Raw genomic sequence first — 114,398 nt, forward strand, 5'->3', positions numbered from 1 at the left:
CTCCCCCCCCCCCCCCCCCCCCCCCCCCCCCCCCCCCCCCCCCCCCGCTTTCAGGGCCAAAGGGCCTGGGTCAGGCGACGTTGGTGGTGCAGGCGCCGCAGGTGCTGCCGCAGTTGTCGTCGGTCAGGCTGATCAGGCTCGCGGCGTCGGAGACTTCCAGCAGCGAGACGTTCAAGTCGAACCCGTCCGACGGGATCTGCTTCTCAGCCTGGGTGATGCTCGTGCTGACCTTCTGTGTCATGGCAACTCCAGTTGATGTGATGGACAGGTGATGCTTGCCGGTGAGCTGACCGCCGGAACGCCGCTGCGGCGCGCCTCGGGTCAGCCCTGGCCATCCCAGGTCGGTAACCGAACTGGGAAGATCTATGAAGCGCCGGCCTGACGCCGCGTCAAGGCCAACGTGGCTGGCGTCATCAGCCCAGCACCCTGGTGACATGTTCAACGCGCATGCGCCCCGCGACGCCGACAACGCGACGTAATCGCTTGGTGACCAGAGAACAGCGCATAGTGGTGACCTGGGAATGACGTTCAGATGACGTTGACCCGTCAGTAACATCTCGTGGGGTGCCGCCGTAGCGGCCAGTCCTGACATGCTGGCGGTATGGCGACTCTCGATGGAAAGCCCGTATCCGTAGACGACGTACTTCCGCTTGCGCTCGCGAACGTCGGGCACTTCACGTCCATGCGCGTCGATGCCGACGGCAGCATCCGCGGCCTGTCGCTGCACATGGAGCGCCTCGCGCGGGACTGCAGCATCGTCTGGCACGCGTCGCTGAACACGGACTGCGTTCGGGAGTACGTCCGCCAGGCACTGCAAGGACAGAGCGGCCCTTGCGTCGCGCGCGTCACGATCTACGACCCCGGGATCGAGATGGGCCACCCGGCTGCTGCCGCCGAACCCCGCGTTCTCGTCTCCGTACGCGGCGCCGGAGCTCTGCCGCCGGCGCCGCTGCGCGCGCAGAGCATCGTGTACGAGCGCGATCTGCCCGAGGTCAAGCACGTCGGCCTCTTCGGAGCCCTGTACGCCCGAGGAACCGCTCAGCGAGCGAGCTTCGACGATGCTCTGTTCGTGGACCGGGACGGCGTCGTCTCTGAGGGCGGAACCTGGAACGTGGGGTTCGTGGACCAGCAGGGCACCGTCGTGTGGCCCGATGCCTCCGTGCTGCCCGGCGTCACCATGGCCCTGCTCCAGGAGCTCTCGGACCACCGCACCGCCACTGTCACCCTGGAACAGGCCAAGCGTATGTCCGCGGCCTTCGCCACGAACACCTCGATCGGCGTCCGCCCCTTGGCCGCGCTCGACGACACGGAGTTCCCCGTCGACCACCCCGTCCTGGCACAACTCCAGAAAACCTACCTGTCGATCCCCGGCGAAACTCTGTAAGGCCACACCATGGCGGGAGTTGCCAGGTGGACCGGGCGCGAAGCCGAGATGCTGCGCACGGCCATGCGCAAGAAGCAGAAGGATTTTGCTGAGTTGGTCGGGGTGAACCCTCGTCAGATTCCCAGGTGGAAGCGCCGAGGAGAGACCATCAGCCTCGGACTCGACAACCAGGCGGCCCTGGACACGCTTCTTTCCCAAGCCGCGCCTGATGTGCAGCAACGGTTCGCAGAACTCCTGACCGAGCGTGCTGCCGTCGAACACGACGAGCGAGCCGAAGAACTGCTGCGAGATAACCCGACCACCCGCCAGCATCCGATCGACGGAAAGATCATGGCTCGCGTGGAAGAGGGCATCTACCTCTCCGGCCCCGACGACCGTTCGGTTTGGCTGGAGCCGTTTCTGATGGACGTCTACCCGACCACCAATGCGGACTACGCGAGATTCGTGCTCGCCACCGATCACCGACCGCCCCGCCACTGGCCCCAGGGCCGGGTCCCTGTCACCCTGGCTACGCACCCCGTTGTCTGGGTGACGTGGTATGACGCGATGGCATACGCTCGATGGGCAGGTAAGACTCTGCCAACTCGGCAGCAGTGGGAGAAAGCGGCCCGCGGACCGCGCGGGCGTATATACCCTTGGGGCAACGAACCGACCGCTGCGAAGGCGAACACCGCCGAGGCCGGAATCGGTGCGACCACCGCCGTCTCCCGCTACCAGTCCGGTGTCAGCCCGTTCGGAGTCTTCGACATGTGCGGCAACGTCTGGGAGTGGTGCTCCAGTGAAGAGGAAACCGGCAGTGGGCGATACCACCTGAAAGGATCGGCGTTCACCTCCCCCTTCGAACGGGCCGCGCCTTCCCTGCTGAATACCGCCGCCGCATCGATGAAAGACGACGACACGGGTTTTCGCTGTATTGCCGCCGTGTAGCACGCCGTCATCCTCCCGGGCAGCAGTCGGCACGCCAGCCGCCGGTAACTTCTACGATGGCCGCGCCCACCGGGAAGACATCGCCGCACGCAACGCACCTTCCGGTGCGGTCTGCACATACCCAACCCGAAAGGGAGAGCAACAGTGAAGTGCGGATGGGGTGCTCGTGGTCGGGGACGGTTCCGAGACAGTGCGCGCAGTTGGACGGAAGCAGATCCGTCAGCTCACACCGGCTGCCGGAGTACGCGGTTTGGTTGCTCGCATAGCAAGGCACGAGGCTCCCCGCGAAGGACCGTGATCCTGCGTCGTTTGACAGCGGAACTCGGCTGCGAGACACCTGCGTTGTTGCGCCCTGGGGCGGCGTGGCTCCACGCTGATTGTTGTCTTCCGGGGGCTGGCTGAGCCGAAACCACACCTGCTTGCCGATGAGCAGGGGCCGGGCGTGCAACTCTTCGGCGAGTTCCGACAGCAGGCGCAGACCCCGACCGCACTCGGCGTCGTTCTGGGGCTCCCTCATCACTGGGAGCGCGTCGTCAAAGTCGGTGACGCCGACCATGATGCCATCGGACGTGTCCCGGACCAGCAACTCACAGGCGCCCGGTGCGTGCTTCCACACATTGGTGAGCAGCTCCGTGACGCCGAGTTCGGCCACGAAGCTCAGGTCACTCTTCTGCCACATTCGCAGCAGGGTTCGCAGGATCTCGCGCACTGGGCCCATCGTGTCCGGGCTGATCTCTGGCAGCACCAAGTGGTGCTGCCGTACGGGGCTGATCACCGTCTTCGGCACTGGCCCTCCAAGGGCAGATGTGAGCCCGAACTTGGCGCAACGTAGCCGCTCCGCCACTGTCCGAGAGGTGAGCCTCGATGATGGACCGCCAACTACCCTCGGGGCAAGATGTCCTAGAGGAAAGTTTTCCTTTTGGGGAAATGGCATATGCCCGAACCGGCGAAGGCGCTACCCTTTCGCGGACGACATGGAGGTGCAGTGTGCCCGTCGAGCCAACCCCGCGACGCCGCCGTCTGGGCGCCGAACTCCGACATATCCGTGAGGCGCTCGGGTGGACCCAAGAAGAGGCGGCAACGCGTCTTGGCTACCGCTCCCTCTCGACGGTCAGCAAGATCGAGAAGGGGGTCCAAGGGCTCAAGGTCCAGCAGCTGCCACACTTCTTCGAGGTGTACGGCGTCGCCGACACCGCGCTGCGTGACGAACTGCGTGACCTCGTCCGGCGTGCGAGCGAAGCGGACTGGTGGCAACGGTACGAGGGCGTGGTCGACGACCCGCTCGGGGACTACCTCTCACTGGTCGAGAGCGCCAGCAGTCTGTTCGTCTTCAACCCGGTTGCCATCCACGGCCTGCTCCAGACCCCCGAATACGCCAAGGCCGTGACCAAAGGCAGCCGCGCCTGGAAGACGCCCGAGGAGACCGACCGCTTCGTGGCCATGCGCCAGGAGCATCAGACGACCATGCTTGAGCGCGAGCCGACGCTCAAGATCTGGGCTGTCCTATCGGAGGGACTTCTACGTCAGGAGGTCGGCGGACGTGCCGTGATGCGTGCTCAGATCGAACACCTCCTCGACCTCGCCCGCTCCAACCCCAGCATCACCATTCAGGTACTGCCGTTCCGAGCCGGCGCCCACGCCGGGATGGACGGATCTTTTATGATCATGTCGTTCCCCACCGGGCCGGACCTCGTCTGCATCGAGTCCATGCGCGCCCTCCTCCACCTCAACGAGCCGGAGACAGTGGAGGTCTACCGCACCACCAGCGACCTGCTCAAAGGAGACGCCCTCTCCCAGAAGGCGTCGGTACCATTGCTCACCACCATCGCCAAGGACCTTGCATGAACAAGAACGACCTCGACCCCTCCTGGATCGAGTCCCAGCTGCGCGACGCCCAGTGGCAGACAAGCAGCAGCGGCGGCCAGACGTGCGTTGAAGTTGCCTTCCTCGACGACGGCATCGTGGCTCTGCGCGACTCCAAGGCCATCGGCGTGGTACCTCCACACCTGTTCACCGACGCCGAATACGAGGCGTTCATCGGAGGCATCCTCCGCGGAGAGCTCCGCCGCGGCTAACTGTGTTGCGGCGCCAGCACCCGGCCGGCTCCGTTCGCGGGCTGGACCGGAATGGTCGCACCTACTGCCCAACTGCGCTTCACGGACACCGCCGCGTGCGGTGACCTGCTTCGTCACTACTACAGGGGGCGAGGCGATCGCCACCCTCGAACTGCGCCACCGGCTGCGAGCCCGGCCGAGGATCGTATCCGCGTCGCCTGAGGGCCAGCGCTCGCGGATGCGGGGCACCCAGGTCGGGAGCCAGGCGACGCCGGGATTTGGCGCCGATGGAACATGGCGGAGTGCGCCGCGAACGAATGTGCGCGGCATCGCCGGTCTGGCCAACCGGCGATGCCGCGCTACGTTGCCGCGCTTGTGTGCGGCAATGATCGGCGTGAACGGCTGGAGGCTGGATCGGCGGTAACCATGGGCGTGGTCGACGGACTGGTAGCGAGGCTGGCCCGGTGTTCCCGGCCCGCAGGCTGTGCCTGGCGCGTGCCGGTCTCGTGGACGTGGGTTTCGGAGAGATCGGCCCGCCCACATCAGGAGTGATGCGAGGGCGACGGCTGCTTGGTATGACTGGGCGGTCTTGTCGTGGCGGGTGGCGATGCCTCGCCACTGCTTCAGGTGGTTGAAGCACCGTTCCACGACGTTGCGGGTTGGTGCTGCCGCCTGTGACGACGAAGTCGAGCGGACGGCCTCTGCCGTCACAGGCCAGGTGAATCTTGCTGGTCAGACTGCCTCTGGACCGCCCGAGGGCCTGCTCGCGAAGCCCTCCTTTCCGGCCCCCGCCGCATGCTGATGGGCCCGGACGATCGTGGAACCGACGGACATCAGCCACTCGATGTCTCCCGCCGCGTCCACCCTCGCCTGCGCGGCCCGCAGCATCCCGTCGAACGTCCCGTCCGCCGCCCACCTGCTAAATCGCCTATGCAGCGTGTCCCACGGACCATAGCGCTCGGGAACATCCCGCCAGGCCGTTCCGATCCGGAACTTCCACACGATCCCGTTCAGGACCCTGCGGTCGTCCAGCCGCTTGCGCCCTCCCAACGACTCGGGCAATTGCGGCCGGACGAACTCCCACTCAGCATCGGACTGTTCATGGCGACGTATCACGACACCGTGATCCACCAGCAAGGAGCATTTGAAGACACCACCAAAGGGTTGTCCCGTAAATGATCTTCGAATCGCCTCGGGCGCGGCGGGCTGCCATATCGCCCGACGCCCTATCCGGCGAGGGCAAGGTTGTGCATCCGGGCGGTGCCGAGCATGGCGTGGTGGACGCCGTCGCCTTTGAGGTGGCAGTCGCGGAGGATCTTCCAGGTTTTCATACGGGCGAAGACGTGCTCGACGCAGGCGCGGACCTGCTTGTGGGACTTGTTGTGCTCTGCTTTCCAGTCCGGGAGTTCGGTCTGGCCGCGCTTCCGGCGGTGCGGGATGACGAGTCCGGTGCCCGGGTATCCACCGTCGGCGATCGTGGTGGTCTTGCCGACGGCGGCCTTGGCGCCGGATTCCTCCCACGCCTTGCAGTCGTTGCGGTTCCCGGCGAGTGGCCGGCCGGCCACGACGACCAGGTGGGTGTCAGCGTCGATGACGACGTGGTGGTTGGTGGAGTACCGGTAGTTCTTCGACCGCTCGGCGATGGCGTGATCCCGGGTCGGGACCAAAGCGCCGTCCACGATGAGCACGGTGTCCTTGGCGAACTGCTTGCGGGGCTGGAGAGCGAGCATTGGCCCGAGATGGTCGATGTTCCGGTCCGCCGTCGACTTCGACACCCCGAACAGCGGGGCGAGCTGGCGCATGGTCAGGTTCGTTCGCCAGTACGCGGCGACCGGCCGTGCCCGGTCCTCCAGCGGAAGGCTCCATGGCCGGCCCTTGCGGACCGCGTCCGCGCCGTCGCGCCGCAGAACCGTCACCAGCTTCCCGAAAGCACGCGGGCTCAGTCCGGTGAACGGGGCTATCCAGGATGGCTCCGACGCCGTGATCACATCAGGCACGACAAGATCATCTCAGTTGCCGACGCTGCCCTATTTCCTCGATCCTGTGTGCTCAGCAAGCAGGGAGGGCACATGGGGCTGGTTCTATTCCCGGACGACGGAGACAACAGCAGTCCGGATGTCTCCTGGTCCTACAGCGGCTTTGCCGCGTTCCGGCGACGTCTGGCCGAGGCCGAGGGGTTCGTCCTCTCCGAGATGTGGGGCTTCGGCGGCGAGCGCCCATGGAGCGGGGTGTCCACCGCTCTGGAGCCGCTCCTCGATCATCCGGATGACGGAGGTGACGACCTCTCGCCTGCCGAGTGCGCGTCGATTCTGGTCCGTCTGGAGGCGATTACCGACCAGTGGGCACGGGAGGGCAGCGACCAGCTCCTCCAGCAGCACATCGAGGACGCCCGTCAGCTGGCGGCCGTCCTGCGGCTCTGCATCCAGAAGGACGTCCCGCTGGTCTTCCTCTGACCCCCACCGACCACGGAACCCACTTACGGGACAGCCCTTAGCTCGCCGTCATGGCCTACGAGGTCATGCAACGGCTTCGCGGCCGGTGCCAACACGTTCCCTTCTTGCCGGGACGAAAGCAGCATTCGCCCACGGCAGACAAGAAAGAGCTTCAAAAGACTGGAGATCTAGTCGGGGGCCATGTCAACGTACAACAGCCCGCAAAACACCAGCTCGGGCATTCAGCTACCTCGCCGCGGCCAGGGTTACAAACAAAATCGAAACCCGCACCGCTTGAGTCCACCTTGCTGGCGTGGTCCCTACTTGAGAGGTCCCTCTGTCTGAACCGCTATTCGATTCGCCCGCTTCTCTTCACCCGTTCGCTTTGTCCTCGGCGCACGCTCGGTCCGGGCAGGTGACGGGCGACCACGCCGCGGTCTCTGCCGGAGTCTGCGTCTGCGCAGCCAGCCTGTTTAGCGGGGACAGGCTGCAACGGAGCTACCGCGACGACCGTGCCGTCCTCGTGTGTCTTGCGGCACACCCTGGAGCCACAAGGCGGCGCGTGGCCAGGGCTACAGGGGTCCCCGAGCGCCTCGTAACGCGAAATCTCGAGCGCTTCTCGGATGACGGTCTGCTGTTGCTTGTCGTAGGTGGCGCCCCCGGGCCTGCGCTCCTACCGCCTTGCTTCCTGACTGCGGTCAGTCCGAGACACTGTCGGGCTCATCCGATGCGGCGGGCGGCATAGCCGACGATCGCCGGTTGGCCAAACCGGCGATCGTCGCGACCATTTGAGAGTTCGCACTCGGCTGCGCTTGGCGGTGGGGCTGGGCGAACGCAGTGGACCGCGCCCCTGAACTCGGTATTGCAGAACGGCGCTGCCCTCTGCTGTCAGAAGACCGCGGTGCCAGTCGCTAAACCGTAACGGCGCCTGGCTGTTGGAGGGTGACGTGTATGCCTTTTGGGGCGAAAGGTTTCGCCGGGGCAAGCCGGCAGGTGGCGCATTGACCGCCGGGGGGAGTAATCGCCTACTGACTCCCGAGGAGGTGGCCGCATGGCTCAAGGTCAGCGAGACCACCGTAAAAAACAAATATCGAACGTGGGGGTTGAAGGCTCAGAAAGTCGGACGCCTTCTGCGATTCCGTGAGCGCGACATCGTCGCCTATCTCGAAGATAACTACGGGTAATGGCTGCCTTGCCGTGTCCTAGAAAGTGAAGGGCGCCAGTTGGCTATCGTTTTCCAGCGATGCAAATCCGACCCCAAGGTCGCCACGTATCCATGCACGAAGCCCCGGTGCGGGCACTCGTGGACAGTGCGTTACCGCGAGCCTGGCGGCAGGACTGCACGTCAGCGGGAGAAGACATTCGACAAGAAGACTGGTCCTAATGGGGCCGATGCCTTCGCGGCGAAGGTCGAGGCTGACAAGGACGAGGGCCTCTACATTGATCCCAACGCAGGCAAGATCACTGTCCGCGCCTACGCCGAAGATTGGCTTGCTCGCCGAATCATCGGGGAGTCCACCTACTCAAACTACAAGGGCTTCATCGACAACCACCTCATACCGAGGCTCGGCCGCAAGACGATCGCCGGGGTGACGAAGAGGGATATCGAGCACTTCAAGGCGGCTATCGCCAAGGAACTAGCGGCGAGCACAGTCTATGACCGGATGAAGATGGTGAAGCACATCTTCTGGTCCGCGAAGGAAGAAAAACGGATTCGGGAGGACCCGACCAAGGATGTGAAGAACGCCCCCGGAAGCCGCGCGGTCGATGAGGACGAGATTCCCACCCTCGCCGAGGTCCGCCTTCTGCATAGGCATATGTCTCCGCAGTACAAGCTGACCGTCTGGCTCCAGGCCGGGGCTGGCCTTCGAGTCAGCGAGGCTTTGGCCTTCCACGTCGGGTGCCTCCGGAACGACGTGATCCGCGTCCGTTGGCAGATCAGCGCAAAGGCGCACCGCCAGGACTGCAAGACGCGTCTCGTCCCCCTCAAGCACCGGGAGGAGGGCGAGTGCCGCGATGTGCCCGCCGCAGGCTTCCTCTGCATCGAGATCGAAGCCCACGAGGAGATGTGGAAGCCGATCCCGCTCACCTTTCAGAACGCAACGGGGAAGACCCGGCAGGTCGAGGTGTTCTTTGCGCCCCGCGAACGGGGCAAGGGGATCATGCCCACCGCCAACACCTACACGTACCACTTCAAGAAGGCGTGCGTGGCGGCTGGGCTAGTGGACGCCGAGGGCAAGCCGAAGTACCACCCGCACTCGCTGAGGCACTTCTTTGCCTCGACCGCGCTGGCGTCGGGCATCCCGATCCACGAGGTCTCGCGCTGGCTCGGCCACAAGTCGATCAAGACCACGGTCGACATCTACGGGCACCTGGTTCCCGAGTCGTGGGACCGATGCCGTGACATCATGCAATCGGCCTTCGCGTCTGCGGCCTGGGCGACGCCCGTGCTGGGATGAAGCCCCCGTGCTGGGATGGTGCTGGGACGGCGCCACCGAAAGCGACGTCTTCGCAGGTGAGAGCGCTGTACTCGACATTCCGCTTCAACGTGTAGTCGCCGACGTGCCATTACGTCGCCGATCTGGTAAATGTGCAGGTCAGATGGGGTCCGGCCCTTCGGGGTCGGGCCCTTGATTTTTTCCCGTGCTGGGATGGTGCTGGGATGGGACGGGGGGTGCCCGTGCTGGGATTTGTCTGAGCGGGGCGCTGATCGAGCTGTGAAGGTAGTGCGGACGTGACGCTTTTCCTACTCGTTTGACACAATCGGGGCCATGGCTGAGGCGACGTACAGCATCGGGGAAGGGCCGGCGACGCGGGTGAGCTTGTCGCTGCCGGAGGGGACCGCGGAGGCGATCCGGGCTCGGGTGGGCAAGCGGGAGTTCTCCGCGTTCATCGCCGAGGCGGTCGAGCGTGAGCTGCGCGGGCAGATCCTGGACGAGTACCTGGCGGACTACGAGAGCCGCAAGGGGCCGGTCTCCGAGCCGGCTCGTCAGCGGGCGCGGCAGGTCTTCGACGAGGTGTTCACCGAAGATGCCGAGTGGCCCGCCGCAGGCTGAGTCACGAGGGGACGCTCGTCCTCGACAGCGAGGGACTTTCGAAGCTGCTCGCTGACGAAGAACAGGTGGTTGCTCTGATCGCTGAGGCGCGCTCGCGTGGCATAGAGGTCGTGATCAGTGCGCTCACCATCATCGAGGCCGTCCACGCCCGTACGAACAAGTCCCGCCTGAACCGGGTACTTTCCGGGCTGCGGGTCGTTCCCGTCGCCGACGAGGAGGCAAGGGCTGCCTCGAAGCTGCTGATGAACGCCGGATTGCACGGACACAAGTACGCGATCGATGCGGCCATCGCCGAGGCCGCGCTGCGACAGCACCGCCCCGTGGTCATGCTGACTTCCGATATTGACGACATGGCCAAGCTGTGCGGCGAGCGGGTCCGGCTCGTGGCGGTGTGATTTCCCCCTGATCCGGCTCAGGAGGAGCGGCGTCCGTAGGGGCTCCACGCCGCCGGGAGCTGGGTAGCCGCTGGCGGCGCCTGAGTGCCGGCCGCCAGGCTCTGCTCACCCAAACCGATGATGAAAAGGCTCAGCGAGTACGCGAACGGGTCGGGTCGTCAGCTGTCATCGGTTGCTAGACGGTGCGGATGACGGGAGCGGGTTTGATGTCCTGGGCGTCGATGAGGGTGCGGATGTCGTTCGGGTCCGAGGTCCAGATGATGGCGCCGAGGCTGGCTGCCATGGTCACGACGGTGGCGTCGACGATGTCGGATGTGCCGGCCTTGCCGCAGAGGATGCCTGCGGCTTTGGCGGTTTCGATGCCGACGGGAACGACCTGGCACCCGGCGAGGAACCTGCCGAGTCTGACCTGGCGGCGGGAGTCCCGCCATGCCTGGCTGACGACGACGGACGGGACGTGGATGTCCCGGCCGTCGTCGAGGGCCAGGCTGTGGCGGGCCCACATGCGCCGGTCGTCGTTGTCGATGGCGATGAGCGCCCCGGCGTCGTACAGGTAGGGGATGTTCACGCGGCCGAGGCTCCGGGGCCGCTGAGGTAATCGGCGTCGGCGGCGGCGAGATCCGCGCGGGCGGCAGCGAGCTCTTCGGGGGTGAAGGCCCCGTGTTCTGCTTGCCACTCCTGGATGACGGCCCGGCCGGCCCGCAGGCGCAGCTCGCGTTCGGCTGCTCCGGCGACGAGGCGGGAGAGCGGGATGCCTTCTTCCTCAGCGGCTCCGGCTAGGGCTTCGACCAGAGATTCGTCGAGAGTGATAGTCACCTTCTTGGTAGCCATACATCAACCATAGCGCGGTATGGCCTCCGATGGTGGCGCATGGATCACGTGCCGACAAGCGTGGAGGGCGTGAGCGTATCCAGCGAGGAGGCAAACGGGTTCGACGCGAGACCTTCTCCTCGCCGCGTCAGTCTGGCGCCGGCGTGATGCCGACCATCCCCTCCTACGGCTACCGGTTCAAGAAGGCATGCCTCTCCGCCGGCCTGGTCGAAGTGGACGGTAAGACCAGGTTCACGCCTCGCAGCCTGCCAGGGCAGTGGAGGCGAAGAAGTGCCGCAGACTCGTGGGCGACGGGCCGGTCGTCAACGCGATCATCGTCGCCCTCGCAGATGCCTTCTACGAAGCACGCAGTCGATCAGCAGGTGGATTCAGCCTGAGTAGGGCCGAGGGGTCAGACGTCCTTGATCCGTACGCGGTCGCCGCACAGTTTCGACCAGTCGTCGCGGTCCGAGGTCAGTACGAGGACGGGTGCTGGGGAGCGGAGCGCCATCGCCGCGACGAGGGCGTCGATGGCGTACTTGTGCCCGTGAAGGCCGCCTGCGTCGCTCAGGAGCTGCACCGCGGTGAGGCTGTCCGCCTGGGTGACGTCCTGGACCTGAAGGCGGGAGAGCAGCCAGCGCAGCCGGGCAGTGTCCGTCTTCCCGTAGACGGCCTCCACCACGGTCAGGGCCGACACAAGGACGGGCACGCCCACGCGACGAGCAGCCTCGATCTGGGTGATCATCCGGCGGTCGTTGCGCAGCAGCAGCGATAGCGCCTGGGAGTCGAGCACCAGGCACCTGGCCGCGGGCTCCTTCATGCGGCGCTGTCACCGGACGCGTACGGCGCCGGTGCGTCGCCGAACAGTTCGTGCTGCGCGGCCTGGACCTCGGCCTCGCTCAACGGTTCGTGCTCGGCTTCATAGGCGGCCACGATCTCGGCGAGGCCGTCCATCGCCAGCTGGTGGCGGACCGCCGCGGTCACATAGGCGGAAACTCCGCGCTTGCCGGTGCGCGTGCGCAGGGCGCCGAGGAGTTCCGAGGGCATCGAGACGGAGATGTTCTCCGTGCCGCCGGGGCGGGAGGACGTCATGGCCACAAGTCTAGTACAGAAACTATTACAGCCCGGAGTGTTGCGCGGCCTGTATCCAGGGTGGGCGTTGTGCGTGGTCTGGTTCAACGTCTGACCGCTGCCGCGCTGCTTCTTGCCGGTCAGGCCGGCGGGGGCAGGGTGGTCAGGAGGGTGGCGATGGTGGGGGGTACGGTGCGGTGCCAGTAGGTGGTGGGGCGGAGCATCGCGTGGTCGCCGCCGCGGACGAGGGTGATGTCGGCGTGTGCGCCGGCTGAACGCGCCCGGTGGGTGAACGAGGCGGACGCGCGGGGGTCGGTGACCCGGTCGCGGTCGCCGTGGAGCACGACGACGCGCTTGCCCCGCAGGTGGGCGACCGGTTCGCCGTCGGGGCACCAGGGCGCCAGCGCCAGGACGGCCCGGACCTGGGGTGCCTCCGCGGCGCGCAGGGCGGCGCGGCCCCCCATCGAGTGGCCGACGAGGATCGTGGGGATCGCCGCGGGGCGGAGCGGGAGTTCCGCCAGCGCCTGGCGGACGTCCCGCAGCGGGTCGGCGTCCGGGCCGTTCCAGCCCCGCATGCGGTAGCGGACGCTGCCGACGAGGACGTCGTCCGGTGCCGCGGCGGCCACCGCCCGGACGAAGGGGTGCATCCGCAGGGCCGCCAGGTGCCAGGGACGTGACGGCGCCCGGCTGTCGGCCCGGCCACCGTGCAGGAACAGGACGGCGGCCACGGGGCGATCGGGCGCCCGGCGCGACAGCAGCGCGGGGGAGTGGGTGGTGTGCGGTGCCATGCCGGCGCCCCTTTCCTACGGCCGCCCTGAGGGTACGGCCCCGTCGTCCTGCTCCTCAGCCGGAGTCGCGCGCCGCCTGCCAACCCCCGGGTGCCGCGGGCATGCCCGCTCGCCCGTCGGCGGTGGGACGCACGGCCAGGACCTGGTCGACTCCCATCCGGCGCTCCTCGAAGGCCAGGGCCGCCCCCACCAGGTAGAGGCGCCACACGCGGGCCGTCTCCTCGCCGACGAGCGCGACGAAGTCGGCCCAGCGTTCCTCGAGGGTGCGGTGCCAGGCGGCGACCGTCAGGACGTAGTGCTCGCGGAGCGATTCGGCCGAGCGGACCTCGAGCCCCGCTTCTTCCAGCAGGGCGACCGTTTCGCCGAGCGGGCGCATGTGCATGTCCGGGGCGATGTACGCCTCGATGAAGGCGCCGCCGCCGGGCGCCGTCGCCCCCCGCGACATCTGCTGCACCAGCACGCGTCCTCGGGGGCGGACCAGCCGGTGCAGGGCGGCGGCGAACGCCGGGTACCCGGCGGGTCCGACGTGCTCGCCCATCTCGACCGCGGACACGGCGTCGTAGCCGCCGCCCGTGATGTCCCGGTAGTCCTGGCACACCACCTCGACCAGGTCCCGCAGTCCGCGTTCGGCGACCTGCTCCCGTACGTGGGCCGCCTGCTCTCCCGCCAGGGTGACGGCGGTGACCTTCGCCCGGTGCCGCTCGGCCGCGTACAGCGTGAGGGAACCCCAGCCGCAGCCGATGTCCAGCAGCCGCGCGCCCGGTCGCAGGTCGAGCTTGCGGCAGATCAGTTCCAGCTTGGCGCGCTGGGCGTCGGCCGCGGTGAAGTCCGGGTCCTGGCGCGTCCAGTAGCCGCAGGAGTACGCCATGGTCTCGTCGAGGAGCAGCCGGTAGAAGTCGTTGGACAGGTCGTAGTGGTGGCTGATGGCGGCCCGGTCGCGGGCCTTGGTGTGCAGGCCGCCGCGCAGCCGCGCCTGCGAGGCCGGTACGGGCGGCCGCGGGCCGGCGGCGCCCAGCAGGAGCGCCGTACCAGCGGCCCGGGACAGGTCGCCGGGCCCGAGGCGGGGCGCGTGCAGACGGCGTTCCCGCGCGGCGGCCCACATCGCGCGCAGACCGTCGGCGAGATCGCCCTCGACGTCGATCTCGCCGGTGATGTACGCCTGGGCCAGGCCCAGTTCGCCCGGCTGCCAGAGCAGACGGCGCAGCGCCCGCCGGGAGCGGATCACGACGACGGGGCCGCCGGCCGGGCCGGCTTCGCTGCCGTCCCAGGCGCGCAGGGCCAGCGGGAGCGGGCCGCCGAGCGCTGTTTCGGCGAGTGCGGCGAGCTGGTGGGCGGCGCCGGGCCGCGAGGTCCGGGACAACCGGGTGGTGCGCGGGGTCCGCGTGGTGGGGGTGGTCCGGGGCTTCCGGGGTGTCTTCATCGGGTGGGGGTCTCCTACCTGTAGGGGCGTTGCGCGAGCAACTCGTGACGATGCGCCGGATGCCCGCCGCCCCGCCCACCGGGAGCGCTCCGGACGCCCGCCTCGTACGGCGTCGGGCGGCGGTCGCGGCTTGACGCCGTACGCGGGTGATCCGAGGCCGTCAGGGGCAGCGGATTGGCCGGGGCGCCGGTCTTTCGCCGGCGGACGAGGGGTCCGGGGCGCCGCGGGTCTCCGGTCCGGACCACCGCCTCCTGATCGGGCCGCGCATACGCCGCGTTCGCCGAATTCCCCGTTATCCGTTGCCGTGGCCGCTGCGGATGGGTCCGGCGGAAATGTTCACTCGATGGGGGAGTTGACCAATCCACCGGACGCACGGAGCCGGATTCCGGCCGTGACCGACGACGAGAAGAGAACGCGGCAACGTCCCGGCTGGGCCCGGCGCGGCCTGGCCGCCGGCAGCGGCGTGCTGGCCGGCGTCGCATCGCTCGGCGTCGCCGAACTGGCGTCGGCGGCGGTGCGCCCGGAGGCGAGTCCGGTCGTGGCCGTCGGCGGGGCGGCCATCGACCGTACGCCCGCCGCCGTGAAGGACTGGGCCATCCGGCATTTCGGCACCGAGGACAAGACGGTTCTCCAACTCGGCATCCTCGCCGTGCTGATGCTCTTCGCCCTGGCGCTGGGAGCCGCGGCGCTGCGCTTCCGCCGTACCGGAGCCGCCGGCGTCATGGTGTTCGGCGTGGTGGGGGCCGCCGCGGCCCTGAACCGGCCGGACTCGACCGGTCCCACCGACGCGCTGCCCTCACTGGCGGGTGCGCTCGCCGGAGCCGCGGTGCTCTTCCTCCTGGTCGGCCGTCTCACCCGCCCCGGGCGCGCGGGCGAAGCCGCCGACGTACCGGAGGTGCCCTCGTCGGGCGAGGGATGGGACCGCCGCGGCTTTGTGGTCGCGGCGACAGCGGCCGCCGCAGCGTCGGTCGGAGCCGGCGTCCTCGGCAGGAGCCTGAACGGTGCGCGCGGCCACGCCGCCGTCGCCTCACGCGCGAGCATCACGCTGCCGCGCCCAGCCTCGCCGGCGGCGGCCGTTCCCCGGGGCGCCGGGCTCGCGATCGCGGGGATCAGCCCCTTCGTGACGTCCAACAGCGACTTCTACCGGGTGGACACCGCTCTGGTGGTGCCGAAGGTGGACGCCAGCACCTGGCGGCTGCGCCTCCACGGCAAGGGTGTTGCCCGGCCGCGCACGCTCTCCTTCGACGACCTGCTGCGGCGGGATCTGGTGGAGCGCGACATCACGCTCACCTGCGTCTCCAACGAGGTCGGCGGTCCCTACGTCGGCAACGCCCGCTGGATCGGCGTGCGGCTGGCCGACCTGCTGGCCGAGTGCGGGGTGGAGCCGCCCTCCCGCGGCGGTCCGGCCGACCAGCTGGTGGCCCGCTCGGTGGACGGCATGACGATCGGCAGCCCGGTCGAGGACGTCATGGACGGCCGGGACGCCCTTCTCGCGCTCGGCATGAACGGCACCCCGCTGCCCTTCGCGCACGGCTTCCCGGTCCGCATGGTCGTACCCGGGCTCTACGGCTTCGTGTCCGCCTGCAAGTGGATCAAGGAGATCGAACTGACCACGTTCGACTCCTACGACCCCTACTGGGTCAAGCGGGGCTGGGCCCGCCGAGCGCCGATCAAGACCGGGTCACGCATCGACACACCGAAGCCCTTCGCCCGGCCGACAGCCGGCCGCGTCATGGTCGCCGGTACCGCGTGGGCCCAGCACCGCGGCATCGACAGGGTCGAGGTCCGCGTCGACGACGGCCTCTGGCAGCCGGCCCGGCTCGCCGCCGAGGACACCGCCGACACCTGGCGCCAGTGGTCCTTCCCGTGGCAGGCGACCCAGGGCGGACACACCCTCACGGTGCGGGCCACCGACCGTACGGGTGCGCGGCAGACCGACAAACGCACCCGCACCATCCCCGACGGGGCCAGCGGATGGCACTCCGTGGTCGTCACCGTCGACTGAGCCGCGCCGAGACCCGCCGAGACCCGCCGAGACCCGCCGAGCCCCCCCCCAAAACCCCCAAGACCTTTCCCCGCACCGAGAAGGCAGCACCTGCTGCCGTGACATCCACTCATCCACCGATCCACCAGGAGAACCCCGTGAACACCCGTATCCGCCGTATCGCCGTCACCCTGGCCGCCGCGGCCGCCCTGCCGCTGGCCCTCAGCGCCTGCTCCGACAACAGCGGCGACTCCGCCAAGTCCGACTCCTCCGCCAAGGCGTCGGCATCCGCCGCCCCGTCCGACGACGCCATGAAGGGCTCCGCCGGCAGCACCGCCTCGGCCGACCAGCCGTTCGGTCCGGCCTGTTCGGCCGTGCCCGAGAACGGTGCCGGCTCCTTCGACGGCATGGCCCAGGACCCGGTCGCCACGGCCGCCTCCAACAACCCGGCGCTGTCCACGCTGGTGGCCGCGGTCAAGAAGGCCGGGCTGGTCGACACCCTCAACAACGCCCAGAACATCACCGTGTTCGCGCCCACCAACGACGCCTTCGCGAAGATCCCGAAGGCCACCCTGGACAAGGTCCTCAATGACAAGGCTGAGCTGACGAAGATCCTCACCTACCACGTCGTCGGCAAGCAGCTCGCGCCGAACGACCTGGCGCACGGCTCCTTCCCGACGCTGGAGAAGGCGACGCTCACCACCTCCGGCTCGGGCGAGTCCTACACCGTCAACGGCTCCGCCAAGGTCGTCTGCGGCAATGTCAAGACCGCCAACGCCACGGTGTACATCATCGACAGCGTCCTGATGCCCACCAGCTGACACCGCGGGCCCGGCCGCGGCGTACCGCGTGCCGAACGAACGGCGCCCCGGCCAATCCGCCGCCCGGGCCGCTCCGGATTACGAGCGAACAGTGATCACCGAGGGCGGGAGCGAAGACGATGGCGCGGACGCGGGCCGGGGCCGGGCACGATGCGGAGGGAGTGAAGGAACCGCGGAAGGGGGACGGCCGGCGGCGCCGTACGGCCGTGGTGGGCTCCGGCGTGGCCGGGCTGACCGCCGCGTACGTCCTCAGCCGCAGCCGGCACGTCACCTTGTACGAGGCCGACGGCCGGCTCGGCGGGCACGCGCACACGCACGACGTGACATCGCCCTCCGACGGGCGGGCGCACCGCGTCGACTCCGGGTTCATCGTGCACAACCGCCGCACCTACCCGCACCTGCTGCGGCTGTTCGACGAACTCGGCGTGGCCACGCAGGAGTCGGAGATGAGCATGTCGGTGCGGTGCGAGGGGTGCGGCCTCCAGTACGCCGGTGCGCGCGGCCCGGCCGGACTGCTCGCCCGGCCCCGGAGCCTGCTGCGCGGCCGCTACCTGCGGCTGCTGTCCGAGGTGCCCGCCTTCCACCGGGCGGCGCGGCGGCTGCTGGCCCGAGGCGGCGAAGAGGGGCTCACCCTGGGCGGGTTCCTCGACCGCGAGGGCTTCTCCGCCTACTTCCGCACCCACTTCATGACCCCGGTGGTCTCGGCGGTGTGGTCCTGCGACGCCGCCGGCGCCCGGGGCTACCCCGCCGCCTACCTGTTCCGCTTCCTAGCCCAGCACGGCATGCTGTCGGTGGCCGGCTCCCCGAAGTGGCGTACGGTCACCGGCGGTTCACGGGAGTACGTCGACCGCGTCGCCAAGCACGTCGCCGAGGTCCGCACCGGCACACCGGTGCGCGCGGTCCGGCGCCACGCCGACGGGGCCGAGGTCACGGACGGGGACGGCGCCACCGAGTCGTACGACGCCGTGGTGATCGCCGTCCACCCCGACCAGGCGCTGCGGCTGCTCGCCGACCCGACCGGGCCGGAGCGCGAACTCCTGGGCGCCTTCCGCTACTCCCGCAACGCCACGCTGCTGCACACCGACACCCGGCTGCTGCCGCGTGCCGCGCGGGCGCGTGCCTCCTGGAACTACCTGATGCCCTCGTGCACCGCCGACGCGGACCGGGTACGGGTCAGCTACGACATGAACCGGCTGCAACGCCTCGACGCCGCCGAGACGTTCGTGGTCACCCTGGGCGGTGAGGACCGCGTCGACCCGGGCCGGGTGCTGGCCCGCATGGTCTACGAACACCCCGTCCACACCGCCGAGTCGGTGGCCGCGCAGCGGCGGCTGCCCGAACTGAACAGCCCGGTCTGCGCGTTCGCGGGCGCCTACCACGGCTGGGGGTTCCATGAGGACGGCTGCCGCTCCGGCGCCGAGGCGGCCGCAGCGCTGGGGGCGCACTGGTGAGCGCCGTACCCGCCCTGTATCCGTGCACCGTCGCGCATGTGCGCACCGGCCCCCGGCGGTACGCGCTGCGCCACCGGACGTACCTGTGGCTGGTCGACCCCGACCGCCTGCCCCGACTCCCCCTTCCGCTACGGCCGTTGGCGCGCTTCGATCCCCGTGACCACTTCACCGGCGAACAACCCTCGATCCGCGCCGGGTTGGACGGCTTCCTCGCCGCGCACGGTGTGTCCCTGGACGGCGGGCACGTCCTGATGCTCACCCACGCCCGGGTGTTCGGGTACGTCTTCAACCCCCTGACCCTCTACTGGTGCCACCGCCCGGCGGGCGACCTGCGCTGTGTGGTCGCCGAGGTGCACAACACGTACGGCGGCCGCCACTGCTACCTGCTGACGCCGGACGCGACCGGGAAGGCGGACACCCCGAAGGAGTTCCACGTCTCGCCGTTCCTCCCCGTCGACGGCCACTACCGCATGCGCCTTCCGGCCCCCGGCGAACGACTCGACCTCGCTGTGCACCTGGACCGCGAGGGCGGACGGGCCCTCACCGCGACCGTGCGCGGCGAGCGGCGGGAGGCCACCGCCCGCGGACTGCTGCGGCAGGCGCTGCGCCACCCCTGGTCCACCCTCGCCGTGTCGGCCGCGATCCGCGCCCACGGCATACGCCTCTACCTGCGGGGACTGCCGATCCAGCCGCGCCCCGCCAGCACTCGCCCGGAGAAGACGACATGAAAACAGCGCAAGCACGCAGCGGCGCCGTGGACCCCGCCCGGTGGCCGGACGTCGCCGCGGTGCCGCCGGCGTCGCGGGCGCGCCGGACCCTGACCGAGGCGGTCGTCCGCCGAGCCCTGCGGGGGCTGCCGTTGCGGGCCCGGTTCGCCGGCGGGCAGACCCGGGGGCAGGGCGGGCCGCTGCTGGAGGTGCGCGACCCGGCCGCCTTCCACGCCCGGATCGGGACCGGCGGGCTGGTCGGCTTCGGCGAGTCCTACCTGGCCGGCGAGTGGGACGCACCCGACGTGGTCGCCGTCCTGACCGTACTGGCCGAGCACGTCGCCGACCTGGTGCCCGCCCCGTTGCAGCGGCTGCGCCGGCTGTGGGCGCCGCGCCACCCGCACGACGAGCGCAACACACCCGACGGGTCCCGGGCCAACATCAGCCGCCACTACGACCTGTCCAACGACCTGTTCGCGCTCTTCCTCGACCCCACCCTCACCTACTCCGCGGCCGTCTTCCGGGGATTCCCGGCGCGTTGGGAGCGGCTCGCCGAGGCGCAGCACCGCAAGATCGACCGGCTGCTCGACCTGGCCGCCGCCGGCGCGGGCACCCGGCTGCTGGAGATCGGCACCGGCTGGGGCGAACTGGCCCTGCGAGCTGCCGCCCGCGGCGCCCGCGTCACCTCCCTCACCCTCTCCCGCGAGCAGCGCGACCTGGCCCTGGAACGGGTCCGCGCGGCGGGACTCGAGGACCGGGTCCGCGTCGAGCTGTGCGACTACCGCGAGGCCCGCGGCACGTACGACGCCGTGGTCAGCGTGGAGATGATCGAGGCGGTCGGCGCGGAGTTCTGGCCGGCGTACTTCCGCACACTCGACGAACGGCTGGCGCCGGGCGGCCGGGTCGCGCTGCAAGCGATCACCATGCCGCACGAGCGGATGCTCGCCTCCCGCGGCACCTTCACCTGGATTCACAAGTACGTCTTCCCCGGCGGCCTCATCCCCTCCACGCGGGCGATCGAGGAGACCGTCCGCGACCACACCCGCTTGCGCCTCACCCGCCGCGACGCTTTCGGCGCCCACTACGCCGAGACGCTGCGCCTGTGGCGGGAGCGCTTCACCGAACGCGCCGAGGAGACGGCGGCGCTGGGCTTCGACGAGACCTTCCGCCGGCTGTGGACCTTCTACCTCGCCTACTCCGAGGCCGGTTTCCGGGCCGGCTACCTCGATGTCCAGCAGTACCTCTTCACGAAGGAGGGGCCCGCGCGATGAGCAGCGTCCACCAGAAGGGGGCGGTGAAGCCGTGAGCGGGTTCATGCCGGGCGGGTTCGGGTGGGGCGGTTTCGCGTGGGGCGGGTTCGCGCCGAACCTCGCCTGGGCCGCCGCCGCGGCCCTCGCGGTCATGCTGGCCACCTTCGCGGTCGCGGTGCGCGCGGGCCGCCACCGGATCGTGGATGTCGCCTGGGGCATCGGCTTCACCGCCGTGGCCGCGGTCACCTTCGCCGCCTCCGCCGGGCAGGGCGACCTCGTACGACGGCTGCTGGTGACGGTGCTGACGGCGGTGTGGGGGCTGCGGCTCGCGGCGCACATCGCCCGCCGGGGGCGCGGCCACGGCGAGGACCCGCGCTACGAGGCGATGCTCGCGAAGGCGCCGGGCCACCGGAACGCGTACGCGCTCCGGAAGGTCTACCTGCTCCAGGGCGCGCTGGTGTGGCTGGTGTCCCTGCCGGTGCAGGCGGCGCAGTACGTGCAGGGCCCGCCGTCGGTGCTCGGTCGGGCCGGGGTCGCCCTGTGGGCGGTCGGCCTGGCCTTCGAGGCGGTGGGCGACGCCCAACTCGCCCGCTTCAAGGCCGATCCCGCGGGCAGGGGAAAGATCATGGACCGCGGCCTGTGGTCCTGGACCCGGCACCCCAACTACTTCGGCGACTTCTGCGTCTGGTGGGGCCTTTTCCTGCTGGCCTGCGACGCCCCGGCGGCGGCCGGCGTGTCCGTGGTGTCCCCGGTGGTGATGAGCCTGCTGCTGACGAAAGGCAGCGGGAAGCGGCTGCTGGAACGGCACATGGCCGAACGGCCGGGTTATGCCGCGTATGTGGCGCGTACCAGCGGGTTCTTCCCCCGCCCGCCCAGGCGGGGGCCCTGACCGGGCCGGTGGCGCCCTGACGGGACCGGCGGCACCCAGCCCGGACGCCCGGCCCCCCGGCCCAGGCCTGGCCCGCGGCACTCAGGCGGGGAAGCCCAGGAGGGCGAGGGGCGCGGAGGTCGGCGCCTTCGAGCCGCCCGCCGGTTCCACGGTGACCCCGACGCCCGAGGCCCCGTCGACGCCCCCGCGCAGAAGAACGGCCTGGTCGGTGCGGTCGGGGTCCATCAGGCCGGCCGCACGCATGGTGCCGCCGTCGTCGTACCACAGCTGGTAGACCTTGCCCGCGGCCGGACGCGCCATCCCCGAGACGAGGAACACCGCCTGGTCCCGTTTCCGCGAGACCACGACCGTACCGCTGGCACCGCCCCGCAGCGCGGCGGTGCGCGTCCTGGCGTCCGGCGAGGTCAGGACGGCCGTGATCGCCTCGGTGCCGCGCTGCGCCCGGTGCGCCTGGCGCAGGGCGTCCTCCGCCCGCTGGTGCTGCCAGAACGTCGTGCCCCCGAGTGCGGCCGCGACCGCGAGGCAGGCGGCCAGCGCCCACCGCGACAGCAGCCGGGCCCGTACCGCGGCATGGCGCGTGCGGCCGGTGCTCGCCCCGCCCGGCGGCTCCTGCCGGACCGAGCCGACGCGGCGCAGAACCTGCTCGCGCATGCCCGCCGGAGGCGTCACGGTGACGGCGAGACCGAGCCGGGCCGCGGTGGCCGACAACTCGGCGGCCTCCTGCGCACAGGGTTCGCAGCTCGCCAGGTGGTGCTCGAACGCGGTGAGTTCGGCGTCGGGCAGGGCGTGCAGGGCGTAGGCCCCGGTCATCCGGTGCAGATCGCCGGTGGCGGTCACGCGGTCACCCCCAGGCAGTCGCGCAGGCGGATCAGCCCGTCCCGCAACCGGGTCTTGGCCGTCCCCAGCGGAAGGGCGAGCGCCTCGGCCACCTGGCTGTAGGTCAGTCCGCGGTAGTAGGCGAGCGTGACGGCCTGGTGCTGGATCGCGGTCAGCGTGCGCAGGCACCGCCGTACCTGTTCCCGCTCCAGCCTGGCCTCGACCTGCTCGGTCACCTCGTCGAACTCGGCCGTCCGCGCCAGCAGCGCGGCCTTGTGGTCCCGGGCGGCCGCGGCCTCCACGGAGCGGACCCGGTCCACGGCACGGCGGTGCGCCAGGGTGAGAATCCAGTTGATCGCCGTCCCGCGGTCGCGCCGGTAGCGGGGGGCCTTGCGCCACACCTCCACCAGCACCTCCTGCGCCACCTCCTCCGACTGCGCCTGATCACGCAGCACGGCACGCGCGACCCCCAGCACGGAACCGGCCACGGCGTCGTAGACGGCGGCGAACGCCTCCTCGTCACCCAGGGCCACGCGGCCCACCAACTCCTCAAGATCCGGTTCCGACGAGGGGTTCCTGCCGATATGAACGGCTTCTCTCACCTGGGCCTCCGCTGTTGGTGCATCTCCGGAGGTGATCCGGTGCCGGCGTCGCGGCGGATTGGTCCTGACGATGAGGAAACCGTACGGGGTCCGGCGGGGCTTGGCGGATGCGTCACACCCCGCGGGCCCGGTGGAGATCCGCGAGCCACGGATGCTCCGGGTGCACGCGGGTGAGTAGCCCGGCCAGGATCTCGTGCTGAGCCCCGGTCAGGTGCGGGACGGCCGCGTCGAAGTCTTGCTGGTCCTTTCCGCGGGGGTGCCCGGCCTTGAACAGAAGCACCAGCTCGGGCGCCAGGTACGGGATGCCGGCTCGGGCGTGGTGGATGACGGCGCTGTAGGGAAACCGGATCTCCTCGTCACGTCGGTAGATCCAGGTGCCGCCGTCGTGCGGCTCGCGGAACACGTCGAGCAGATAGTTCCCGGTGGCCGGATCGCGCAGCCACGTCTGATGTACGGCAGCCAGCACCTCTGGTGTGGGGTCCTCCCAGATCCGGCCGCCGCCTGCCGCGTCGAAGACGTATCCGGGGAAGCGCTGACGGACCTCGGGGAAGCCTGCCTCCGGAACCGCGATCTCGATGTCGCCGTGAACGCGCGTCCGCCTGCCCAGGAACAGGTCCAGAGCCCAGCCGCCAGCCACGTACCAGGGCGTGCGGACCCCGGCCAACCGCTGCGCGACCTCTCCCGGTGTCCAAGAGGACGACCACCTGGCGTGGAGGCCGTCGATCTCGTCGGGTGACAGCTCGGTGCCGCCGGCGGGCAGTCGCTCGCTCACCTCAGGGAACCTACCAGCGGTCTCCGGCGCCTGGACGGGTCGTGGCCATCTGTGACGAGCCTGTACGTCGACGGCGGCTGCCAGGTGTACTTCGAGTGCTGCCCCGCTTGGGACGGCGCGGGCGACCAGTTCGACATCGCCTCGCTGGCCGACCTCGCGCTGCTGCCGCGCCTCACGCGTATCGCGGGTGTCCGCAACTGCGGGATCTTCCCGCCCCACCTCGCTGACGCCCTCGCCGCCCGGGGCATCGCCACGGGCTGAGCGGGCCGACGCTACTGGGCAGGGGCGTATGGCGCCGGCCGCTCAGGCGCGTGACCATGCGATCTTCACACCATCCGGCGCTCTCCTTCGTGGCCGAGGTCTGTCGGCGTGCGTGCGGTGCGCCGTAGGCTCGTCGGCCTCGACGGGGGACAGAAGTGGTGGGTGAGGAACCATGGGCCACTGGCCTACCGGGGGCGCGGAGCCCGGCGACGCGAACCCTTCGGCGCGGCAGGGGAGTTCGGGCGCGGGGGCGGTTCCGCGGAAGCCGTCTTCCTCGTCGTCCCCGTCGTCCCCGTCCTCCCCGGAGGACCGGCCCGCGGCGCCCGGCGCGCACCCCGCAGGTCCGCCTCCGACGGTTCCGCCCCAGCCTCCCACTCGGCTTCCCCCGCCTCCGACCCTGTACCCGGCGGCGCCTCCCCGGCCGACCGGACCGCCTCGCACCGCGTCGTTCTCGCCGCCCCCGCCCCCGCCCCCGCCCCCGCCCGCCCGTCCGCCGTCGAACGGCCGGTTCCGGTCGTGGTTACCCGCGCGACGCGGCCGCCTGATCCTGGCCGCCGTGCTGGCACTGTGCCTGGGCGCCGGCCTGGCCGTCTGGCTCACGGTGCCGACGCACACAAAGGCGCCCGAGTTACGGAAGGCGCCGTTCTACCTCGCGCTGGACAACCTCGCCGCGCAACCGGTGGTGCACTACTCCGGCTCCGCCGCCGGGGTCGGCGAGTGGGACCTCAAGGTCACCAGCGGCGGCGAGGAACTCGGCACGGTCTCCTTCGCCGGGCAGCAGATCGACATCCTGACCGTGGGCGGCCGGACATACGTCAGGCCCCCGCAGGAACTGCTGGCGGGTCTGCCCGGAGACGCGCCGTCATCGGCGCTGAAGGGGCAGTGGATCACCGGGGACGACACGCTGAGTGCCGCCCTTCCGAAGGGCCTCGGGACGCCCGCGGCACTCGCCGACTCCTTGTGGGCGGGGCTGGAGAAGGCCACCGACTTCCCGCAGGTCGGTGACGCACCGGTCGTCATCGGCTCCGACCGGGCCTGGCGGGTCACGACGCCCGACGGTGTGCTGTACGTGTCCGCCGCGAAGCCCTACCGCGTGCTCCGGGTGAGTCCGGATTCGTCGCGGGCGGGGGGTACGCCGTCGTCGGCAGCCGCGGCCGGTCAGCGGACGCCGGCAGGGCAGCACCTGCCGGCAGAGCAGCCCCCGTCGGCAGCTCCGCTCACGGCCGGCCGGGTCGCCCCGGCCGCGGCGGGCGGCCTGAACGGGCTCGGCCGGACGAACTTCGCGCAGATGTCGCCGTCGGACGTGGACCAGACACTCGGTGACCTCAAGAACCAGACCGAGAAGCTAAAGAGCGCGGTCGACCTCGGTATCCAGTTCGACGTCGAGGGCCAGGAGTCGCTGGACTGCTCCGACAGCAGCTGCACGGTCACCGCGCACGTGACGAGCACGACCACCGCCGGCAGCGCCTCCCGCGTGTCCGGGACGGTCACCGCCCGTCTGACCGCCACCGTCACGGTCAACGGCAAGGACGGCGGCGGCTGCACCGGGCAGGCGACGCTTCCGGTCAACGGGAGCGGGACGATCAGCTGCCCCGACCCCGAGGTCGCCCCGATCGTCGCGGAGATCAAGGAGCAGGCCCAGGAGGAGGCGAACGAGGAGGCGGAGGAGTCCGGCCATGACGCCGAGGTGCCGTACACGCTGGACTACGGCGGCACCGCCGAGGTGTGGGCCGAGGCGGTCGTGCAGGCAACGGTCGACACGTACGTCAGCGGCGAGCAGGACGAACAGAGCGCGGCCGACCAGTGGGCCAAGGACAACTCCGACTGCGAGGAAGCCGCGTTCACCGGTCCGGCCGGCGCGGACATGGAACCGGTCGGCCTGGTCGCGCGGCCGGTGCGCCACGGCGCGGCCTCGGTCGACGACACGTCCGGTGACGGCGGGGCCGCGGACGACCCCGACGGGGCGGAGGCGTGCGCCGGAAGCGCCGACGGGCTCACCGACGACGACTGGAACGCGATCGACGACAAGTACGGTCCGCAGGTCGCTGACGGTGTCGACTACAACGAGCAGGTGATGCACGGGCCGGACCGGGCCAGGGCGGCCAGCCACACGATCCCGGGCATCGGCCACGATCCGCAGGCGCTCGCCAGGTACTTCGCGAAGTACCGGAACGTGCCCTTCACCCATGTGGACTCCCGGATCGAGGAAGGGGCGTCGAAGGCGTACGCCGTCTACGACGAGGACAAGGGGGTGGCTATCATCAAGAACTCCCGCATGATCCACGGCTACCTCATGAGCCCCGAGAGCTTCGCCAAGCGCTTCGATCCGATCAAGGAGGGCGGATGAGGACCCGGGTACTCGTCGAGCGGGCGGGCCGCGGCTTCCGTCTGCGGTTGACCGCATCGCAGCACTGGCTGCTCGTCAACGCGCTCGCCGCCTTCCTGGAGAGCACGGTCTCCGCCACGGAGGTGGAACTCGTACTCGGCCCGGCCGGAGGGGAACTCGACGCGCTGCTCGCCGGTGCCGAGCCGGCGGAGAGCGGCAGCAGGCTCGTCCTGGACGCGGACATCCGGCAGGCACACGCCCTGCACGCCCTGCTGATGAACACCCCGGCCCGGTTCGCGACGGAGGAAGCGTTCCACCACCGGGTCGGGGCCTTTCGGGAGAACCTGCTGAACCTGGCCGCCGGTCTGTGCCAGGCGGTCGGTGGCCTCACCACGGCTCCGCCGACTGACGAGGGGCCCGGATAGTCTTCCTGGACCTCCTTCGTCCTCGCGTAGCCTGGTCGAAGCAGCACGCCGCACATATCACGTCAAGGGGGAGCACGTGGATCAGGACGCGCTGGCGCTTGCCGGGACCGCAGGTACGACCCTCGTCACTTTGATGGCCACCGACGCATGGGCGCAGGCCAGGCATGGAGTCGTATCGCTCTGGCAGCGCTTTCGACCTCATGACGCACCGGCGGTGGACGGGCTGCTTTCCCGTTCGCGGGAGGCGCTCCTGGCCGGTGCGGAGCGTTCCGGCGTCGAGAGCGAGTGGCAGCTCCGCATCGGCGGCCTGTTGGCCCAGTGCCCGGAAGCACTTGCCGGACTGACTTCGCTGCTCGGTGAACTGAACGCAGGTCAGGGTAGTCAGGTGGTCAGCGGCACTGTGCACCTTGAGGCGCGCGCCGAAGGCTCCGGCACGGTCTACCAGTCGGCACGCGACCAGACCGTCAACAACCACAGCTGATCGGGCATGGACGAGCCATCGGACTTTCCTTCCGGTGTGATGCGCTTGTCGGGCGTCGCATCGGACAACGGCAACGTGTACCAAGCAGGCCGGGACCAGAGCGTGACGCACGTCAACGTGCAAGTGAACGCTGGCGACGGCTTCGGTGCCGTCAGCCGCCGGGTCACTCCGGAGGACGCTCAACTGCACATGCAGCGCGTCATCGAGAGCCTTGCGTTTGCGGTGGAGTACTTCCGCCGCAGGTGCGAGAAGCTTGAGCAGGAAGCACGCCGGGCCCGTGCAGAGGGGCGTCGTGAAGCGGCGCGTGAGCTGAGCGAGAAGCTTCGCGAGGCCGAGGCGCGCGTCGCACGGGCGCAGATGAAGAAGAAGGAGGCCGACAAGGAGCGGGAGCGGCTTGAAAGCATCGTGGCCCAAGCACGCTACGAGTTGGCCACGGCGAGCCGTATCAAGGCGTGGGAGGCTGAGGCGCCAGATGACAAGCGGATCTTCGACAACGTCCTGGCATCGGCCGATGATGAATTGCACGCCATTCGCGCAGAGTTGCGTGCCCTCGCCGACGGACTTCGCGACAGTGGCGCATCCGCCGGTGACGGCCGGGTGGTACGCGGAGAAACGGTCCTGCCTTCGTACGGAGCGGTGAAGCAGCCTGACACCGATGCGGAGGATACGAACGGTTCGCCGGTTGTCGGAGCACAGGTTCAGGAGCCGGAAGAAGCCGGCGGGAAACCCCGGGCCCCGGTCCGCAAGGTGGTGCTGGGACGCCGTCGGATCTACATGGGGCGCACCTTCTTTGTCGCTGCCGGCCTGCCGATGCCACTCGCGGGAGCAGCGATCAGAGTGACGCTCTCGCACACACCGGGAGTGGCGCTGGTGTGGGTCGGCCTCTTCCCTTTGAGCGCAGTGCTTGTCGCCACCTTGACCACCGCCCTGCTCCTCTTCTTCGCCAGGCTCGCCTATGCGTGGGGGCAGAGCGAAGACACGCACTTGCTGGCCTGCTCCGTTCACGCACTCCTGGGCATCGCGACCTTCATCGTGGGGGTCTCCCTGTCGCCTGGCAGCCTGCCACCGCTGCTGGCCCACGGCGGGCTGCTGTTTGCCGAGTACCTCGGGCCGTTGTAGAGCGGCGCAACCGCGACACGTGGACCACACGCCGGGCGCGGGCGGGCTATGTGTCGTGCTTGCGGGCGGGCCGGGTCCGCAGGTCGGTGAGGCCGCCGGCCAGGCCCCTGGGGACACCTCGACTCCGGTGTCCCCAGGGGCGGTTCACCGCACGGTCGACGTGCTCACGGTCCCGAGTTCAGATAGGTCACCGTGCTGCCGCCGGTGACCTTCCCGCCGGAGTTGTTGATCACATGGCTGATGGTGCCGTCGCCGCCCAGGGACACGGTCACCATGTCCTTGAAGGACGAGCCGCTGCCGGGCACCTCGATGGCGCGGTCGGCCACTACCGACGGGTTGGTGCTCATGTAGCAGTAGACGCCGAGCCCCCACGCCTGGTGCGAGGTCACCGAGTCCGCGACCTTGTACGAGGGGTAGCCGTTCTCGCCGCCGCCCGGTGTCCAACTGGCGTTGTCCGGCACGTCGTAGGGCATCTCGGACTGGTAGAAGTACGTCCGGCCGCCGTTGCCGTTCCAGAGGGTCTGGTACTTCTGGTAGTGCTCGACGGCCAGGCCGTACATGGTGACGTCGTCGCCATTGACCACCAGCCCATTGGCCGCGGTGTTGGTGTTCCAGCCGACGGTGCCGCTGTTGCCGTGGTCCGCGCGCCAGATCCACAGGTCGCTGCCGATGGTGTCGTCGCTGTTGACGACGAGCGACGCGGTGGCCTTGCCCGCGGCGTCGCCGCCGACCCGGAAGAAGACGTCCTGGAGGGCGATCGGGTCGGCCGCGTGGTCGGCGGAGGAGCCCGACGGGCCGATCTGCACCAGGGCGTTGCTGTTGGTGGTGCCCGCGCTGACGATCAGCCCGGCGATGTCGATGCCGTTCACGTCGGCGGTGGTGATCGCGGTGACGCCGTTGTCGGGCACCAGCGTGGCCAGGCCGAGGCCGAGCACGACGGTGTCCGGCCGGGTGATGTCGATCGGCGCGCTGAGGTGGTACACGCCGGGGGTGAAGAGCAGGTTGGACCCTGCGGCCAGCGCCGCGTTGATGGTCGCCGCGGTGTCACCGGACCTCACCACGTAGAACTTGGTGATCGGGATCGAGGTGCCCGCCGTCGAACCGCCGGTCCAGTCCGGGCCGGTGGCGTTCGTGCGCAGGCCCGGCACCATCACGTTGTACAGGCCGGTCGAGTCGGTGTAGAGGTACGGCTTCTCGCGCACGGCGGGGGACTGGCCGACCGTGGTGTAGGTGGGGAACGACTGGGCGGGGGCGCCGTTGTCGCCGACGAAGACCATGTTCCAGTTGGAGCCGGCCCAGCTGCCCATGGCGGTGTCCTGGGTCAGGAACTGCTGCTGGGTACCGGAGTTGATCTGGCCGGAGACGCGCGAGTCGCCGATGAAGCCGCCGGAGGACCAGTTGCTGCTGGTGTTCCCGGAGGAGTTGTCGTCCAGGACCATGTTGCCGTGCACGTCCACCCGCCGGAACGGGTCGGCCTGCGAGACGGCGTACTCCAGCGTTCCCGAAGCGGGCGTGTCCGACAGGTTCTCCACGTCGCGCCAGAAGTTCTGCGTGGCGTTGCCGCCCGACCAGCCGGCGTCCACGTGCACCCCGCCGCCGGTCAGCGAGACGTCGTCCGGGGACGCGCCGAGCCCGGCCACCTGGGTGTAGAAGCCCACCGGCACGTCCACGTCGTAGCTGCCGGGCGTGAACAGCAGCGCGTAGCGGTTGCCGCCGAACTGGTTCGACTCCTGCGTGTCGTAGACCGAGTCGATGGTCGACTGGATGGACGACGCGGACATCGAGGGGTCGAAGACCTTGACGTTGGGCCCGAGGTCGGGGTTGTCGGGGTTGGTCGGCGGGGCGGTGCCGCTGCCGCCGCCGGCGTCGTCGAGTGCGAACGACTGGGCGCTGGTGCCGTTGCAGGTGTACTGCTGCAACTGGACCGCGTTCGCGGTCGAGGCGCTGGGCACGTCGAGGCATAACCCGCTGTAGTGGTTGACGAAGTGGTAGCCGCCGCCGGCCTCCTGGACCGGCTTCCACTCCTGGCTGCTCCAACCGCCGTCGGACCACAGGTGGATGAGGGCGCCGCTCGCGGTGGACGGGCCGTCCACGTCGATGGCCGGCTGGTCGCCGCCCGCGTTGACGATTCCGTAGTAGCCGGCGTCGGCGGCAGGGCGCAGCTGCCACTGCTGGGCGGCGGTGCCGTTGCAGGTGTACTGCTGCACGGCGGTGCCGTCGGCGGTGGCGGCCGAGGCCGCGTCCACGCACTTGCCGCTGTTGGCGGCGACCAGGTTGTACCAGCTCGACGGCGAGACGGCGGCGTGCGCGCCGGTCGCGCCGACGGTCGACAGCGCGGTGGCGACGAGCACCGCGGCCACCGCGGGGCCGACCGCGCGGCGCGCCGTCCGGCCCGGTTTCAGGAAACGTTTCATGAGGCCCTTCCCGGCAGGGTTCGTGTTTCTGAAACAAGAAAGTGCGGCACATCCCGGACCAGCGCGGGTCGGCGGCGTGGTCGCGCGCCGACGGCTGAACGACCGTCCGGCCTCTCGAGCAATGTGTGTTTCCTGAAGGAAGCAGAGCGGTCGCAGACATGTCAAGACGTGGGTACGGCGCCGTGACTTCACTTGTCGGACGCTTCCGGTGCCGGGTGGGACGCGAGGAGGGCAACGGGCCGCGGGTGCCTCCAGGTTGTGAACGCACAGGTCGGGGCCGGGAGCGGCCGGCGGGAGCCGGCCGGGCGGCGGGCGCGGCGGTGTGGCCGGAACCCGTACGGCCGCGCTGGGCCGCCCCTCAGGTCAGGAAGGTTTATTTACAGACGTCTTGACGCGGTCTCGTGTTCCGGCGCAGACTCCGGTTCTGCTCGGCCGACATGAAACACCCCCCACCAACCGGCCCCCGGAGCTCACGCATGCGCCTCAGACACTGCATCGCGTCCCTCGCCACCACGGCCCTCGCCGCGACCGCCGCCTTCCTCGGCACCGCCGGCGAAGCCCACGCCGCGACGGGCCTGCCCTCCCACTTCGCCGCCCCCTACCTCCAGATCGACGGCACCACGGCCAACGACATGGCGGCGGACCTCAACGCCACCGGCCTGAAGTACTACACGCTCGCCTTCCTCATCCCGAAGTCCGGCTGCACCGCGCAGTGGGAGGCCAGCGGCGACGCGGTCGGCGCGTACTCCGCGCAGATCAACGCGCTCAAGGCGGCCGGCGGCACCGCGATCGTCTCCTTCGGCGGCGCCGAGGGCGGTGAGCTCGCCCAGACCTGCACCTCCGTCTCCTCACTCACCGCCGCCTACGCCAACGTGGTGAACACCTACGGGATCACCCGGCTCGACTTCGACATCGAGGGCGGCACGCTGGGCGACACCGCCGCCAACCAGCGCCGCAACCAGGCGCTCGCCGCGCTCCAGGCGCAGAACCCGGCCGTCCAGGTCGCCTACACCCTCGCCGTCGACCCCGGCGGGCTGCCCTCGCAGGAGTACAACGTGCTCACCGACGCCAAGAGCAAGGGCGTCGACGTCAGCGCGGTGAACATCATGACGATGGACTTCGGCGACGGCGAGAACGCGCTCAACGACGCCGAGTCCGGCGCCCGCGCCACCGCCGGCCAGCTCGCCGGGCTGTACGGCATCTCCACCTCCGCCGCCTACGGCCGCCTCGGGCTGACCCCGATCGCCGGCCAGAACGACGACAACGAGTACTTCTCGCAGTCCGACGCGCAGACCCTGGAGAGCTTCGCCGCCTCCAACGGCGTGCAGGAGCTGTCGTTCTGGGAGGTCGACTACTACGACAAGCCCGTCGGCTACGCCTACTCCCGGATCTTCGACCAGCTCACCACCGGCAGCAGCGGAGGTGGGACCGGCGGCGGCACCACCGGCGCGATCACCGGCTACGGCGGCAAGTGCGTGGACGTGGCCGCCGCCTCCAGCGCCAACGGCGCCGCGGTCCAGCTCTACGACTGCAACGGCACCAACGCGCAGCAGTGGACGGTGGGTTCGGACGGCACCCTGCGGGCGCTGGGCAAGTGCATGGACGTGACGTCCGCGGGCACCGCCGACGGCACCCAGATCCAGCTGTACGACTGCAACGGCACCGGCGCGCAGGTCTGGCAGGCCCAGTCCAACGGTGAGTTGGTGAACTCCGCCTCCGGGAAGTGCCTGGACGCGACCGGCCCCAGCTCGGCCAACGGCACCCGGTTGCAGATCTGGACCTGCTACGACAGCGCCAACCAGCAGTGGAATCTGCCGAGTTGACGTCATGTCAACTTAGATTCACAACTCGGCTGCACAGCAAGCGAATTGATCGCACGGCCGGACCGGCCGGGGAGCGTACCTGTGCCCCCGGCCCGGTCCGGCCGTCCGTGTTGCGTCGTTACGACCCCGGTATCCACTGGGGTGCTGCCGGCTGCCCGCTGTTCGGCAAGTGTTCAACTCGCGGCCTGTGGAGGGGCTGTGTGCGGTCTTTATGGTCCTTGAGGCTCAGCTGGGAAAGGGACTCATGGACACACCGCTCGCGGTCCGGGCTCAGGGAATCACCAAGTGCTTCGGCGACGTCGTCGCCCTCGACGGCATCGATCTGGAGGTGGCGCAGGGACAGGTGCACGGCCTGGTCGGGCCGAACGGCGCGGGCAAGACCACGCTGCTCGGCCTGCTGCTGGGCCTGGCCGTCGCCGACGGCGGCCGGCTGGACATCCTGGGCACGCAGGTCGGCCGGGCGCTCGCCGCCCCCGACGGCGTCGCCGGCTTCGTCGACGGCCCGGGCCTGTACCCCTCGCTCACCGCCCGGCAGAACCTCGCGGCACTGGCCGCGCTGCGCGGGCAGGACCCGCGCGGCGGCGCGATCGCCGAGGCGCTCGACGAGGTCGGGCTCACCGACGTGGCCGACGACCGCGTACGCGGCTACTCCCTGGGGATGCGCCAGCGGCTCGGACTGGCCGCCGCGCTCCTGACCCGGCCGCGGCTGCTGGTGCTCGACGAGCCGTCCAACGGCCTGGACCCGGCGGGCAAGAAGCACGTGCACGACGTGCTCGGGCGGCTCGCGGCCGACGGCGCGGCCGTGGTCGTCTCCAGCCACCGCATGGACGACATCGAGGCGCTCTGCTCCCAGGCGACCCTGCTGGCCACCGGCCGGGTGGTCTTCTCCGGCCCGCTCAGCGGCCTCGCGGCGGCGAACTCCGCGCTCGACTACCGCCTGCTCACCTCCGACCTGCCCGCCGCCCGCCGCGCCGCCGCAAAGACCCCCGGGATCGACGTGGTGGACAGCGCCCGTCCCTGGCGCGGCGCCGAGATCCTCGTCGTCCGCGCCGAAGTCCCCGCGCTCGACGCCCTGGTGGCCCGCCTGGTCGGCGCCGGCGTCGCGGTCCGCGAACTCGCCCCCGTCACCTCGCCCCTCGAAGCAGCCTTCCTCACCCTCACCGCGCCCCAGGAGATCGCACGATGACCGCCGACCCGGACGCCACGGAAGCGATGACCGCCGCCCCGGCCGCGGACCCGCCGGCTGCGGAAGCCGTGGAAGCCGAGGACGTGCCGGCTGCGGAAGCCGTGGAAGCCGCGGACCCGCCCGTCACGGCCCCGCCGCCCGCCGCCGCGCCGGCTGCCGCCGCGCCCGTCACGGCCGCGCCAGCCGCCGGTGCGCCGGTCGCCGCCGCGCCGGCCGCCCACGCGCCAGTCGCCGCCATCCCCGCCGGCAGGCGCCCCGTCTCGGTCGCGCGCGGCTACCACGCCCCGGCCGAGGACCCGCCGGCCTCGGAAGCCGTGGACGCCACGGCCCCGTCGGCCGCCGCCGCGCCCGCTGCCGCCGCGCCCGTCACGGCCGCGCCGGTCGCCGACGCGCCAGCCGCCGGTGCGCCGGTCGCCGACGCGCCGGTCGCCCACGCGCCAGTCGCCGCCGGCCCCGCCGGCAGGCGCCCTGTCTCGGTCGCGCGCGGCTACCGCTTCGAGCTGGTGAAGCTCGTCTCGCAGTGGCGGGTCCGGCTGCTGGTGCTGGTGTGCTGGCTCGCGCCCGGGCTCTTCGTGGCCGCGGTCAGCATGCAGAGCACGCTGCCGTCGGACACGCTGTTCGGTCGGTGGATGCACGGCACCGGGTGGGCCGGGCCGCTGGTGGTGCTGGGGTTCGCCGGGAGCTGGGCGCTGCCGCTGCTGACCTCGCTGGTCGCCGGGGACGTCTTCGCCGCGGAGGACCGGCTCGGCACCTGGCGGCACCTGCTGGTCGCCGTCCGCTCGCACCGCCGGATCTTCGCCGCGAAGGCCCTCGCCAGCCTGACCGTCATCCTGCTGCTCGTCGTCGGGCTGACCGCGTCCGGCATCGTCGGCGGCCTCGCCGCGGTCGGCGACCACCCGCTGGTCGGACTGGACGGACACCTGCTGTCGCCGTCCGCCGCGGCCGGACACGTCCTGCTCGCCTGGGCCTGCGCGCTCGCCCCGACCCTGGCGCTGGCCGCGATCGGCCTGCTCGGGTCGGTCGTGCTGGGCCGCTCCCCGATGGGCCTGCTGCTGCCCGCGCTCGTCGCGCTGGCGATGCAGCTGGCCCAGCTGCTGCCGCTGCCCGTCGCGGTGCGCCTGGCCCTGCCCGGCTACGCCTTCATCGCCTGGAACGGCCTGTTCACCGCCCCGGCGCAGCTCGCCCCGCTGCTGATCGGCGTCGCGGTGAGCCTGGTGTGGGCCGTCACCGCGACCGTACTGGCGTATCTGCTCTTCGTGCGCCGGGACTTCACCAACCTCACCGGCGACGGCTCCGGGCGGCGCGCGCTGACCGCCGGGCTGCTGCCGCTGGCCGGGCTGCTCGCCGCGACGTGCGCGGTGATCGTGCTCGCCACCCCGTCGACCGGCTCCGGCATCGACCAGGGCAAGGTGCAGCGGTCGGTCGCCACCGCCTTCGGCCACCTGTACCGGATGCAGACCGCGCAGCTCAACCGCCCCGCCGTCACCGAGGCCCAACTGCGGGTCGGTGCGGCGTGCGACCGGAGCGACGGCCACGTCGCGGCCAAGGGCGCCGGCAACGACTGGCGCTGCGTCGTCACCTGGCACCTGCCGGGCGTCCAGGCCCCGGGCACCGCGATCTACCAGCTCGATGTCACCTCGGACGGGCGGTTCGTGGCCGACGGCGACGGACCGAAGGACGTGAACGGCTACTTCCTCGTACGGTCCGCCACCGGCGACGCCCCGAACCCGCTCTGGCAGTTCGACGGCACTGTCGAACTGCTCCACACCACCCGGAAGGGATAATCGGATGCAGGTAACACGCCGCAGAAGGCGTGTCGAGAAGGCGGGCCTCGTCTTCCTCGGCCGGCGCATCGGCCGCCGGACCGCCCTGGTCACCGCGGGCCTCACCACCCTGGCGCTGGGCGCCACCGGCACGGCCTTCGCCCAGACCCACCAGTTCGGCACCGAACAGGTCGGCCAGAGCACCGACAAGGGCCAGGTCATCTCCAGCGACCAGTACCTCGCCCCGTACGGCACCCGTACGGTCATCGACAACGGCAAGATCATGTCGTCCGCGGTCAGCCCGGACGGCACCCACCTGGCGGCCGCGGTCACCGACGGCGGGGTCGCGCTGACGGTCCTGGACCTGAAGACCTGGAAGGTGCAGCAGGTCGTCGGCAACTCCGCCGCCGCGGACCTGCGGATCAGCGGCAACGACGTGGGCCAGGAGGGCCCGACGTACTCGCCCGACGGCAAGCAGCTGTGGCTCGGCCAGACCGACGGCTACACCCGCTTCACGGTGAACACCGACGGCACCCTGGCCGACCCGGTGGCCGTCAAGATCCCGGCGGACGGCGCCAAGCACGCGCTGGTCGGCGCGGCCGTCTTCTCGGCCGACGGCTCGACCGTCTACTCCGCGGTCAACGGCCAGAACCGGGTGGTCGCCATCGACGCGGCCACCGGCACGATCGAGCAGAGCTGGGCGGTCGGCAACGCGCCCCGCGACATCCTGCGGGTCGGCGGCAAGCTGTACGTCAGCAACGAGGGCGGCCGCCCGGCGAAGAGCGGCGACACCACCCTCAACTCGTACAACACCCAGGTCCCGGCGAGCCCGGTGACCGGCGCCACCACCACCGGCACCGTCAGCGTCATCGACCTGGCCAAGCCCGCCGCCGCCCCGGCGAGCATCACCGTCGGCCTGCACCCGACCGCGCTGTACGCGAAGAAGGGCGCGGTGTTCGTCACCGACACCGCCTCCAACGACGTGTCGGTGATCGACACCGCCCGCGGCAAGGTCGTGCAGACCATCGCCACCCGGCCCTGGCCCGAGGCGACGGTCGGCTACGAGCCCGACGCGGTCACGCTCACCGACGACGGCCACCTGCTGGTCACCCTCGGCCGCGCCAACGCGGTCGCCGTCTACCGCTACCACAGCGCGCAGGAGCCGGTCAGCTACGTGGGCCTGCTGCCGACCGACTACTTCCCCGCGGAGATCGCGACCGTCGGCAAGCAGGTGGTGGTCTCCAACACCCGCGGCATCGACGCCCGCCGCCCCACCACCAGCGCCGGCCACGCCACCCACGACACCACCTCCAGCCTGACCCACTTCACGCTGCCGAGCGACAACGCGATCCGGGCCCAGACCGCCAAGGTCTTCCAGCAGAACGGCTGGACCAGCACCGACGTCCAGCTCGCCAAGGGCCGCAAGGCGAAGGCCGTGCCGGTCCCGGCCCGGCTGGGCGACCCGTCGACGATCAAGCACGTCTTCCTGATCGTCAAGGAGAACCGCACCTACGACCAGCTCTACGGCGACATGGCGCAGGGCAACGGCGACCCGGCGCTCACCGAGTTCGGCGAGAACGTGACGCCCAACCAGCACGCCCTGGCAACGCAGTTCGGGCTCTACGACAACACCTACGACATCGGCACCAACTCCGCCGAGGGCCACAACTGGCTGATGCAGGCGGACAACCCGGAGTACACCGAGTCCTCCGCCGGTGAGTACACCCGCAGTTACGACACCGAGGACGACGCGCTCGGCCACCAGAAGAGCGGCTTCCTGTGGACCGGCGCGCAGGCGGCCGGCAAGACGGTGCGCGACTTCGGCGAGTTCCAGCAGTTCCTGACCAAGCCGGCCGACGCGACGTGGCAGAACCTCTACTGCGACGCGAAGAACATGAAGGCGACCGGCCAGAACACCGCCTACCCGCTCGACTCGTCCTCGCCGATCCCGTCGCTCAACAACGTGTCGGTGCCCGGCTTCCCGAAGTTCGACACCAGCGTCCCGGACATCTACCGGGAGCAGATCTGGCAGCAGGACTTCGAGAAGAACGGCCCGGCCGACCTCAACATGTTCTGGCTGTCCAGCGACCACACCGGCGGCCCGGCCAGCCCGGCCGCGCAGGTCGCCGACAACGACCTGGCCGTGGGCCGGATCGTCGACACCATCTCGCACAGCTCCTACTGGAAGGACTCGGCGATCTTCGTCGTCGAGGACGACTCGCAGGCGGGCCTGGACCACGTCGACGGCCACCGCGCGCCGATCCAGATCATCAGCCCCTACGCCCAGCACGGCGTGGTGGACGACCACTACTACTCGCAGATCACGATGATCCGCACCATCGAGCAGATCCTCGGCATCCACCCGATGAACCAGAAGGACAGCGCCGCCAGCCCGATGACGGCCGCGTTCACCGCCAAGCCGGACTACACGCCGTTCACCGCGGTGCCCAACCGCACCTCGCTGACCGACGGCCTGAGCACCGCGCCGTCCTGCGGCGTGGACACCCCGGCCGCGCAGGACCCGACCGCCGCGGCCGTGCCGAAGGCGAGCGTGCCGGCGGCCGAGAAGTCGGTGGCCGCGCAGTGGAACACATGGAAGTCGAAGCAGCGGCTGACCGGGCCCAACGCGGTGCCCGACTACGCGCCGCCCGCCCAGATGAACCACCTCACCTGGTACCAGACGCACAACTGGACCACGCCGTACCCCGGTGAGAGCAGGATCTACGCCCCGAACGACGTGCCGGGCGCTTACATCCCCTCCTCGGACAACGACGACTGACCGGCGCCACCGCTACGACCGGGCCCCGGCCGGCATCGCGCCGGCCGGGGCTTTGCCGTCCCCGCCGTCCCCGCCGTCCCCGCGCTCGCGGCGGCGGTCAGCGCGGCGCGAGGACCTGCTCGGTCCAGATGGTCTTGCCCTCGGGCGTGTAGCGGCTGCCCCAGCGGTGGGTGAGCTGCGCGATCAGGAACAGGCCGCGGCCGCCCTCGTCGGTCAGCCGGGCCCGCCGCAGATGCGGCTGGGTCTGGCTGGGGTCGGAGACCTCGCAGATCAGCCGCTGGTCCCTGATCAGCCGGACGGTGATGGGGGAGCCCGCGTACCGGATCGCGTTGGTGACCAGCTCGCTGACGATCAGCTCGGTGCTGAACGCCAGCTCGTCCAGGTCCCAGGCGGCCAGCTGCGCGGTAACGCCGGAGCGCACCTCGGCGACCGCCTCGGGCCCCGCGGTCACCCGCCACCCGGCGGTCCGGTCGCTCGGCAGCTCCCTGGTCCGGGCGAGCAGCAGCGTCTGGTCGTGGTCGGGCGCCGGGTCGGAGAGCCGGCCGAGCAGTTCGCGCCCCGCGTCCGCCATCGGCCGGCCGGACGCCGCCGCCGAGCGCGCCACCTCCTCGACCGCGGCCCGCCGGCGGGCCGCGGCCGGGTCGTCCCACACCTGCGCGGCGTCGCTGTGGAAGGCCAGCACGTCCCCGGCGGACAGCAGCAGCTCGGTCATCTCGAACGGGCCGCCGCCGGTGCCCAGCGGCGGCCCGGCACTGACCTCGACCTGCTCCACCGCGGCCGGCTCGCCGCCGGCCCCGCCCCGCACCAGCACCGGCCCGACGTGGCCCGACGACGCGACCAGGCAGCGGCCGGTCAGCGGGTCGTAGGTGGCGTAGACGCAGGACGCGCCGCGCAGCGCGGTCTCGATGCCCGCGTGCACCGGGTCGTTGTCCTCGGTGCTCGCGAAGCGCACCACCAGGTCGTCCAGATGGCTGAGGAGTTCGTCGGGCGCCGGGTCGAGGTCGGCGAGCGTGCCCACCGCGGCCCGCAGCCGGCCCATCGCGGCGGTCGCGCCGAGCCCGTGCCCGGGCACCCGGCCGACCAGGAACGCCACCCGGGCGGAGGACAGTTCGATGACGTCGAACCAACTCCCGCCGATGCCCTCGGGGGTGCCGCTGGGGACGTACACGCCGGACGTCTCGGCGGCCGTGCTGTCGCCCACCACCCTTGGCAGCAGGCTGCGTTGCAGCGTCTCGACGGTGCGCCGCTCCTTGGTGTAGCGGCGCGCGTTGTCGATGCTGAGGGCGGCGCGCGAGGCGATCTCGTCGGCCAGCGCGGCGTCCGACTCGTCGAACCGGCGCCGCGTGCCGATCCGCCACAGCAGCACCGTGCCGAGCACCAGACCGCGCGCCTGCACCGGCATCAGCAGCAGCGAGCTGGCATCGCGCGGCAGCGACCGCCGGACCATCTCCTCCTCCGGCAGCAGCGCCCGCAGGTCGGCGAGGTCGGAGAGCACCCCGGAAGCGCCGTGCCGCACCTGCTGGCTCGCGTCGCTGCCGATGGTGAGCGTGGCGCCGGGCGGATAGAGCTCGGGCGGCCACGCGCCGGCGCCGGCCACGGCCACCCGGCGCAGCGGCGTGTCCCCGGTGAACGGGCCGGGCTCCTCGCCCTGGAGCACCGACACGGTCAGGTCGACCGCGGCCAGGTCCGCGAAGGCGGGTACGAGCACGTCGGCCAGGTCCTCGGCGTTGCGGGCGACGTCCAGCGAGCCGCCGATCGCGGCGGCGGACGCGTACCGCAGACCGGACGGCTGCGCGTCGCCCTCGTCCGCGGTGGCCAGCCGCGGCAGCCGCAGCGGGCCGTCCTCGGCGCGCGGCCCGTCGCCGTCGGCGCCCGCCGCGTCCGGCTCCGCCAGGCCGCCGGAACCCGGCGGGCCGCCCTGCGCCATCCGCAGCAGCAGCGGCGGGCCGTGCGCGCTCTCCGGCGCCAGCACCGACACCCGCAGCCGCACGTGGAGCGTCCCGCCGCCCGGCCGCAGCAGCACCACCCCGCCGGTGTTCTGCCGGCCCTCCAGCGCCCCCGACCTCAGCACCGGCCAGGTCTCCGGGTTCTCGAACAGCTCGGTGACGTCCCGGCCGCACAGCGTGTCCGCGGCGCAGCCGAACAGCGCCGCGGCCCGCCGGGTGCAGCTCACGACGGTGCCGCGGGCGTCCACCACCAGCGCCGCGTCGCCCCGCGCCCGGCGCACCGCTTCCTCCGGCCCGGCGGCGTCGGTCGTTCGCCCAGGCCCGCTCGAACCCATACGCCCATTGAAACGCGCCCCCCTCCGGCCCGCGCGCCGGAGAAGCCGCACCCCCGCCCGCGGCGGCCCGGAGCTCGTACGGGGAGGCGTTGTGGGCTCGGATAGGGCTCGGATCAAGCCCCTGCTACGGCACCTGTCTCAGCAGGGGGCGGAGCCGCCTGCCCCGCACCCGCACTGCGCAATCTTTCTGCAAGTCGAGGAAAACTGTTGCAGCACGTCTTGACGGCACCGCCGCTCCGGAGCATGGTCTACCTCGCGTTCAACCGCCGTGCCCGTCACGGCGGTTGGCTGCGGCGGCCCACGGGAGGGCCGCCGGACCGCTCGTCCGAGGCGCGTCGGAGCCGGGTGGTCGCGTACGCAGGCCGTAGTCCGCCACGATCAGCGGGAGCCCTCCATGCTTCGCTCACCAGACCGCGCCGATCCCCCCCACGGCGCGGAACCGCCCACCGCGCAACCCCCCGCGCAACCCCCCACCCCGCAACTCCCCTCCGCACGACCGCCGTCCGCCCGCTCGCGGGTCCGCCGGGCGCTGCTCGCCGCCGCCGCGCTCGTGGCCGGCTCGGTGGTACCGCTCGCCGCCGTCCAGGGCACCGCGCACGCCGGCCCCGCCACCGCGGCGGCCACCGGCGGCAACGGCAGCGACGTGACCGCCAACCTCTTCATGTGGAACTGGCCGTCGGTGGCCAGCGAGTGCACCACCGAACTCGGCCCGAAGGGCTACGGATCGGTGCTCGTCTCCCCGCCGGAGGACTCGATCCGGCTGTCCGGCTCGCACCCGTGGTGGGAGATCTACCAGCCGGTCGGCTACGACCTGAACAGCCGGATGGGCACCGAGGCGCAGTTCGAGGCGATGGTCTCCGCCTGCCACGCCGCCGGGGTCAAGGTCTACGCCGACGCGGTGATCAACCACATGTCCGGCAACGACCAGTCGAGCACCGACTCCTACGGCGGCGACAGCTTCGACGTCGGCGCGAAGACCTACGGCGAAGTCCCGTACGGCCCCTCGGACTTCCACACCTCGCCGGCCAACTGCCCCAACTCCGACCTGGCCATCGACGACTGGAACAGCCAGACCCAGGTCCAGGAGTGCGACCTGTCCAACCTCGCCGACCTCTACACCGAGACCGACGACGTGCGGGGCAAGATCGCCGGCTACCTCAACAAGCTGATCGGCTACGGCGTCGACGGCTTCCGGGTCGACGCCGCCAAGCACATCAACCAGTCCGACCTGGCGAACATCGAGTCCCGGCTCTCCGACACCCAGTGGGGCGCGCGGCCCTACGTCCTCCAGGAGGTCGCGCTCGGCGGCAGCGGCAACCTCGCGCCGTCCGCGTTCGAGTCCAACGGCAGCGTGATCGGCTTCGACTACGCCAACGCGATGAAGTCGCAGTTCCAGGGGAACATCGCGAACCTCAGGACGTTCGGACAGAGTTGGGGCCTGGAGCCGTCCGACAAGGACGGCGCGATGGTCACCAACCACGACACCGAGCGCAACGGCAGCACCCTGAACTACAAGAACGGCTCGCAGTACACGCTGGCCACCGAGTTCATGCTCGCCTGGGGATACGGCGCCCCGACGGTGTACTCCGGTTTCGCGTTCAACAGCTCCGACGACTCCCCGCCGGCCGACGGCAACGGCTTCGTCACCGGCACCGACTGCTCCTCCGCCGCCTGGGTGTGCACCGACCGGGTGCAGGGCATCGCGAACATGGTCGGCTGGCACAACGCAGCCCAGGGCCAGAGCGTCGCCAACTGGTGGGACAACGGCGCCGACGCGATCGCCTTCAGCCGCGGCGACCAGGCGTGGATCGGCATCGACAACGGCGATTCCGCGGTCACCGAGACCTTCACCACCGGCCTGGCCGCGGGCACGTACTGCGACGTCATCCACGGCGACCCCACCTCCTCCGGCGGCTGCACCGGGTCCACCGTCACCGTCGGCCAGGACGGCACCGCCACGGTGACCGTGCCCGCCCACGACTCGGTGGCCCTCTACCAGGCCGGCACCGCCACCACCACGCCCCCGACCAGCCCGCCGACCGGCACCGTCGCCGAGACGTTCCACGAGACCGAGGCCGCGCCGTCGGGCGAGCAGGTCTACGTGGCCGGGTCGATCGCCGGACTGGGGGAGTGGGACACCGGCCGGGCCGTCGCGCTGGACTCCACCGACGGCACCGACTGGAGCGCCACCGTGGACCTCCCCGCGAACACGTCCTTCGAGTACAAGTACATCCTCAAGGACGCCTCGGGGAACGTCACATGGGAGTCGGGCGACAACCGCACCGCCGACACCGGCGGCTCCGGCGGCACCCTGGACGACACCTGGAAGTAGCGCCGCGCAGGCACGAGGACGCGCGCACCCCGGTTCGCCCGGACGGGCGAACCGGGGCCGCGGTCCGGTTGCGGGGGCGGCAGGCGCGGCCTTGACTGCTGCTGATACCTGCCGGACGGTGAGAGGAGCACGGGGATGCTGTCGGTCCGCAGCCTGTTCACGTCGATCGTGGACAACGACGACTCCTACCGGCTCTTCTGCTCCATCGCCGCCAGCGGGGAGGCGCAGGGCGGCTGGGAGAACGGCCGGATCGCCGCGCTGGTGCCGCCCTCGCAGCGTGAGCTGGCCCCGAAGATCGCCCGGCACGGCGCCGACGAGGACAAGCACGGCCGCATCTTCACCGCGCTGCTGCGCAAACGCGGGCTGGAGCCGGTGCCGGTGCCCGCCGACACCGACTACACGATGCTGCTGGAGCGCGCCGGGATCGGGCTCGCCCACAGCCGGCTGCGGCGCGACGAGGCGCTGAGCGAGCAGGACATCGTCACGTACCTCGCGCACAGCCGGGTCACCGAGCAGCGCGCGTCCGAGCAGATGGCCGTGCTGCTGCGGTACTTCGCCGGGCACCCCGAGATCGGCCGCGCGATGCGGGTCATCTCGCGCGACGAGGACAACCACCTCGCCTACTGCCACGAGGAGTTGCTGCGGCTGGCCGCCGCCGGGCACGGCCGCGCCATCCACCGCGTGCTGCGCGCTTGCGCGCACGCCGAGATCCGGGTGCACCGCGACGTGAGCCTGGCGGTGATGGCCCGCATGGGCCGCATCCTGCACTGGCCCGCGCCCACCGCGGCGCTGCTGCGCTTCGGCATCCACCTCACCTACCTCTACGACCGCCTCCACGGCTGGCGCCGCATGACCACGCTCACCATGCCCGCCCGCCGCAACGCCCTCGGCACCACCCCGGCCGCGGCGCCGCAGACCGCCGTCTGACCCCCGTACGGCGGCCGCGCTTATATGAGGAGCCGTCCCCCGGGGGACACGGATAGCCTGCGGGGCATGGGCGAGGGTGTGGACACGCGGATCGGGCCGCCGAGCTTCGGCTCGGAGCAGGAGACGCTGCGGGCGTTCCTGGACTACCAGCGGGCGACGCTGGCGATGAAGTGCGAGGGGCTGGACGACGAGCAGTTGCGGCGGCGGTCGATGCCGCCGTCGGCCTTGACGCTGCTCGGCCTGGTCCGCCACATGGCCGAGGTCGAACGGACCTGGTTCCGCCGCGTCTTCGAGGACCCCGGCGCCCCGATGGTGTGGGCGAAGGAGGGCGAGGTCGACTTCCAGGCGGCGTACGACGCGAGCGCGTCGACCCGGGCCGAGGCGTTCCCGGTGTGGGAGGCCGAGGTCGCCGCGTCCCGGCGGATCGAGGCGGCGGCCGCGTCCCTGGACGTGGTCGGCCACCAGCCCCGGTGGGAGGAAGACGTGAGCCTGCGGATGGTGATGGTGCACGTGTTGCTGGAGTACGGGCGGCACAACGGGCACGCGGACTTCCTGCGCGAAGGAGTCGACGGGACCGTGGGGGCGTAGGGGTAAGGGGATCGTAAACTCCCCTGGTGGACATATCCCCGCCGCCGCCCCCCGAGGACCTTCCGCCGCCGCCTCCCGCACCCGCCCCGCCCTACTCCGGCTCGGGATCGCCGTACGACTCCGGCGCGGCGTACGGTGCCGGGCAGCCGCCCTACGGGCAGCCTTCGCCGTACGCATCGGACGGTGCGCCGCCCCACGGCGCGGGCCCGGGGCCCTACCCGCAGCAGCCGAACCCGTACCAGAACCCCAACCCGTACGCGGCGCCCGGCGGCCCGGGGCTGCCGGGGCCCTACCCGGCGCCGTACCCTTACCAGAATCCGCAGGGCTGGTACGCCGCCGAGCGCACCACCAACGGCCTGTCGATCGCCTCGCTGGTCACCTCGTTCACATGCGTGCCGCTGCTCGGTATCGGGCTGGGCATCGGCGGGCTGAAGCAGGGCCGGCGGCAGGGCCAGCGCGGCCGCGGGCTGGCCATCGCGGGCATCACGATCAACTCGGTCACGACCCTGCTCGTCGTGCTGCTGATCGTCCTCGGCGCGACCGGCGCGCTGGACGACGGCAACACCGAGGTCGCGGACATCAAGGCCGGCCAGTGCTTCAACACCACCGGGCACTCCCTGGAGGAGATCGAGCGCGGGGAGCGGGTGTCGCGCTCGGTGAACGTCGTCGACTGCGCCAAGCCGCACGACGCCGAGGCGTTCTACACCTACACGCTCGACCCGAGCACCAACGGCTCCTATCCGGGCGAGGCGGCGATCACCAGCGAGGCCCAGGCCACCTGCGGCAAGCAGATGGGCGAGTACCTGGACGGCCGCTCGCTGGACGACGGGATGCGGCTGTTCTTCTTCGGACCGCAGAAGTCCCTGTGGGACGACGGCGACCGCACGGTGACCTGCTTCTTCGGTGACGTCGACGCCAAGGTGACCGGTTCGGTGCGCGACGGCGGCGGCTCCTCGTCCGGCGGCAGCGGTGACGGGGGCTCCTCCGGCGGCGGTTCCTCGTCCGACGGGGGCTCCTCCGACGGCGGTTCGTCCGACGGCGGTTCGTCCGACGGCGGCGACGCGGGAGGAGTGGGCGTCTGACCGCTCACGCGAGCCCGCACCGAGCCCGGCGGCGGCACACGTCGGAGCACCTTCCGCTCTGATCCGGCCACCACACGCTGGGTGATATCCAGGGGAGGGCTTGCGGTTGCGCACCGAGGGTTGCCAAGCTGTCGCACACAGTCAACCCCTGGGAGGGGCACGTGGCCTTCGGTGAGCAGCCTGCCTACCTTCGTGTCGCCGGGGACCTGCGGCGCAAGATCCTCGACGGCACCCTGCCGCCGCACGCCCGCCTGCCCTCGCAGGCCCGTATCCGCAGCGACTACGGCGTCTCGGACACCGTGGCCCTGGAAGCCCGCAAGGTGCTGATGGCGGAGGGGTACGTCGAGGGCCGCTCCGGCTCCGGCACCTATGTGCGGGAGCGGCCCGAGCGGCGCAAGGTCGTCCGCAGCGGTTTCCGGCCGACCGGCGCGCCGAGCCCGTTCCGGCAGGAGCAGGCGGACGAGGCGCGCACCGGCAGCTGGGAGTCCCACAGCGTGCAGGGCCCGGCCTCGGCCGATGTTGCCGAGCGGTTGGGCATCCAGACCGGCGACCGGGTGATGTGCACCCGCTACCTCTTCCGCACCGAGGGTGAGCCGTCGATGCTCTCCACCTCGTGGGAGCCGCTGGCCCTGACCGCGCGCACCCCGGTGCTGCTGCCGGAGGAGGGGCCGGTCGGCGGCCAGGGCGTGGTGCCGCGGATGGCCGCGATCGACGTCCTGGTCGACCACATGGCCGAGGAGGTCGGCGCCCGCCCGGGCCTGGCCGAGGAGACCGCGGCGCTCGGCGGGGTGCCCGGGCACATCGTGATCGAGATCCGTCGCACGTACTTCGCGTCGGGCCGGCCGGTCGAGACGGCCGACGTGGTGATCCCGGCGGAGCGCTACCGCGCGGTCTACCACCTTCCGGTACGCTGACGGGCCGTCACGTTCCGGTCGAGCGGGTGGCCGAATCGATCTCTCTTCGTGTCAATCCGTACCCGCCGGGTGATCCTCGGGCGTAGGGTCGGGCATATGCGCGCCGCCGTTTCCCCGAGCACGGGGCCGGACCGGACGCGGTGGGCGGGCGCGAAGGAGGGGTGGCGCGGTGACGTCGGAGTTCGGTTGGGTCCTCATACGGCAGGATGAGGGCGGCAACCGCTACCGGGTGGGCCGGTATGCGACGCGCGCGGAGGCCGAGCGGGTGGCCGAGGCGCTGACCTATCCCGCCGACCGGGTCGGCCCGCCGCAGCAGTACGTGATCGAGCCGGTGGTGCCCCGCGCGGCCGACGCGTGAGGGCTCCCTCCGCGCGCACCCGCGCGTAAAGGGGCAATATCGGGTAAGAGGGGAAAACCTCTCACGGTGGCCGGGTGCGCCCATGCCCGGCCCGACCCGGTCGGGGGTGCGACGGATGAGCGCCAGCGGCGACGACCCGCGGACGCCGCCCGGCCACGCCCCGCCCGGCCACGCCCCGCCCAGCGGGCTCGAGGCGAGCGCCTTCGCCGGGCCGCGGGCGTCCGGGCCGCTGCTGGACACCCTGCGGGTCGCCGTCGTGATGCTGGACACCAGCGGCCGGGTGCTGCTGTGGAGCCCGCTGGCCGAAGAGGTCCTGGGCTGGGCCGGCGAGCACATCGTCGGCCGCAGGGTGGGCGGCCTTTTCGGCCCGCCCGAGCCCTTCCCCGAACCCGAGCCCTCCGCGGACGCACCGCCGCCGGCAGGCACCGCCGACGCACCGCCGTACGAGCAAGCCGCCGCGGACGCCCCGCCGCCGGAAGCCGCCGAGGACGCCCCGCCCGCCGCCACCGACGCGGCCCGCCCCGAGCAGATCATCGCCGAACTCCTGCGCACCGGCCGCTGGAGCGGCGTCCTGTCGCTGCGCCACCGCGACGGCCACACCGTGCAGGTCGACACCCGCACCAGCCTGCTCGTCGACGGCGACGGCCGCCCGTTCGTCCTCGCCTCCCTGGTGGAGACCAGCCGCCTGCGCACCCTGGAGCACGACCTCGCCTCCCTGGACGCCCTCTTCGACTCCTCCCCGCTCGGCGTCGCGATCCTCGACCGCGACCTGCGCTACGTACGGGTCAACGACGCGCTCGCCGCCATGAACGGCATGCCGCGCGAGGCGCACCTTGGCCTGCGCGTCAACGAACTGCTGGACGGCGCCACCGCCCGCGAACTGGCCACGATCCAGCAGCACGTCCTCCGGACCGGCAAGCCCGTGGTCGACGTGGTCGCCCCCGGCCCGGACGGCCGCGGCCACCGCTCGCTGTCCTACCACCGGCTGGTCGACCGGGCCGGGCGGGTACTGGGCGTCAGCGCCACCGTCATCGACGTCACCGAGCGGATGCAGGCCGCCGAGCGCGCCGAGCGCGCCCGCCGCCGGCTCGCGCTGCTCAACGACGTCGGCTCGCGGATCGCCGGCGTGCTGGACGTGCGCCGGATCGCCGAGATCTTCGCCGAGGTGCTGGTGCCCACCTTCGCCGAGTACGCCTCGGTGGTCCTGCACGCGCCGGTCGCCGTCGGCGGTGACCTGCCGCCCGCCGGGTTCCGCGAGAGCCAGCCGCTGCGGCAGTTCGGCGTCGGCGCGGTGCGCTGGACCCCGCCGGCCGAACGGATGCTGCAACGCGGCCAGTCGGTCGGCTTCACCCGGCGGTCCGTCTTCGGCACGGTGCTGGCCGGCGGCGAACCGGCGCTGCTCGACGGCGAGGAGCAGCTGCGCGCCACCACCTACCCCGGCGACCCCAAGGTGCTCGCCGCCCTGGAGCTGGGCGTCACCTCGGCGCTGGTGCTGCCGCTGCGCGCCCGCGGTGTGGTGCTCGGGCTGCTGATGCTCGCCCGGACCCGCGACCGCGAGCCCTTCGACCGGGACGACCTGGCGCTCGGCGTCGAACTCGCCGACCGGGCCGGCGCCGCCCTGGACAACGCGCGGCTGTACGTCCGCGAGCGCGAGGGCGCCCTCACCCTCCAGCGCAGCCTGCTGCCGCGCGCCCTGCCCGAGCCGCCGGGGGTGCGGATCGCCTACCGCTACGTGCCCGGCAGCAGCGGCGCGGAGGTCGGCGGCGACTGGTTCGACGTCATCCCGCTGGGTGGCGGCCGGCTCGCCTTCGTCGTCGGCGACGTGATGGGCCACGGCATGGTCGCCGCCGCCACCATGGGCCGGCTGCGCACCGCCGTCCGCACCCTCGCCGGACTCGACATGCCCCCCGACGAACTGCTGCGCCGGATCAACGAGTTGGGCGACGACCTATCCCAGGACCGGACCGAGGGCTGGATGGCCACCGCGGCGTACGCCGTCTACGACCCGGCGACCCGGCGCTGCGCGGTCGCCCTGGCCGGGCACCCGCCGCCGGTGCTGGTCGAGCACGGGGCCGACCCGGCGCGCTGCCTCGCCCGGGTCCTGGACCTGCCCACCGGGGTGCCACTGGGCGTGGGCGGCGTCCGCTTCGAGACCGCCGAACTCGACGTCCCCGACGGCGCGGTCCTGGTGCTCTACACCGACGGGCTGGTCGAGTCCCGCGGCCACGACATCGGCCAGGGCATCGAGCGGGTCCGGCGCACCCTGTGCGGGCGGACCGGCTCGCTGGAGGACACCTGCGACGCCCTGCTGGCCTCGATGGACCCCGACCGCGAGCCCGACGACGTGGCGCTGCTGCTGGCCCGCCTGGGCGGCCTGCCGGCCGGCTCCACCGTCGCCTGGACCTTCCCCGCCGAGGCCAGCGCGGTACGGCTGGCCCGCCGCCGGGTGCGCGACACCCTGGTCGCCTGGGGCCTGCCGTCGCTGTCGGACGTCACGGTGCTGCTCGTCAGCGAGCTGGTCACGAACTCCCTGCGGTACGCGCACGGTCCGATCGGGGTGCGGATGGTGCGCGGCGCCTCGCTGCTGGTGGAGGTCTCCGACCCGCTGCCGGACCCGCCGCGGGAGCGGGTGGCCGGCGAGGAGGACGAGGGCGGCCGCGGCCTGCAACTGGTGGCCGGCGCCTCCCGGCGCTGGGGCACCCGGCACGGATCGCTCGGCAAGACCGTCTGGTTCGAGCTGGCGTTGCCCTGACGCACCGGCATCCGGGGCACCATGGGCACGAGGGTTCGGAAGCCCTGTCGCGGGTATGCCGAAGGGGCGGGAGCGCGAGGTGCGACCGTGGTGTTCCGGGGATGGCCCCGCGCCCCAGGAGCTGAGATGATGCTGTGATCCACAAGACCGTGTGCTGGACGGTCCGCATGCTGAATACTCGGTTCCAACCGGTCCAAGTGTGCTGAGCTGGAGGGGTCGGGCGAGTGAGCGACATGCCAGCAGGGGCGGTTTCGCCCGGCGACGACGACGCGGACGCGGCACATGCCGGCGTCTGGCAGTCCAGCCCGCCCGGGTCCCTGTATGACTACATACGTGTCGCGTCCTTCTCCCTCGACCGCGAGGGCCGCATCGACCAGTGGAGCGAGCGCGCCACCGAGTTCTTCGGCCTGACCGCCGCCGAGGCCGTCGGCATGGACCCGATCGCCGCCTTCGCACCCCCGGACGTCCAGCCGCGCGCCCACGAGCGGCTCGCGCAGATCCTCGACGGCCGCGAGTGGCAGGGCCTGGTGCCCTACCGCGACGCGTCCGGCGCCGAGGGCCGCGCCGAGGTCTACGTCATGCCCGCCGACCACGGCGCGCTGTGCCTGGCGGTCGACGTCGCCGCGCTGCGCCAGATCGAGACGGACCTGGCCGCCTCCCAGGCCGTCTTCGGGCAGTCCCCGATGGGCTTCGTGCTCTTCGACACCCGGCTGCGCCTGGTCCGGGTCAACGAGCGCTTCGCCGCGGTCTTCGGCCGCCCCACCGAGCAGCCCGGCCGCGGCCCGCAGGACTTCCTGTCCCGGGTGGAGGCCGACCGGCTGTCCGCCGCGCTGCGGCAGGTGCTGGAGACCGGCGACGCGGTGCTGGACATGCCGCTGGTCGGGACCGTGCCCGGCGACCCGGCCCGCCGCCGCTGGTCCATCTCGCTTTACCGGCTGCACAGCAACTCCGGCCGCCCGATCGGCGTCGCCGGCCTGGCGATGGACGTCACCGGACGGCAGCGCGCCGAGCGCGAGGCCGCCCACGCCCGCCGCAACCTCGCGCTGCTCAACGAGGCCGGCTCGCGCATCGGCACCTCGCTCGACCTGGAGACCACCGCCCGCGAACTGCTCGACGTGGCGGTGCCGCACTTCTGCGACCTCGCCTCCGTGGACCTCTACCAGGCGCTGCTGTCCGGCGCGGAGGACCTGGCCGGCACCACCGACGGCAGCGGCGAGGTGCGCCGGGTCGCCTTCGCCAGTTCGGTGTCCGACGCCCCGGTGGCGATGGCCGGCGACGACGACGTGGAGCCCAGCGACGGACCGGTGTCGGTCGGCTCCGTGCACCGCTTCCGCTTCTCCTCCGCCGCCGCCCGCGCGCTGCGCACCGCCCAGCTCCAGGTACTCGACGGCGAGGGCGGCCACGACCTGGGCGGCACCCCGCTGGTCCAGTCCACGCTGGTGGTGCCGATGGTGGCCCGCGACACCGTGCTGGGCCTGGTGCAGTTCTCCCGGGCCAAGGGCAGCGAGCCGTTCACCGAGCGGGACCGGATGCTCGCCGAGGAACTGGCCGCCCGCGCCGCCATCTTCCTCGACAACGCCCGGCTCTACCGGCGCGAGCACGAACGCGCCCTGATCCTCCAGCGCAGCCTGCTGCCCCCGGACGACCCGGAGGCGACCGGCCTGGACATCGCCTGCCGCTACCTGCCCGGCAGCATGGAGACCGAGGTCGGCGGCGACTGGTTCGACGTCATCGAACTGCCCGGCCACCGCACCGCGCTGGTCGTCGGCGACGTGATGGGCCGCGGGCTGCGCGCGGCCGTCGCGATGGGCGAACTGCGCACCGCGGTGCGCACCCTGGCCATGCTCGACCTCGAACCGGCCGAGGTGCTCGGCGCGTTGGACGAGGTCGCCGAAGGGCTCGGCTCCTCCTCCGCCGGCCGCACCCGCCGCTCGAAGAACCCCGCCGACATGGACCTCGCCGAGGTCTACCTCGCCACCTGCATCTACGTCGTCTACGACGCGGTGACCCGCCGCTGCACCATCGCCAACGCCGGCCACCTGCCGCCGGTCCTGGTCGAACCGGGGGAGGACCCGCTGCTGCTCGAGGTGCCGCGCGGGGTGCCGCTGGGGGTGGGCAGCGAGCCGTTCGAGGAGGTCGAGGTCGAACTGCCCGAGGGCGCCCTGCTCGCCCTCTACACCGACGGGCTGGTCGAGTCCCGCAACCACCCGCTCGACGAGGGCCTGGACGCCTTCCGCGCCGCACTGGCCGGCCCGCAGCGGCCGCTGGAGGACGTCTGCGACCACGTCCTGGCCACCCTCGACACCGCCCACGGCGAGGACGACATCGCGCTGCTGACGGCCCGTATCCGCGGGCTGCCCGCCGACCAGGTCGGCGACTGGACGCTCGCACCGCAGCCCACCTCCGTCGCCCGCGCCCGCGAACTCGCCCGCGACCAGCTGCTGGACTGGGACCTGGGCGACCTGGTGGACACCACGGAACTGCTCGTCAGCGAACTGGTCACCAACGCCCTGCGGCACGGCTACGGCGACATACGGCTCCGGCTGCTGCTGGACCGCACCCTGGTCTGCGAGGTGTGGGACAACGCGCTGATGCAGCCGCGCCGCCGCCGCGCCCGGGACACCGACGAGGGCGGCCGCGGCCTGCAACTGGTCGCGATGCTCAGCCAGAGCTGGGGCAGCCGCCGCACCCACCGCGGCAAGACCGTCTGGTTCGAGCTGGCGCTGCGCGGCGGCGACCAGCCGGGGCCGGCCGGCCCGTCCGTGGACGACCTGCTCAGCATGTTCTGACCCCGCCGCACGCCCCGCCGCACGCCGGCTGCCGCACGGCGGGGCGTGTCAGGCGGCGCCGGACTTCAGGCGGGCCAGCCGGGCGTCGATCTCCGTGCGGTCGCCCAGGGCGTCCAGGGACTCGAACTGGGCGTCCAGCGAGGAGGCCGCCAGCTCCCGGCGGCCCTGCGCCCGCGCCTCCTCGCGCCGCACCTTGTCCTCGAAGCGGCCCAACTCGCTCGTCGGATCGAGCACGTTGACGCTCTTGACCGCGTCCATCATGGTGTTCTGCGCGTGCGCGCTGCGCGAACGGGCCACCAACTCGTCCCGCTTCGCCTGGAGCTGCCGCAGCCGCTCCCTCATGTCGTCCAGGCCGCCGCGGAGTTGGCCCACCACCTCGCGCTGCGAGGCGATCACCGGCTCTGCGGCCCGCGCCTCCTTCTCCGACTGGAGCTGCCGGCCGAGCGCCACCTTGGCGAGGTTGTCGAACCGGTCGGCCTCCTCGCTGCCGCCCGCGGCCCGCAGCTCGTCCGCCTTGCGGCTGGCCGCGGCCGCCTTGCCGCCCCACTCCGCCGCCGCGGACACGTCCTCGGCGTGGTCCTGCTCGGCCATCCGCAGCTGGCCGATGGTGCCGGCGACGGCGTCCTCGGCCTCCCGGATGTTGTCGGTGTACTCCCGGACGAGCTGGTCGATCATCTTCTGCGGGTCCTCGGCCTGGTCGAGGAGCGCGTTGATGTTCGCCTTGGCGAGCTGCGCCACCCGGCCGAGGATCGTCTGCTTCGTCATCGCCACTCCTTGGCTGACCTGGTGTCCACCTGGTGTCCTACGGTTCTCGATGTCCTGTGGGGGGAGGGCCGGGCGGTCTAGAACCTCCCGCCCCCGCCCATCCGGCCGCGGGTTCCGCCGCCGCCGAAGCTGCCCGGGCCCGCGCCGCCGCCCCTCCCGCTCCCGTACCCGCTGTAGCCGCCGTACCCGCCCATGCCGGCGCCGCGGCTGCGGCCCCCGCCGAGCAGGTCGCCCAGCAGGATGCCGCCGAGCACCGCGCCGCCGACCCCGGCCATGCCGCCCATGCCGCCGCCCGCGCCGCCGCGCCCGCGCCGCCCGCCGAAGCCGGAGACGTCGTCCTGGGCGTACGCCTGCGCCTCCCGCGCCAGCCGGTCCGCCTCGCGGGCGTGCTCCAGCGCCTGCCGCGGGTCGTCCGCCGCCAGCGCCTCCGCCCGGTGCAGCCGGCGCTCGGCCTCGGTCAGCCGGGTCCTGGCCCGGCTGCCGATCGCGCCGCGGTGCGTGGTGACCGTGTCCCGCGCCGCCGCGACCTCGCTGCGCGCCGCCAGCAGCGCCTGCTCCAGCAGCCCCGCGGTCCGGCGCTGCCCGGCCTCCTCCTCCCGGGCCCCGGCCAGCGCCCCGTCGAGCGCCGCGTCCGCCTCCTCCACCCGGCGCAGCGCCGCGATCGGGTCCGGCCGCCCCTGCGCCAGCTCCCCGCGCACCGCTGCCAGTACGCTCTCCACCCGCGCCACCCGCCCCCGCAGCTCCGCGTGCGCCAGCCCGCCCGCATCCCCTGCACCGCCCGCGCCGTTCGCGCCGCCCGCGCCGGGTCCGCCGAGGACCGCCCGGGCCTCGGCGAGGTCGGCCTCGGCCTCCGCCAGGGCCTCGGCCAGCTTCGTGTCGGCCGCGCGCAGCTCCTGCTCCCTGCGGATGACGGAGTCCGCGAGGACCGCCGCCTGGTCCAGCGCGCCCTCCGCGGCGCGGACGAAGACGGCCGCGCGGCCGTGGTCGGTGCCGATCGCCTCCTGCGCCTGCTCCAGGCTGGTGCGGGCGAAGCCCAGCCGGTCGCGGGCCTCGTGCGGGTGGCCGGCCACCGGCTCCAGCGCGGAGTCGGCGTACCGCTCGGCCAGCGGGCCCAGCGCGGCGGCCGCGGCGTCGATCCGGGCCGGCAGCGCCACCGCGGCCTCCTCGGCCCGCGCCAGCACCTGCGGCGCGTTCGCCTCCATCGCGCGCAGCCGGTCGAACGCCTCCGACTCCGCGTCCAGCCGCCGGTTCGCCTGGGTGCAGCGCGACAGGATCTCGCCGAGCATCTGCCGCCGGGTCTCGTCGTCCTCCGGGTACGCGTCGTCCAGCTTCTGCCGCAGCCGGAACGCCGCGGTCAGCTCGTCCTTGGCGTACTCCACCGCCTCGCCGAACGGCCGCGCCGCGTCATCCCCGAACTGCGCCGCCGCGAACCCCACGTCCTCCTCGCTGGTGCGCACCGCGTCGTCCGTGGCCACCAGCAGCTCGCGCGCCTGCGCGTCCAGCTCCGGCAGCGGCGTGACCGGCACCGGCTGCTTCGGCCGCGCCCGCCACTGCTCTGCGCCCTGCCCTGCGGAGGTGCGCACCGGCCGCTGCTGCGCCGCCCGCCTGCGGTACGCCCATATGCCCAGCAGCAGCGCCGCGCCCAGCGCGACCACCGGAATCCACACCGAACCGGTCGAGCGGCTGTGCGCGCCGCCCGGGTCCGCCGCGCCCGGGGTGATCACCGGGGCGGCGACGGGGCCGCCGCCGAGCACCGCGTCGTAGCCGTTCGCGGCGCCGACCGCCGCGCCCGCCCAGTCGTTCTGCCGCAGCGCCGGCTCGATCGCCCGGTCGTTCACCTCGTCGATCTGCTGCTGGGACAGCCCCGACTGCTGGTCGGCGGAGACGGCGTACTGCCGGTCGCGGGTGGCCACCGCCAGCAGGACGTCCTTGCGGCCCAGCCCGTTGCGCTCCGCGGTCGCGTCCGCCCAGTCCTGCGGGGAGGCACCGGAGAAGCCGTTGACGTAGACCGTGAAGAGCTGCACCCGGTGCTGGTCGTAGAGCCGGTCGAGTGCCAGGCGCACCTCGCCGGCCCGGTCCTGGAGGGCGTCCACCTGGTCGGTGACCTGCCCGGTCCTGGCCAGGGGTATCGGCGTGTCGGCGGCCGCCGGCGGCGACAGGACCCCGCCCACCGCCAGAGCGGCCAGCACGGCCAGGGCGGCGGCCGGCGACTTACGTGTGTGGCGCACCGCGTTGCCTCCCGCTGTCCGCGCCACGGCCCACCGCGTGGCTCTTTTCGGGAGCGTATGTGCGGCGTATGCGTCGCGCGACCGGGGAGCGGGCCCGCACCCGCGCCCCCGACCTGGCCCGATACCACCGCGGTGCGCGGCGCGCGGGCGAGCGGCGCGGGCGTTCCCCGAAAGGGGAAGGCCGTCCGTATGCGGGACGGGTCCCGACCGGCCGGGTCTAGTCTCCGGATTCCGCCGAACGGGGGAGCCGGTTTCCACGCCGCGCGGAGACCGGCCGCGGAGAACACCGTGGCGCGCTGCCGCGGAAAGGCCGCGCGAAGTACCGGGCCGCCCCCCGTTCGGTGCCCGTGGCGCCCCGGACGGGACGCGGTCGTTCCGGCGGCGCGGGCACGGGGGACTGTTTCCTGACAGCCGGAGGCACGGGAGATGACGGACGGCAGGCTGTACGGCCGGGTACGGGTGGTCGAGTTCGTGCGGGACGCGCTGAGACGCTCCGGCGTGCCCGGCGGGCCGCTGCCCCTGGTGCTGCTCGTCGGGTCGCACGGCAGCGGCGGCACGGTGCTGCTCGACCGGCTGTGGCGGGAGTTCGGCGGGCGCTGCCTGAGCGCCCGCCTCGACCTGGATCGGGCCGAGGCGGTCGAGGACATCGTGCTGGCCGCCGTCCGGGGCTGGGGGCGCCGGGTCCCGGGCATCCACCCGGTCCGCTTCTGCCGCACCCGGATGATCTTCAAGGCGCTGAGCTTCGTGGACGACGGCGGCGGGCGCGCCGCGTTCGAGAAGTACCTGGCGGCCGACCCGCAGGACGCCGCCGCCAGTTCCGCGCTCGACGGCCTCGCGGCACGCGCGGCCCCGCTGCTCCCCGCCGACCAGCAGGTGCTGCTCTCGGCCGCCGCCAAGGTGGTGGGGACGCTGCTGTCCGGAATCGGCCGGCGGCGGCGCGGCGACGCGGCGGCCCGGCATTGGCTGGAACAGCACGCGCCCGGCAGCGGCAGTGCCACGGACCGGCTGTGGGAGGTCCACCGCCGCCACCACGGGCGCAGCAGTGTGCCGGACGCCGCCCGCTCGGCACTGAAGACGGTCTGCGCCGCCCTGCTCGCGGACCTGCGCGCGGACTTCAACGGGCGGTCCCTGCGCGGCCAGCGGCCCGCCAACTGCCTGCTGCTGCTCGACGAGGCGGGCAGCCGGGCCGGCGAGCTGTTCCTGGAACTGGTCGCCGAGTGCCGCCGGGAGAGCCACCGGGCGCGCGAGCGGCCCGACCCGGTGCTGGTGGTGGCCGCCAGGCGCGGCCGGGCGCACACCGCGATGGCCCCGCTCGCCTCGACCGACGACCGGCTGGCCTTCGCCGTCCGGCACCCCGCCGCTCCGGCCGGCGCGGACCACCCGGTGTGGTGGTATCCGATCAGGCTCACCGACCTCGGCCACGAGGACGTGGTGGTGATGTGCGGCAGCAGCGTCCTGGGCAGCCAGAAGCGCGACGCGAGCCACCTGCGCGACCTGACCGGCGGCCACCCGGAGGCGGTCGACCGGCTCGCGCACCTGCTGGCCCGGCCCGAAGCGGCCGCGCGGGACCCGCGGCTGCTGCTGGACCGGCCGCTGCCTCTCGCCGAGGACCTGCCCGACCACTGGCCGCCGCCCGGCCGCCCGACCCGGCCGGGGGCCGCGGCACCGGACCGGGACGGGGGCCCGACCGTGGCCGCGTACCTGCTGCGCCGCATCCTGGCGGACGACCACGGCGACGACCTCACCGACGGCCTCGACGACAGCCTCGCCGCCCTCAGTGCCGACCGCCTCGCCGGCATCGGGGGCGTCCCCGCCGCGGACCCCGGCGGCGGCTCGCTGCTGGACACCATGGCCGTGCTCGCGCTCACCCCCGGCCTCCGGCTGGGCGCCGGCACCGCGGCGCTGCACTTCCTGGGCTGGACCCGGTTCTCCGCGGCCGCCGCACGCCACCGGCTCGCCGCGACGCTGTGGTTGCAGGAGACGCCGCCCGAGCCGCCCGAGGAGCAGCCCGGGGGCCCGGCCGCACCGGCCGCGGCCCCCGGACCCGCGGTACGGCTGCACCCGCTGGCGGCCGTCCTGCTGCACCGCCGGCTCGCCGCCGTCCCCGAGGTGTGGGACGGCGCCCACCAGGGCTACGCCGCGCACTACTCGGGCCGCGACGACGAGCCGCTGCGCCACCACCACCTCCTGGCCCGGGTCACCCTCTCCCACCGCGAGCTGCTCGCCGAGGTGGCCGGCTACCTGGAGCGGGAGTACGACCGCTGTGCGACGACCGAGCAGTGGCAGTCGCTCCTGGGCCAGGTGGCTGCGGCACCCAACCGGCTGCGCACGCAGGGCGATCCGCGCACCTTCGTCACCGGCCTGGCCGGGCGGCCCGACCCCCGCGACCGCGGCCGGACCATCGGGCGGCTGGTGGCCGCGCGGTGGCTGCACGGCGACCGCTCGTTCGACCCGCACCACCACCTGGCCGGGCTGGTCGCCGCCGAGTACGGCAACCTCGCCGCGATCGCCGGCGGCAACGAAGCGCTGTTCGAGGAGTCCGGCAAGTACCACCTGGTCGAGGAGGAGTGGAAGCAGCGATGAGAGTTCCGCGCGCGCTCAGGACGTACGAGCAGTGGTACGGCAACCTGCCCCGCCCGATGCGGGCGGCCGTGGCCGCGACGGTCGCGCTGGGGCTGGTCGCCGCCCTGCTCGGCGCGCTGGTGGCCGTCGACCGGGTCCGCCACCGGCCGTGCATGCGCTCCGGCGCGACCACCGTCACCCATGAGGGCGCGAACGGCGAGTGCGTCGGAATCACCGACGGCGCCTACGCGTTCGACCCGCGGATGCGCGGCGTGGAGCAGCGGGTCCGCGAGGAGAACCGGGCCGTCACCCGGGAACACCCGAAGGACTACGTCAGCGTGGTGCTCCTGCTCCCGATCTCCGCCCACAGCGGCAGCATCATGTCGATGGCCAGCATCGTCGAGCAGGTGCGCGGCGCCTACACCGCGCAGTACGCCGCCAACCGGCAGAGCGTCGAGGGCGTCGCGCCGTACATCCGGCTGCTGATCGGCAGCGACGGGTACCAGGCCAACCAGTGGAAGGCGGCCACCGAGACGATCGAGCACGCCACCGCGCAGCACGTGGCGGCGGTGACCGGGCTCGGCCTGAGCCTGGACGGCACCAGCCGCGCGGTGCGCGAGCTGACCGGCCGGGGCATCCCCGTGGTCGGCGCGACCATCACCGCCGACAGCTTCAGCAACATCAGGAACTTCGTGCGGGTCGCCCCGAGCAACCAGGACAACATGGCCGCCGCGCTGTCGTACGTCCAGGCGCGGTACCCGCGCGCGGTGCTGGTCGAGGACGGCAACGCCGGCGACAGCTACGACGCCACACTCGTCAGCGGCTTCCGGAAGTTCGCCGCCCTGCCGCACCACCGGATCGTGGACGTGGAACCGTTCGACACCACCAGGCGCGACCGGGCCGTCTCGGAGTCGGACCAGGCCGACGCCGAGCAGGAAGTCGCCACCCGGATCAGCCAGATGGCGCTGGACATCTGCGCGCAGCAACCCGCGGTGGTGCTCTTCGCCGGCCGCGGCCAGGACGTCGGGGTGCTCGTGCACGCCTTCGCCACCACCTGCCTGGACAAGCGGATCGAGATCGTCAGCGGCGACGACGTGCCCAACCTGGCCGTCACCCCGCAGCTGCGGCGCGACCTGGACGGCCACGTCGAGGTGGACTACGCGGGCGTCGCCCACCCCGACGAGTGGGACTTCGCCGACAGGCCCGGCGCGACGCGGGACGAGCAGGACGGCGCCCGCGGCTTCCACGCCTTCGACCAGACCTTCCAGCAGCTCTTCCCCGGCGGCGCCCTCACCGACGGCAACACCATGACGGCGTACGACGCGACCCTGACCGGCGTGTCCGCGATCCGGCTGACCGAGCAGCGGCAGCCGCCCGCCGAGGCGGTGGCCGGTGAACTCGGTGCGCTCCAGGGCGCCCACCAGGTGCTCGGGGCGAGCGGCCCGATCCGGTTCACCGCGAACTACCAGACCAGTCGTACCGGCAGCGATCCGGTCGGCAAGGCCGGCCCGATCCTGCGGCTGGGACCGGACGGCAGCCCGCGCGTGCTGAGGGTGACATGGCCGTCGGCCGCGCCCCCGGTCGGATGAGCCGCTGGCCGGCGGGCACGGCGTGGCGCGGGAGCTACCGGTCGCGGCGCCTGATCTTCGCGCCCAGCCACACCAGCGGGTCGTACTTGCGGTCGACGGCGCGCTCCTTCAGCGGGATCAGCGCGTTGTCGGTGATGTGGATGTGCTCGGGGCAGACCTCGGTGCAGCACTTGGTGATGTTGCAGTAGCCCAGCCCGTGGTCGTCCTGCGCGGACTCCGCCCGGGTCGGGCCGCCGCCGGCGGCAGCCGCGTCCAGCGGATGCATGTCCAGCTCGGCGACGCGCATCAGGAACCGCGGCCCGGCGAACGCGTCCTTGTTCTCCTCGTGGTCGCGCACCACATGGCAGGTGTCCTGGCACAGGAAGCACTCGATGCACTTGCGGAACTCCTGCGAGCGCTCCACGTCCACCTGCGCCATCCGGTACTCCCCGGCCGCGACGCCCTCCGGCGGCACGAACGCCGGGATCTCGCGGGCCTTGGCGTAGTTGAAGGACACGTCCGTGACGAGGTCGCGGATCACCGGGAAGGCCCGCAGCGGCGTGACGGTCACGCTCTCGCCCCGCTCGAAGACCGACATCCGGGTCATGCACATCAGCCGCGGCCGCCCGTTGACCTCCGCGCTGCACGAACCGCACTTGCCCGCCTTGCAGTTCCAGCGCACCGCGAGGTCGTTCGCCTGGGTGGCCTGGAGCCGGTGGATGATGTCGAGCACCACCTCGCCGTCGTTCACCTCGACGTCGTAGTCCGCGAGGCCGCCGCCCTCGGCGTCGCCCCGCCACACCCGGAACCGGGCCGTGTACGTGCTCACGCGTCCACCTCCTCGTCCGTCAGGTACTTCCGCAGCTCGTCCGGTTCGAACAGGGCGAGCAGGTCGGGCCGGATCGGGGCGGTCGCGCGGCGGCGCAGGGCCACCGCGCCGCCGGCCGCGTCCGACAGCTCGCAGACCAGGTTGACCCGGCGCCAGGCGCGGTCCATGTCCGGGTGGTCGTCGCGGGTGTGCCCGCCGCGGCTCTCGGTGCGCTCCAGCGCCGCCCGGGCCACGCACTCGCTGACCAGCAGCATGTTGCGCAGGTCGATCGCCAGGTGCCAGCCCGGGTTGAACTGCCGGTGCCCCTCCACCCCGGCCCGCCCGGCCCGCTCCCGCAGCACCGCCAGCCGCTGGAGCGCCTGCTCCATCTCCGGGGCCCGCCGGATGATCCCGACCAGGTCGTTCATCACCTGCTGCAACTCCTGGTGCAGGGTGTAGGGGTTCTCGACGGCGGCGCTCCCGGCGGCTCCCGCGGCCCCGCCCTCCCGGCCGGCTCCGGCTGCTCCGGCCGCCCCCGCCTCGTCGGCCGCGGTGAACGGCCGCAGCGCCTCCGCCGCCGCCTCGTCGATCTGCGCGTCGTCCGCGACGGGGCGGCCCCCACCCAGCCCGGCCGCGTATCGCGCCGCGTACAGCCCCGCGCGGCGGCCGAACACCAGCAGGTCGGACAGGGAGTTGCCGCCCAGCCGGTTCGAGCCGTGCATGCCGCCGGCCACCTCGCCGGCCGCGAACAGCCCCGGCACCCCGGTCGCCGCCGCGGTGTCCGGGTCCACCTCGACCCCGCCCATCATGTAGTGGCAGGTCGGCCCGACCTCCATCGCCTCGGCGGTGATGTCGACATCGGCCAGCTCCTTGAACTGGTGGTGCATCGACGGCAGCCGGCGGGTGATCTCCTCCGGCGACAGCCGGGTGGACACGTCCAGGAACACCCCGCCGTGCGGGGAGCCGCGCCCGGCCTTCACCTCGGAGTTGATCGCGCGGGCCACCTCGTCGCGCGGCAGCAGCTCCGGCGGCCTGCGGTGGTGGTCGGGGTCGGTGTACCAGCCGTCGGCCTCCTCCTCGGACTGCGCGTACTTCTCCTTGAACACCTCCGGCACGTAGCCGAACATGAAGCGCTCGCCCGCGCTGTTGCGCAGCACCCCGCCGTCGCCGCGCACCGACTCGGTGACGAGGATGCCCTTCACCGACGGCGGCCAGACCATCCCGGTCGGGTGGAACTGGATGAACTCCATGTTGATCAGCGGCGCCCCGGCCAGCAGCGCCAGCGCGTGCCCGTCGCCGGTGTACTCCCAGGAGTTGGAGGTCACCTTGAACGACTTGCCGACCCCGCCGGTGGCCAGCACCACCGCGGGCGCGTCGATCACGAACAGCCGCCCCGACTCGCGGACGTACCCGAAGACCCCGGCGACCTCGCCGCCCGGGCCCTTCAGAACCCGGGTGACCGTGCACTCCTGGAAGATCCGCAGCCGGGACTCGTAGTCGCCGCCGGCCGCGCGGTCCTCCTGCTGGAGCGCGACGACCTTCTGCTGGAGGGTGCGGATCAGCTCCAGGCCGGTACGGTCGCCGACGTGCGCCAGCCGCGGGTACTCGTGGCCGCCGAAGTTGCGCTGCGATATCCGCCCGTCCGCGGTGCGGTCGAACAGCGCGCCCCAGGTCTCCAGCTCCCAAACCCGGTCCGGCGCCTCCTTGGCGTGCAGCTCGGCCATCCGCCACTGGTTGAGGAACTTCCCGCCGCGCATGGTGTCGCGGAAGTGCACCTGCCAGTTGTCGCCGGAGTTGACGTTGCCCATGCTCGCCGCGATGCCGCCCTCGGCCATCACCGTGTGGGCCTTGCCGAAGAGGGACTTGCAGATCACCGCGGTGCGCAGGCCCTGCGCGCGGGCCTCGATCGCGGCCCGCAGCCCCGCGCCGCCCGCACCGACCACCACCACGTCGTAGGCGTGCCGTTCCACATGACTCATCTCAGAAGAACCTCGGATCGTCGAAGACGCCGCTGGACACCAGGTACACGTACAGGTCCGCGACGCCGACGCTGACCAGCGAGGACCAGGCGAGCAGCATGTGGCGGCCGTTGAGCGCCCCGACCCAGCCCCACAGCCGGTAGCGCACCGGGTGGGCGGAGAAGTGCCGCAGCTTGCCGCCGATGATGTGCCGGCAGGAGTGGCAGGACAGGGTGTACGCCCAGATCAGCGCGATGTTGACCAGCAGCACCAGGGTGCCCAGGCCCGCGTGGCCCCAGTGGCCGTGCCGGTCGCGGAAGGCGAGCACCGTGTCGTAGCTGAGGATGCCCGCGACCACCACGGCCAGGTAGAAGAAGTAGCGGTGGATGTTCTGCAGGATCAGCGGCAGCCGGGTCTCCCCGCTGTACGACGCGTGCGGCTCGGCCACCGCGCAGGCCGGCGGCGACAGCCAGAACGAGCGGTAGTACGTCTTGCGGTAGTAGTAGCAGGTCAGCCGGAAGCCCAGCGGGAAGACCAGCACCAGCAGCGCGGGCGACAGCCCCCACCAGTTCCCGAACAGGTGCCAGTCGGCGCCGCCGTTCATGTCGGTGCAGTTCGAGGCGAGGCAGGGCGAGTAGAACGGCGACACGTACGGCGCCGCGTAGTAGTGCGCGCCGGCGAACGCCCGCCAGGTCGAGTAGCCGACGAACGCGGCCAGCCCGAGCGCGCTGACCAGCGGCGGCAGCCACCAGCGGTCGGTTCTCAGGTGCGGCGCGGAGATGGCCGCGCGGCCGGGGCTGCCGACGCCGCGGGCGGTGCGCGCGGGGGAGGGCGGGGTGGTGGGGGAGTTCGGTGCGGTTCCGGTCGACAAGGGTCACTCCGCGGTGGAGGGCGGGGAACGCACCCGCCGGGCGGGGCGGCGGGTCGGGGCCGGGATGAGGCCGCGCGGCGCGGCGCCGGCGTCGTACGCCGGGACCGCCGGGGCAGGGACCGGTCGGCGGGGGCGCCGCTCAGGGCGCGTGCCGGTGCGGGGAGCCGAGCCCCTCGTCCTCGGCGTCGGCCCACAGCCCGCGGTCGTAGGGCGCGTCCGGCACCGGTACGACCTCGGGCACGCGGTGCCGGGCGGCCGCCGGGACCGACTCCCGCAGCAGGCTCAGGCTCTCCCGCAGGTGGTCGGCGGCCGACCGCACCCGGCGCATGTCCAGGGTCTCGCCGGCGTGCTCGTCGAGCCGGCCCACGCAGCGCATCAGGTCGTCCAGCCGCCGCTGGACCGAAGTCAGGTCGTCGTGCAGGGACATGGGTGCCCTCGCCATCGGTCGCCGTGCGTAGTTACGGAGCTGCGAAGGTGCGAAGGTGCGAAGCAGCGCTGCGAGTGTCGCGTGTCACACCGGCTCTTGTGAAGACCGCTGCACGGACCGGGCCCGGAACCGGCCGGACCCGCGCGGCCCGCCCGTACGGCGGTCGGCGGCGGTTTCTGAGCCGTCCGGGTGGACCCCGGGCGCAGGTGCGTCGTGTCCCGGGCCGCAGCGGGCACAGCTCTTCTTGCAGCGAGGGCGGAGCCCCCGCTGCCCCCGTCCCGTGCTTCAGGCCGATCGATGACGTCCCGGTCGTGCGCCGTAGAGCGGCGCCTGCCGGGCCGCGGAGGTGTCCGAGCCCATGAACCGCAGCGCGCAACCGACCGCCGTACCGCCGGCCCCTCCTCGGCGGCGGCGCCGCCGTGCCGTGTCGACCACGGTGTGCGTCGCCGTGGCGGTGGCGGCCGGCGCCACCGCGCTGACCGCCTGCTCCTCGTCCGGGACCAAGGCGGCCGGCACCGCCGGGACCGACGTGGCCGCCGTCTCCCGCGCCGGGGTGCGCGACGGCGGCACCCTGACCTGGGCCGTCGACGCGATGCCGAAGACCCTCAACGCCTACCAGTCCGACGCGGACGCCGGCACCACCACCGTCACCGGCGCGACCCTGCCCGCGATGTTCCGGCTGGACGCCCACGGCACCCCGCGGCTCGACACCGACTACGCCACCGCCGCGAGCGTCACCGCCCAGGACCCGCGCCAGGTCGTCACCTACGACCTCAACCCGCGGGCGAAGTGGAGCGACGGCCGGGCCGTCGGCGCCGACGACTTCGTCGCGCAGTGGAAGGCGCTCGGCGGGAAGAACAGCGCGTTCTGGACCGCCCGCAACGCCGGCTACGACCGGATCTCCGCGATCAGCCGCGGCGCCGACGCGCACCAGGTCAAGGTCACCTTCGCCACGCCCTACGCCGACTGGCGCTCGCTGTTCGCGCCGCTGTACCCGAAGTCGGTGACCGGCAGCACGGACGCCTTCAACGACGGCGTGCGCACCTCGCTGCCGGTGTCCGCCGGGCCGTTCACGGTGAAAGCGGAGGACACCGACGCCGGGACCGTCACCCTCGCCCGCAACGACCATTGGTGGGGCGCGCGGGCCAAGCTCGACAAGATCGTGCTGACCGCGGTGCCGCGCGACAAGCGCCCGGCGCAGATGGCCGCGGGCAAGCTGGACGTCGCCGAGATCGACCCGGACGAGCTGGCCGCGGCCAAGCGCACCACGGGCGTCGGGGTGCGCACCGCGCCGGACGCCGCCTATGCGCAGCTCGCGCTGAACGGCAGCTCCGGCCCGCTCGCCGACGAGAAGGTGCGGCACGCGGTGGCCCGCGCGATCGACCGGAAGAAGATCGCGGCGACCGTCCTCACGCCGGTCGGGCTGACCGCCGAGCCGCTCGGCAACCACCTGGTGCTGCCCTCGCAGGAGGGTTACGTCGACCACAGTTCGGCGCTCGGCAAGGCCGACACCGAGCAGGCCGCGGCGCTGCTCGCGGACGCCGGCTGGCGGCAGCCGGCCGCCGGGAAGACCGGGGAGAAGGCGGCCGGGCCGGCCGGGTCGGGCCGGGTCACCGCGTCCGGCGCGCTGACCGTGGTGGAGCCGGCGCGGGCGGCGACGAAGGACGGCAAGGACCTGACGATGCGGTTCGTGCTGCCGGCGGACTCGCCGACGCTGGACCAGGTCGGCGGGCAGATCGCGCGGATGCTCTCGCGGATCGGCATCCGCACGGAGATCAGCAAGGTGGCGGAGGACAGCTACTTCCAGGACCACGTCGCGTCCGGCGACTTCGACCTGGCGCTGTACTCGTGGCCGGGCACCGCGTTCCCGGCGACCGACGACACGCCGATCTTCGCGAAGCCGGTGCCCGCGCCGGACGGGTCGCTGGCGGTCGCCGAGAACTACACGCGGGTCGGCACCGACCAGATCGACCAGCTCATGGCGCGGGCCGGCACGGAGCTCGACGCGAAGCAGGCGCGGAGCCTGACGGACCAGGCCGACGAGCGGATCTGGGCGGCCGCGGCGTCGATCCCGCTCTACCAGCGTCCCGAGGTCGTCGCGCTGCGGACCGACGTGGCCAACGCGGGGGCCTTCGGCTTCGAGACGCCGGCGTACCAGAACATCGGGTTCCGCAGGTAACGGGACCCTCCGGCTCGGGTGGTCCTGTCGGTTCCGGGACCACCCCCGGTGGGTGGCTTGTCGCGCAGTTCCCCGCGCCCCTGTATTCGCTCGGCCCCCTCCGTGCCCACCCGGAGGGGGCCGCAGTCGCTCGGGTACCCCGTGGCTCGCCTACCATAGGGTGAGGCCGTGGCGTGACCCTGCCCGGCGGGCGATTCGCGTTGAAGGAGAAGGCGCGACGCCATCCACGATCCCGGGAGAAGCGCCGCAGTCATGTCCACGCGCCACGACATCCGTAACGTCGCCATCGTCGCCCACGTCGACCACGGGAAGACGACCCTGGTGGACGCCATGCTGAAGCAGGCGGGCGCGTTCGCCGCGCACCAGCATCTGGACGACCGGATGATGGACTCCAACGACCTGGAGCGCGAGAAGGGCATCACCATTCTCGCGAAGAACACCGCCGTCAGGTACCACCCGAAGGACGGCGGAGACCCGGTCACGATCAACATCATCGACACCCCCGGCCACGCCGACTTCGGCGGCGAGGTCGAGCGCGGCCTGTCCATGGTCGACGCGGTGGTGCTGCTGGTGGACGCCTCCGAGGGCCCGCTGCCGCAGACCCGCTTCGTGCTGCGCAAGGCACTGTCGGCACGGCTGCCGGTGATCCTGTGCATCAACAAGACCGACCGCCCCGACTCCCGGATCGACGAGGTCGTCAACGAGACGTACGACCTGTTCCTGGACCTGGACGCGGACGAGGACCAGATCGAGTTCCCGATCGTCTACGCGTGTGCGCGGGACGGCATCGCCTCGCTCACCAAGCCGGAGAACGGCACGGTGCCGGCCGACAGCGACAGCCTGGAGCCGTTCTTCTCGACCATCCTGTCCACCGTCCCCGCGCCGACGTACGACGAGGACGCGCCGCTCCAGGCCCACGTCACCAACCTCGACGCGGACAACTTCCTCGGCCGGATCGCGCTGCTGCGGGTCGAGCAGGGGCACCTGGAGAAGGGGCAGACGGTCGCGTGGATCAAGCGGGACGGCACCGTCTCCAACGTCCGCATCACCGAGCTGCTGATGACCGAGGCGCTGACCCGCAAGCCCGCGGAGTCCGCCGGCCCCGGTGACATCTGCGCGGTGGCGGGCATCCCCGACATCATGATCGGCGAGACGCTCGCCGACCCGGAGAACCCGATCGCGCTGCCGCTGATCACGGTGGACGAGCCGGCCATCTCGATGACGATCGGCACCAACACCTCGCCGCTGGTCGGCAAGGGCGGCAAGGGCCACAAGGTGACCGCCCGCCTGGTGAAGGACCGGCTGGAGCGCGAGCTGGTCGGCAACGTCTCGCTGCGGGTGCTGCCGACCGAGCGCCCGGACGCCTGGGAGGTGCAGGGCCGCGGTGAGCTGGCGCTGGCGATCCTGGTCGAGACGATGCGCCGGGAGGGCTTCGAGCTGACCGTCGGCAAGCCCGAGGTGGTCACCCGGGAGATCGACGGCAAGCTGCACGAGCCGATCGAGCGGATGACCATCGACTCGCCGGAGGAGCACCTGGGCGCGATCACCCAGCTGATGGCGACCCGCAAGGGCCGGATGGAGACGATGACCAACCACGGCTCGGGCTGGATCAGGATGGAGTGGATCGTGCCGTCCCGCGGCCTGATCGGATTCCGGACGGAGTTCCTCACCCAGACCCGCGGCACCGGCATCGCGCACTCCATCTTCGAGGGCCACGAGCCGTGGTTCGGCGAGCTGCGCACCCGCAACAACGGCTCGCTGGTCGCGGACCGCGCCGGTGTCGTGACGCCGTTCGCGATGACCAACCTCCAGGAGCGCGGCGTGCTGTTCTGCGAGCCGACCACGGAGGTCTACGAGGGCATGATCGTCGGCGAGAACTCCCGCGCCGACGACATGGACGTGAACATCACCAAGGAGAAGAAGCTCACCAACATGCGGTCGTCCACCGCGGACGTGACCGAGTCGATCGTGCCGCCGCGGAAGCTGTCGCTGGAGCAGTCACTGGAGTTCTGCCGCGACGACGAGTGCATCGAGGTCACCCCGGAGACCGTGCGCATCCGCAAGGTCGTCCTGGACCAGAAGGAGCGCGGCCGGGCGGCCGCCCGCGCCAAGCGGTAGCCACGTCCACCGGAGGGGCGCTGGGCGCGATGCCCGGCGCCCCTCCGGCATGTCCGGCGGCGGTGCCGCCGGCCCGAGTGGCTGTCCGGTCAGTGACCGGCGGCCGCTGTCGCGCGTCCGGATATCGGACACGCCCGCCCGTTAGTTAATTCACATTTCCCGTTTTGTTGGTGTCTGTATACGTTCCAGATTGTCCGGATTTCAGGATGGCATATGCCTGGCGCCGTGATCTGGGCGTGACCAGGGCTGCTCCGAGGCCGTCCACCGTGACGGATAGTGGATCGGGTTGAGCTCGGGTCAATGGGTCACGCGCGGTCACACCGCCGACTCTCGGGCGCGGTAGGCCGCAGTCGCTGTCAGGGGTGTCAGAGGCGTTCGGCCTCCGTACATCGACACACGTATCGACAGTGACTCCTGAGGAGGCATACCCATGCGCGGTGCCAAGAGCGCCAAGTGGGTCGTAGGAGCGGCAGTGGTGGCGCTGGCCGCGACCGCCTGCGGTTCCGGCAGCACGGACAACGCCGGCGGTTCCGACGACGGGATCGTCCGCGCCTGGTGGGGCGACCCCCAGAACCCGCTGGAGCCGGCGAACACCAACGAGGTGCAGGGCGGCAAGGTCCTGGACATGATCTTCATGGACCTCAAGGAGTACGACCCGAAGACCGGGAAGGCCAACCTCGAGGCGGCCCAGTCGATCACCACCACCGACCAGCAGAACTTCACCATCAAGCTCAAGCCGGGCCTGAAGTTCTCCGACGGCACCGCGGTGACCGCCAGCTCCTTCGTCGACGCCTGGAACTACGGCGCGCTGCTCACCAACAAGCAGCTCAACGCGTACTTCTTCGAGGACATCGACGGCTACGACCAGGTCCACCCGGCCAGCGGCTCCCCGACGGCGAAGACCATGTCCGGCCTGAAGGTCGTCGACGGCTCCACCTTCACCGTCAAGCTCACCCAGAAGTTCTCCACCTGGCCGGACCGGCTCGGCTACAAGGCGTTCGCGCCGCTGCCGAAGTCGTTCTTCACCGACCACGCCGGGTACCTGAACAAGCCGGTCGGCGACGGCCCGTACAAGGTCGTGTCGTACAGCAAGGGCTCCAGCATGAAGCTGGTCCCGAACCCGTACTACACCGGCCCGAGCAAGCCGAAGAACAAGGGCGTGCTGCTCAAGGTCTACACCGACTCCAACACCGCCTACGCCGACCTCCAGGCCGGCAACCTGGACGTGCTGGACGACATCCCGGCCGAGCAGCTCACGCACGCCAAGTCCGACCTGGACGGCCGCTACCTCAACCAGCCGGCCGGCATCATCCAGACCGTCTCCTTCCCGCTGAACCAGAAGTCCTGGAGCAAGGCGGGCATGGAGAAGGTCCGGCTCGGCCTGTCGATGGCGATCGACCGCAAGACCATCACCCAGAAGATCTTCCAGGGCACCCGCACCCCGGCCGGCGACCTCACCTCGCCCGTGCTCGGCGCGGCCGGCGGCTACAGCGCGACCATCGCGGGCGACGCGGTGACGTACAACCCGGCCAAGGCGCGCGAGCTGATCAAGGCCGGCGGCGGCATCCCCGGCGGCCACATGACGATCGGCTACAACGCCGACTCCGGCTCGCACAAGCAGTGGGTGGACGCGGTCTGCAACAGCATCAACAACGTGCTGGGCGACAACAAGGCGTGCGTGGGCGCCCCCACCGGCACCTTCGCCGACTTCCGGAACCAGATCACCAAGGGTGAGATGACCAACCCGTTCCGGTCCGGCTGGCAGATGGACTACCCGCTGATCGACGACTTCCTGACGCCGCTGTACGCGACCGGTGGCAGCTCGAACGACTCGCACTACAGCAACCCGAAGTTCGACGCGCTGATCAAGCAGGCGAACGCCGAGCCGGACACCACCAAGGCCACGCAGCTCTACCAGCAGGCCGAGAAGCTGCTCTTCACCGACATGCCGGTGATCCCGCTCTGGTACCAGAACGGCGAGGCGGGCTGGTCCTCTCGCGTCTCGAACGTGACCGAGAACGCGTTCAGCTACCCCGTCTACACGGACATCACGGTCAACAGCTGACCTGATGCCGTGCCGCGCCCGCCCCGGCGACCCCGGGGCGGGCGCGCACCACCGTCTGGTCCGATCCCTGGAGGACACATGGGGCGCTACGTCATCAGGCGACTGCTCCAGATGGTGCCGGTCTTCATCGGCACGACGTTTCTGATCTTCGTCATGGTCTACGCCCTCGGCGACCCCGTGGCGGCCATGTTCGGCGACAAGGCGCCCGACCCGGCGACCGCCGCGCAGATCCGGCACGCGATGTACCTGGACCACCCGCTCCCGGCCCAGTACGTCCACTACATGAAGCAGATCTTCACCGGTGACTTCGGCACCTCGGCCAACGGCCAGCCGGTCACCGAGCTGATGGGCACCGCGTTCCCGGTCACCATCCGGCTGACCCTGGTCGCGTTCGTGATCGAGGCGGTGGCCGGTGTCGGCCTCGGCCTGATCGCGGGCTTGCGCCGCGGGCGGCTGGCCGACTCCGGGGTGCTCGCGTTCACCCTGATCGTGGTGGCCGTCCCCACCTTCGTCACCGGCTACCTGCTCCAGTACTTCTTCGGCGTCAAGTGGCACGTCGCCAACCCCGCGGTCGCCGAGGGCGCCCCGATCGGCGACCTGATCATGCCGGGCCTGGTGCTGGCGGGCGTCTCGCTGGCGTACGTGGCCCGGCTGACCCGGACCTCGGTCGCGGAGAACTCCCGCGCCGACTACCTGCGCACCGCCGTCGCCAAGGGCCTGCCCCGGCGCCGCGTGGTCACCGTGCACCTGCTGCGCAACTCGCTGATACCCGTGGTGACCTTCCTCGGCACCGACGTCGGCGCCCTGATGGGCGGCGCGGTCGTCACCGAGCGGATCTTCAACATCCACGGCGTCGGCTACCAGCTCTACCAGGGCATCCTGCGGCAGAACCCCCCGACGGTGGTCGGCTTCGTCACCATCCTGGTGATCATCTTCCTCGCCGCCAACCTGCTCGTCGACCTGCTCTACGCGGTCCTGGACCCGAGGATTCGGTATGCCTGAGATGACCGACAGCCAGGCGGTGGCCGACGCCGCCGGCACCGTCCCCACGCCGTCCGCCGTGACCGGCGGGGAGCGCGCGAAGGCGCGCAGCCTGTGGTCCGACGCGCTCCGGGACCTCAGCCGCAAGCCGATGTTCTACGTCTCCGGCCTGCTCATCCTCTTCCTGGTCTTCATCGCCATCTGGCCCGGCGCGATCGCCAGCGGCAACCCGCTCTCCTGCGACCTGGCCAAGTCCCAGATGGGGCCGACCTCCGGGCACCCCTTCGGCTTCGACACCCAGGGCTGCGACGTCTACACCCGCACGGTGTACGGCGCCCGCGCGTCGGTGTCGGTGGGCATCTTCTCCACCATCGGGGTCGCGGTGCTCGGCTCGCTGCTCGGCGGCCTCGCCGGGTTCTTCGGCGGCTGGTGGGACGCGATCCTCTCCCGGATCAGCGACGTCTTCTTCGGCATCCCGATCCTGCTGGGCGGCGTGGTGTTCCTGTCGGTGGTCAAGGGCGGCACCGTCACCACCGTGTCGGTCTTCATCGTGCTGCTGGGCTGGCCGCAGATCGCCCGGATCGCCCGCGGTGCGGTGATCACCGCCAAGCAGCAGGACTACGTCCAGGCCGCCCGCGCGCTCGGCGCGAGCAACACCCGGATGCTGCTGCGGCACATCGCGCCCAACGCGCTCGCCCCGATCATCGTGGTGGCCACCATCGCGCTGGGCACGTTCATCTCGCTGGAGGCGACGCTGTCCTTCCTCGGGGTGGGCCTCAAGCCGCCGGCCGTCTCGTGGGGCATCGACATCTCCCAGGCGTCCAGCGAGATCCGCAACGCGCCGCACATGCTGCTGTGGCCCGCGGGCGCGCTGAGCATCACCGTGCTGGCGTTCATCATGCTCGGCGACGCGGTCCGCGACGCCCTCGACCCCAAGCTGCGCTAGGAGGCGTCACGTTGACTGTCACCGACGAGAGGGCGGGCGCCGCGGCGCCCGCGTCCACCACCCCGCTGCTCGACGTGCGCGACCTGCACGTGGAGTTCCACACCCGCGACGGGGTGGCCCGCGCCGTCAACGGCGTGAACTACTCCGTGCGCGCGGGCGAGACGCTGGCGGTGCTCGGCGAGTCCGGGTCCGGCAAGTCCGTCACCGCGCAGACCGTGATGGGCATCCTGGACATGCCGCCCGGCCGGATCACGCACGGCGAGATCCTCTTCCAGGGCGAGGACATGCTGAAGATGTCCGCGGAGCAGCGGCGCCGGATACGCGGCCGGAAGATCGCGATGATCTTCCAGGACGCGCTGTCCTCGCTCAACCCGGTGCTGAGCGTGGGCTACCAGCTCGGCGAGATGTTCCGGGTGCACCAGGGGATGTCCCGCAAGCAGGCCCGCGCCAAGGCGATCGAGCTGATGGACCGGGTGCGCATCCCGGCGGCGAAGGACCGGATCGGCGACTACCCGCACCAGTTCTCCGGCGGTATGCGCCAGCGGATCATGATCGCGATGGCGCTGGCCCTGGAGCCGGACCTGATCATCGCGGACGAGCCGACCACCGCGCTGGACGTCACCGTGCAGGCGCAGGTGATGGACCTGCTCGCGGAGCTCCAGCGCGAGTACAACATGGGCCTGATCCTGATCACCCACGACCTCGGTGTGGTCGCGGACGTGGCCGACAAGATCGCGGTGATGTATGCGGGCCGGATCGTGGAGACCTCGCCCGTGCACGACATCTACCGGGCGCCCGCGCACCCCTACACCAAGGGCCTGCTCCAGTCGATCCCGCGGCTGGACCGCAAGGGCCAGGAGCTGTACGCGATCAAGGGCCTGCCGCCCAACCTGACCCGTATCCCCGGCGGTTGCGCGTTCCACCCGCGCTGCCCGATCGCGCGGGACGTGTGCCGGACCGAGGTCCCGCAGCTGCACACCGTCGGCGCCGAGCGCGGCAGCGCCTGCCACTTCTGGAAGGAGACGATCGGTGACTGAGCCCATCCTGCGGGTCCGCAACCTGGTCAAGCACTTCCCGCTGACCCGCGGCATCCTGTTCCAGAAGGAGGTCGGCGCGGTCAAGGCCGTCGACGGCATCTCCTTCGACCTGTACGCGGGGGAGACGCTCGGCATCGTCGGCGAGTCCGGCTGCGGCAAGTCCACGGTGGCGAAGCTGCTGATGAACCTGGAGCGGGCCACCTCCGGCGAGGTGTTCTACAAGGGCGAGGACATCACCAAGCTGTCCGGGCGGGCGCTGAAGGCGGTTCGCCGGAACATCCAGATGGTCTTCCAGGACCCCTACACCTCGCTGAACCCCCGGATGACGGTCGGCGACATCATCGGCGAGCCCTTCGACATCCACCCCGAGGTCGCCCCCAAGGGCGACCGTCGGGCCCGGGTGCGCGAGCTGCTGGACGTGGTCGGCCTCAACCCCGAGTACATCAACCGCTACCCGCACCAGTTCTCCGGCGGGCAGCGCCAGCGCATCGGCATCGCCCGCGGCCTGGCCCTCAACCCGGAGATCATCATCTGCGACGAGCCGGTCTCCGCGCTGGACGTCTCGGTGCAGGCGCAGGTGATCAACCTGATGGAGAAGCTCCAGGACGAGTTCGGCCTGTCCTACCTCTTCATCGCGCACGACCTGTCGATCGTGCGGCACATCTCCGACCGGGTCGGCGTGATGTACCTGGGGCGGATGGCGGAGATCGGCACCGACGCCGAGATCTACGAGCACCCGACCCACCCCTACACGCAGGCACTGCTCTCCGCGGTGCCGGTGCCCGACCCCACCGGGCGCGAGGAGCGGGTGGGCGCCGCCGCGGGCGGCGAGGGGAGCGCCGCCGCGGGTAAGGGGAGGATCATCCTCACCGGCGACGTGCCCTCGCCGGCGAACCCGCCGTCCGGCTGCCGCTTCCGCACCCGCTGCTGGAAGGCGCAGGAGCGGTGCGCGCAGGAGGTGCCGCTGCTCGCGGTGCCTTCGGTCTTCGCCGGCACCGACACCCCGGCCGCCCACGAGTCGGCGTGCCACTTCGCGGAGGAGCGGCAGGTGGTGGGCGGGGCCGCCGACGCGGCCTGACACACCTGGCGCACCGCCACCCCGGCTCGTACGAACGCAGCGCCCCGGACCGCCTCCCGCGGACCGGGGCGCTGCGCCGTACGTGCGGCCGCAGGCCGCGCCGGACGCGTCCACCCGGGTGAACTTCGGCCGCCCGACCGCCTCCTGACCCGCACTTCGACCCGCGACACGGAGTCAAGAAGTGCGGGTATGCCCTTATTGCGGTGTCATGAGTACGCACATGCCCTTTGGGACCCATGAGGAGGCGTTCGATGCGCGGAGCCACACGCGTGAGGTGTGCGGTGGGCGTGCTGGCGGTCGCGCTGGCCGCCACGGCCTGCGGCGGCGGGAGCAGCAGCAGTGGCGGCGGCAGCAGCAGCGGCGGTGTCGTGCGCGCCTCGTGGGGCGACCCGCAGAACCCGCTGGAGCCGGCCGACACCAATGAGGTGCAGGGCGGCAAGGTGCTCGACATGATCTTCCGCGGCCTGAAGAAGTACAACCCGAAGACCGCCAAGGCCGAGAACATGATTGCCCAGTCGATCACCACCACCGACTCGCAGAACTTCGACATCAAGATCAAGCCGGGGTGGAAGTTCAGCAACGGCGAGCCGGTCACCTCCGACTCCTTCATCAACGCCTGGAACTTCGGCGCCCTGCTGAAGAACGCCCAGCTCAACGCCTTCTTCTTCGAGCAGATCGACGGCTACGACAAGGTGCACCCCAACGCCGCGGGCGCGACGTCCACCGCCACCAAGCTCTCGGGCCTGACGAAGGTGTCGGACACCGAGTTCAAGGTGAAGCTCAACCAGAAGTTCTCACTGTGGCCCGACACCCTCGGCTACTCGGCGTTCTACCCGCTGCCCCAGTCGTTCTTCACCAACCAGGCGGCCTGGCTGAAGAACCCGGTCGGCAACGGCCCGTACAAGATCCAGCAGTACACCAAGGGCACCCAGATGTCCCTGCGCAAGTGGGACGGGTACAAGGGTCCGGACGCGGCCGTGAACAACGGCGTCGACCTGCGGGTCTACACCGACAACAACACCGCCTACACCGACCTCCAGGCCGGCAACATCGACCTGGTCGACGACATCCCGGCCTCGCAGCTGAAGAACGTCAAGTCCGACCTCGGCAGCCGCTACATCAACGAGCCGGCCGGCATCATCCAGACCATCGCCTTCCCGCTCTACGACAGCCGCTGGTCGTCGGCGAAGTCCGCCCTGGTCCGGCAGGGCCTGTCGATGGCGATCAACCGCAAGCAGATCACCCAGCAGATCTTCCAGAACACCCGCACCCCCGCCACCGACTGGACCTCCCCGGTGCTCGGCGACGCGGGCGGCTACAAGGCCGGGCTGTGCGGTGAGACCTGCGACTACAACCCCACCAAGGCCAAGCAGCTGATCCAGCAGGGCGGCGGCCTGCCCGGCGGGCAGATCACCATCGGCTACAACGCCGACACCGGCTCGCACAAGGAGTGGGTGGACGCGGTCTGCAACAGCATCAACAACGTGCTGGGCAACAACAAGGCCTGCGTCGGCGCCCCCACCGGCACCTTCGCCGACTTCCGGAACCGGATCACCAACAAGCAGATGACCAACCCGTTCCGGTCCGGCTGGCAGATGGACTACCCGCTGATCCAGGACTTCCTCCAGCCGCTGTACTTCACCAACGCCTCCTCCAACGACTCGCACTACAGCAACCCGCAGTTCGACAAGCTGGTCAACCAGGCGAACGCCGACAGCAACACCAGCAGCGCCATCAGCACCTTCCAGGACGCGGAGAAGCTGCTGGTCAAGGACATGCCGGCGATTCCGCTGTGGTACCAGAACGGCAGCGCGGGCTACTCCACGAACCTCAGCAGCGTCAGCCTCAACCCGTTCAGCGTCCCGGTCTACAACGAGATCAAGGTCAAGTGAGACCGGCCGGAGGCCGCACCGGGGCGACCCGGTGCGGCCTCCGGCCACTTTCCGTGCATTCCGTGCAGGAGGCCCCATGGGACGCTATGTGATCCGGCGGCTGCTCCAGATGATCCCGGTGTTCATCGGCAGCACCTTCCTGATCTTCTTCATGGTCTACGCGCTCGGCGACCCCGTCGCCGCGCTCTTCGGCGAGCGGGCGCCGGACCCGGCCACGGCCGCCCAGATCCGGCACGACCTGTACCTCGACCACTCGCTGGGCGCCCAGTACCTGCACTACATGAAGAACATCTTCAGCGGGGACTTCGGCACCGCCTTCAACGGCCAGGCGGTCACCTCGCTGATGGGCAGCGCCTTCCCGATCACCATCCGGCTGACCATCGTGGCGATCATCTTCGAGATCATCATCGGCATCCTGCTCGGCGTCATCACCGGCATGCGGCGCGGCAAGCCGGTCGACACCGGGGTGCTGCTGCTGACCCTGGTGGTCATCTCGGTGCCCACCTTCGTCACCGGCTACGTGCTCCAGTACATCTTCGGCGTCCAGCTGAAGTGGACCGCGCCCTCGGTGTCGCCCAGCGCGCCCTTCAACGAACTGATCCTGCCCGGGCTGGTGCTCGCCCTGGTCTCGCTCGCCTACGTCACCCGGCTCACCCGCACCTCGATCGCGGAGAACACCCGCGCCGACTACGTGCGCACCGCCGTCGCCAAGGGCCTGCCCCGGCACCGGGTGATCACCCGGCACCTGCTGCGCAACTCGCTGATCCCCGTGGTGACCTTCATCGGCACCGACATCGGCGCCCTGATGGGCGGCGCCATCGTCACCGAGCGGATCTTCAACATCCACGGCGTCGGCTACCAGCTCTACCAGGGCATCCTGCGCAACAACGCCCCCACCGTGGTCGGCTTCGTCACCATCCTGGTCCTGGTGTTCCTGCTGGCCAACCTGCTTGTCGACCTGCTCTACGCGGTCCTGGACCCGAGGATTCGCTATGCCTGAACCGATCGACCCCAACGAAGCGATCGACCCGAACCAGGCCATCGCACCGACCGGCGGCTACGGCGGCAGCATGGACCTGGCCGCCTCCGACGCGCAGACCCTGGAGCAGCCGCCGGGGCCCGAGCAGGAGGGCGGCCCCGCCGCCAAACCGCGCAGCCTGTGGTCCGACGCCTGGCGCGACCTGCGGCGCAACCCGATCTTCATCATCTCCGCGCTGATCATCCTCTTCCTGATCTTCATCTCGATCTGGCCGGGCACCATCGCCACCCAGGACCCGCTGAAGGCCAACCTCGCCCGGGCACAGGAGGGTTCGGCCCCCGGCCACCCCTTCGGCTTCGACAACCAGGGCCGCGACGTCTACACCCGCGTCGTCTACGGGGCCAGGGCGTCGGTCACCGTCGGCGTGTGCGCGACCGCCGGCGTGGTCATCCTCGGCAGCGTGCTCGGCGGCCTCGCCGGGTTCTTCGGCGGCTGGTGGGATGCGATCCTCTCCCGGATCAGCGACGTCTTCTTCGGCATCCCGGTGATCCTCGGCGGCCTGGTCTTCCTGTCGGTGGTCACCAACTCCACGGTGTGGCCGGTGGTCGGGTTCATGGTGCTGCTGGGCTGGCCGCAGATCGCCCGTATCGCCCGCGGCTCGGTGATCACCGCCAAGCAGAACGACTACGTACAGGCCGCCCGCGCGCTCGGCGCCGGCAACTCCCGGATGCTGGTACGGCACATCACGCCCAACGCCGTCGCCCCGGTGATCGTCGTCGGCACCATCGCGCTGGGCACGTACATCGCACTGGAGGCGACGCTGTCCTACCTCGGCGTGGGCCTGAAACCGCCCACCGTCTCCTGGGGCATCGACATCTCCGACGCGTCCAACGAGATCCGCAACGCGCCGCACATGCTGCTGTGGCCGGCCGGCGCGCTGAGCCTGACCGTACTGGCGTTCATCATGCTCGGCGACGCGGTCCGCGACGCCCTCGACCCCAAGCTGCGCTAGGAGGCGTCGCGATGCCAACAGGTGGCACAGGAGCCACGGAAGCCGCCGCGGCACCGTCCGCGCAGCCGCCCGCCGGCGACGGCCCGCTGCTCGACGTACGGGACCTGCACGTGGAGTTCCGCACCCGGGAGGGCACCGCCAAAGCGGTCAACGGCGTCAACTACTCGGTGGACGCCGGGGAGACGCTGGCGGTGCTCGGCGAGTCCGGTTCCGGCAAGTCGGTGACCGCGCAGGCGATCATGGGCATCCTCGACTCGCCCCCCGGGTTCGTCACCCAGGGCGAGGTCGTCTTCCAGGGCCGGGACCTGCTCAAGCTCTCCGCCGAGGAGCGGCGCCGGGTGCGCGGCGCGAAGATGGCGATGATCTTCCAGGACGCGCTGTCCTCGCTCAACCCGGTGCTCAGCGTCGGCGAGCAGCTCGGCGAGATGTTCCGGGTCCACCACAAGGCCTCCCGCAAGGACGCCCGCGCCAAGGCGATCGAGCTGATGGAGCGGGTCCGCATCCCCGCCGCCCGCGAACGCGTCAAGCAGTACCCGCACCAGTTCTCCGGCGGTATGCGGCAGCGCGTGATGATCGCGATGGCGCTGGCCCTGGAGCCGGACCTGATCATCGCGGACGAGCCGACCACCGCGCTGGACGTCACCGTGCAGGCGCAGGTGATGGAGCTGCTCGCCGAACTCCAGCGCGAGTACAACATGGGGCTGATCCTGATCACCCACGACCTCGGTGTGGTCGCGGACGTGGCCGACAAGATCGCGGTGATGTACGCGGGCCGGATCGTGGAGACCTCGCCCGTCCACGACATCTACCGGGCGCCGGCCCACCCCTACACCAAGGGCCTGCTCGACTCCATCCCGCGGCTGGACCGCAAGGGCCAGGAGCTGTACGCGATCAAGGGCCTGCCGCCCAACCTGCTGCACATCCCGCCCGGCTGCGCCTTCCACCCGCGCTGCCCGCGCGCCCAGGCCGTGTGCCGCACCGACGAACCCCCGCTGTACCGGGTCAGCCAGGACCGGGCGAGCGCCTGCCACTTCTGGAAGGAGACCCTGCATGACGACAGCCTCCCGTCCGCAGACGCCTGAGTCGGTCGCCTCCGACCCGTCCGGTCGTGAGCCGATCCTCCAGGTCCGCGGCCTGGTCAAGCACTTCCCGCTGACCCGCGGCATCCTGTTCAAGAAGCAGATCGGCGCCGTGCAGGCGGTCGACGGGGTCACCTTCAACCTGTACGCGGGGGAGACCCTCGGCATCGTCGGGGAGTCCGGCTGCGGCAAGTCCACGGTGGCGAAGCTGCTGATGAACCTGGAGCAGCCCACCGCGGGCGAGATCATCTACAAGGGCGAGGACATCAGCCGGGTCTCCGGGCGGGCGCTGAGGTCGGTCCGCCGGAACATCCAGATGGTCTTCCAGGACCCCTACACCTCGCTGAACCCCCGGATGACGGTCGGCGACATCATCGGCGAGCCCTTCGAGATCCACCCCGAGGTCGCGCCCAAGGGCGACCGGCGGCGCCGGGTGCGCGAGCTGCTGGACGTGGTCGGCCTCAACCCCGAGTACATCAACCGCTACCCGCACCAGTTCTCCGGCGGGCAGCGCCAGCGCATCGGCATCGCCCGCGGGCTCGCGCTGCGCCCGGAGATCATCGTGGCCGACGAGCCGGTCTCCGCGCTGGACGTCTCGGTGCAGGCCCAGGTGGTCAACCTGATGGAGCGGTTGCAGGACGAGTTCCAGCTGTCGTACATGTTCATCGCGCACGACCTGTCGATCGTGCGGCACATCGCCGACCGGGTCGGGGTGATGTACCTCGGCAAGATCGTCGAGATCGGCTCGGACACCGAGATCTACGAGCACCCCACCCACCCGTACACCCAGGCGCTGCTCTCCGCGGTGCCGGTGCCCGACCCGGAGGCGCGCGAGCACCGGGAGCGGATCATCCTGCACGGCGACGTGCCCTCGCCGGCCAACCCGCCGTCCGGCTGCCGGTTCCGCACCCGCTGCTGGAAGGCCCAGGAGATCTGCGCGGAGGTGGAACCGCCGCTGGCGGTGCCGGAGGTCTTCCGGTCCACCGCGGGACCGGCCGAGCACCCCTCGGCCTGCCACTTCGCGGAGGAGAAGCAGATCGTGCCGGGCGACTGACCGCGCCCACCGAGTCGCCGGGAGCCGGCACGCGGAAAACGCCAGGGCCGTGCCCGCATCCCTTGGAGGGGGACGGGCACGGCCCTGGCGTTCGTGCCGGTCGTGCGACGCTCGGGGCTCAGGCCGTCTTGTCCGCCCCGCCCTCGGCCTTCTCGGCGGCCTTCGCCGCCGCCTCGGCCTCGGCCTCCGCGGCCGCCTCCGCGGCGGAGTCCTCGATCGCGGCCAGCGCCGGGTCCAGGACGATGTCCTCCTTGCGCGCCTCGACCGACGGCTCCTCCGGGAAGTGGCACGCCGTCAGGTGGCCGTCCGCGCTGCCGCTGAGCTGCACCAGCGGCGGCTCCTGCTCGGCGCAGACGTCCTGCGCCTTCCAGCAGCGGGTGCGGAACCGGCAGCCGGACGGCGGGTTGATCGGCGAGGGCACGTCACCGGCGAGCCGGATGCGCTCGCGGCCGTCGTCGTCCGGGTCCGCCTCCGGCGCCGCGGACAGCAGCGCGTGCGTGTACGGGTGGCGCGGACCGCCGTAGATCGACTCGCGGTCGCCGATCTCCACGATCTTGCCCAGGTACATCACCGCGATGCGCTGCGAGAAGTGCCGCACGATCGCCAGGTCGTGCGCGATGAACAGGAACGCGATGCCGAGTTCCTTCTGCACCTTCTGGAGCAGGTTCACCACCTGCGCCTGGATGGACACGTCCAGCGCGGAGACCGGCTCGTCGGCCACGATCAGCTTCGGGTCCACCGACAGCGCCCGCGCCACCCCGATGCGCTGCCGCTGGCCGCCGGAGAACTCGTGCGGGAAGCGGTTGTAGTGCTCGGGGTTGAGGCCGACGATCTCCAGCAGCTCGCGGACCCGCTTCTCGCGGCCCCCGGCCGGGTTGATCCCGTTGATCTCCATCGGCGCGGAGATGATGCTGCCGACCGTCTGCCGCGGGTTCAGCGAGGCGTACGGGTCCTGGAAGATCATCTGGATCTCGGACCGGATCGGCGCCAGCTCCTTGCGGGAGGAGTGCGTGATGTCCTGCCCGGCGTACGACAGCCGGCCGGCGGTCGGCTCCAGCAGCCGGGTGACCAGCCGGCCGGTGGTCGACTTGCCGCAGCCGGACTCGCCGACCATGCCGAGCGCCTCGCCGGCGTCGATGTGGAAGTCGAGTCCGTCCACCGCGCGGACGTTGCCCACCCGCCGCTGGAAGACGAACCCACCCGTGATCGGGAAGTACTTCTGCAGCCCCGTCACCTCGAGCAGCCGGTCACCCGCGCCGGGGCGCGGCTCGGGGACCTTGTCCAGGGTCACCTGTTCAGTCATTGCTTGTTCCTCGACTCCTGGTCAGCGCAGCCGCGGCTGGATCTGCTCGATGAAGATGTCACGCTTCTGGTCCGCCGTGAGGTGGCACGCGGCACCGCGTCCGGCCGGCAGCACCGGCCGCTGTGTGCTGCACAGGCTGTCCGGCACCTGGTCGGTGAACGAGCAGCGCGGGTGGAACGGGCAGCCGCTCGGCGGGTTCAGCAGGCTGGGCGGCGACCCGGGCACCGGCGCGAGCGGCACGTCCACGGACGCGGACAGGCGCGGGATGGAGCCCAGCAGGCCCCACGCGTAGGGGTGCTGGGGCGTCTGGAGGATGTCCCGCACGGTGCCGCGCTCGGCGGCCCGGCCGGCGTACATCACGACCACGTCGTCCGCGGTGTTGGCGATCACGCCCAGGTCGTGGGTGATCAGGATGATCGCGGTGCCGCTCTCCTGCTGGAGGTCCTTGAGCAGGTCCAGGATCTGGGCCTGCACGGTCACGTCCAGCGCGGTGGTCGGCTCGTCGGCGATCACCAGCTCGGGGTCGCAGACCAGCGCCATCGCGATCATCGCGCGCTGCCGCATGCCGCCGGAGAACTGGTGCGGGTAGTCGTCCACCCGGGTCTTCGGGTGCGGGATGCCGACCCGTTCGAGCATCTCGATGGCCCGTGACCGCGCCTCCTTCTTGGAGGCGCCCATGTGCTTCATGTAGGGCTCGGCGATCTGCCGCCCGACCGTGTAGTACGGCGACAGGGCGGTCAGCGAGTCCTGGAAGACCATGGACATCTTCTTGCCGCGCAGCTTCTCCAGCGTGTGCTCGGAGGCGCCGGTCAGCTCCTGGCCGTCGAGGACGATCTCACCGGTGATGGTGGAGTTGCGCGGGTTGTGCAGCCCCAGGATCGCCAGGTTGGTGACCGACTTGCCGGAGCCGGACTCGCCCACGATGCCGAGGGTCTTGCCCCGGTCGAGGTCGAACGACAGGCCGTCGACGGCCTTCACGACGCCGTCCTCCGTGGCGAACTGGACGTACAGGTCGCGCACCGAGAGGAAGTGCTCGGATTCCTGAGGCGTCGGCTCGGCCTCGGGCTTCGTCAGGATGGTCACGGGCGGGGTCTCCTACCGGGTGGTGCGCTGGTGGTCGCGGCTTGGGGGTCCCCCCGCCGGCCGCCGGAGGGGGTGCCCTCCGGCGAGAGCGCGGGGGTGGTGCGGGGCCGCGGTCACGACAGCCTGATCCGCGGGTCGATGAGGGCGTAGCAGGCGTCGATGATGATGTTGAAGGTGACGATCGCGGTCGCGCTGAAGAGCATGACGGCCATCTCCAGCGGCAGGTCGGTCTGCGTCACCGCGTTCACCGCGAGCATGCCCAGGCCGTGCAGGCCGAACGTCGACTCGGTGATGATGGCGCCGCCGAAGACGGAGCCGAGGTCGATACCGAAGATCGTGATGATGGAGGCCGCGGCGCCGCGCAGGGCGTAGCGGTAGAACACGTACTTCGATCCCATGCCCTTGGCGCGGGCGGCGCGGATGTGGTCCTCGGACAGCTGCTCGATCATCAGCGAGCGGGTCTGCCGGCTGTAGTTGGACCAGAAGATCACCGACATGACCAGGCAGGGCAGCACCAGGCCGCTGATCGAGCCGACCGGGTCGGAGGACCAGGTCGGGTCGTGGCCGTGGTCGAGCCAGCCGAGCTTGTCGGCGAAGAGCGCGATGGCCAGCGGGCCGATGAAGTAGATCTGCACCGAGTTGCCGAGCAGCGAGATGGAGCTGGCGACGCGGTCGAAGGTCTTGCCCTGCTGCCAGGCGGCGAGCATGCCCAGGCCGACGCCGATGATCAGGAACGCGGCGGAACCGCCGAGGGCCAGCGACAGCGTGGTCGGGTAGCGGTCGGCGATGGTCGGCCAGATCGCCTGGTCGTTGGCGAAGGAGAAGCCGAAGCAGGGGGCCGGGCAGTTCTGCCCGTCGGGCATGTGCCGGCCGGTGAAGATGCCGGTCATGTAGTCCCAGTACTGCTGGTAGACCGGCAGGTCCAGGCCCATGCGGTGGTGGATGTCCCGCACGATGCCGGGGTTGGAGCAGTTCTTGCCGCACGCGAGCTGAGCCGGGTCGGCGGGTAGTACGAAGAACAGGAAGTAGGTGACGGCGCTGATGGCCACCAGGATCACGATCGCGCCCAAAACGCGACGTGTGAGGAAACGGAGCATCGGTGAGCTCTTCCGTGGGGGCGCGGGCGGCGGCCGCGCGGTCAGATCCGGGGGCAGCCGGCCCAGGCGGTCGCCTGGGCCGGCTGCCCGGTTGTCGGACTACTGCTTGACGTACACAGTGTTGGCGTTGACGGCGCCGATGACCGAGTTGTAGGTCACACCACCCAGGCCGGAGCCGTAGATGTTGAAGTACTTGTCGAAGAGGAACGGCACCTGGGCCGTGTCCTTCGACAGGGAGTACTCCGAGAGCTTCTCCCACTCGGCGGTCTGGGTCTTGACGTCAGCGATGTTCTTGATCCGCGTGATCTCGCTGTTGATGTGCGAGTCGTTCAAGAACGAGTAGTTGTTCGTGCCGTCCGTCAGGTTGGTGCCGTCCATGGTCGGCGGGACCACGGTCGACGCGTTCGGCCAGTCCGCGCCCCAGCCGGTGCGGTAGATGTCGAACTGGTTGTTCACCTTCCCGACGACCGTGTAGTAGGAGGTCGCGTCGATCGGCTTGCGCACGACCTGGAAACCGGCCTTCTCCAGCGCGTTGGCGATCGTCAGCGAGACCGTGGACCACTTCGGCACGTTCGCGTACGGGAAGACCAGCTTCGGGTGCGGCTGACCGGCCTCCTTCAGCAGCTCCTTGGCCTTCTCCACGTTACCGGTCGGCTGGGTGAGCTTGCCGAACGGGTCGTACTTCTTCCACCCGGAGATGGTCGGGCTGAGCAGCGTGGTGCCGAGGTCGCCCTGCGGCGAGCCGCCCATGGCCTGCTGGACCTGCGACATCGGGAACGCGTAGGCGATCGCCTGGCGGACCTTCGGGTCGGTGATCCGCTTGGTGTTGATGTCGAGGGTCTCGACGTACGGCTGGTACTGGTTGACCGTGCGCGCCTTGTACTCGGCGTCGGTCGTCAGCTTGGCCATCTGCGAGGTGTCCGCGACACCGGACAGGTCGAGCGCGTCCTTGTCGGTGCCCGAGCCGGCCATGATCCGCTGGGTCAGACCCGGCTGCTGGATGCCCAGCTGGAAGTTCCACGAGTCCGGGTAGGCGTTGCGGATCGGGTCGGTCTTCGGGTCCCAGTACGGGTTGCGCTTGAAGACCAGCGACTTGCCGGGCTTGTACGACGCGATCTCGTACGGGCCGGAGGAGACCGGGTGGTTGTTGTACCCGGCCTTGTCGTCCTTGGACTTCTCCACCGGAGCCGTCACCGGCATCGCCATCGCGTAGGGCGCGTCGGCGTGCGGGGTCTGGAAGTGGAAGACGACGGTCTTGTCGTCCGGCGTGGCCAGGATGCTGTCCGGGATCTCCTTACCGTCGTAAGGGCCCTTGTACGCGTCCTTGAAGTTGGTGCCGTACAGCCAGCTCTGGAGGTAGACCGGGCCCTGGGTGACGAAGCTCGAGAACAGCCGCTCGATGCTGTACTTGACGTCCTTGGACGTGATGGTGCTGCCGTCCTGGAACTTCAGGCCGTCCTTGAGGGTGAACGTCCAGGTCTTGCCGCCGTCCGACATCTTGCCGGTGTCGGTGGCCATGTCGCCGACGAGGATCGTCTTCCCGGTCTTCGGGTCGATCTTGTACCCGGTGAGGGTACGGGCGTAGAGCGGGGAGACCGACAGCTGGTCGCTGACGTACTGCTGGGCCGGGTCCAGGTAGTCGAAGCCCGCCTGGTCCAGGTCCTGGACGGTGCCGCCCTTGGTGGCGCCCGCGACCGCGGGGGCGGGGCCGGTGGAGTCGGCGGCGGTGCCGAGACCGTAGTTCGGAACCGGTGCCTTGCTTGCGCCCCCTGTGCTAGGACCGGTGTTGCCACCCCCGCTGCTGCACGCGGAGGCGGTCAGCGACAGAGCTCCGACGGCCGCGACGGCGGCCACCAAGCGAGCTTTGCTGTGTCTCATGAAATCCTGCCTGTCTGGACTGAACTGCCACTGATGCCGACGCCCGGCGGCCGCGTGCACGGACCGGTCCGACGACCTGGACAACTGGAACGATGAGCTATCAGGCCCGCACCCCGGGTACCGGCCTGCTAGCGAAGGGTCTTGGGGTCGAGAGCATCCCGGACCGAGTCCCCGAGCAGGTTGAAGGCGACCACGAAGATCACCATCGCGATGCCGGGGAAGAACATGAAGGTGATGTCACTGTCGTAGAACGTCGCGCCGGTCTGGAACATCAGGCCCCAGTCCGGCGTGGGGTCGACGATGCCGACGCCGAGGTAGGACAGGCCCGCCTCCGCCGTCACGAAGACCGGGAGCATCAGGGTGGACTGCACCAGGATGGTGCTCCAGATGTTGGGCAGGAGCTCCTTGCTGATGATCCGCCACGAGGAGGCGCCGCTGATCCGGGCCGCCTCCACGAACTCCCGCTCGCGCAGGCTCAGCACCTGGGCGCGTACCAGGCGGCCGATGCTCATCCAGCCCAGGATGAACTGCACCCCGATCAGCACCACCGGGCGGACCCACCAGGACTCCTGCTCGCCGGGCTTGACGAAGAAGAGGATCACGACCGGGGAGAACGCGATGAAGAAGAGCTGGCTAGGGAAGGACAGCATGAAGTCGGAGAACCGGCCCATGAAGTAGTCGGTCTTCCCGCCGAGGTAGCCCTGGGTCAGGCCGAAGAGCACGCCGACCCCGACCGCGAGCACGGTGACCGCGAGCGCGATCAGCAGCGAGGTGCGGATGCCGTAGAGCAGCAGCATGAACACGTCGCGGCCCAGGCGCGGCTCGATGCCGAACCAGTGGTCGGAGCTGATGCCGCCGTTCGGCTTGATCGGCAGGCCGAACCCGTTCAGCAGGCCGTCGTCCTGGCCGTACAGGTCGTAGGCGTTCTTGCCGTAGAGCTTGCCGATGAGCGGCGCGCACAGCGGCACGATGATGAACAGCGCCACGACGACCGCGCAGACGATGCCCGTCTTGTCGCGCTTGAAGCGCATCCAGGCCAGCTGACCGGGGGTGCGTCCGGCGAGTTCAGGGGTGCCCTTCGTGCCCGGGGTGCCGGAGTTTCCCTCGGGCTCGAGGGTGAGGCTGTCGCCATCGGCGGCAGCCTGGCTTGGACTCGTCATCTGGTTACTTCCCGGGGCCGAGAGCGTCAGTGCGACGCGGGTTGCGCGTCATGGGTTGAGCGGACTTTCGCAATGGAATCAACTTCCAGTCAAGGGGGGAAGGAAGGAAGAAAGCTTGTTGTTTGGCATCTTGAGCGAAGGTTTTGCAGATTGGTGTCCGTACGTGCTTGACAGTGGTCAGTTGAAGCGGACATTGCGGACTTAGTGGTACGTAGTGCGTTTACATGCAAGCAACTTTTCTGTCGCAGCTCCGATATACGGACCGAGCAGTCTGAACAACGTACGGCCGTGCGGGTGCCGTAGGCCGGTCGGGGCCCGTTCAGGCGGGTCCCGACCGGCCGTTCCGCTTAGGGCCCGTCGTCTGGATCTCCGCGGTGTGGAGTTGGCGCCGGGTTCGAGTATCACCACCCGACCGGGCGACAACGAAAGAAGCCCCCGACACGACGTGTCGAGGGCTTCGCGCGCGCGGGGGCGGCGCGGCTACCGCCGCGGGCGGGTGCCGAGGGCGCGACGGAGGAAGTCCACCTGGAGCAGCAGCAGGTTCTCCGCGACCTGTTCCTGCGGGGTCATATGGGTGACCCCCGACAGCGGCAGCACCTCGTGCGGCCGCCCGGCGGCCAGCAGCGCGGTGGACAGCCGCAGCGAGTGGGCGACCAGGACGTTGTCGTCGGCGAGGCCGTGGATCACCATCATCGGCCGGGCCGGCTCCGCGGCCTGCACCAACCCGTGGTCGCCCACCAGCGAGTTCGCCTCGTAGACCTCGGGTTGCTCGCGGGGGTCGCCGAGGTAGCGCTCCATGTAGTGCGTGTCGTACAGCCGCAGGTCGGTGACCGGGGCGCCGACCACCGCCGCGTGGAAGACGTCCGGGCGGCGCAGGGCGGCCAGTCCCGCGAGGTAGCCGCCGTAGGACCAGCCGCGGATCGCCACCCGTCCCAGGTCCAGCGGGTACAGCTCGGCGACCGCGTGCAGCGCGGCCACCTGGTCGGGCAGCGAGACCCCGGCGAAGTCGCCCGCGATCGACTTCTCCCACTGCGGTGAACGCCCGGGCGTGCCGCGGCCGTCGGCCACGATCACCGCGAAGCCCTGGTCGGCGAACCACTGCGAGACCAGATGCGGGTTGTGCGCCGCGTGCACCCGCTGGCCGTGCGGCCCGCCGTAGGGGTCCATGAGCACCGGCAGTCGGCCGTCGCCCTCCTGCCAGCCGGTGGGCAGCAGCACCGCGGTCGGGATGCGCGCCGGGCCCGCCTCCAGCAGCCGCGGCCGCGCGGTCAGCGACGGTGTCTCGGCATGGGAGGCGATCCGGGCGACCTCGGCGCCGTCGCGCAGCACCCGGGTCACCGGGCCGGGCCGCTCCGGCGTGGCGGACGTCAGCACCGTCAGGCCGCCGGACCGCACCGCGGTGTGCACACCGGGCTCGGCCGAGACGCGGACCGGGGCGGCCGGGGCGCTGCCGCCGGGCACCCGGTAGACATGGATCTCGCCGATCTCCGGCGCGGCCGCGGCCTGCCCGGCGGAGGCGCTGACCAGGAAGTCCCCGTCCCCGGTGTCCAGCAGCGCCCGCAGGTGCAACTCCGGTCCGGTCAGGGTCAGTTCGCCCACCTTCAGGGCACGTGCTCCCGATGCGTCGGTGATCGTGACCAGCTCGCCGGCCGGGGTCAGGACCGGCACCCCAGGGAAGAGATCAAGCCAAGTTGGATCTTCCTCGACGGCCAGGGCCTTGGTCGCGCCCGAGGCGGTGTCCACCGACAGATACGCCTGGGAGCGCTGGTCCCGGGCCTGCACCAGCAGCAGCGGCGGGCCGGCCGGCGACCAGTGCACCGACGCGAGGTACGGATAGCGGTCGCGGTCCCACACCACGTCGGTGCGCGAGCCGTCCAGGCCGAACAGCGCGAGCGCCACCTCCGCGTTGGGCGTGCCGGCCTGCGGATAGGCGACCTCGACCGGGGCGCGGTCGGGGTGTGCGGGCTGCGAGATCCACCAGTGCTGGACCGGCGCCTCGTCCACCCGGGCGACCAGCAGCGCGCTGCTGTCCGGCGACCACCAGAAGCCGCGGCTGCGGCCCATCTCCTCGGCGGCGACGAACTCCGCGAGCCCCCAGGTGACCGACGGGCCGTCCGGCTCGGCGAGCGCGCGGTCCGCGGCACCCCCGCCCGCATCCCCGCCCGCATCCGCGCCCCCCTCCGTGCCCGCTCCTGCGTCCGAGTCCGCGCCCCCGCTGGCGGCCACCCGCAGCGCGCCGCCCGCCGTGTACGCCACCCAGCGGCCGTCCGGCGACGGCCGCGGGTCCACCACCGGGCCCGGCACGGCCAGTTCGCGCACCGCGGGCGCCCCCTCGCCGCCCGCGCCCCCGGCGGCGGTCAGGTCCGCCACGAACAGCCGCCCCGACAGTGCGAAGGCGGCCAGCTCCACCGCGCGGTCCACCGCGAAGGCCACCACGCCCGCGGAGCCCTCCCGGCTGCGCTCGCGCCGGGCCCGCTCGGCCGCGGGCAACTCCTCGCCGGCGCCGCCCAGTACGGCCGCGGGATCGGCCACCAGCCGCTCCACCGGGTCCTGCGCGCCGCCCGCCGGCAGGTCCAGCACCCACAGCAGCTGCTCCCGCTCGGTGCCGGAGCGGGACCGCACGAACGCCACCCGGTCCCCGCCCGGCGCGATCGCGAATGCCCGCGGCACCCCGAGGGTGAACCGCTGTGTCCGCGCGTGCTGCCGTGGGAATGAGAGGTACGTCATACCCGCGACCCTAGAGGGTGGCACCGACAATCGCCCCCGTATTACCGCCCGGCCGCGCCCGCGCGACGCTGACCTGGCCCTCTGCCGTACCCCGTGGTGTCGCCCACGGCCCTTACCGGACACGGCGGTTGGCTGGATCTGTTCATGCGCCCCCACGTGCTTCCGTGCTCCGACTTATGCGGTCGCACGGAAAGTTATGATCCGTAGCCGTGGGTGGGTAATAAGCATGTGGCAACTGACATGGACCCTGCGTATGAGGAGGTGAGCCGCTGTGGCACTCTCGATTTCGGCGGTGCTGCTGCTGCTGATCATCGTGGTTCTGCTGATCCGCCGTTCGGGGCTCAAGGCAGGGCACGCGGTGGCCTGTACGTTGCTCGGCTTCTATCTCGCCAGCTCCTCGTGGGCTCCTCAGATCACCAACCTCACCAGCAACGTGGCGCAGACCATCTCCAACATCAAGATCTAGGTCCGGTCCGGGTCCGGGTCCGGAGCAGGGGCGCGCGGGTGGCGGCACGGGCCGCTGCCCGGGTCCGGCGTGCGGCGCCGTAGGCTTCCACCATGACCGATGCTCCCGGCGGCACCCCCGAGCGGCGCCTGCTGCTCGTCCACGCCCACCCGGACGACGAGACGATCAACAACGGCGCCACCATGGCCAGATACGCGGCCGAAGGGGCCCTCGTCACCCTCGTCACCTGCACCCTCGGCGAGGAGGGCGAGGTCATCCCGCCGGAGCTGGCGCACCTCGCCGCCGACCGCGACGACACCCTCGGCGCCCACCGGATCGGCGAGCTGAGCGCGGCCATGGCCGCGCTGGGCGTCACCGACCACCGCTTCCTGGGCGGCCCCGGCCGCTACCGGGACTCCGGGATGATGGGCGTCGCCCAGAACGACGACCCGGCCTGCTTCTGGCGCGCCGACCTCGACGAGGCGGCCGGCCATCTCGCCGACGTCATCCTGGAGGTCCGCCCCCAGGTCCTGGTCACCTATGACGACAACGGCGGCTACGGGCACCCGGACCACATCCAGGCGCACCGCGTCGCCATGCGCGGCTGCGAACTCGCCGCCGGGCGCGGCCACCGGATCGACCGGGTCTACGAGACCTGCACCCCCCGCTCGGTCGTGCGGGCCGGGTTCGACCGGGTCGCGGCCCGGGGCCGGGACATCCCGTTCGCGGGCGTCGCGACCCCGGACGACATCCCCGGCGTGGTCGACGACGCGCTCGTGACGGTCGCGGTGGACGGCTCCGCGTACGCCGACCGCAAGAGGGCCGCCATGCGGGCGCACGCCACGCAGATCGCCGTCGACGGGCCCTTCTTCGCGCTCTCCAACGACCTCGGCCAGCCGTTCTTCGCCGTCGAGTACTACCGGCAGGTGCAGGGCGCCCCCTGCGGGCGGGCGGACGACCTGTTCGGGCCGGGACCGGGCGGCGCGGAGCGGGCCGGGGCCCGCGGCGGCGACAAGGCCGCCGGAGGTGTGCGATGAGCCGCCCCGCCGCCGGACGCGGCCCCGTACCGACCCGCACCCCCTTCGTCGGGCCGCTGTCCAGCCACCCCCGCGGCACGCAGGGCGCCCGGATCGCCGGGTACGTCGTCCTGGCCGTCCTCGCGGTCGCCGTCGCGGTCGCCGGCGCCCTGGTGCAGGCCGCCTGGGAGCCGGGCGGGCTGCTGCTGGCGCTCGCCGGGTGCGTGGGCCTGTTCCTGGGCGGCGGGCGGATCACCGGCACCCGGCTGGGCACGGTGGTGCCCGCCGCGGTCTGGCTGATCAGCGTGATCCTGCTCAGCGGCTCCCAGCCGGAGGGCGACTTCCTGCTCGCCGCGGGCATCGGGCCGTATGTCTACCTGCTCGGCGGGGCGTTCGGCGCGGTGATCTGCGCCACGCTGCCCCAACTGCCCCCATCCGGCACGAATAGGACCTGACTTGGCGGGCAGGGGGCGCCGCATGGTTGGGTGTGGCCCAGCGTTCCGCCGGACCGCAGCCGCCTCAGCGCACAGGTCGGTATGGTGGGTGCGCCGGCGAGCCGCCCGCCAAGTGACGCGCCGGGCGGCGTGGAAAACCGGGAGAGCCTGCTTTGAGTCGTGAAACTGACAGTTCGTCCTCCGGTCCCCAGGGACGTGGCGGTGCCGCGTACCCGTCAGGGACCCCGCCTTACGGCCCCCGCCCCTTCCCGTCGCTGCACCCGCAGGAGCGGCCGCGCACGGCCGACGAGGAGCCGGACGGCGCCGCCGGGGCCGAGCCGGGCCGCGAGGCGGACCCTGACGAGCCCAGGACCGAGACGACGCTGACCACCCGGATCAGGATCAACATCCCCGGCTCCCGGCCGATCCCGCCGGTCGTGATGCGCACCACCGTCGAGGAGGGCGCGAACGCCCCCGTGCCGCCGGGCGCCGACGCCGCCACCGGCCCCGCGGCCCCGGCCGCCCCCGGCGAGACCGCCGACGGCGGGCCGGGCGGCGAGCCGGAGCAGGAGCGCGCCGACAAGCCGGAGCAGAAGGAGAAGACCAGCGACTGGTTCGCGCCGCGCAAGCCGGTCGGGTCCTCCGGTGCGGGCGCGGGCTCGGCAGCGGGCCCGGGCGCCGCACAGGGTACGGGCCCGGGCGCCGGCAACGGCCCCCAGGGCGCCGGAGCGCAGAGCGGCGCCTTCCCGGCCGCCGGTCCCGGTGCGGCCCCGGCGGGCTTCCCCGCGGGCGCGGGCGCGACCGGCGACGGCTTCTCCGAGGGCTTCTCCGGCGACGGCTTCCAGAGCGACTTCCCGCCCGGTGCCACGCCCGCGGGCGGGTTCACGGTGCCGCCCGCCGCCGGCACCCCCGCCGGGGACGCCCCGCGCGCGGACGACCCCTTCGCGGGGCCGTACGTCGAGGAGTTTGCCGACCCCGACACCGGCACGCAAGCGATCCCGCAGGCGTACCTGCCGCCGCCGGTGGGCTCGCCGTTCGACGACGGCCCGAGCGCGCGCGGCCCGCACGACACCCCCTCGGGCGGCTTCGCCGCGCCCTTCGAGACCCCGGGCGGCGCCCAGCAGGGCGCCGGGGCCTTCCCGTTCGGCACCGAGGACTTCCCGCCCGGGGTGCCGCGCGGCATCCCCACCGACCCGTACGCGGCCGGCGGCGCCCCGCTGCCGCCGGCCGGCCCCACCACAGGCCCGGCCACCGGCGACATGCCGGTGCCCCCGGTGACCGGCGACACCGGCGAGCACGCCTTCCGCCCGCCCGCCCCGGCCGGCAGCCGGCCGCTCGGGAAGCGGACCGCGAGCGACACCCTGGTCGGCGGCATCCCGCCGGTGCCGGCCGAGGAGCGCGGCCGTGCCGCCGGGCCGGAGAGCGGACCGGGGTCCGTGCCGCCGCCGGGACCGCCGGTGCCGGGCGGCCCGGCCGCGACCTCCCCGTCGGCTCCGGCCGCGCCCGCCAAGGCCGCCAAGCCCGTCAAGAAGGGCCGCTCCAAGCCGGCGCTGCTCGGCGCGGGCGTGGTCGTCGTCGCGGTCGTCGTCTACGGTGCCGGGCTGCTGATGAACCACTCCGACGTGCCCAAGGGCACCACCGTGCTCGGCGTGGACATCGGCAACACCAGCCAGGCTGCGGCCGTCAAGAAGCTCGACACCGCGCTCGGCAACCGCGGCAGCGCGCCGCTGACCATCACCGTCGGCGGCAAGCAGCACTCCCTCAAGCCGTCGATCGCGGGCCTGTCCATCGACACCGACGCCACCGTCCGCGAGGTCGCGCACCCCGACTACAACCCGGTCTCCGTGGTCGGCTCGCTCTTCGGGCAGACCCGGACCGCGGCGCCGGTGATAGTCGTCGACCAGGACAAGCTGAAGGCGGCGCTGCAGACCGTGGCGGGCCCCCCCGGCACGGGGTCGGACGGCATGGTGCGCTTCGAGGACGGCAAGGCCGTCGCGGTGCCCGGCAAGGCCGGCCAGGCCGTCGACGTGAACGCCGCCGCGACCCAGGTCTCCGCCGCCTACCGGCTGCGGGCGGAGTCCGGCCGCAACACCCCGATCGACCTGCGGGTCACCACGGTGCAGCCGAAGGTCACCCAGGCCACGCTCGACAAGGCCGTCAACGGCTTCGGCAAGACCGCGATGATGGGCCCGGTGCACATCATCGCCGCGGGCCGCGACGTGCCGTTCAACAAGACGCTGCCGCAGTTCCTCACCATGCAGGCCACGCCCGACGGCCAACTCGCCCCGCACATCGACCTGAAGGCGCTCCAGCCGCTGTACGGCAACTCCTTCGACGGAGTGGTGCTCAAGCGCGGTGACGGCTCGAAGACCGCGGTCACCCCGCAGGACGTCGCCACCGCGCTGATCCAGGCCCTCAACTCCAAGACGACCGCCGGGCGGAGCGTGACCCTGCCGGACGCCGAACTCGGCTGACGCCCGCGGCCGGCGGCGCGCCCGCCGGCCGCCCGGACCATCAGCCGCCCGAGCCGTCAGCCGCGCTGCCACCAGTGGCGCCTGCGGCGCGGGGCCAGCGCGTGGATCTCGGCGCGCAGCTCCGCGAACGTCACCACCGTCGCGGGCGCCTGCGGCCCCTCCTCGCCCGGCAGCGCGACCCCCAGGCACAGCAGCTTCAGCTGCTCGTCGGGCAGCGGCAGCGCGGCGAAGACCGGGGCGCCGTCGAAACCGGTGGGCAGCGGGCCCGACCAGGTCAGCGGGGCGTCGGGAGCGGTGCGGCGCACCTCGCCCGGCAGCAGCTCCTGCGGCCGGTCCGGGTGCGCGGACGCGCCGCTGCCGTCGGCCGGGTGCCCCAGCACGTAGGCGGTCAGCGGCCCCTCGCCGATCGCCTCGACGTCCTCGGCGCGTGCGGCGAGCCCGTCGGTGACCTCCTGCGTGTCCCAGCGCCAGCCCTTGCGTTCGGCGTGCAGATGCAGGTCCACCGTGGGCATCACCGCGACGCCGAGCCGGCCCAGCACCGTCCAGCGCTTGGCGAAACCGCCCATCACCAGCTCGTCCAGCGGCTGTTCGGGGTCGGTGAGGTCGCCGCGCAGGGTCCACTGCCCGATCTCGTAGCGGGTCCGGCGCGCGGCCGTGACCAGGTACTGCCGGATGACCTCGTGGTCGCCGCCGGTCTCGATCAGGTCGTTGTACCAGAAGGCGGTGGCGAAGCTCCGGTCCGCGCGGGCGGCCTGGAAGGGCAGCGTGGCGCGCGCGGCGATCTGCCGGACGGAGTCCGGGACGAGGCCGCCGGCCACCCCGCCGGACACCCCGACGGCAGCGGAGCGGGCGAAGCCGGGCTCGTCCGGCCGCTCCCCGGCGGCGCCGCCGCCGGCTTCGGGGTCGGGGTCGTCGGGGACCGCCCGGCTCGGCGCGGGCGGCGCGGATGTCTCGGGCGACTCGGGCGACTCGGGCGACTCGGGTGTCTCGGGGCTCTCGGGCACAGCCCGGACCCTACTACCCGCCGCCCGGCGGCCGGTTCGCGCCCACCGGCGCCGGGTCGAGCGGCACCTCGGCGGTCAGCGTGAAGCCGCCGTCCCCCGCGCGGGACGTGCGCAGGCTGCCGCCCGCCAGCAGCAGGCGCTCGCCCAGCCCGGTCAGCCCGTTGCCCGCCGGGCGCGCGGGGTCCGGCCCGCGCCCGTCGTCGGAGACGGTCAGCCGCGCGCGGCCGTCGCCGGTCTCCAGCGCCACCACGCAGGTCGCCGCGCCCGAGTGCCGTACGACGTTGGTGGCCGCCTCGCGCAGCGCCCAGGCCAGCGCGCCCTCCGCGACCGGGGCCAGGCCCGGCACCCGGTCGGGGACGTGCAGCCGCGCCGAGACGCCCGCCGCGACCAGCGCGCTGCGGGCGTTGACGACCTCGGTGGCCAGCGTCGGGCGGCGGTAGCCGCTGACCGCCTCGCGCACGTCCACCAGCGCCTGGCGGCTGACCGACTCGATGTCGGCGACCTGCGCGGCCGCGTCCTGCGGCCGGTCCGGCAGCATCCGCCCGGCCAGCTCGCTCTTGAGGGTGATCAGGGACAGCGAGTGCCCGAGCAGGTCGTGCAGGTCGCGGGCGAGCCGCAGCCGCTCCTCGGTGGCCGCGAGCTGCGCCACGGTGTCCCGGGCCGCCCGCAACTCCCGCATGGTGCGCACCAGCTGCCGTACCCCGACCATCGAGAAGCCGCCGAGCAGCGCGGGCAGCAGCAGTTCCGGGTAGAGCGACGCCTGCCGGTCGACGACCACTCCGGTGCCCACCAGCAGCACGGCCGCCAGCGGCACCGCCCACCGCGACCGCCGGTCGGGCAGGGCGGCGCCGCACGCCACGCAGACGTACACGTACAGCACCAGCCAGTCCGTGCCGAGCGCGAGCGACAGGGCCAGCGCCAGCGCCGCGAGACCGGCGAGGGTGGCGTACACCCAGGGCTGGGGCGGCGCGGGCTCATTGGTGCGGAAGAACGCCAGCACCAGGTACGCCACCACGAAGGCGAGCAGGCCGAGCGCGGCGAGCGCGGTGACGGCCGGCGGGTGGCCGCCGCCGGCCAGGTCGCCGACCGGCGAGCCGAGGTAGGCGAGCCAGATGCCGATCCACATCAGCTTGGTCAGCGCCTGCCGGCGGGTCTCCGGCCGCCGCCCCATCGGGCTGGTGTCGGCGTCCTCCACCGCCTGCCGCCACTGCGGCCGAGACGCGCCGGTCATACGGTCATGCCCTCCGGGTGTCCTTGCGGTAGAGCCAGGCCGCCGCCCCCGCGAAGAGCAGCAGGTAGACCACGAGGACGGCGATGTCCCGCGGGTGCGGGGAGCCGCCCACCTCGATCGCCTGGCTCACGGCCACGTACGGTCGCGCCGGGAGGTAGCCGGCGAGGTTCTGCAACCACTGCGGGAAACTGTAGATCGGCACCCACAGCCCGCCCAGGACCGCCAGGCCGAAGTAGAACAGCATGGAGACCGGCCGGGCCACGTCCGCGGTGGCCAGATAGCCGATCGCCACCCCGAGCGCGGCGAAGACGAGGCTGCCCGCCCAGGTGCTGAAGGCGATCGCCACCCACTGCCAGGCGTCCAGCCGGACGTCCTTGACCAGGCCGCCGATCAGCAGCACCACCAGGATCGACGGCAGGCTGACGGTGGCCGCCGAGGCGACCTTCGCCGTGACGTAGCCGCGGCCGGGCAGCGCGGTCAGCCGCAGCTGCCGCACCCAGCCCTTCTCCCGCTCGCGGGCGATCCGCTCGGCGTTGCCCATCAGCACCGCCGTCATCGCGCCGAACGCGGCCATCGAGACCATCAGGTAGGCCACCGCCGACAGCCCGTGGCCGCCGACGGTGTCGCCCTTCTTGTAGCTCAGGGCGACCGCCAGGAACAGGAACGCCGGGTAGAGCACCGAGAAGAACATGAACTTGCGGTTCCGCAGGGTGCGGGTGATCTCCAGCCGGATCAGGGTCGTCATCGCCGCCCCGCCTCCTCGGTGCTCGTGGTGCCGGTCCCGGCGGTGGGCGCCGCCGACTTCGCCGCCGTGCTCCCCGCGGCGTCGGTGAGGGCGAGGAACGCCTGCTCCAGGCCGAGCCCGGCGACCTCCAGGTTGCGCGGGTACAGGCCCAGCCCGTACACCGCGTGCATGGTGGCGTCCGCGTCGTCGGAGCGGATGCGCACCGTCGGGCCGGTCACGTCCAGGCCCACCACGTGCGGCAGGGCCCGCAGCGCCTGCTCGTCCACGGCGCCGGCCAGGTCGAAGGTGATCCGGCGGGCCCCCGCGCGCGCCTTGATCTCGGCCGCGGTGCCGTCCGCGATCAGCCGGCCCTGGTGCAGGACCAGCACCCGGTCCGCGATCGCGTCCGCCTCCTCCAGGTAGTGCGTGGCGAACAGCACCGTACGGCCCTGGTCGACCTGGGCGCGCATGGTCGCCCAGAACGCCTGCCGGGCGGTCACGTCCATGCCCGTGGTCGGCTCGTCGAGCACGATCAGGTCGTTCGCGCCGGCCGTGGCCATCGCGAACCTGACCCGCTGCTCCTGCCCGCCGGAGAGCTTGTTGACCTTGCGGTCGCCGATCCCGGTGAGGTCGGCGGCGGCCAGCACCTGGTCCACCGGGTACGCCCTGGGGTGCAGGTCGCAGGCGAGCGTGACCAGCTCGCGGACCGTGACCTCCTCCATCAGCCCGCCGCTTTGCAGCATCGCGCCGACCTGCCCCCTGGCGATCGCCTGGGCCGGGCCGGTGCCGAAGACCCGCACCTCGCCGCGGTCGGGGTTCTTCAGGCCCAGGAGCAGGTCGAGCGCCGTGGACTTGCCCGCGCCGTTCGGCCCGAGCAGCGCCACCGTCTGCCCGGGGTGCAGTTCCAGGCTCAGGTCGGACACCGCCCGTACCGCCCCGAAGCTCTTGCCCACGTCCCGGAAAGCCGCCACGGGCTGTCCCGGGCCGGGGCCCGCGCCCCGCGCCTGCGTGTTCGTACCCACCGATGCTGCCGTCATGGCCCCACTGTCGCGCGCGGCGGCCGGTCGGCGGCAGTGTGCCGGGTCGTGACTTCCGCATGACAGATGTCATACGGCCCTCCTGCGTACGATCCCGCTGCCGTACGGCCCCGCGCCGCCGGGGCCTGACCGGCCCGGCCCCCTGATGGCCGACGCGGGGCGTGACCCGCCACGCGGGCCGTCGTTGAGCGGGCATGACCAGCGCCGAGCCCCTGCCGATCCCGGTCGCCGCAGCCCTGGAAGCGGCGGACGCGGGGAACACCGAGGACTTCCTTGCCGCCTTCGCCCCGGACGGGGCGGTGGACGACTGGGGCCGGGTCTTCCGCGGCCACGACGCCATCCGGGAGTGGAGCGACGCCGAGTTCATCGGCAAGCAGGTCTCCCTGCGCGTCACCGGCACCCATCAGGACGAGACCACCACCACCGTCTCCACCCGGGTCGGCGGCAACGGCTTCAACGGCCCGTCCGACTTCACCTTCACCGTCACCGGCGACCACATCGACCTGATGCGCATCAGCGGGTGACACCGGTGCCCCGCCGGGCGGAGCCGCTAAGGTGCCGGGGTGACGGGGAACATCCGAGTGCTGCTGGCCGACGACCAGTCGATGGTCAGGGAGGCCCTGGCCACGCTCCTCGGGCTGGAGGCGGACATCGAGGTCGTCGCGCAGGTCGCGCGCGGCGACGAGGTGGTGGCCGCGGTGCTGGAGCACCGGCCCGACGTGGCGCTGCTCGACATCGAGATGCCCGGGGCGACCGGGATCGAGGCCGCCGCGCAGGTCCGCGCGGCCGCGCCCGAGGTGAAGGTCGTCATCGTGACGACCTTCGGCCGGCCCGGCTACCTGCGGCGCGCGATGGAGTCGGGCGCGCGGGCGTTCCTCGTCAAGGACGCGCCCGCGGCGCAACTGGCCGACGCGGTACGGCGGGTACTCGCCGGGGAGCGGGTCATCGACCCCTCGCTGGCCGCGGCGGCCCTCGCGGAGGGGGCGGACCCGCTGACCGCCCGCGAACGCGAGGTCCTCAACGCGGCGGCCGACGGCGCGCTCAACGCCGAGATCGCCCGCCGCCTGCGCCTGTCCGAGGGGACCGTCCGCAACTACCTGTCCACCGCCATCCAGAAGACCGGTGCCCGCAACCGCGCCGAAGCCGCCCGCATCGCGGGCGAGAAGGGCTGGCTCTGACGCCCCCGGGGCGACGCACAACCAAGCAGGGTCAGTTGAGCCGGGCCCGCGCCGCACGCGCCTGGGTACGGATGGCGGCCGCCGTCTCGGCGTCGAACGCGCCGATGACCTCGGCGTACTCCTCCATCTCGGCGGCGCCGCCGAGGAAGTCGCCCATCTGGACGAGCACCTGGGCCCGCTCGTAGCGCAGGCGGGCCGGGTGCCGGGGGAGGAGCAGCGTGAGGTCCAGGGTCCACAGCTGCACCGGCAGCCGCTCGGGCCGCGGCGCCGCCCACGCCCGGATGTTGTTCAGCACGCGCCGCACGATGTCCAGGGTGTCCGCGGGCACCGGAGCCGCGGCAGGCCCGCCCGCGCCCCCGCCGGCAGCCCCGCCGACCGCACCGGACACGAGCCGTTCGGCGTCGGGCCCGGACAGCACGCGCCCGCCGTCGAACGGGTCGACCAGCACATAAGGTGCCGGGTCCGCCCCGAACCGGGCGCCGTGCGGCTCCAGATCGCCCAGCGCCACCACGAAGTGCCCGGGCAGCCCCACCCCGTGGACCGGCGCCCCCGCGCGCCGCGCCACCTCCATCCACACCACCGACAGCAGGATCGGCAGCCCGCGCCGCCGCCGCAGGACCTCCTGGAGCAGCGACGACGACAGCCGCCCGTAGTCCGCGGGCGTGCCGTGGAAGCCGTGCCCGGCGCCCAGCACCCGGCCGAGCGCCTGCGCCCACTCCAGCGGCGTGGCCGCGCCGTACGGCAGCAGCCCGGCGAGCCGGTCGAGTTCGATCTGCGCGAGGTCGGCCACCGGGCCGTCCAGCGCCGGGTCCGCCTCCGCCCCGATCAGCAGGCACAGCTCCGCCAGGTCGGGCCGCTCCTCGCGGGCGGCGGCGGCGAACCGTTCGCGTACCGAAGCCGTCATGCCGGGGGGCGCCGGTAGTGGTAGCCGTGGTGGTCGGTGAAGCCGAGCCGGTCGTAGAGCGCGCGGGCGGCCTCGTTGTCCGCCTCGACCTGGAGGTAGGCGGCCCGCGCGCCCTCGTCGTACGCCCGGCGGGCCAGCGCGCCCATCACCGCGGTGGCCAGCCCCCTGCGGCGGCGCCCGGGCGCGACCTCGACCGCGCCGAACAGCACCCAGGGCCCTTCGACGACGGCCCGGCCGATCGCGCCGGGCGCGGTGGCGAACCACACCGACGGCCCGCCCGAGACCACCTTCAGCGCGGCCTCGGCGAGCGCGCCGGTGCGGTGGTAGGCGGCCAGCCACGCGGCGTCCGGCGCACGCGACAACTCCACCGGGGCGTCCGGCGGTTCGGGCAGGGACGTCAGCGGCACCAGCGGCGCGGTGCGCACCAGGCTGTCCGCCTCGCGCACCCACCCCGCGCGCGCGAGCCGGTCGGCGTACGGCGAGGCGTCCGGCACCTGGAGCACCGCGGGGAGCCCGCGCTCGGCGTACCAGCCGGTCACGGCCGCCAGCGCCCGCGGCAGCGGCACGCCCGGGTCGCCCGTCACCAGCACGGAGTTCGCCCGCCGGGTGAACCCGCCCGCCGCCCGCAGCGTCCACCCGCCCAGCGGCGCGGTCTCCAGGGCCGGCCAGGCCCGTGACGCCACCGCCTCGATCTCCTCGTCGGTCACCGCCGGCACGCCGGTCCCGCCGCCGCGCCGCGCGGGAGCGGGCGGCACCACCTTCCCCGCCACGAGTGCCTCCTCCTCGATCCGCACCGTTTCCCCGGTCCGCCGAGTGATGCAGACCACTCCCGTATCCCAGGATGCGAGAACACCGACCGTATCGGTGAACGTAGGATGCCCGTCGGTGACCTGGACCACCTGCCGGACCGAGACGCGTTTTCCCACGTCAGCGGGGGTGATCCGGATTTCGAGCCGAACCCCGGACGAGAAATCCCCTGGCATGCGTGCCCCTCCTGTTCGGAACGTGCCCAGGAACGGAGATACTAGGTGCGGGCATCGACGACGCCGCGCTCCCGCGCGAGATGAGCCCTACCGAGGAGGAACGACAGCGTGACCTACGTCATCGCGCAGCCTTGTGTCGACGTCAAGGACAAGGCGTGCATCGAAGAGTGCCCGGTCGACTGCATCTACGAGGGCAGCCGGTCCTTGTACATCCATCCGGACGAGTGTGTCGACTGCGGCGCGTGTGAGCCGGTTTGCCCGGTCGAGGCGATCTTCTACGAGGACGACACCCCGGAGGAGTGGAAGGACTACTACAAGGCCAACGTGGAGTTCTTCGACGAGCTGGGCTCGCCGGGCGGCGCCTCGAAGCTCGGCCTGATCGAGCGCGACCACCCCTTCGTCGCGGAACTGCCGCCGCAGAACCAGTGACCCGGTGACCACCACCCGGGGCTGACCACCGCCGGGCCCCGTAGCCGCGCACATCGCCGCCGCTACGGGGCCCGGCGTGCTGCACCACCGTACGAACCGTCTGCGAGAGTGAGCACGTTGAGCATCTCCGCCCGCCTTCCGGTCTTCCCCTGGGACCGTCTGGAGCCGTACAAGGCCACGGCGGCCGCGCACCCCGACGGCGTGGTCGACCTGTCCGTGGGCACCCCGGTGGACCCCGTCCCCGAGGTGGTCCGGCAGGCCCTGACCGCCGCCGCGGACAGCCCCGGCTACCCGCTCACCTACGGCACCGCCGCGCTGCGCGAGGCCGCGGCGCGCTACCTGCGGGAGTGGCACGGCGTCAGCGGGGCGGACCCGGCGCACATCCTGCCGCTCATCGGCTCCAAGGAACTCGTCGGCTGGCTGCCCACCCTGCTCGACCTGCGCGAGAGCGACCAGGTCGGCTACCCGTCGCTGGCCTACCCGACCTACGAGATCGGCGCGCTCATCGCCCGCGCCGGGGCGGCCCGCTACGACGACCCCGCCGCCGACCTCGACCCGGCCCGCACCCGGCTGCTCTGGCTCAACAGCCCCTCCAACCCGACCGGGCGCGTGCTGCCGGCCGCCGAACTGCGCCGGATCGTGGCGTGGGCCCGCGAGCACGGCGTCCTCGTCGTCTCCGACGAGTGCTACATCGAACTCGGCTGGGAGGGCGCCGAGCCGGTCTCCGTGCTCCACCCCGACGTCTGCGGGGACAGCCACGACGGGCTGCTCGCCGTGCACTCGCTGTCCAAGCGGTCCAACTTCGCCGGGTACCGCGGGGCCTTCCTCACAGGTGACCCCGCGGTCGTCGCCGAACTCCTCGGGGTGCGCAAGCACGCCGGGATGATCGTGCCGCAGCCGGTGCAGGCCGCGATGGCCGCGGCGCTGGGCGACCGCGAGCACGCGGTCGCCCAGAAGAAGCTGTACGCGCAGCGCCGGGCGGCGCTGCGCGGGGCGCTTGAAGGCGCCGGCTTCCGGATCGAGCACAGCGAGGCCAGCCTCTACCTGTGGGCCACCCGCGACGAGGACTGCTGGCAGACCGTCGCCGACCTCGCCAAGCACGGTGTCCTCGTCGCCCCCGGCGAGTTCTACGGCCCGGCCGGCCAGAACTTCGTCCGCGTCGCCTTCACCGCGACGGACGAGCGGGTCGCCGCGGCGGTTTCCAGGCTGGGCTGACCCTCCGGGGTGGGTGGTTCTGCCGGTTCCGGGACCACCCGCCGGTGGAGGGCTGGTCGCGCAGTTCCCCGCGCCCCCTGGATTCGCTCGGGTCCCCCGGGGCAAGCCCGGTGCGAGCCGCAGTTGTTCAGGGGCGCGGGGAACTGCGCGACCAGCCACCGCGGACCGCAAGGTCCCGTAACTCCGCGGACGGGGCAGTCGGGAGGGTCAGCGAGCCACGGTGATGCGGACCACAGGGTCCGCATCCTTGGCGTCGGCCGCTTTCGTCTGCTGCCAGCCCTTGTCGGACTTGGCGGCCTGCCAGCGGGAGTCGCCGAGGGTGACCTGCTCGACCTTGAGGTCGTGGGCGTGGGCGACCGCCCACTGGGCGAGCTGCCAGCTGCGGGCCCGGCTGGTGCCGGAGGTGACGGCGACGGTGCGCGGCGCGCTGTCGTCGCTCGACTTCGCCCGGCTGCCGAACTCCCGCTTCAGCCGCGCGGCGACCGCCGCGGTGTCGCCCAGCCGGCCGCCGGCGCTGTACGCGGTGTCCGCCCCGGTGGTGCAGCTCAGCGACCCGCCCTCCTGCCCGGTCAGCGCGGCGGACAGGGAGGTCGCCTCGGACTCGTGCTGGGCGTACGCCTCGGGGTAGCCGCTGCGCTGGACCCGCTGGGCGGCGACGGTCACCGGGAGCTTGGTGTACCCCTGGATCTTGACCAGGCTGTCGAAGAACGCGCCCGCGGCGTACACCGGGTCCTGGATCTCCTTGGCGGTGCCCCAGCCCTGCGAGGGGCGCTGCTGGAACAGGCCCAGGGAGTCGCGGTCACCGCTGTCGAGGTTGCGCAGCTGGGACTCCTGCATCGCCGTGGCCAGCGCTATCGTCACCGCGCGCTCGGGCAGGTCGCGGGACATCGCGACCGCGGCGATCGTCGCCGCGTTGGCCGCCTGGTCGGTGTCCAGCTCCAGGTCGTTGCCGTCGGTCTTGACGGTGCAGCCGGCGGCGGCCGGGGCGTTGTTGTTCTCCAGGCGGTACGCGATGTAGCCGCCGAGGGCGAGCAGCACAACGAGGCCGGCGGTGACGCGCAGGCCGCAGCCGCGCCTCTTCTTCTCGTTCGCTGGGGACGGCGACTCGGGCACGAGCGAACCATACCCAAACCGAGCCCCCGTTCCGCCCCCCCTCGCCACCGTCCGTCGCGTGCGGCACCACCTAGGGTGGCGGAATGGGAACTGGGCTTGATCTTGAGCAGGACGTCGCCGGGTTGACGGCGCAACTGGTCGACGTGGAGTCGGTGAGCCGGCAGGAGGGCGAGCTGGCCGACCTGGTGGAGGCGGCGCTCGGCGCCCTGCCGCACCTGCGGGTGGACCGGGACGGCAACGCGGTGGTGGCCAGGACCGCGCTGGGCCGGGCCGAACGGGTGGTGCTGGCCGGCCACTTGGACACCGTGCCGGTCGCGGACAACCTGCCGTCGCGGCTGGACGCGGACGGCCTGCTGTGGGGCTGCGGCACCTCGGACATGAAGGCGGGCGTGGCGGTGCAGCTGAAGCTGGCCGCGGGACTGCCGGCCCCCAACCGCGACCTGACGTTCGTCTTCTACGACGCGGAGGAGATCGCCGCGGAGTTCAACGGCCTGAAGCGGCTGGCCGAGCACCACCCGGACTGGCTGGCGGGCGACTTCGCGGTGCTGATGGAGCCGACCGACGGCCGGGTGGACGGCGGCTGCCAGGGCACCTTGCGGGTACGGGTGCAGACCACCGGGCGCCGCGCGCACTCCGCCCGCAGCTGGCTGGGCGAGAACGCCATCCACAAGGCCGCCCCGATCCTGTCCCGGCTGGCGGCCTACGAGCCGCGCCGGGTGGAGATCGACGGCCTGGTCTACCCCGAGGGCCTGAACGCGGTGCTGATCGAGGGCGGCCACGCCGGGAACGTCATCCCGGACACCTGCGCGGTCACCGTCAACTACCGCTTCTCCCCGGACCAGAGCGAGGCCGAGGCGCTGGCGCGGGTGCGGGAGGTCTTCGACGGCTTCGACGTGGTGCTCACCGACAGCGCCCCGGGCGCGCTGCCCGGCCTGTCGCAGCCGGCCGCGGCCGCGTTCGTCGCGGCGATCGGCACCCCGCCCGCGGCGAAGGAGGCGTGGACGGACGTGGCGCGGTTCTCCGCGCTGGGCGTGCCCGCGGTGAACTACGGCCCGGGCGACCCGACCCTGGCGCACACCCGCGAGGAGAACGTCCGCGTCGCCGCCGTCCAGGAAGCCGAGCGCAAGCTCCGGGAGTGGCTCACCGCATAGTCCCCGCCCCGGAGCAACCGAACCGGGGTGGGTACGCATCCTCCCATCCGCCATGGTGCGATCGGATACGCCCGATCCGGGCGGAGTCGAGGGGGAGGGCCCGGTCATGGGGCTGACCAGCACGTGGTTCGCCGTGCTGCTGCTGGTGGCGGCGGTCGGTGCGATGGCGGCGGCACTGCTGCTGTGGTCGCGGGTGCGCGGCCCCCGCGCGGTGCGCGCCGCGACCCGGGTGGGCATGATCCTGCTCTGCCAGGCCACCGCGATCTGCGTGATGATGGTCCTGGTCAACAACCAGTACGGCTTCTACGCCTCCTGGGCCGACCTGCTCGGCGACGCCAACAGCGGCGGCGGGGCCACCACCGCCTCCGCCGCCCACCCGGCCGCGGCGCCCGCCGTGCCCGACTACCACGCCGCGTTCCGCTCGTACTCCGCCGGCTTCCGGCGCGCGACCGTGCGCGGCTGGCACGCCGGCACCAAGGGCGAGGTGATCGTCTGGCTGCCGCCGCAGTACACCGCGAAGGGGTACGCCCACACCCGCTTCCCGGTGATCGAGGTGCTGCACGGCATACCCGGCACCCCGCACAGCTTCCTGCGCGGGATGCGGATCGGCCGGATCATGGCCGGCGAGATCGCGGCGGGCCGGGCCGACCCCGCGATCCTGGTGCTGCCGACCATCACCCCGGACCGGGTCGACACCGGCTGCGCCGACGTACCGGGCCGCAGCAAGGTCGCCACCTGGCTCACCGACGACGTGCCGCGCACCGTGGCCGCCAACTTCCGTACCCTGCCCGGGCCGGCCGGGTGGGCGGTGATGGGCATATCCACCGGCGGCTACTGCGCGGCGCGGCTCGGCCTGGACTACCCGGGCCGGTTCGCCGCCGCGGCCGCGCTCGCCCCCGACGACCCCGGCCACGGGGTGCGCTCCCCGCTGTGGCTGGCCCGGCACGGCCGCCCGGCCGCCCACCTGCTGGTGGAGTCCAGCCTCCAGGACCGGGAGAGCCCGCCGCGGTTCGCCGACGAGATCGCCGCCGCCGTCCGGCCGCCCGGCACCGTCAGCACGCTCCGGCTGCCGGCCGGCGGCCACAACTGGAAGACCTGGGGCCGGATGTTCCCCGACGCGCTGACCTGGCTCAGCGGGCGGCTGGAAGCCCCGAGGGCGGTCCCGCTGGCGCCGTCGACGGCACCGTGATGCGTACGCTGCGGGTATGACAACTGACGCAACCGACCCCGACGACGCGAAGGGGAACGCGGGTGACAAGCAGGAGGCCGCGGCCGCGGCGAACGCCGCCGCCGAGGGCCGCCCGGAGGGCCGGGGCTGGCCGGAGCGGCACACCGGTCCGGTGATCCGCCGACGTGGACAGGTGCTCTCCGGCACCACCGACCAGCGGCTGCTGGACAGCCGCGGCGCCACCGACTGGGTGCACAGTGACCCGTGGCGGGTGCTGCGCATCCAGTCCGAGTTCGTGGAGGGCTTCGGCGCGCTCGCCGAACTCGGCTCCGCGGTCAGCGTGTTCGGCTCCGCCCGCACCCCGGTCGACTCCCGCGAGTACGACGCCGGGGTCCGGATCGGCCGCGCGCTCGCGGAAGCCGGGTTCGCCGTGATCACCGGCGGCGGCCCCGGCGCCATGGAAGCGGCCAACAAGGGCGCCCTGGAGGCCGGCGGGGTCTCCGTCGGCCTCGGCATCGAGCTGCCCTTCGAGCAGGGGCTCAACCCCTACGTCGACATCGGCGTCAACTTCCGCTACTTCTTCGTCCGCAAGACGATGTTCGTCAAGTACGCCCGCGGCTTCGTGGTGCTGCCCGGCGGCTTCGGCACCCTGGACGAGCTCTTCGAGGCGCTCACCCTCGTGCAGACCAAGAAGGTCACCCGCTTCCCGATCGTGCTGTTCGGCAGCGACTACTGGGGCGGCCTGGTCTCCTGGGTCCGCCAGACCCTCGTCGCCGAGGGCAAGGCGTCCCCGGCCGACCTGGAGCTCTTCCACGTCACCGACGACGTCGACGACGCGGTGGAGCGGGTCACCAAGGAGAGCGCGTAAGCACGCCGCCCTGACCCTCCGGGCCGGTCCGGGAGGGTCAGGCGAGCCCCCTGCGGGCCACCGCGGGGGCCCGGTCGCCGGCGATCGCCGCGACCATCTCCAGGACCTGCCGGGTCTCGGGCACCTCGTGCACCCGGTACACCTGCGCCCCCAGCCACGCGGACACCGCGGTGGTCGCCAGCGTGCCGATCAGCCGCTCCTTGACCGGCCGGTCCAGCGTCTCCCCGACGAAGTCCTTGTTGGACAGGGAGACCAGCACCGGCCACCCGGTGGCCGTCATCTCCGGCAGCCGCCGGGTCGCCTCCAGGGAGTGCCGGGTGTTCTTGCCGAAGTCGTGCCCGGGGTCGATCAGGATGCCGTCGCGCCGCACCCCGAGCCGCTCGGCGCGCTCGGCGAGCCCGACGGTGACGTCGAGGATGTCGGCCATCACGTCGTCGTAGGCGACCCGGTGCGGCCGGGTCCGCGGCTGCGCGCCGCCCGCGTGGGTGCACACCAGCCCCACCCCGTGGCGCGCGGCCACCACCGCCAGTTCCGGGTCGACCCCGCCCCACGCGTCGTTGAGCAGGTCGACGCCGGCCGCGCAGACCGCCTCGGCGACCTCGTGCCGCCAGGTGTCCACGCTGATCACGACGTCCGGGTGGCGCCGCCGCACCTCCGCGACGAAGTCCACCGTGCGCCGGATCTCCTCCTGCGCCGAGACCTCCTCGCCCGGGCCCGCCTTGACCCCGCCGATGTCCACGATCGCGGCGCCCTCGTCGACCACCCGCGCGACCCGTTCGAGCGCCGGCTCGTCGGTGAAGGTCGCCCCCTGGTCGTAGAACGAGTCGGGCGTGCGGTTGACGATCGCCATGATCACCGGCTCCCGCGCGCCGAATTCCCGGCTGCCCAGCCGAAGTCCCACGGTCACTCCTCATCTCAGACTCATGCGATCGTGGCACGATCGTGCCTGACATGGACGACCCGCCGATCCGGACGGCAGGTCGCTGGGCGTACCCCGGGAGTATCGACGTGTTCTGGTTCATGCTCATCGCGCTCGTCGCGGTGGTCGCGGCGGTGGCGCTGGCCGTGCTCGGCGACGGCGGCGCGCTGAAGGACGCCGAGCCCGAGCGGCTCCAGGACCGGCTGCCCCCGGACCGCCCGCTGGCCCGCGCCGACGTGGACGCGGTCCGGCTGCCGGTGGGCCTGCGCGGCTACCGCATGGTCGACGTGGACGAGGTGCTGGAGCGGCTCGGCGCCGAACTCGCCGAGCGCGACGCCCGGATCGCCGAGCTGGAGGCCCACCTCGCGGGCGTCCACGCCGGCGGGCACCCCTACGGCGCCCCCGCCGGCCCGGCCGCCCCCGGGCAGGCCCCGCGAACGGCCCCGGAGGGCCCGTACGGCGCCGGGAACGGCTACGGGCAGGAATACCAGGGGCAGGGCCACACCTACGGCCAGGAGCCCATCGCGGGCCCCGACAACGGCCCCGACAGCGGCCCCCAGGGCGGCCCCGGCAACGGCTACGGGCAGCAGGGCTACGGGCAGCAGGGCGGCGCCGGTGAGTGACGGCGCCGCCATCCCCGGCCCCGATGGCCTGCTCCGCTGCCCGTGGGGCCTGTCCACGCCCGACTACCTGGACTACCACGACAAGGAGTGGGGCAAGCCGGTGCACGGCGACGACGCCCTCTTCGAGCGGATCTGCCTGGAGGCCTTCCAGTCCGGGCTGTCGTGGATCACCATCCTGCGCCGCCGCGAGACGTTCCGGACCGCCTTCCGGCACTTCGCCGTCGACGAGGTCGCCGCCTTCACCGACGACGACCGCGCCCGGCTGCTCGCCGACCCCGGGATCATCCGCAACCGCGCCAAGATCGACGCGGCGATCGCCAACGCCGCCGCCGCCCGCACCGTGCGCGACAGCTACGACGGCGGCCTCGACGCGCTCGTCTGGTCCTTCGCCCCCGACCCGGCCAAGCGCCCGGCCCCGCGCAGCCTCGCCGAGGTCGCCGCGATCACCCCGGAGTCCACCGCCCTGGCCAAGGACCTCAAGAAGCGCGGCTTCCGCTTCGTCGGCCCCACCACCGCCCACGCCCTGATGCAGGCGTGCGGCCTGGTCAACGACCACCTGGCGGCCTGCACCGCCCGCTGACCGGGGCGGCCCGGCCGCCGGGCCCGCCCCGTCAGCGCCGCCTCAGTTGCCGCGGAAATCCGGCTTCCGCTTGCCGACGAAGGCCGCGACGCCCTCCCGGTGGTCCGCCGACGCCCCCGCCCGCGCCTGGAGCACGTCCTCGCGCGCCAGGGTCTCGACCAGGCTGTGCGACGCCCCGTACGCCAGCGCCTCCTTCATCGCCGCGTACGCGACCGTCGGTCCCTGCGCGAGCCGCCGGGCCAGGGCGACCGCCGTGTCCGCCAGCTCCGCGGCCGGCACCACCTGGTGCACCAGCCCCAGCGAGAGCGCCTCGGCCGCGGGCACCGACCGCGGGAACAGCAGCAGTTCGGCGGCCCGCGCCTGCCCGACCAGCCGCGGCAGCGTCCACGCCATGCCCGAGTCGGTCGACAGCGCCACGCCCGCGAACGCGGTGGTGAAGGACGCGGTGTCCGCGGCGACCCGGTAGTCCGCGGCGAACGCGAACCCGGCCCCGGCCCCGGCCGCCGCGCCGTTCACCGCGGCGACCACCGGCTTGGGCATGGTGGCCAGCGCGGTGACGATCGGGTTGTAGTGCTCGGCGACCGTCGACAGCCCGCCGCCGTGCTCCAGGATGCCGACGTGCTCCTTGAGGTCCTGCCCGACGCAGAACGCCCGGCCGCGGGCGGCCAGCAGCACCGCGCGCACCGCCTCGTCCGCGCCCGCCGCCCGCAGCGTGTCGCGCAGCGCGTCCTTGGTGCCCGTGTCGAGCGCGTTCATCGCCTCCGGCCGGTTCAGGGTGACCGTCGCCAAGCCGTCCTCGACCTCGTACAGCACGCTCTCGCCCATGCCTGAACCCCTTCGTCGCGGCAAGTGTCCTGGTTAGGATGCCGGACCCGGTGACGGTCCGACATGTGACGTACGTCAAACCGCGGCGGGTCCGGGAGCCGCCCCGCCCGCCGGAATAGCCGGTTTTGGGGGATCGGAATGTACAACGGAGTGCTACGGCTATTGGTCATCGGGTCGACTGATGCGGGATAATGGCCGAGAACCAATGTGTTCGAGTCCGAGCTGGTTTCAGGAAGGGGAACGAGCATGGCGGCCATGAAGCCGCGGACGGGTGACGGCCCGCTCGAGGTGACCAAGGAGGGGCGGAGCATCATCATGCGCGTTCCGCTGGAGGGTGGCGGGCGGCTTGTTGTCGAGCTGACCCCGGACGAGGCGGACGCCCTGGGCGACGCGCTGAAGAAGGCCATCGTCTGAGACCAGCGGTCCGAAACCACCACGGCCACGTACGGAAGTCACGTACGTGGCCGTGCGCCTTTTCCGGCGGCGGGGGTAACCGGCGGGTGCGACCGGCGCGGGTGTGACCGGTGGGGGCAGGCGTTCAGGCGGCAGGCGCCTCAGGCGTGGCGCACCGCGCACAGCAGCCCGTCGTCGGTGGGCAGCAGCACCGGTGCCAGCCGCGGGCTGTCGCGCACCGTCCGCATCAGTTCGCGCAAGTGCACGGACTCGGCGTCCTGGTGGGCCGCGTCCAGCGCCCGGCCCTGCCCGAAGGCGCCCTCGAAGCACAGCACGCCGCCCGGGCGCAGCAGCCGCAGCGACTCGTCGAGGTAGTCCAGGCACTCCAGCCGGTCGGCGTCGCAGAACACCAGGTCGTAACCGCCGTCGGTGAGGCGGGGCAGGACGTCGAGGGCGCGGCCGCAGATGAAGCGGGCCCGGTTCGCCGCGAGCCCCGCCTCGCGGTACGCCTCGCGGGCGAGCTGCTGCCGGTCGGGCTCGGAGTCCACCGTGGTCAGCACCCCGTCGGGCCGCATGCCGCGCAGCAGGTGGATGCCGGAGACGCCGGCGCCGGTGCCGATCTCCACCACGGCCTTCGCGTCGCAGGCGCCGGCCAGCAGCCGCAGCGCCGCGCCGGTGCCGGGGGAGACCGCGCGCAGCCCGGCGGCGTGCGAGCGGGCGCGGGCGTGGACCAGGGCTTCGTCCTCGGCCACGTACGCGTCCGCGAACGCCCAGCTCGCCTGCCGGTTGCCGATAATGGCCGCTCCCCTGGTCCGTCGTTCTCCTTGCAATTGCGCCGACCGGGCGACTGTATCCGCTGCCGCCGGGAACCTGCTGATGGGACCGCGCGTTAGATGGGGCACGGGTGGCAACAGCCCCCGGCGGGGACGCCGCACCGGCCCCTCCCCGCTATGGCAGCAGCGCACTTATCCGGAGCTAACGGGCGAGGTGGATATGGTAGGGGCTCTACTGGAGACCACCAGAGCCGACAGGGGAGGTGCGGCTGTGACCGGTGACCGGGGAATGCTCGACCGCTTCCGCAAGTCCACCGGACAGCCCAAATCCGTGACCAACACCGCTGATGACAGTTCACCCACGACCGACTCCGCGACCGTGACCGCGACGTTCGCCACCGACGGAGACGGCCCGACGTGGACGCCTCCTTCCTGGGAGGAGATCGTCAGCACGCACAGTGCCCGGGTGTACCGGCTGGCCTACCGCCTGACCGGGAACCAGCACGACGCGGAGGACCTCACCCAGGAGGTCTTCGTGCGGGTCTTCCGCTCCCTGTCCACCTACACGCCCGGCACCTTCGAGGGCTGGCTGCACCGCATCACCACGAACCTCTTCCTGGACATGGTGCGGCGCCGCCAGCGCATCCGGTTCGACGCCCTCGGCGACGACGCGGCGGAGCGGCTGCCCAGCCGCGAGCCGTCCCCCGCGCAGCACTTCAGCGACACCCACTTCGACGCGGACGTCCAGCAGGCGCTGGACACCCTCGCGCCGGAGTTCCGGGCCGCGGTGGTGCTCTGCGACATCGAGGGGCTGTCGTACGAGGAGATCGCCGCGACCCTCGGGGTGAAGCTGGGCACCGTGCGGAGCCGTATCCACCGCGGCCGCTCGCACCTGCGCAAGGCTCTGGAGCACCGGGCGCCCGGAGCGCGCCCGGCGCCCGCCCTCGCTGCCACCGCACCCAAACCCCTGGAGGGCGGCAGAGCGTGAGCAGCAGCGGTTCAGGCGAGCAGCACCGTCCCCAACGTCCTGCATCCGCCGAGCAGCACCTCGGTGACCGGCTCGCCGCCTTCGTCGACGGCGAGCTGTCGGACGACAGCCGGGACCGGGTGATGGCCCATCTCGCGACATGCGCACAGTGCAAGACCGCCGCTGCCGAGCAGCGGCGGCTGAAGAGCGTCATCGCCGGCTCGGAGCTGCCGGCCATCTCGGCCGGCCTGCTGGCGCGCCTCCAGGGCCTGCCGGCCATGGACGGCAGGGACGGGCCGGGCGGTCCGTCCCGCCCGGACGGCCTGTCGGCCGACGAGGCGGGCGGCTTCGGCCGGCACCGCGGCCCGTTCGACGGCGGTTTCCTCGGGTCGCGGCCCTCCGTGCCGGACTCCGTGCTCTCCGACCCCGACGCCGACCGCTCCGGTTCGGGCCTGACCCGGTCCGGTTCCCGGCTGGGCGGCGCGCGGCGGGAGGACTTCGCGTTCCTCGGCCCGGCCGCCGACCTGCTGCCCGCCGCGGACAGCCGCGGGCGGGGCTTCCGGGTCCATGACAGCGCCTCGCGCGGGCGGCGGTTCGCGTTCGCCGCGGCCGGCGCCTTCTCGATGGCCGCGATCGCGATCGGCAGCGCGCTGCCGATGGAGGCGTCGATGGACGGCGCCGCCCGGCCGGACGACGGCCCCGCGGTCAGCCCGCTCAGCGCGGGCCAGGTCTCCGACACCCGCGGGACCATTCCGCGCGGCGTGCTCAGCGCGGACCGCGAGGAGCGGCGGACCACGCGGACGGTGGTCGCCTCCGCCACGTCGGTGCCGCTGATAGCGCCGGTGCAGCAGACGTCGAGCCGCACGTTCCCGCTGCGCTAGGCGGGGATCGGGAGCCCGGGGCCGGGCGGTGTCGGCCCGGGCCGTCATCCGGCGGCAGCATAGTGTTGGCCACAGCCACTCCCGTATTGCCTGCTCGGGCAGGTACCGTGAATTCCGCCGGTCCCCGCCCACGCCGGCCGTGGACGTCACAAGGAGCTGCAAGGTGTTCTTCGACATAGGCCCGCTGGAGCTGGTCGCGATCGTCGTCCTTGCGGTGCTCGTCTTCGGCCCGGACAAACTGCCCAAGCTGATCCACGACGCCATGGCGTTCATCCGGAAGGTGCGGGAGTTCTCCGACAGCGCGAAGGAGGACATCCGCCGCGAGCTGGGGCCGGAGTTCAAGGACTTCGAGTTCGAGGACCTCAACCCGAAGACCTTCATCCGCAAGAACCTGATCAACAGCGAGAACGACGAGTACGGCCTCGGCGAGCTGCGGGACCTCGGCAAGAGCCTGGACCTGCGCAAGGATCTCGACGTCACCGACCTGCGCAAGGACATGGCGGAGGTCACCGACGCGGTCAACGGGGTCCGGACCGGGGTCAACGGCTCGTCGGCCGCGTCAGCCTCCTCGGCGAACGCGGGTTCCGCGGGTTCCGGTGCCGCCGAGGCCGGGGGCACCCCGGACCGGCTGAAGAAGCCGACCGCCGAGGAGCCGCCGCCCTTCGACACCGACGCGACGTGATCCCCCGAGCGTCAACCTGAATTCACGTTTTCACCCGATTGCATGGCCGTTGTCCGTGTGTTCGGCATCACCCCACGCCGTTTCGCCAGCCGAAACCGCCCAGGGTCGGGCAAGATGGCATGTCGCCCCGGAGGGCGGGCGGTCATCGAGGAGGCGCGACCCATATGGAGACGAAGACCGGCACGCAACAGGGGGCGGTCGAGGGCTACCTGTCGGCCGACTTCACCTGGTACGGCCTGGACCAGGCGTTCACCGGGCCCCGGTGGCTCGGCCAGCTCGGGACCAGCGCGGACGGGGCCGTCGAACACGGCGCGATCGGGCACGGCGACGAGCCGTCCCTCAAGGCGGAGGCCGCCGACCCGGAGGGGCAGAAGTTCGCGGTCGTGGTGACCGTCGCCCAGCGGCCGCTGCGGCGCAGCGCGGACGGCACCGGGGTCATGGAGGCCACCTCGGTGTCCACCGCGGCCTGGCTGGCCGGTTCCGGGCTGCTGTCGGCGACCTGGCCCACCCGGATGGACCGCGCGCTGCGCCAGGACTGGCTGGACCAGCAGATCTCGGCGGCGTGGGAGCTGGCGGACGAGCTGACCGGGGCCGGGTGGTCGTCGCTGACGCTACCGGTCGACGGGGAGCCCACCGCGTTCCACTACCGCGAGTCGGAGTACGGCTGGGTGATGGCCGGGTCGGCCCCGAGCGGCGTCCACCTCGGCGCCTACGGCCGCAACCTCTCCGCGTACGGCCTCGCCCTGGCCGCCGTCCCCGACCTGGCCGCGTACACGGGTTAGCCGGACCCGCCGGGGTGCCCCGTCCGGTGGGGTGACGGGGCCTCGCGGGCGGCGGCCGGTCAGAACTTGTTGCGCGGGGTGATGCCGAGGGACATCCCGGACAGGCCGCGGGAGCGGGTGGTGAGCTTCGCGGCGATGCCGCGCAGTGCCGCTCCCGCCGGCGACTCGGGGTTCGTCAGGGCGACCGGGCGGCCGTCGTCGCCGCCCTCGCGCAGCCGCACGTCGATCGGGATGCGCCCGAGCACCGGCACCGTGGTCCCGGTGGTGCGGGAGAGCCCCTCGGCGACCCGGTCGCCGCCGCCGGTGCCGAAGACCTCCACGACCTCGTCGCAGTGCGGGCAGGGCATCCCCGCCATGTTCTCCACCACGCCGACGATCTTCTGGTGGGTCTGCACCGCGATCGCCCCGGCCCGCTCGGCGACCTCCGCCGCGGCCTGCTGCGGGGTGGTCACCACGATGATCTCCGCGTTCGGCATCAGCTGGGCGACGGAGATCGCGATGTCGCCGGTGCCGGG

General features: G+C 72.1%; 101 protein-coding genes and 3 pseudogenes (1 of these 104 running past the window's edge). 66 read left to right on the forward strand and 38 right to left on the reverse strand.

Features of this window, described 5'->3' with window-relative positions; translation table 11 throughout:
- Positions 1-70 precede the first annotated feature (70 nt).
- Positions 71-241, reverse strand: a complete 171-nt coding sequence (locus tag AC3EVP_RS02940; RefSeq protein WP_435125624.1) for an FxLD family lanthipeptide — start codon at positions 239-241, stop codon at positions 71-73.
- Positions 242-601: 360 nt separating this feature from the next.
- Here AC3EVP_RS02940 and AC3EVP_RS02945 point away from each other — a divergent pair, with 360 nt between their 5' ends.
- Positions 602-1,384, forward strand: coding sequence for an aminotransferase class IV family protein (locus AC3EVP_RS02945; protein ID WP_435125627.1), 783 nt, complete (start codon positions 602-604; stop codon positions 1,382-1,384).
- A 63-nt stretch (positions 1,385-1,447) separates the two neighbouring features.
- Positions 1,448-2,311, forward strand: coding sequence for a formylglycine-generating enzyme family protein (locus tag AC3EVP_RS02950; RefSeq protein ID WP_435125630.1), 864 nt, complete (start codon positions 1,448-1,450; stop codon positions 2,309-2,311).
- A 7-nt stretch (positions 2,312-2,318) separates the two neighbouring features.
- On the opposite strand, the gene AC3EVP_RS02955 is transcribed toward AC3EVP_RS02950, so the two are convergent.
- On the reverse strand, positions 2,319-3,245 hold the full coding sequence (locus AC3EVP_RS02955; protein ID WP_435125633.1) for an ATP-binding protein: 927 nt from the start codon (positions 3,243-3,245) through the stop codon (positions 2,319-2,321).
- Between the two features lie 53 nt (positions 3,246-3,298).
- Here AC3EVP_RS02955 and AC3EVP_RS02960 point away from each other — a divergent pair, with 53 nt between their 5' ends.
- The 3 genes and pseudogenes from AC3EVP_RS02960 to AC3EVP_RS02970 all read left to right on the forward strand — a co-directional run.
- On the forward strand, positions 3,299-4,156 hold the full coding sequence (locus AC3EVP_RS02960) for a helix-turn-helix domain-containing protein (RefSeq protein ID WP_435125636.1): 858 nt from the start codon (positions 3,299-3,301) through the stop codon (positions 4,154-4,156).
- Positions 4,153-4,386 carry a DUF397 domain-containing protein gene (locus AC3EVP_RS02965; RefSeq protein WP_435125639.1) on the forward strand — a complete coding sequence of 78 codons (234 nt, stop codon included), beginning with the start codon at positions 4,153-4,155 and terminating at the stop codon, positions 4,384-4,386. Before AC3EVP_RS02960 ends, AC3EVP_RS02965 begins: the two co-directional genes overlap by 4 nt.
- Before the next feature lie 60 nt (positions 4,387-4,446).
- Positions 4,447-4,584, forward strand: a pseudogene (locus tag AC3EVP_RS02970) (IS1380 family transposase); the annotation flags it as partial.
- Between the two features lie 318 nt (positions 4,585-4,902).
- Here AC3EVP_RS02970 and AC3EVP_RS02975 read toward each other — a convergent pair.
- Together AC3EVP_RS02975 and AC3EVP_RS02980 are read right to left on the reverse strand one after the other, a co-directional pair.
- Positions 4,903-5,481: pseudogene (locus tag AC3EVP_RS02975) on the reverse strand (IS5 family transposase); the annotation flags it as partial.
- A gap of 110 nt (positions 5,482-5,591) precedes the next feature.
- Complete coding sequence (locus tag AC3EVP_RS02980; protein ID WP_435125642.1) at positions 5,592-6,362, reverse strand: transposase; 771 nt, start codon at positions 6,360-6,362, stop codon at positions 5,592-5,594.
- A gap of 72 nt (positions 6,363-6,434) precedes the next feature.
- Here AC3EVP_RS02980 and AC3EVP_RS02985 point away from each other — a divergent pair, with 72 nt between their 5' ends.
- The 6 genes from AC3EVP_RS02985 (at position 6,435) to AC3EVP_RS03010 (ending at position 10,248) form a co-directional block, all read left to right on the forward strand.
- Positions 6,435-6,818 carry a hypothetical protein gene (locus AC3EVP_RS02985; RefSeq protein ID WP_435125645.1) on the forward strand — a complete coding sequence of 128 codons (384 nt, stop codon included), beginning with the start codon at positions 6,435-6,437 and terminating at the stop codon, positions 6,816-6,818.
- A 394-nt stretch (positions 6,819-7,212) separates the two neighbouring features.
- The gene (locus AC3EVP_RS02990; RefSeq protein ID WP_435125647.1) at positions 7,213-7,542 is read left to right on the forward strand and encodes a winged helix-turn-helix transcriptional regulator; all 330 of its coding nucleotides are present in this window, start codon (positions 7,213-7,215) and stop codon (positions 7,540-7,542) included.
- Between the two features lie 202 nt (positions 7,543-7,744).
- Entirely contained in the window at positions 7,745-7,981 is a 237-nt protein-coding gene (locus tag AC3EVP_RS02995; protein WP_435126245.1) for a helix-turn-helix domain-containing protein, read from the forward strand.
- 126 nt (positions 7,982-8,107) lie between these two features.
- Positions 8,108-9,256, forward strand: coding sequence for a tyrosine-type recombinase/integrase (locus AC3EVP_RS03000; RefSeq protein WP_435125650.1), 1,149 nt, complete (start codon positions 8,108-8,110; stop codon positions 9,254-9,256).
- A gap of 312 nt (positions 9,257-9,568) precedes the next feature.
- A complete protein-coding gene (locus tag AC3EVP_RS03005; RefSeq protein ID WP_435125653.1) occupies positions 9,569-9,853 on the forward strand; it encodes a hypothetical protein in 285 nt (94 codons plus the stop codon).
- On the forward strand, positions 9,835-10,248 hold the full coding sequence (locus AC3EVP_RS03010; protein WP_435125656.1) for a PIN domain-containing protein: 414 nt from the start codon (positions 9,835-9,837) through the stop codon (positions 10,246-10,248). Before AC3EVP_RS03005 ends, AC3EVP_RS03010 begins: the two co-directional genes overlap by 19 nt.
- 175 nt (positions 10,249-10,423) lie before the next feature.
- On the opposite strand, the gene AC3EVP_RS03015 is transcribed toward AC3EVP_RS03010, so the two are convergent.
- The 6 genes from AC3EVP_RS03015 to AC3EVP_RS03040 all read right to left on the reverse strand — a co-directional run bounded on the left by AC3EVP_RS03015 (position 10,424) and on the right by AC3EVP_RS03040 (position 14,337).
- Positions 10,424-10,816: a type II toxin-antitoxin system VapC family toxin gene (locus tag AC3EVP_RS03015; protein ID WP_435125659.1), complete on the reverse strand. Its 393-nt coding sequence runs from the start codon at positions 10,814-10,816 to the stop codon at positions 10,424-10,426.
- The gene (locus AC3EVP_RS03020; protein ID WP_435125661.1) at positions 10,813-11,079 is read right to left on the reverse strand and encodes a hypothetical protein; all 267 of its coding nucleotides are present in this window, start codon (positions 11,077-11,079) and stop codon (positions 10,813-10,815) included. Before AC3EVP_RS03020 ends, AC3EVP_RS03015 begins: the two co-directional genes overlap by 4 nt.
- 391 nt (positions 11,080-11,470) lie before the next feature.
- Positions 11,471-11,878, reverse strand: coding sequence for a PIN domain-containing protein (locus tag AC3EVP_RS03025; RefSeq protein ID WP_435125664.1), 408 nt, complete (start codon positions 11,876-11,878; stop codon positions 11,471-11,473).
- A complete protein-coding gene (locus AC3EVP_RS03030; RefSeq protein ID WP_435125666.1) occupies positions 11,875-12,150 on the reverse strand; it encodes a hypothetical protein in 276 nt (91 codons plus the stop codon). The genes AC3EVP_RS03025 and AC3EVP_RS03030 overlap by 4 nt, the downstream gene beginning before the upstream one ends.
- A 119-nt stretch (positions 12,151-12,269) precedes the next feature.
- Complete coding sequence (locus AC3EVP_RS03035; protein WP_435125669.1) at positions 12,270-12,917, reverse strand: alpha/beta hydrolase; 648 nt, start codon at positions 12,915-12,917, stop codon at positions 12,270-12,272.
- A 55-nt stretch (positions 12,918-12,972) separates the two neighbouring features.
- Positions 12,973-14,337, reverse strand: coding sequence for a class I SAM-dependent methyltransferase (locus AC3EVP_RS03040; protein ID WP_435125672.1), 1,365 nt, complete (start codon positions 14,335-14,337; stop codon positions 12,973-12,975).
- 343 nt (positions 14,338-14,680) lie between these two features.
- On the opposite strand from AC3EVP_RS03040, the gene AC3EVP_RS03045 reads away from it, so the two are divergent.
- The 6 genes from AC3EVP_RS03045 to AC3EVP_RS03070 all read left to right on the forward strand — a co-directional run bounded on the left by AC3EVP_RS03045 (position 14,681) and on the right by AC3EVP_RS03070 (position 21,439).
- Complete coding sequence (locus tag AC3EVP_RS03045) at positions 14,681-16,342, forward strand: molybdopterin-dependent oxidoreductase (protein ID WP_435125675.1); 1,662 nt, start codon at positions 14,681-14,683, stop codon at positions 16,340-16,342.
- Positions 16,343-16,479: 137 nt separating this feature from the next.
- Entirely contained in the window at positions 16,480-17,142 is a 663-nt protein-coding gene (locus AC3EVP_RS03050) for a fasciclin domain-containing protein (protein WP_435125678.1), read from the forward strand.
- A 206-nt stretch (positions 17,143-17,348) separates the two neighbouring features.
- Entirely contained in the window at positions 17,349-18,593 is a 1,245-nt protein-coding gene (locus tag AC3EVP_RS03055; RefSeq protein WP_435126248.1) for an NAD(P)/FAD-dependent oxidoreductase, read from the forward strand.
- On the forward strand, positions 18,590-19,321 hold the full coding sequence (locus AC3EVP_RS03060; protein WP_435125681.1) for a DUF1365 domain-containing protein: 732 nt from the start codon (positions 18,590-18,592) through the stop codon (positions 19,319-19,321). The genes AC3EVP_RS03055 and AC3EVP_RS03060 overlap by 4 nt, the downstream gene beginning before the upstream one ends.
- Positions 19,318-20,571 (forward strand): class I SAM-dependent methyltransferase, encoded by a 1,254-nt coding sequence (locus AC3EVP_RS03065; RefSeq protein WP_335980702.1) that lies wholly within the window; start codon positions 19,318-19,320, stop codon positions 20,569-20,571. The genes AC3EVP_RS03060 and AC3EVP_RS03065 overlap by 4 nt, the downstream gene beginning before the upstream one ends.
- Positions 20,572-20,614: 43 nt before the next feature.
- On the forward strand, positions 20,615-21,439 hold the full coding sequence (locus AC3EVP_RS03070) for a DUF1295 domain-containing protein (RefSeq protein WP_435126250.1): 825 nt from the start codon (positions 20,615-20,617) through the stop codon (positions 21,437-21,439).
- Positions 21,440-21,520: 81 nt separating this feature from the next.
- On the opposite strand, the gene AC3EVP_RS03075 is transcribed toward AC3EVP_RS03070, so the two are convergent.
- The 3 genes from AC3EVP_RS03075 to AC3EVP_RS03085 all read right to left on the reverse strand — a co-directional run bounded on the left by AC3EVP_RS03075 (position 21,521) and on the right by AC3EVP_RS03085 (position 23,629).
- Positions 21,521-22,249, reverse strand: a complete 729-nt coding sequence (locus tag AC3EVP_RS03075; protein WP_435126253.1) for an anti-sigma factor — start codon at positions 22,247-22,249, stop codon at positions 21,521-21,523.
- A gap of 23 nt (positions 22,250-22,272) precedes the next feature.
- Entirely contained in the window at positions 22,273-22,857 is a 585-nt protein-coding gene (sigK, locus tag AC3EVP_RS03080; protein WP_435125683.1) for an ECF RNA polymerase sigma factor SigK, read from the reverse strand.
- A gap of 112 nt (positions 22,858-22,969) precedes the next feature.
- On the reverse strand, positions 22,970-23,629 hold the full coding sequence (locus AC3EVP_RS03085) for a nucleotidyltransferase domain-containing protein (protein WP_335980698.1): 660 nt from the start codon (positions 23,627-23,629) through the stop codon (positions 22,970-22,972).
- 51 nt (positions 23,630-23,680) lie between these two features.
- On the opposite strand from AC3EVP_RS03085, the gene AC3EVP_RS03090 reads away from it, so the two are divergent.
- The 5 genes from AC3EVP_RS03090 to AC3EVP_RS03110 all read left to right on the forward strand — a co-directional run bounded on the left by AC3EVP_RS03090 (position 23,681) and on the right by AC3EVP_RS03110 (position 28,241).
- Positions 23,681-23,890: a DUF6892 domain-containing protein gene (locus tag AC3EVP_RS03090; RefSeq protein ID WP_435125686.1), complete on the forward strand. Its 210-nt coding sequence runs from the start codon at positions 23,681-23,683 to the stop codon at positions 23,888-23,890.
- A 556-nt stretch (positions 23,891-24,446) separates the two neighbouring features.
- Positions 24,447-26,237, forward strand: a complete 1,791-nt coding sequence (locus tag AC3EVP_RS03095; RefSeq protein WP_435125689.1) for a hypothetical protein — start codon at positions 24,447-24,449, stop codon at positions 26,235-26,237.
- Complete coding sequence (locus tag AC3EVP_RS03100; RefSeq protein WP_435125692.1) at positions 26,234-26,641, forward strand: hypothetical protein; 408 nt, start codon at positions 26,234-26,236, stop codon at positions 26,639-26,641. The genes AC3EVP_RS03095 and AC3EVP_RS03100 overlap by 4 nt, the downstream gene beginning before the upstream one ends.
- Before the next feature lie 76 nt (positions 26,642-26,717).
- The gene (locus tag AC3EVP_RS03105) at positions 26,718-27,122 is read left to right on the forward strand and encodes a hypothetical protein (protein ID WP_435125694.1); all 405 of its coding nucleotides are present in this window, start codon (positions 26,718-26,720) and stop codon (positions 27,120-27,122) included.
- A gap of 6 nt (positions 27,123-27,128) precedes the next feature.
- Positions 27,129-28,241, forward strand: coding sequence for a hypothetical protein (locus AC3EVP_RS03110; protein WP_435125697.1), 1,113 nt, complete (start codon positions 27,129-27,131; stop codon positions 28,239-28,241).
- A 164-nt stretch (positions 28,242-28,405) separates the two neighbouring features.
- On the opposite strand, the gene AC3EVP_RS03115 is transcribed toward AC3EVP_RS03110, so the two are convergent.
- A complete protein-coding gene (locus tag AC3EVP_RS03115) occupies positions 28,406-30,655 on the reverse strand; it encodes an RICIN domain-containing protein (RefSeq protein WP_435125699.1) in 2,250 nt (749 codons plus the stop codon).
- A gap of 476 nt (positions 30,656-31,131) precedes the next feature.
- Here AC3EVP_RS03115 and AC3EVP_RS03120 point away from each other — a divergent pair, with 476 nt between their 5' ends.
- The 4 genes from AC3EVP_RS03120 (at position 31,132) to AC3EVP_RS03135 (ending at position 38,206) form a co-directional block, all read left to right on the forward strand.
- Entirely contained in the window at positions 31,132-32,478 is a 1,347-nt protein-coding gene (locus AC3EVP_RS03120) for a ricin-type beta-trefoil lectin domain protein (protein WP_435125702.1), read from the forward strand.
- 244 nt (positions 32,479-32,722) lie between these two features.
- Positions 32,723-33,664 (forward strand): ABC transporter ATP-binding protein, encoded by a 942-nt coding sequence (locus tag AC3EVP_RS03125; RefSeq protein ID WP_435125705.1) that lies wholly within the window; start codon positions 32,723-32,725, stop codon positions 33,662-33,664.
- Between the two features lie 314 nt (positions 33,665-33,978).
- Entirely contained in the window at positions 33,979-35,448 is a 1,470-nt protein-coding gene (locus tag AC3EVP_RS03130) for an ABC transporter permease (RefSeq protein WP_435126256.1), read from the forward strand.
- A gap of 4 nt (positions 35,449-35,452) precedes the next feature.
- A complete protein-coding gene (locus tag AC3EVP_RS03135; RefSeq protein WP_435125708.1) occupies positions 35,453-38,206 on the forward strand; it encodes a bifunctional YncE family protein/alkaline phosphatase family protein in 2,754 nt (917 codons plus the stop codon).
- Between the two features lie 97 nt (positions 38,207-38,303).
- On the opposite strand, the gene AC3EVP_RS03140 is transcribed toward AC3EVP_RS03135, so the two are convergent.
- Positions 38,304-40,487 carry an ATP-binding SpoIIE family protein phosphatase gene (locus AC3EVP_RS03140; RefSeq protein ID WP_435125711.1) on the reverse strand — a complete coding sequence of 728 codons (2,184 nt, stop codon included), beginning with the start codon at positions 40,485-40,487 and terminating at the stop codon, positions 38,304-38,306.
- Positions 40,488-40,881: 394 nt separating this feature from the next.
- On the opposite strand from AC3EVP_RS03140, the gene AC3EVP_RS03145 reads away from it, so the two are divergent.
- The 8 genes from AC3EVP_RS03145 to AC3EVP_RS03180 all read left to right on the forward strand — a co-directional run bounded on the left by AC3EVP_RS03145 (position 40,882) and on the right by AC3EVP_RS03180 (position 52,229).
- Entirely contained in the window at positions 40,882-42,819 is a 1,938-nt protein-coding gene (locus AC3EVP_RS03145; protein ID WP_435125714.1) for a carbohydrate-binding module family 20 domain-containing protein, read from the forward strand.
- Positions 42,820-42,954: 135 nt separating this feature from the next.
- Positions 42,955-43,746, forward strand: a complete 792-nt coding sequence (locus AC3EVP_RS03150; RefSeq protein ID WP_435125717.1) for a ferritin-like domain-containing protein — start codon at positions 42,955-42,957, stop codon at positions 43,744-43,746.
- A 66-nt stretch (positions 43,747-43,812) separates the two neighbouring features.
- Positions 43,813-44,334, forward strand: coding sequence for a DinB family protein (locus AC3EVP_RS03155; protein ID WP_435125720.1), 522 nt, complete (start codon positions 43,813-43,815; stop codon positions 44,332-44,334).
- A gap of 26 nt (positions 44,335-44,360) precedes the next feature.
- On the forward strand, positions 44,361-45,416 hold the full coding sequence (locus AC3EVP_RS03160) for a DUF4190 domain-containing protein (RefSeq protein WP_435125723.1): 1,056 nt from the start codon (positions 44,361-44,363) through the stop codon (positions 45,414-45,416).
- Between the two features lie 161 nt (positions 45,417-45,577).
- A complete protein-coding gene (locus tag AC3EVP_RS03165) occupies positions 45,578-46,330 on the forward strand; it encodes a GntR family transcriptional regulator (RefSeq protein WP_435125726.1) in 753 nt (250 codons plus the stop codon).
- Between the two features lie 169 nt (positions 46,331-46,499).
- The gene (locus tag AC3EVP_RS03170) at positions 46,500-46,688 is read left to right on the forward strand and encodes an SPOR domain-containing protein (RefSeq protein ID WP_335980649.1); all 189 of its coding nucleotides are present in this window, start codon (positions 46,500-46,502) and stop codon (positions 46,686-46,688) included.
- Positions 46,689-46,803: 115 nt separating this feature from the next.
- The gene (locus AC3EVP_RS03175; protein ID WP_435125730.1) at positions 46,804-49,440 is read left to right on the forward strand and encodes a SpoIIE family protein phosphatase; all 2,637 of its coding nucleotides are present in this window, start codon (positions 46,804-46,806) and stop codon (positions 49,438-49,440) included.
- Between the two features lie 224 nt (positions 49,441-49,664).
- On the forward strand, positions 49,665-52,229 hold the full coding sequence (locus AC3EVP_RS03180) for a SpoIIE family protein phosphatase (protein WP_435125733.1): 2,565 nt from the start codon (positions 49,665-49,667) through the stop codon (positions 52,227-52,229).
- A gap of 48 nt (positions 52,230-52,277) precedes the next feature.
- Here the strand turns inward: AC3EVP_RS03180 and AC3EVP_RS03185 are convergent, their stop codons facing one another.
- Both AC3EVP_RS03185 and AC3EVP_RS03190 read right to left on the reverse strand, forming a co-directional pair.
- On the reverse strand, positions 52,278-52,994 hold the full coding sequence (locus AC3EVP_RS03185; protein WP_335980643.1) for a PspA/IM30 family protein: 717 nt from the start codon (positions 52,992-52,994) through the stop codon (positions 52,278-52,280).
- 77 nt (positions 52,995-53,071) lie between these two features.
- Positions 53,072-55,222, reverse strand: coding sequence for a TPM domain-containing protein (locus AC3EVP_RS03190; protein WP_435125735.1), 2,151 nt, complete (start codon positions 55,220-55,222; stop codon positions 53,072-53,074).
- A 426-nt stretch (positions 55,223-55,648) separates the two neighbouring features.
- Here AC3EVP_RS03190 and AC3EVP_RS03195 point away from each other — a divergent pair, with 426 nt between their 5' ends.
- Together AC3EVP_RS03195 and AC3EVP_RS03200 are read left to right on the forward strand one after the other, a co-directional pair.
- Positions 55,649-57,805, forward strand: coding sequence for an ATP-binding protein (locus AC3EVP_RS03195; RefSeq protein WP_435125737.1), 2,157 nt, complete (start codon positions 55,649-55,651; stop codon positions 57,803-57,805).
- Entirely contained in the window at positions 57,802-59,373 is a 1,572-nt protein-coding gene (locus tag AC3EVP_RS03200) for an ABC transporter substrate-binding protein (protein WP_435125739.1), read from the forward strand. The genes AC3EVP_RS03195 and AC3EVP_RS03200 overlap by 4 nt, the downstream gene beginning before the upstream one ends.
- A gap of 34 nt (positions 59,374-59,407) precedes the next feature.
- On the opposite strand, the gene AC3EVP_RS03205 is transcribed toward AC3EVP_RS03200, so the two are convergent.
- The 4 genes from AC3EVP_RS03205 to AC3EVP_RS03220 all read right to left on the reverse strand — a co-directional run bounded on the left by AC3EVP_RS03205 (position 59,408) and on the right by AC3EVP_RS03220 (position 63,416).
- Entirely contained in the window at positions 59,408-60,181 is a 774-nt protein-coding gene (locus AC3EVP_RS03205; protein ID WP_335980637.1) for a succinate dehydrogenase/fumarate reductase iron-sulfur subunit, read from the reverse strand.
- Entirely contained in the window at positions 60,178-62,139 is a 1,962-nt protein-coding gene (locus AC3EVP_RS03210) for a fumarate reductase/succinate dehydrogenase flavoprotein subunit (protein WP_435125742.1), read from the reverse strand. The genes AC3EVP_RS03205 and AC3EVP_RS03210 overlap by 4 nt, the downstream gene beginning before the upstream one ends.
- Position 62,140: 1 nt before the next feature.
- Positions 62,141-62,989 carry a hypothetical protein gene (locus AC3EVP_RS03215; RefSeq protein ID WP_435125744.1) on the reverse strand — a complete coding sequence of 283 codons (849 nt, stop codon included), beginning with the start codon at positions 62,987-62,989 and terminating at the stop codon, positions 62,141-62,143.
- Positions 62,990-63,128: 139 nt separating this feature from the next.
- Entirely contained in the window at positions 63,129-63,416 is a 288-nt protein-coding gene (locus AC3EVP_RS03220) for a hypothetical protein (protein WP_335980632.1), read from the reverse strand.
- Between the two features lie 424 nt (positions 63,417-63,840).
- Here AC3EVP_RS03220 and AC3EVP_RS03225 point away from each other — a divergent pair, with 424 nt between their 5' ends.
- The 12 genes from AC3EVP_RS03225 (at position 63,841) to AC3EVP_RS03280 (ending at position 79,836) form a co-directional block, all read left to right on the forward strand.
- Positions 63,841-65,595 (forward strand): ABC transporter family substrate-binding protein, encoded by a 1,755-nt coding sequence (locus AC3EVP_RS03225; protein ID WP_435172842.1) that lies wholly within the window; start codon positions 63,841-63,843, stop codon positions 65,593-65,595.
- Positions 65,596-65,847: 252 nt separating this feature from the next.
- Positions 65,848-67,713, forward strand: a complete 1,866-nt coding sequence (gene typA, locus AC3EVP_RS03230) for a translational GTPase TypA (RefSeq protein WP_335980627.1) — start codon at positions 65,848-65,850, stop codon at positions 67,711-67,713.
- A 430-nt stretch (positions 67,714-68,143) separates the two neighbouring features.
- Complete coding sequence (locus tag AC3EVP_RS03235; RefSeq protein ID WP_435125751.1) at positions 68,144-69,778, forward strand: peptide ABC transporter substrate-binding protein; 1,635 nt, start codon at positions 68,144-68,146, stop codon at positions 69,776-69,778.
- Positions 69,779-69,856: 78 nt separating this feature from the next.
- On the forward strand, positions 69,857-70,780 hold the full coding sequence (locus tag AC3EVP_RS03240) for an ABC transporter permease (RefSeq protein ID WP_335980622.1): 924 nt from the start codon (positions 69,857-69,859) through the stop codon (positions 70,778-70,780).
- The gene (locus AC3EVP_RS03245; RefSeq protein ID WP_435125753.1) at positions 70,773-71,705 is read left to right on the forward strand and encodes an ABC transporter permease; all 933 of its coding nucleotides are present in this window, start codon (positions 70,773-70,775) and stop codon (positions 71,703-71,705) included. Before AC3EVP_RS03240 ends, AC3EVP_RS03245 begins: the two co-directional genes overlap by 8 nt.
- Before the next feature lie 11 nt (positions 71,706-71,716).
- On the forward strand, positions 71,717-72,742 hold the full coding sequence (locus AC3EVP_RS03250) for an ABC transporter ATP-binding protein (protein WP_435125755.1): 1,026 nt from the start codon (positions 71,717-71,719) through the stop codon (positions 72,740-72,742).
- Positions 72,735-73,820, forward strand: a complete 1,086-nt coding sequence (locus AC3EVP_RS03255; protein ID WP_435125757.1) for an ABC transporter ATP-binding protein — start codon at positions 72,735-72,737, stop codon at positions 73,818-73,820. The genes AC3EVP_RS03250 and AC3EVP_RS03255 overlap by 8 nt, the downstream gene beginning before the upstream one ends.
- Before the next feature lie 251 nt (positions 73,821-74,071).
- Positions 74,072-75,712, forward strand: coding sequence for a peptide ABC transporter substrate-binding protein (locus AC3EVP_RS03260; RefSeq protein ID WP_435125760.1), 1,641 nt, complete (start codon positions 74,072-74,074; stop codon positions 75,710-75,712).
- A 76-nt stretch (positions 75,713-75,788) separates the two neighbouring features.
- Positions 75,789-76,712, forward strand: a complete 924-nt coding sequence (locus AC3EVP_RS03265) for an ABC transporter permease (protein ID WP_435125763.1) — start codon at positions 75,789-75,791, stop codon at positions 76,710-76,712.
- Positions 76,713-76,782: 70 nt separating this feature from the next.
- A complete protein-coding gene (locus AC3EVP_RS03270) occupies positions 76,783-77,703 on the forward strand; it encodes an ABC transporter permease (protein ID WP_335984404.1) in 921 nt (306 codons plus the stop codon).
- Between the two features lie 11 nt (positions 77,704-77,714).
- Positions 77,715-78,785, forward strand: coding sequence for an ABC transporter ATP-binding protein (locus AC3EVP_RS03275; protein WP_435125765.1), 1,071 nt, complete (start codon positions 77,715-77,717; stop codon positions 78,783-78,785).
- Positions 78,754-79,836 carry an ABC transporter ATP-binding protein gene (locus AC3EVP_RS03280; protein ID WP_435125768.1) on the forward strand — a complete coding sequence of 361 codons (1,083 nt, stop codon included), beginning with the start codon at positions 78,754-78,756 and terminating at the stop codon, positions 79,834-79,836. The genes AC3EVP_RS03275 and AC3EVP_RS03280 overlap by 32 nt, the downstream gene beginning before the upstream one ends.
- Before the next feature lie 118 nt (positions 79,837-79,954).
- Here AC3EVP_RS03280 and AC3EVP_RS03285 read toward each other — a convergent pair whose 3' ends face one another.
- The 6 genes from AC3EVP_RS03285 to AC3EVP_RS03310 all read right to left on the reverse strand — a co-directional run bounded on the left by AC3EVP_RS03285 (position 79,955) and on the right by AC3EVP_RS03310 (position 89,084).
- Positions 79,955-81,139: an ABC transporter ATP-binding protein gene (locus tag AC3EVP_RS03285; protein WP_435125771.1), complete on the reverse strand. Its 1,185-nt coding sequence runs from the start codon at positions 81,137-81,139 to the stop codon at positions 79,955-79,957.
- Between the two features lie 21 nt (positions 81,140-81,160).
- Positions 81,161-82,222: an ABC transporter ATP-binding protein gene (locus tag AC3EVP_RS03290; protein WP_335977553.1), complete on the reverse strand. Its 1,062-nt coding sequence runs from the start codon at positions 82,220-82,222 to the stop codon at positions 81,161-81,163.
- Positions 82,223-82,335: 113 nt separating this feature from the next.
- Positions 82,336-83,319, reverse strand: coding sequence for an ABC transporter permease (locus AC3EVP_RS03295; RefSeq protein WP_335977550.1), 984 nt, complete (start codon positions 83,317-83,319; stop codon positions 82,336-82,338).
- A 99-nt stretch (positions 83,320-83,418) separates the two neighbouring features.
- The gene (locus AC3EVP_RS03300) at positions 83,419-85,173 is read right to left on the reverse strand and encodes an ABC transporter substrate-binding protein (protein WP_435125776.1); all 1,755 of its coding nucleotides are present in this window, start codon (positions 85,171-85,173) and stop codon (positions 83,419-83,421) included.
- Between the two features lie 152 nt (positions 85,174-85,325).
- Entirely contained in the window at positions 85,326-86,357 is a 1,032-nt protein-coding gene (locus AC3EVP_RS03305) for an ABC transporter permease (protein ID WP_335977546.1), read from the reverse strand.
- 480 nt (positions 86,358-86,837) lie between these two features.
- Positions 86,838-89,084: a S9 family peptidase gene (locus AC3EVP_RS03310; protein WP_435125780.1), complete on the reverse strand. Its 2,247-nt coding sequence runs from the start codon at positions 89,082-89,084 to the stop codon at positions 86,838-86,840.
- Positions 89,085-89,355: 271 nt separating this feature from the next.
- Here AC3EVP_RS03310 and AC3EVP_RS03315 point away from each other — a divergent pair, with 271 nt between their 5' ends.
- The 4 genes from AC3EVP_RS03315 (at position 89,356) to AC3EVP_RS03330 (ending at position 93,453) form a co-directional block, all read left to right on the forward strand.
- Positions 89,356-89,550: a hypothetical protein gene (locus AC3EVP_RS03315; RefSeq protein ID WP_335977542.1), complete on the forward strand. Its 195-nt coding sequence runs from the start codon at positions 89,356-89,358 to the stop codon at positions 89,548-89,550.
- A gap of 92 nt (positions 89,551-89,642) precedes the next feature.
- Positions 89,643-90,566, forward strand: coding sequence for an N-acetyl-1-D-myo-inositol-2-amino-2-deoxy-alpha-D-glucopyranoside deacetylase (gene mshB / locus AC3EVP_RS03320; RefSeq protein WP_435125784.1), 924 nt, complete (start codon positions 89,643-89,645; stop codon positions 90,564-90,566).
- A complete protein-coding gene (locus tag AC3EVP_RS03325) occupies positions 90,563-91,000 on the forward strand; it encodes a DUF6113 family protein (protein ID WP_335977538.1) in 438 nt (145 codons plus the stop codon). Before mshB ends, AC3EVP_RS03325 begins: the two co-directional genes overlap by 4 nt.
- A gap of 152 nt (positions 91,001-91,152) precedes the next feature.
- The gene (locus tag AC3EVP_RS03330) at positions 91,153-93,453 is read left to right on the forward strand and encodes a hypothetical protein (RefSeq protein WP_435125787.1); all 2,301 of its coding nucleotides are present in this window, start codon (positions 91,153-91,155) and stop codon (positions 93,451-93,453) included.
- Positions 93,454-93,509: 56 nt separating this feature from the next.
- On the opposite strand, the gene AC3EVP_RS03335 is transcribed toward AC3EVP_RS03330, so the two are convergent.
- From AC3EVP_RS03335 to AC3EVP_RS03350, 4 genes are read right to left on the reverse strand one after another with little or no spacing between them, the layout of a single operon-like run.
- A complete protein-coding gene (locus tag AC3EVP_RS03335; protein WP_435125790.1) occupies positions 93,510-94,457 on the reverse strand; it encodes a hypothetical protein in 948 nt (315 codons plus the stop codon).
- Positions 94,458-94,470: 13 nt separating this feature from the next.
- Complete coding sequence (locus AC3EVP_RS03340; protein ID WP_435125793.1) at positions 94,471-95,688, reverse strand: sensor histidine kinase; 1,218 nt, start codon at positions 95,686-95,688, stop codon at positions 94,471-94,473.
- Positions 95,689-95,692: 4 nt separating this feature from the next.
- Entirely contained in the window at positions 95,693-96,433 is a 741-nt protein-coding gene (locus tag AC3EVP_RS03345) for an ABC transporter permease (protein WP_435125796.1), read from the reverse strand.
- Positions 96,430-97,449 (reverse strand): ABC transporter ATP-binding protein, encoded by a 1,020-nt coding sequence (locus tag AC3EVP_RS03350; RefSeq protein ID WP_435125799.1) that lies wholly within the window; start codon positions 97,447-97,449, stop codon positions 96,430-96,432. Before AC3EVP_RS03350 ends, AC3EVP_RS03345 begins: the two co-directional genes overlap by 4 nt.
- Positions 97,450-97,643: 194 nt before the next feature.
- Here AC3EVP_RS03350 and AC3EVP_RS03355 point away from each other — a divergent pair, with 194 nt between their 5' ends.
- Positions 97,644-97,973, forward strand: a complete 330-nt coding sequence (locus AC3EVP_RS03355) for a nuclear transport factor 2 family protein (protein WP_335977527.1) — start codon at positions 97,644-97,646, stop codon at positions 97,971-97,973.
- Positions 97,974-98,012: 39 nt separating this feature from the next.
- Positions 98,013-98,627 carry a response regulator transcription factor gene (locus tag AC3EVP_RS03360; protein WP_335977525.1) on the forward strand — a complete coding sequence of 205 codons (615 nt, stop codon included), beginning with the start codon at positions 98,013-98,015 and terminating at the stop codon, positions 98,625-98,627.
- Positions 98,628-98,658: 31 nt separating this feature from the next.
- Here the strand turns inward: AC3EVP_RS03360 and AC3EVP_RS03365 are convergent, their stop codons facing one another.
- Complete coding sequence (locus tag AC3EVP_RS03365) at positions 98,659-99,531, reverse strand: transglutaminase family protein (RefSeq protein ID WP_335977523.1); 873 nt, start codon at positions 99,529-99,531, stop codon at positions 98,659-98,661.
- Entirely contained in the window at positions 99,528-100,514 is a 987-nt protein-coding gene (locus AC3EVP_RS03370; protein ID WP_435125805.1) for a GNAT family N-acetyltransferase, read from the reverse strand. The genes AC3EVP_RS03365 and AC3EVP_RS03370 overlap by 4 nt, the downstream gene beginning before the upstream one ends.
- A 108-nt stretch (positions 100,515-100,622) precedes the next feature.
- Between AC3EVP_RS03370 and fdxA the strand changes: the two genes are divergently transcribed.
- Positions 100,623-100,943 (forward strand): ferredoxin, encoded by a 321-nt coding sequence (gene fdxA / locus AC3EVP_RS03375; protein WP_040248668.1) that lies wholly within the window; start codon positions 100,623-100,625, stop codon positions 100,941-100,943.
- 108 nt (positions 100,944-101,051) lie between these two features.
- Entirely contained in the window at positions 101,052-102,158 is a 1,107-nt protein-coding gene (gene dapC / locus AC3EVP_RS03380; protein WP_335977516.1) for a succinyldiaminopimelate transaminase, read from the forward strand.
- A gap of 207 nt (positions 102,159-102,365) precedes the next feature.
- On the opposite strand, the gene AC3EVP_RS03385 is transcribed toward dapC, so the two are convergent.
- Positions 102,366-103,271: a hypothetical protein gene (locus AC3EVP_RS03385; protein WP_435125808.1), complete on the reverse strand. Its 906-nt coding sequence runs from the start codon at positions 103,269-103,271 to the stop codon at positions 102,366-102,368.
- An 83-nt stretch (positions 103,272-103,354) separates the two neighbouring features.
- On the opposite strand from AC3EVP_RS03385, the gene dapE reads away from it, so the two are divergent.
- The 3 genes from dapE (at position 103,355) to AC3EVP_RS03400 (ending at position 106,458) form a co-directional block, all read left to right on the forward strand.
- Positions 103,355-104,422 (forward strand): succinyl-diaminopimelate desuccinylase, encoded by a 1,068-nt coding sequence (dapE, locus tag AC3EVP_RS03390; protein ID WP_435125811.1) that lies wholly within the window; start codon positions 103,355-103,357, stop codon positions 104,420-104,422.
- Positions 104,423-104,528: 106 nt separating this feature from the next.
- Positions 104,529-105,611, forward strand: coding sequence for an alpha/beta hydrolase (locus tag AC3EVP_RS03395; protein WP_435125813.1), 1,083 nt, complete (start codon positions 104,529-104,531; stop codon positions 105,609-105,611).
- A 16-nt stretch (positions 105,612-105,627) separates the two neighbouring features.
- Positions 105,628-106,458, forward strand: a complete 831-nt coding sequence (locus AC3EVP_RS03400; RefSeq protein ID WP_335977505.1) for an LOG family protein — start codon at positions 105,628-105,630, stop codon at positions 106,456-106,458.
- 37 nt (positions 106,459-106,495) lie between these two features.
- Here the strand turns inward: AC3EVP_RS03400 and folP are convergent, their stop codons facing one another.
- The gene (gene folP, locus AC3EVP_RS03405; protein ID WP_435126261.1) at positions 106,496-107,308 is read right to left on the reverse strand and encodes a dihydropteroate synthase; all 813 of its coding nucleotides are present in this window, start codon (positions 107,306-107,308) and stop codon (positions 106,496-106,498) included.
- Between the two features lie 158 nt (positions 107,309-107,466).
- On the opposite strand from folP, the pseudogene AC3EVP_RS03410 reads away from it, so the two are divergent.
- Positions 107,467-107,844, forward strand: a pseudogene (locus tag AC3EVP_RS03410) (DivIVA domain-containing protein); the annotation flags it as partial.
- Positions 107,845-107,992: 148 nt separating this feature from the next.
- Positions 107,993-108,580 (forward strand): DNA-3-methyladenine glycosylase I, encoded by a 588-nt coding sequence (locus tag AC3EVP_RS03415; RefSeq protein WP_335977503.1) that lies wholly within the window; start codon positions 107,993-107,995, stop codon positions 108,578-108,580.
- A gap of 42 nt (positions 108,581-108,622) precedes the next feature.
- On the opposite strand, the gene AC3EVP_RS03420 is transcribed toward AC3EVP_RS03415, so the two are convergent.
- A complete protein-coding gene (locus AC3EVP_RS03420) occupies positions 108,623-109,405 on the reverse strand; it encodes an enoyl-CoA hydratase/isomerase family protein (RefSeq protein WP_435125816.1) in 783 nt (260 codons plus the stop codon).
- A gap of 246 nt (positions 109,406-109,651) precedes the next feature.
- Between AC3EVP_RS03420 and AC3EVP_RS03425 the strand changes: the two genes are divergently transcribed.
- Positions 109,652-109,819, forward strand: a complete 168-nt coding sequence (locus tag AC3EVP_RS03425; RefSeq protein ID WP_073493047.1) for a DUF3117 domain-containing protein — start codon at positions 109,652-109,654, stop codon at positions 109,817-109,819.
- Positions 109,820-109,959: 140 nt separating this feature from the next.
- On the opposite strand, the gene AC3EVP_RS03430 is transcribed toward AC3EVP_RS03425, so the two are convergent.
- Positions 109,960-110,676: an O-methyltransferase gene (locus AC3EVP_RS03430; protein ID WP_435126264.1), complete on the reverse strand. Its 717-nt coding sequence runs from the start codon at positions 110,674-110,676 to the stop codon at positions 109,960-109,962.
- A 115-nt stretch (positions 110,677-110,791) separates the two neighbouring features.
- Here AC3EVP_RS03430 and sigE point away from each other — a divergent pair, with 115 nt between their 5' ends.
- The 4 genes from sigE to AC3EVP_RS03450 all read left to right on the forward strand — a co-directional run bounded on the left by sigE (position 110,792) and on the right by AC3EVP_RS03450 (position 113,883).
- Positions 110,792-111,559: an RNA polymerase sigma factor SigE gene (sigE, locus tag AC3EVP_RS03435; RefSeq protein WP_335977491.1), complete on the forward strand. Its 768-nt coding sequence runs from the start codon at positions 110,792-110,794 to the stop codon at positions 111,557-111,559.
- Positions 111,556-112,419: a zf-HC2 domain-containing protein gene (locus AC3EVP_RS03440; protein WP_435125820.1), complete on the forward strand. Its 864-nt coding sequence runs from the start codon at positions 111,556-111,558 to the stop codon at positions 112,417-112,419. Before sigE ends, AC3EVP_RS03440 begins: the two co-directional genes overlap by 4 nt.
- Positions 112,420-112,582: 163 nt before the next feature.
- Positions 112,583-113,101, forward strand: coding sequence for a sec-independent translocase (locus AC3EVP_RS03445; protein ID WP_435125823.1), 519 nt, complete (start codon positions 112,583-112,585; stop codon positions 113,099-113,101).
- A gap of 164 nt (positions 113,102-113,265) precedes the next feature.
- On the forward strand, positions 113,266-113,883 hold the full coding sequence (locus AC3EVP_RS03450; protein WP_435125825.1) for a hypothetical protein: 618 nt from the start codon (positions 113,266-113,268) through the stop codon (positions 113,881-113,883).
- 59 nt (positions 113,884-113,942) lie between these two features.
- Here AC3EVP_RS03450 and AC3EVP_RS03455 read toward each other — a convergent pair whose 3' ends face one another.
- Positions 113,943-114,398 carry the 3' end of an Mrp/NBP35 family ATP-binding protein gene (locus AC3EVP_RS03455; protein WP_335977479.1) on the reverse strand. It continues 714 nt past the right edge of the window, so the window shows 456 of its 1,170 coding nt (coding positions 715-1,170); its start codon lies off the right edge, out of view; it ends in the stop codon at positions 113,943-113,945.

This window comes from Actinacidiphila sp. bgisy144 (assembly GCF_057708105.1).

What these genes read in the sequence shown, in the direction of transcription:
- AC3EVP_RS03115 (WP_435125699.1), bottom strand. Translation starts at nt 30,655, where the DNA reads ATGAAACGTTTCCTGAAACCGGGCCGGACGGCGCGCCGCGCGGTCGGC.
- AC3EVP_RS03065 (WP_335980702.1), top strand. Translation starts at nt 19,318, where the DNA reads ATGAAAACAGCGCAAGCACGCAGCGGCGCCGTGGACCCCGCCCGGTGG.
- AC3EVP_RS02945 (WP_435125627.1), top strand. Translation starts at nt 602, where the DNA reads ATGGCGACTCTCGATGGAAAGCCCGTATCCGTAGACGACGTACTTCCG.
- AC3EVP_RS03220 (WP_335980632.1), bottom strand. Translation starts at nt 63,416, where the DNA reads ATGTCCCTGCACGACGACCTGACTTCGGTCCAGCGGCGGCTGGACGAC.
- AC3EVP_RS03125 (WP_435125705.1), top strand. Translation starts at nt 32,723, where the DNA reads ATGGACACACCGCTCGCGGTCCGGGCTCAGGGAATCACCAAGTGCTTC.
- AC3EVP_RS02965 (WP_435125639.1), top strand. Translation starts at nt 4,153, where the DNA reads ATGAACAAGAACGACCTCGACCCCTCCTGGATCGAGTCCCAGCTGCGC.
- AC3EVP_RS03020 (WP_435125661.1), bottom strand. Translation starts at nt 11,079, where the DNA reads ATGGCTACCAAGAAGGTGACTATCACTCTCGACGAATCTCTGGTCGAA.
- AC3EVP_RS03235 (WP_435125751.1), top strand. Translation starts at nt 68,144, where the DNA reads ATGCGCGGTGCCAAGAGCGCCAAGTGGGTCGTAGGAGCGGCAGTGGTG.
- AC3EVP_RS03285 (WP_435125771.1), bottom strand. Translation starts at nt 81,139, where the DNA reads ATGACTGAACAGGTGACCCTGGACAAGGTCCCCGAGCCGCGCCCCGGC.
- AC3EVP_RS03005 (WP_435125653.1), top strand. Translation starts at nt 9,569, where the DNA reads ATGGCTGAGGCGACGTACAGCATCGGGGAAGGGCCGGCGACGCGGGTG.
- AC3EVP_RS03040 (WP_435125672.1), bottom strand. Translation starts at nt 14,337, where the DNA reads ATGAAGACACCCCGGAAGCCCCGGACCACCCCCACCACGCGGACCCCG.
- AC3EVP_RS03365 (WP_335977523.1), bottom strand. Translation starts at nt 99,531, where the DNA reads ATGACGGCTTCGGTACGCGAACGGTTCGCCGCCGCCGCCCGCGAGGAG.
- AC3EVP_RS03245 (WP_435125753.1), top strand. Translation starts at nt 70,773, where the DNA reads ATGCCTGAGATGACCGACAGCCAGGCGGTGGCCGACGCCGCCGGCACC.
- AC3EVP_RS03350 (WP_435125799.1), bottom strand. Translation starts at nt 97,449, where the DNA reads ATGACGGCAGCATCGGTGGGTACGAACACGCAGGCGCGGGGCGCGGGC.
- folP (WP_435126261.1), bottom strand. Translation starts at nt 107,308, where the DNA reads ATGGCGATCGTCAACCGCACGCCCGACTCGTTCTACGACCAGGGGGCG.
- AC3EVP_RS03200 (WP_435125739.1), top strand. Translation starts at nt 57,802, where the DNA reads ATGAGAGTTCCGCGCGCGCTCAGGACGTACGAGCAGTGGTACGGCAAC.
- AC3EVP_RS03155 (WP_435125720.1), top strand. Translation starts at nt 43,813, where the DNA reads ATGGGCGAGGGTGTGGACACGCGGATCGGGCCGCCGAGCTTCGGCTCG.
- AC3EVP_RS03370 (WP_435125805.1), bottom strand. Translation starts at nt 100,514, where the DNA reads ATGCCAGGGGATTTCTCGTCCGGGGTTCGGCTCGAAATCCGGATCACC.
- AC3EVP_RS03280 (WP_435125768.1), top strand. Translation starts at nt 78,754, where the DNA reads ATGACGACAGCCTCCCGTCCGCAGACGCCTGAGTCGGTCGCCTCCGAC.
- AC3EVP_RS03310 (WP_435125780.1), bottom strand. Translation starts at nt 89,084, where the DNA reads ATGACGTACCTCTCATTCCCACGGCAGCACGCGCGGACACAGCGGTTC.
- AC3EVP_RS03325 (WP_335977538.1), top strand. Translation starts at nt 90,563, where the DNA reads ATGAGCCGCCCCGCCGCCGGACGCGGCCCCGTACCGACCCGCACCCCC.
- AC3EVP_RS03210 (WP_435125742.1), bottom strand. Translation starts at nt 62,139, where the DNA reads ATGAGTCATGTGGAACGGCACGCCTACGACGTGGTGGTGGTCGGTGCG.
- AC3EVP_RS02950 (WP_435125630.1), top strand. Translation starts at nt 1,448, where the DNA reads ATGCGCAAGAAGCAGAAGGATTTTGCTGAGTTGGTCGGGGTGAACCCT.
- AC3EVP_RS03070 (WP_435126250.1), top strand. Translation starts at nt 20,615, where the DNA reads ATGCCGGGCGGGTTCGGGTGGGGCGGTTTCGCGTGGGGCGGGTTCGCG.
- AC3EVP_RS03420 (WP_435125816.1), bottom strand. Translation starts at nt 109,405, where the DNA reads ATGGGCGAGAGCGTGCTGTACGAGGTCGAGGACGGCTTGGCGACGGTC.
- AC3EVP_RS03425 (WP_073493047.1), top strand. Translation starts at nt 109,652, where the DNA reads ATGGCGGCCATGAAGCCGCGGACGGGTGACGGCCCGCTCGAGGTGACC.
- AC3EVP_RS03135 (WP_435125708.1), top strand. Translation starts at nt 35,453, where the DNA reads ATGCAGGTAACACGCCGCAGAAGGCGTGTCGAGAAGGCGGGCCTCGTC.
- typA (WP_335980627.1), top strand. Translation starts at nt 65,848, where the DNA reads ATGTCCACGCGCCACGACATCCGTAACGTCGCCATCGTCGCCCACGTC.
- AC3EVP_RS03045 (WP_435125675.1), top strand. Translation starts at nt 14,681, where the DNA reads ATGGGGGAGTTGACCAATCCACCGGACGCACGGAGCCGGATTCCGGCC.
- AC3EVP_RS03260 (WP_435125760.1), top strand. Translation starts at nt 74,072, where the DNA reads ATGCGCGGAGCCACACGCGTGAGGTGTGCGGTGGGCGTGCTGGCGGTC.
- AC3EVP_RS03150 (WP_435125717.1), top strand. Translation starts at nt 42,955, where the DNA reads ATGCTGTCGGTCCGCAGCCTGTTCACGTCGATCGTGGACAACGACGAC.
- AC3EVP_RS02940 (WP_435125624.1), bottom strand. Translation starts at nt 241, where the DNA reads ATGACACAGAAGGTCAGCACGAGCATCACCCAGGCTGAGAAGCAGATC.
- AC3EVP_RS03275 (WP_435125765.1), top strand. Translation starts at nt 77,715, where the DNA reads ATGCCAACAGGTGGCACAGGAGCCACGGAAGCCGCCGCGGCACCGTCC.
- mshB (WP_435125784.1), top strand. Translation starts at nt 89,643, where the DNA reads ATGACCGATGCTCCCGGCGGCACCCCCGAGCGGCGCCTGCTGCTCGTC.
- AC3EVP_RS03345 (WP_435125796.1), bottom strand. Translation starts at nt 96,433, where the DNA reads ATGACGACCCTGATCCGGCTGGAGATCACCCGCACCCTGCGGAACCGC.
- AC3EVP_RS03075 (WP_435126253.1), bottom strand. Translation starts at nt 22,249, where the DNA reads ATGACCGGGGCCTACGCCCTGCACGCCCTGCCCGACGCCGAACTCACC.
- AC3EVP_RS03395 (WP_435125813.1), top strand. Translation starts at nt 104,529, where the DNA reads ATGGGGCTGACCAGCACGTGGTTCGCCGTGCTGCTGCTGGTGGCGGCG.
- AC3EVP_RS03025 (WP_435125664.1), bottom strand. Translation starts at nt 11,878, where the DNA reads ATGAAGGAGCCCGCGGCCAGGTGCCTGGTGCTCGACTCCCAGGCGCTA.
- dapE (WP_435125811.1), top strand. Translation starts at nt 103,355, where the DNA reads ATGGGAACTGGGCTTGATCTTGAGCAGGACGTCGCCGGGTTGACGGCG.
- AC3EVP_RS03265 (WP_435125763.1), top strand. Translation starts at nt 75,789, where the DNA reads ATGGGACGCTATGTGATCCGGCGGCTGCTCCAGATGATCCCGGTGTTC.
- AC3EVP_RS03145 (WP_435125714.1), top strand. Translation starts at nt 40,882, where the DNA reads ATGCTTCGCTCACCAGACCGCGCCGATCCCCCCCACGGCGCGGAACCG.
- AC3EVP_RS03030 (WP_435125666.1), bottom strand. Translation starts at nt 12,150, where the DNA reads ATGACGTCCTCCCGCCCCGGCGGCACGGAGAACATCTCCGTCTCGATG.
- AC3EVP_RS02985 (WP_435125645.1), top strand. Translation starts at nt 6,435, where the DNA reads ATGGGGCTGGTTCTATTCCCGGACGACGGAGACAACAGCAGTCCGGAT.
- AC3EVP_RS03305 (WP_335977546.1), bottom strand. Translation starts at nt 86,357, where the DNA reads ATGACGAGTCCAAGCCAGGCTGCCGCCGATGGCGACAGCCTCACCCTC.
- AC3EVP_RS03110 (WP_435125697.1), top strand. Translation starts at nt 27,129, where the DNA reads ATGGACGAGCCATCGGACTTTCCTTCCGGTGTGATGCGCTTGTCGGGC.
- AC3EVP_RS02955 (WP_435125633.1), bottom strand. Translation starts at nt 3,245, where the DNA reads ATGCCATTTCCCCAAAAGGAAAACTTTCCTCTAGGACATCTTGCCCCG.
- AC3EVP_RS03120 (WP_435125702.1), top strand. Translation starts at nt 31,132, where the DNA reads ATGCGCCTCAGACACTGCATCGCGTCCCTCGCCACCACGGCCCTCGCC.
- AC3EVP_RS03140 (WP_435125711.1), bottom strand. Translation starts at nt 40,487, where the DNA reads ATGGGTTCGAGCGGGCCTGGGCGAACGACCGACGCCGCCGGGCCGGAG.
- AC3EVP_RS03270 (WP_335984404.1), top strand. Translation starts at nt 76,783, where the DNA reads ATGGACCTGGCCGCCTCCGACGCGCAGACCCTGGAGCAGCCGCCGGGG.
- AC3EVP_RS03355 (WP_335977527.1), top strand. Translation starts at nt 97,644, where the DNA reads ATGACCAGCGCCGAGCCCCTGCCGATCCCGGTCGCCGCAGCCCTGGAA.
- AC3EVP_RS03035 (WP_435125669.1), bottom strand. Translation starts at nt 12,917, where the DNA reads ATGGCACCGCACACCACCCACTCCCCCGCGCTGCTGTCGCGCCGGGCG.
- AC3EVP_RS03100 (WP_435125692.1), top strand. Translation starts at nt 26,234, where the DNA reads ATGAGGACCCGGGTACTCGTCGAGCGGGCGGGCCGCGGCTTCCGTCTG.
- AC3EVP_RS03450 (WP_435125825.1), top strand. Translation starts at nt 113,266, where the DNA reads ATGGAGACGAAGACCGGCACGCAACAGGGGGCGGTCGAGGGCTACCTG.
- AC3EVP_RS03175 (WP_435125730.1), top strand. Translation starts at nt 46,804, where the DNA reads ATGAGCGCCAGCGGCGACGACCCGCGGACGCCGCCCGGCCACGCCCCG.
- AC3EVP_RS03295 (WP_335977550.1), bottom strand. Translation starts at nt 83,319, where the DNA reads ATGCTCCGTTTCCTCACACGTCGCGTTTTGGGCGCGATCGTGATCCTG.
- AC3EVP_RS03185 (WP_335980643.1), bottom strand. Translation starts at nt 52,994, where the DNA reads ATGACGAAGCAGACGATCCTCGGCCGGGTGGCGCAGCTCGCCAAGGCG.
- AC3EVP_RS03400 (WP_335977505.1), top strand. Translation starts at nt 105,628, where the DNA reads ATGACAACTGACGCAACCGACCCCGACGACGCGAAGGGGAACGCGGGT.
- AC3EVP_RS03240 (WP_335980622.1), top strand. Translation starts at nt 69,857, where the DNA reads ATGGGGCGCTACGTCATCAGGCGACTGCTCCAGATGGTGCCGGTCTTC.
- sigE (WP_335977491.1), top strand. Translation starts at nt 110,792, where the DNA reads ATGGTAGGGGCTCTACTGGAGACCACCAGAGCCGACAGGGGAGGTGCG.
- AC3EVP_RS03195 (WP_435125737.1), top strand. Translation starts at nt 55,649, where the DNA reads ATGACGGACGGCAGGCTGTACGGCCGGGTACGGGTGGTCGAGTTCGTG.
- AC3EVP_RS03340 (WP_435125793.1), bottom strand. Translation starts at nt 95,688, where the DNA reads ATGACCGGCGCGTCTCGGCCGCAGTGGCGGCAGGCGGTGGAGGACGCC.